The 115,343-nt window shown below is 53.1% G+C and carries 99 protein-coding genes and 3 pseudogenes (2 of these 102 only partly in view); 59 read left to right on the top strand and 43 right to left on the bottom strand.

Annotation, left to right across the window (positions count from 1 at the left end):
- The 15 genes from AB7E06_RS05380 to AB7E06_RS05450 form a co-directional block, all read left to right on the top strand.
- Window positions 1–267, top strand: the final stretch of a protein-coding gene (locus AB7E06_RS05380) for a ParB family protein (protein ID WP_427955563.1). It extends 1,419 nt beyond the left edge of the window; only the last 267 of its 1,686 coding nucleotides appear in the window; its start codon lies beyond the left edge, outside the window; the stop codon is at window positions 265–267.
- Window positions 264–869 carry an STY4526/YPO1902 family pathogenicity island replication protein gene (locus tag AB7E06_RS05385; RefSeq protein WP_109088510.1) on the top strand — a complete coding sequence of 202 codons (606 nt, stop codon included), beginning with the start codon at window positions 264–266 and terminating at the stop codon, window positions 867–869. Before AB7E06_RS05380 ends, AB7E06_RS05385 begins: the two co-directional genes overlap by 4 nt.
- Before the next feature lie 6 nt (window positions 870–875).
- Complete coding sequence (locus AB7E06_RS05390) at window positions 876–1,472, top strand: hypothetical protein (RefSeq protein ID WP_372406426.1); 597 nt, start codon at window positions 876–878, stop codon at window positions 1,470–1,472.
- Window positions 1,473–1,479: 7 nt separating this feature from the next.
- Window positions 1,480–3,114 (top strand): hypothetical protein, encoded by a 1,635-nt coding sequence (locus AB7E06_RS05395; RefSeq protein ID WP_372406424.1) that lies wholly within the window; start codon window positions 1,480–1,482, stop codon window positions 3,112–3,114.
- A 184-nt stretch (window positions 3,115–3,298) separates the two neighbouring features.
- Window positions 3,299–3,688, top strand: a complete 390-nt coding sequence (locus AB7E06_RS05400) for a hypothetical protein (protein WP_372406422.1) — start codon at window positions 3,299–3,301, stop codon at window positions 3,686–3,688.
- Between the two features lie 47 nt (window positions 3,689–3,735).
- The gene (locus tag AB7E06_RS05405; RefSeq protein ID WP_372406421.1) at window positions 3,736–4,854 is read left to right on the top strand and encodes a PFL_4669 family integrating conjugative element protein; all 1,119 of its coding nucleotides are present in this window, start codon (window positions 3,736–3,738) and stop codon (window positions 4,852–4,854) included.
- 31 nt (window positions 4,855–4,885) lie between these two features.
- Window positions 4,886–5,380 (top strand): hypothetical protein, encoded by a 495-nt coding sequence (locus tag AB7E06_RS05410; RefSeq protein WP_372406419.1) that lies wholly within the window; start codon window positions 4,886–4,888, stop codon window positions 5,378–5,380.
- 66 nt (window positions 5,381–5,446) lie between these two features.
- Window positions 5,447–5,884 carry a single-stranded DNA-binding protein gene (locus AB7E06_RS05415; protein WP_372406416.1) on the top strand — a complete coding sequence of 146 codons (438 nt, stop codon included), beginning with the start codon at window positions 5,447–5,449 and terminating at the stop codon, window positions 5,882–5,884.
- 107 nt (window positions 5,885–5,991) lie between these two features.
- Window positions 5,992–6,168: a hypothetical protein gene (locus AB7E06_RS05420; RefSeq protein WP_372406414.1), complete on the top strand. Its 177-nt coding sequence runs from the start codon at window positions 5,992–5,994 to the stop codon at window positions 6,166–6,168.
- A 15-nt stretch (window positions 6,169–6,183) separates the two neighbouring features.
- Window positions 6,184–6,345 (top strand): hypothetical protein, encoded by a 162-nt coding sequence (locus AB7E06_RS05425; RefSeq protein ID WP_159063926.1) that lies wholly within the window; start codon window positions 6,184–6,186, stop codon window positions 6,343–6,345.
- A gap of 161 nt (window positions 6,346–6,506) precedes the next feature.
- A complete protein-coding gene (locus AB7E06_RS05430; RefSeq protein ID WP_427955572.1) occupies window positions 6,507–7,331 on the top strand; it encodes an SNF2-related protein in 825 nt (274 codons plus the stop codon).
- Window positions 7,332–7,617: 286 nt separating this feature from the next.
- Window positions 7,618–8,196: a helicase-related protein gene (locus AB7E06_RS05435; protein WP_372406410.1), complete on the top strand. Its 579-nt coding sequence runs from the start codon at window positions 7,618–7,620 to the stop codon at window positions 8,194–8,196.
- A 164-nt stretch (window positions 8,197–8,360) separates the two neighbouring features.
- Window positions 8,361–11,666, top strand: a complete 3,306-nt coding sequence (locus AB7E06_RS05440; RefSeq protein WP_372407009.1) for an STY4851/ECs_5259 family protein — start codon at window positions 8,361–8,363, stop codon at window positions 11,664–11,666.
- A 9-nt stretch (window positions 11,667–11,675) separates the two neighbouring features.
- Window positions 11,676–17,933 (top strand): DEAD/DEAH box helicase, encoded by a 6,258-nt coding sequence (locus AB7E06_RS05445; RefSeq protein WP_427955575.1) that lies wholly within the window; start codon window positions 11,676–11,678, stop codon window positions 17,931–17,933.
- A 281-nt stretch (window positions 17,934–18,214) separates the two neighbouring features.
- The gene (locus tag AB7E06_RS05450) at window positions 18,215–18,499 is read left to right on the top strand and encodes an AbiV family abortive infection protein (RefSeq protein WP_372406405.1); all 285 of its coding nucleotides are present in this window, start codon (window positions 18,215–18,217) and stop codon (window positions 18,497–18,499) included.
- A 341-nt stretch (window positions 18,500–18,840) separates the two neighbouring features.
- On the opposite strand, the gene AB7E06_RS05455 is transcribed toward AB7E06_RS05450, so the two are convergent.
- The 3 genes from AB7E06_RS05455 to AB7E06_RS05465 form a co-directional block, all read right to left on the bottom strand.
- Entirely contained in the window at window positions 18,841–21,342 is a 2,502-nt protein-coding gene (locus tag AB7E06_RS05455; RefSeq protein ID WP_427955578.1) for a S8 family peptidase, read from the bottom strand.
- A gap of 15 nt (window positions 21,343–21,357) precedes the next feature.
- Entirely contained in the window at window positions 21,358–22,359 is a 1,002-nt protein-coding gene (locus AB7E06_RS05460) for an AAA family ATPase (protein WP_372406402.1), read from the bottom strand.
- Window positions 22,360–22,565: 206 nt separating this feature from the next.
- A complete protein-coding gene (locus AB7E06_RS05465; protein ID WP_372406400.1) occupies window positions 22,566–22,973 on the bottom strand; it encodes a hypothetical protein in 408 nt (135 codons plus the stop codon).
- A 382-nt stretch (window positions 22,974–23,355) separates the two neighbouring features.
- Between AB7E06_RS05465 and AB7E06_RS05470 the strand changes: the two genes are divergently transcribed.
- From AB7E06_RS05470 to AB7E06_RS05605, 28 genes are all read left to right on the top strand, one after another.
- Complete coding sequence (locus AB7E06_RS05470) at window positions 23,356–24,054, top strand: DUF3577 domain-containing protein (protein ID WP_372406398.1); 699 nt, start codon at window positions 23,356–23,358, stop codon at window positions 24,052–24,054.
- 411 nt (window positions 24,055–24,465) lie between these two features.
- Window positions 24,466–25,080, top strand: a complete 615-nt coding sequence (locus AB7E06_RS05475; protein WP_372406397.1) for a DUF3275 family protein — start codon at window positions 24,466–24,468, stop codon at window positions 25,078–25,080.
- Between the two features lie 531 nt (window positions 25,081–25,611).
- Window positions 25,612–25,887, top strand: coding sequence for a hypothetical protein (locus AB7E06_RS05480; RefSeq protein WP_137430371.1), 276 nt, complete (start codon window positions 25,612–25,614; stop codon window positions 25,885–25,887).
- 78 nt (window positions 25,888–25,965) lie between these two features.
- Window positions 25,966–26,274: a hypothetical protein gene (locus AB7E06_RS05485; RefSeq protein ID WP_137430372.1), complete on the top strand. Its 309-nt coding sequence runs from the start codon at window positions 25,966–25,968 to the stop codon at window positions 26,272–26,274.
- Window positions 26,275–26,908: 634 nt separating this feature from the next.
- Entirely contained in the window at window positions 26,909–27,214 is a 306-nt protein-coding gene (locus AB7E06_RS05490; RefSeq protein WP_109088520.1) for a hypothetical protein, read from the top strand.
- 1 nt (window position 27,215) lies between these two features.
- Window positions 27,216–28,331, top strand: a complete 1,116-nt coding sequence (locus AB7E06_RS05495) for a DUF6094 domain-containing protein (protein ID WP_427955585.1) — start codon at window positions 27,216–27,218, stop codon at window positions 28,329–28,331.
- A 281-nt stretch (window positions 28,332–28,612) separates the two neighbouring features.
- On the top strand, window positions 28,613–29,170 hold the full coding sequence (radC, locus tag AB7E06_RS05500) for a RadC family protein (RefSeq protein ID WP_427955588.1): 558 nt from the start codon (window positions 28,613–28,615) through the stop codon (window positions 29,168–29,170).
- Window positions 29,171–29,281: 111 nt separating this feature from the next.
- The gene (locus AB7E06_RS05505; RefSeq protein WP_427955591.1) at window positions 29,282–29,623 is read left to right on the top strand and encodes a hypothetical protein; all 342 of its coding nucleotides are present in this window, start codon (window positions 29,282–29,284) and stop codon (window positions 29,621–29,623) included.
- An 897-nt stretch (window positions 29,624–30,520) separates the two neighbouring features.
- The gene (locus tag AB7E06_RS05510; protein ID WP_372406384.1) at window positions 30,521–31,102 is read left to right on the top strand and encodes a hypothetical protein; all 582 of its coding nucleotides are present in this window, start codon (window positions 30,521–30,523) and stop codon (window positions 31,100–31,102) included.
- Between the two features lie 37 nt (window positions 31,103–31,139).
- Complete coding sequence (locus tag AB7E06_RS05515; RefSeq protein WP_372406381.1) at window positions 31,140–31,322, top strand: hypothetical protein; 183 nt, start codon at window positions 31,140–31,142, stop codon at window positions 31,320–31,322.
- A gap of 36 nt (window positions 31,323–31,358) precedes the next feature.
- Window positions 31,359–31,763 (top strand): hypothetical protein, encoded by a 405-nt coding sequence (locus AB7E06_RS05520; protein ID WP_372406379.1) that lies wholly within the window; start codon window positions 31,359–31,361, stop codon window positions 31,761–31,763.
- 36 nt (window positions 31,764–31,799) lie between these two features.
- Window positions 31,800–32,546, top strand: coding sequence for a type III secretion system inner membrane ring lipoprotein SctJ (sctJ, locus tag AB7E06_RS05525; protein ID WP_427955595.1), 747 nt, complete (start codon window positions 31,800–31,802; stop codon window positions 32,544–32,546).
- A 2-nt stretch (window positions 32,547–32,548) separates the two neighbouring features.
- On the top strand, window positions 32,549–33,196 hold the full coding sequence (locus AB7E06_RS05530; protein WP_427955598.1) for a hypothetical protein: 648 nt from the start codon (window positions 32,549–32,551) through the stop codon (window positions 33,194–33,196).
- Window positions 33,193–33,798: a type III secretion system stator protein SctL gene (gene sctL, locus AB7E06_RS05535; protein WP_372406375.1), complete on the top strand. Its 606-nt coding sequence runs from the start codon at window positions 33,193–33,195 to the stop codon at window positions 33,796–33,798. Before AB7E06_RS05530 ends, sctL begins: the two co-directional genes overlap by 4 nt.
- Window positions 33,795–35,138, top strand: coding sequence for a FliI/YscN family ATPase (locus AB7E06_RS05540; protein ID WP_372406373.1), 1,344 nt, complete (start codon window positions 33,795–33,797; stop codon window positions 35,136–35,138). The genes sctL and AB7E06_RS05540 overlap by 4 nt, the downstream gene beginning before the upstream one ends.
- Complete coding sequence (locus AB7E06_RS05545) at window positions 35,135–35,620, top strand: hypothetical protein (RefSeq protein ID WP_372406372.1); 486 nt, start codon at window positions 35,135–35,137, stop codon at window positions 35,618–35,620. Before AB7E06_RS05540 ends, AB7E06_RS05545 begins: the two co-directional genes overlap by 4 nt.
- Window positions 35,607–36,638, top strand: a complete 1,032-nt coding sequence (gene sctQ / locus AB7E06_RS05550) for a type III secretion system cytoplasmic ring protein SctQ (protein ID WP_427955603.1) — start codon at window positions 35,607–35,609, stop codon at window positions 36,636–36,638. Before AB7E06_RS05545 ends, sctQ begins: the two co-directional genes overlap by 14 nt.
- Window positions 36,625–37,287, top strand: a complete 663-nt coding sequence (sctR, locus tag AB7E06_RS05555; protein WP_372406367.1) for a type III secretion system export apparatus subunit SctR — start codon at window positions 36,625–36,627, stop codon at window positions 37,285–37,287. The genes sctQ and sctR overlap by 14 nt, the downstream gene beginning before the upstream one ends.
- A gap of 6 nt (window positions 37,288–37,293) precedes the next feature.
- A complete protein-coding gene (locus AB7E06_RS05560; RefSeq protein ID WP_372406365.1) occupies window positions 37,294–37,563 on the top strand; it encodes an EscS/YscS/HrcS family type III secretion system export apparatus protein in 270 nt (89 codons plus the stop codon).
- Window positions 37,551–38,384, top strand: coding sequence for a type III secretion system export apparatus subunit SctT (gene sctT, locus AB7E06_RS05565; protein ID WP_372406363.1), 834 nt, complete (start codon window positions 37,551–37,553; stop codon window positions 38,382–38,384). Before AB7E06_RS05560 ends, sctT begins: the two co-directional genes overlap by 13 nt.
- A gap of 33 nt (window positions 38,385–38,417) precedes the next feature.
- Window positions 38,418–39,476, top strand: a complete 1,059-nt coding sequence (locus AB7E06_RS05570; RefSeq protein WP_372406361.1) for an EscU/YscU/HrcU family type III secretion system export apparatus switch protein — start codon at window positions 38,418–38,420, stop codon at window positions 39,474–39,476.
- A gap of 191 nt (window positions 39,477–39,667) precedes the next feature.
- Window positions 39,668–39,829 carry a hypothetical protein gene (locus AB7E06_RS05575; RefSeq protein ID WP_372406360.1) on the top strand — a complete coding sequence of 54 codons (162 nt, stop codon included), beginning with the start codon at window positions 39,668–39,670 and terminating at the stop codon, window positions 39,827–39,829.
- Between the two features lie 120 nt (window positions 39,830–39,949).
- Window positions 39,950–40,840, top strand: a complete 891-nt coding sequence (locus AB7E06_RS05580) for a SctD/MshK family protein (protein WP_372406359.1) — start codon at window positions 39,950–39,952, stop codon at window positions 40,838–40,840.
- A 15-nt stretch (window positions 40,841–40,855) separates the two neighbouring features.
- Window positions 40,856–41,266 carry a hypothetical protein gene (locus AB7E06_RS05585; RefSeq protein WP_427955610.1) on the top strand — a complete coding sequence of 137 codons (411 nt, stop codon included), beginning with the start codon at window positions 40,856–40,858 and terminating at the stop codon, window positions 41,264–41,266.
- Entirely contained in the window at window positions 41,250–41,585 is a 336-nt protein-coding gene (locus tag AB7E06_RS05590) for a hypothetical protein (protein ID WP_372406357.1), read from the top strand. Before AB7E06_RS05585 ends, AB7E06_RS05590 begins: the two co-directional genes overlap by 17 nt.
- Window positions 41,582–43,720, top strand: coding sequence for a type III secretion system export apparatus subunit SctV (gene sctV, locus AB7E06_RS05595; RefSeq protein ID WP_372406354.1), 2,139 nt, complete (start codon window positions 41,582–41,584; stop codon window positions 43,718–43,720). Before AB7E06_RS05590 ends, sctV begins: the two co-directional genes overlap by 4 nt.
- A gap of 40 nt (window positions 43,721–43,760) precedes the next feature.
- Window positions 43,761–45,101, top strand: a complete 1,341-nt coding sequence (locus AB7E06_RS05600) for a type II and III secretion system protein family protein (RefSeq protein ID WP_427955614.1) — start codon at window positions 43,761–43,763, stop codon at window positions 45,099–45,101.
- An 11-nt stretch (window positions 45,102–45,112) separates the two neighbouring features.
- Complete coding sequence (locus AB7E06_RS05605; RefSeq protein ID WP_427955617.1) at window positions 45,113–45,505, top strand: CpaD family pilus assembly lipoprotein; 393 nt, start codon at window positions 45,113–45,115, stop codon at window positions 45,503–45,505.
- On the opposite strand, the gene AB7E06_RS05610 is transcribed toward AB7E06_RS05605, so the two are convergent.
- Window positions 45,502–46,302, bottom strand: a complete 801-nt coding sequence (locus AB7E06_RS05610; protein WP_372406347.1) for a tetratricopeptide repeat protein — start codon at window positions 46,300–46,302, stop codon at window positions 45,502–45,504. The two genes, AB7E06_RS05605 and AB7E06_RS05610, sit on opposite strands and share 4 nt — an antisense overlap.
- Window positions 46,303–46,600: 298 nt before the next feature.
- On the opposite strand from AB7E06_RS05610, the gene AB7E06_RS05615 reads away from it, so the two are divergent.
- The 5 genes from AB7E06_RS05615 (at window position 46,601) to AB7E06_RS05635 (ending at window position 57,391) form a co-directional block, all read left to right on the top strand.
- On the top strand, window positions 46,601–47,404 hold the full coding sequence (locus AB7E06_RS05615; RefSeq protein WP_372406346.1) for a transglycosylase SLT domain-containing protein: 804 nt from the start codon (window positions 46,601–46,603) through the stop codon (window positions 47,402–47,404).
- Window positions 47,405–47,527: 123 nt separating this feature from the next.
- On the top strand, window positions 47,528–47,989 hold the full coding sequence (locus AB7E06_RS05620; protein ID WP_372406343.1) for a hypothetical protein: 462 nt from the start codon (window positions 47,528–47,530) through the stop codon (window positions 47,987–47,989).
- A gap of 104 nt (window positions 47,990–48,093) precedes the next feature.
- A complete protein-coding gene (locus tag AB7E06_RS05625) occupies window positions 48,094–49,110 on the top strand; it encodes a hypothetical protein (RefSeq protein WP_427955622.1) in 1,017 nt (338 codons plus the stop codon).
- Window positions 49,111–49,206: 96 nt separating this feature from the next.
- The gene (locus AB7E06_RS05630; protein ID WP_372406339.1) at window positions 49,207–52,332 is read left to right on the top strand and encodes a type III effector HrpK domain-containing protein; all 3,126 of its coding nucleotides are present in this window, start codon (window positions 49,207–49,209) and stop codon (window positions 52,330–52,332) included.
- 136 nt (window positions 52,333–52,468) lie between these two features.
- Window positions 52,469–57,391: a type III effector HrpK domain-containing protein gene (locus AB7E06_RS05635; protein WP_372406337.1), complete on the top strand. Its 4,923-nt coding sequence runs from the start codon at window positions 52,469–52,471 to the stop codon at window positions 57,389–57,391.
- Between the two features lie 380 nt (window positions 57,392–57,771).
- Here AB7E06_RS05635 and AB7E06_RS05640 read toward each other — a convergent pair whose 3' ends face one another.
- From AB7E06_RS05640 to AB7E06_RS05685, 10 genes and pseudogenes are all read right to left on the bottom strand, one after another.
- The gene (locus AB7E06_RS05640) at window positions 57,772–58,254 is read right to left on the bottom strand and encodes a DUF6079 family protein (protein ID WP_372406335.1); all 483 of its coding nucleotides are present in this window, start codon (window positions 58,252–58,254) and stop codon (window positions 57,772–57,774) included.
- A 43-nt stretch (window positions 58,255–58,297) separates the two neighbouring features.
- A pseudogene (locus AB7E06_RS05645) lies at window positions 58,298–59,287 on the bottom strand (DUF6079 family protein).
- Window positions 59,203–60,287: pseudogene (locus AB7E06_RS05650) on the bottom strand (IS3 family transposase). The pseudogenes AB7E06_RS05645 and AB7E06_RS05650 overlap by 85 nt, the downstream one beginning before the upstream one ends.
- 272 nt (window positions 60,288–60,559) lie before the next feature.
- On the bottom strand, window positions 60,560–60,889 hold the full coding sequence (locus AB7E06_RS05655; RefSeq protein ID WP_427955675.1) for a hypothetical protein: 330 nt from the start codon (window positions 60,887–60,889) through the stop codon (window positions 60,560–60,562).
- 139 nt (window positions 60,890–61,028) lie between these two features.
- Window positions 61,029–61,217, bottom strand: a pseudogene (locus AB7E06_RS05660) (recombinase family protein); the annotation flags it as partial.
- A gap of 1,194 nt (window positions 61,218–62,411) precedes the next feature.
- Window positions 62,412–62,732: an H-NS family nucleoid-associated regulatory protein gene (locus tag AB7E06_RS05665; RefSeq protein ID WP_222668003.1), complete on the bottom strand. Its 321-nt coding sequence runs from the start codon at window positions 62,730–62,732 to the stop codon at window positions 62,412–62,414.
- A gap of 104 nt (window positions 62,733–62,836) precedes the next feature.
- Entirely contained in the window at window positions 62,837–63,727 is an 891-nt protein-coding gene (locus tag AB7E06_RS05670) for a hypothetical protein (protein ID WP_222668004.1), read from the bottom strand.
- Window positions 63,728–63,738: 11 nt separating this feature from the next.
- A complete protein-coding gene (locus AB7E06_RS05675; RefSeq protein WP_427955627.1) occupies window positions 63,739–65,109 on the bottom strand; it encodes a DsbC family protein in 1,371 nt (456 codons plus the stop codon).
- A 21-nt stretch (window positions 65,110–65,130) separates the two neighbouring features.
- Window positions 65,131–65,619 (bottom strand): PH domain-containing protein, encoded by a 489-nt coding sequence (locus tag AB7E06_RS05680; protein WP_222668007.1) that lies wholly within the window; start codon window positions 65,617–65,619, stop codon window positions 65,131–65,133.
- Window positions 65,620–65,711: 92 nt separating this feature from the next.
- Window positions 65,712–66,518, bottom strand: coding sequence for a SprT-like domain-containing protein (locus tag AB7E06_RS05685; protein WP_222668008.1), 807 nt, complete (start codon window positions 66,516–66,518; stop codon window positions 65,712–65,714).
- Window positions 66,519–67,206: 688 nt separating this feature from the next.
- Here AB7E06_RS05685 and AB7E06_RS05690 point away from each other — a divergent pair.
- The 5 genes from AB7E06_RS05690 (at window position 67,207) to AB7E06_RS05710 (ending at window position 74,858) form a co-directional block, all read left to right on the top strand.
- Window positions 67,207–72,162, top strand: coding sequence for an AAA domain-containing protein (locus AB7E06_RS05690; RefSeq protein WP_372406332.1), 4,956 nt, complete (start codon window positions 67,207–67,209; stop codon window positions 72,160–72,162).
- A gap of 10 nt (window positions 72,163–72,172) precedes the next feature.
- Window positions 72,173–73,600, top strand: coding sequence for a hypothetical protein (locus AB7E06_RS05695; protein ID WP_372406329.1), 1,428 nt, complete (start codon window positions 72,173–72,175; stop codon window positions 73,598–73,600).
- Window positions 73,601–73,780: 180 nt separating this feature from the next.
- On the top strand, window positions 73,781–74,152 hold the full coding sequence (locus AB7E06_RS05700) for a hypothetical protein (RefSeq protein WP_321216507.1): 372 nt from the start codon (window positions 73,781–73,783) through the stop codon (window positions 74,150–74,152).
- A 164-nt stretch (window positions 74,153–74,316) separates the two neighbouring features.
- Window positions 74,317–74,535, top strand: coding sequence for an antitoxin MazE family protein (locus AB7E06_RS05705; RefSeq protein WP_427955632.1), 219 nt, complete (start codon window positions 74,317–74,319; stop codon window positions 74,533–74,535).
- Complete coding sequence (locus AB7E06_RS05710) at window positions 74,532–74,858, top strand: type II toxin-antitoxin system PemK/MazF family toxin (protein ID WP_321216509.1); 327 nt, start codon at window positions 74,532–74,534, stop codon at window positions 74,856–74,858. Before AB7E06_RS05705 ends, AB7E06_RS05710 begins: the two co-directional genes overlap by 4 nt.
- A 357-nt stretch (window positions 74,859–75,215) precedes the next feature.
- Here the strand turns inward: AB7E06_RS05710 and AB7E06_RS05715 are convergent, their stop codons facing one another.
- From AB7E06_RS05715 to AB7E06_RS05725, 3 genes are all read right to left on the bottom strand, one after another.
- Window positions 75,216–76,223: a hypothetical protein gene (locus AB7E06_RS05715; RefSeq protein WP_321216510.1), complete on the bottom strand. Its 1,008-nt coding sequence runs from the start codon at window positions 76,221–76,223 to the stop codon at window positions 75,216–75,218.
- A gap of 458 nt (window positions 76,224–76,681) precedes the next feature.
- Window positions 76,682–77,437, bottom strand: a complete 756-nt coding sequence (locus AB7E06_RS05720) for a hypothetical protein (protein ID WP_427955636.1) — start codon at window positions 77,435–77,437, stop codon at window positions 76,682–76,684.
- A 260-nt stretch (window positions 77,438–77,697) separates the two neighbouring features.
- Window positions 77,698–78,609 (bottom strand): putative phage abortive infection protein, encoded by a 912-nt coding sequence (locus AB7E06_RS05725; RefSeq protein WP_321216512.1) that lies wholly within the window; start codon window positions 78,607–78,609, stop codon window positions 77,698–77,700.
- A 402-nt stretch (window positions 78,610–79,011) separates the two neighbouring features.
- Between AB7E06_RS05725 and AB7E06_RS05730 the strand changes: the two genes are divergently transcribed.
- Window positions 79,012–80,670, top strand: a complete 1,659-nt coding sequence (locus tag AB7E06_RS05730) for an ATP-dependent nuclease (protein WP_321216513.1) — start codon at window positions 79,012–79,014, stop codon at window positions 80,668–80,670.
- On the top strand, window positions 80,663–81,871 hold the full coding sequence (locus AB7E06_RS05735) for a UvrD-helicase domain-containing protein (RefSeq protein ID WP_321216514.1): 1,209 nt from the start codon (window positions 80,663–80,665) through the stop codon (window positions 81,869–81,871). The genes AB7E06_RS05730 and AB7E06_RS05735 overlap by 8 nt, the downstream gene beginning before the upstream one ends.
- A gap of 196 nt (window positions 81,872–82,067) precedes the next feature.
- Here AB7E06_RS05735 and AB7E06_RS05740 read toward each other — a convergent pair whose 3' ends face one another.
- The 21 genes from AB7E06_RS05740 to AB7E06_RS05840 all read right to left on the bottom strand — a co-directional run bounded on the left by AB7E06_RS05740 (window position 82,068) and on the right by AB7E06_RS05840 (window position 102,750).
- The gene (locus tag AB7E06_RS05740) at window positions 82,068–83,696 is read right to left on the bottom strand and encodes a conjugal transfer protein TraG N-terminal domain-containing protein (RefSeq protein WP_372406321.1); all 1,629 of its coding nucleotides are present in this window, start codon (window positions 83,694–83,696) and stop codon (window positions 82,068–82,070) included.
- Window positions 83,697–83,710: 14 nt separating this feature from the next.
- On the bottom strand, window positions 83,711–84,112 hold the full coding sequence (locus AB7E06_RS05745) for a hypothetical protein (protein ID WP_254001850.1): 402 nt from the start codon (window positions 84,110–84,112) through the stop codon (window positions 83,711–83,713).
- The gene (locus AB7E06_RS05750) at window positions 84,109–85,500 is read right to left on the bottom strand and encodes an integrating conjugative element protein (protein WP_372406318.1); all 1,392 of its coding nucleotides are present in this window, start codon (window positions 85,498–85,500) and stop codon (window positions 84,109–84,111) included. Before AB7E06_RS05750 ends, AB7E06_RS05745 begins: the two co-directional genes overlap by 4 nt.
- Window positions 85,501–85,519: 19 nt before the next feature.
- Window positions 85,520–86,866 (bottom strand): TraU family protein, encoded by a 1,347-nt coding sequence (locus AB7E06_RS05755; protein WP_026482545.1) that lies wholly within the window; start codon window positions 86,864–86,866, stop codon window positions 85,520–85,522.
- A 9-nt stretch (window positions 86,867–86,875) separates the two neighbouring features.
- The gene (locus AB7E06_RS05760; RefSeq protein WP_372406315.1) at window positions 86,876–87,355 is read right to left on the bottom strand and encodes a TIGR03757 family integrating conjugative element protein; all 480 of its coding nucleotides are present in this window, start codon (window positions 87,353–87,355) and stop codon (window positions 86,876–86,878) included.
- Entirely contained in the window at window positions 87,352–90,273 is a 2,922-nt protein-coding gene (locus tag AB7E06_RS05765) for a conjugative transfer ATPase (RefSeq protein WP_372406312.1), read from the bottom strand. Before AB7E06_RS05765 ends, AB7E06_RS05760 begins: the two co-directional genes overlap by 4 nt.
- Window positions 90,263–90,772, bottom strand: a complete 510-nt coding sequence (locus AB7E06_RS05770) for a TIGR03751 family conjugal transfer lipoprotein (RefSeq protein ID WP_045931315.1) — start codon at window positions 90,770–90,772, stop codon at window positions 90,263–90,265. Before AB7E06_RS05770 ends, AB7E06_RS05765 begins: the two co-directional genes overlap by 11 nt.
- Window positions 90,759–92,333 carry a TIGR03752 family integrating conjugative element protein gene (locus tag AB7E06_RS05775; RefSeq protein WP_427955644.1) on the bottom strand — a complete coding sequence of 525 codons (1,575 nt, stop codon included), beginning with the start codon at window positions 92,331–92,333 and terminating at the stop codon, window positions 90,759–90,761. The genes AB7E06_RS05770 and AB7E06_RS05775 overlap by 14 nt, the downstream gene beginning before the upstream one ends.
- A gap of 15 nt (window positions 92,334–92,348) precedes the next feature.
- Window positions 92,349–93,509 carry a TIGR03749 family integrating conjugative element protein gene (locus AB7E06_RS05780; RefSeq protein ID WP_372406310.1) on the bottom strand — a complete coding sequence of 387 codons (1,161 nt, stop codon included), beginning with the start codon at window positions 93,507–93,509 and terminating at the stop codon, window positions 92,349–92,351.
- Window positions 93,510–93,520: 11 nt separating this feature from the next.
- The gene (locus AB7E06_RS05785) at window positions 93,521–94,321 is read right to left on the bottom strand and encodes a PFL_4703 family integrating conjugative element protein (RefSeq protein ID WP_080584946.1); all 801 of its coding nucleotides are present in this window, start codon (window positions 94,319–94,321) and stop codon (window positions 93,521–93,523) included.
- Window positions 94,318–94,857: a TIGR03750 family conjugal transfer protein gene (locus AB7E06_RS05790; RefSeq protein ID WP_009454033.1), complete on the bottom strand. Its 540-nt coding sequence runs from the start codon at window positions 94,855–94,857 to the stop codon at window positions 94,318–94,320. The genes AB7E06_RS05785 and AB7E06_RS05790 overlap by 4 nt, the downstream gene beginning before the upstream one ends.
- A 15-nt stretch (window positions 94,858–94,872) precedes the next feature.
- A complete protein-coding gene (locus tag AB7E06_RS05795) occupies window positions 94,873–95,283 on the bottom strand; it encodes a DUF2976 domain-containing protein (RefSeq protein ID WP_009454031.1) in 411 nt (136 codons plus the stop codon).
- A 45-nt stretch (window positions 95,284–95,328) separates the two neighbouring features.
- Entirely contained in the window at window positions 95,329–95,580 is a 252-nt protein-coding gene (locus AB7E06_RS05800) for a DUF3262 family protein (RefSeq protein WP_021446579.1), read from the bottom strand.
- 22 nt (window positions 95,581–95,602) lie between these two features.
- Window positions 95,603–95,866: an RAQPRD family integrative conjugative element protein gene (locus AB7E06_RS05805; RefSeq protein WP_372406306.1), complete on the bottom strand. Its 264-nt coding sequence runs from the start codon at window positions 95,864–95,866 to the stop codon at window positions 95,603–95,605.
- Between the two features lie 103 nt (window positions 95,867–95,969).
- Window positions 95,970–96,752, bottom strand: coding sequence for a TIGR03747 family integrating conjugative element membrane protein (locus AB7E06_RS05810; protein ID WP_003799956.1), 783 nt, complete (start codon window positions 96,750–96,752; stop codon window positions 95,970–95,972).
- Window positions 96,749–99,013, bottom strand: a complete 2,265-nt coding sequence (traD, locus tag AB7E06_RS05815) for a type IV conjugative transfer system coupling protein TraD (protein ID WP_254499240.1) — start codon at window positions 99,011–99,013, stop codon at window positions 96,749–96,751. Before traD ends, AB7E06_RS05810 begins: the two co-directional genes overlap by 4 nt.
- Complete coding sequence (locus AB7E06_RS05820; protein WP_115633672.1) at window positions 99,003–99,554, bottom strand: PFL_4695 family integrating conjugative element protein; 552 nt, start codon at window positions 99,552–99,554, stop codon at window positions 99,003–99,005. The genes traD and AB7E06_RS05820 overlap by 11 nt, the downstream gene beginning before the upstream one ends.
- A complete protein-coding gene (locus AB7E06_RS05825) occupies window positions 99,544–100,335 on the bottom strand; it encodes a transglycosylase SLT domain-containing protein (protein ID WP_021446581.1) in 792 nt (263 codons plus the stop codon). Before AB7E06_RS05825 ends, AB7E06_RS05820 begins: the two co-directional genes overlap by 11 nt.
- Window positions 100,336–100,346: 11 nt before the next feature.
- The gene (locus AB7E06_RS05830) at window positions 100,347–100,907 is read right to left on the bottom strand and encodes a hypothetical protein (RefSeq protein WP_372406303.1); all 561 of its coding nucleotides are present in this window, start codon (window positions 100,905–100,907) and stop codon (window positions 100,347–100,349) included.
- An 11-nt stretch (window positions 100,908–100,918) separates the two neighbouring features.
- Complete coding sequence (locus AB7E06_RS05835; protein WP_372406300.1) at window positions 100,919–102,199, bottom strand: hypothetical protein; 1,281 nt, start codon at window positions 102,197–102,199, stop codon at window positions 100,919–100,921.
- Window positions 102,196–102,750 (bottom strand): hypothetical protein, encoded by a 555-nt coding sequence (locus tag AB7E06_RS05840; RefSeq protein WP_372406298.1) that lies wholly within the window; start codon window positions 102,748–102,750, stop codon window positions 102,196–102,198. The genes AB7E06_RS05835 and AB7E06_RS05840 overlap by 4 nt, the downstream gene beginning before the upstream one ends.
- Before the next feature lie 530 nt (window positions 102,751–103,280).
- Between AB7E06_RS05840 and AB7E06_RS05845 the strand changes: the two genes are divergently transcribed.
- Window positions 103,281–103,820 (top strand): hypothetical protein, encoded by a 540-nt coding sequence (locus tag AB7E06_RS05845; RefSeq protein WP_131071802.1) that lies wholly within the window; start codon window positions 103,281–103,283, stop codon window positions 103,818–103,820.
- A 159-nt stretch (window positions 103,821–103,979) separates the two neighbouring features.
- The gene (gene mobH, locus AB7E06_RS05850) at window positions 103,980–106,307 is read left to right on the top strand and encodes a MobH family relaxase (protein ID WP_372406296.1); all 2,328 of its coding nucleotides are present in this window, start codon (window positions 103,980–103,982) and stop codon (window positions 106,305–106,307) included.
- A gap of 104 nt (window positions 106,308–106,411) precedes the next feature.
- On the opposite strand, the gene AB7E06_RS05855 is transcribed toward mobH, so the two are convergent.
- Window positions 106,412–108,205, bottom strand: coding sequence for a reverse transcriptase domain-containing protein (locus AB7E06_RS05855; protein WP_372406294.1), 1,794 nt, complete (start codon window positions 108,203–108,205; stop codon window positions 106,412–106,414).
- A 1,065-nt stretch (window positions 108,206–109,270) separates the two neighbouring features.
- Between AB7E06_RS05855 and pap the strand changes: the two genes are divergently transcribed.
- Window positions 109,271–110,800: a polyphosphate:AMP phosphotransferase gene (pap, locus tag AB7E06_RS05860; protein WP_094196717.1), complete on the top strand. Its 1,530-nt coding sequence runs from the start codon at window positions 109,271–109,273 to the stop codon at window positions 110,798–110,800.
- 117 nt (window positions 110,801–110,917) lie between these two features.
- On the opposite strand, the gene AB7E06_RS05865 is transcribed toward pap, so the two are convergent.
- The 3 genes from AB7E06_RS05865 to AB7E06_RS05875 form a co-directional block, all read right to left on the bottom strand.
- Window positions 110,918–111,376 (bottom strand): hypothetical protein, encoded by a 459-nt coding sequence (locus tag AB7E06_RS05865; protein WP_094196716.1) that lies wholly within the window; start codon window positions 111,374–111,376, stop codon window positions 110,918–110,920.
- Between the two features lie 18 nt (window positions 111,377–111,394).
- The gene (gene purT / locus AB7E06_RS05870) at window positions 111,395–112,597 is read right to left on the bottom strand and encodes a formate-dependent phosphoribosylglycinamide formyltransferase (protein WP_230018146.1); all 1,203 of its coding nucleotides are present in this window, start codon (window positions 112,595–112,597) and stop codon (window positions 111,395–111,397) included.
- Window positions 112,598–112,766: 169 nt separating this feature from the next.
- Window positions 112,767–114,359 carry a multicopper oxidase family protein gene (locus AB7E06_RS05875; protein ID WP_427955658.1) on the bottom strand — a complete coding sequence of 531 codons (1,593 nt, stop codon included), beginning with the start codon at window positions 114,357–114,359 and terminating at the stop codon, window positions 112,767–112,769.
- A 271-nt stretch (window positions 114,360–114,630) separates the two neighbouring features.
- Here AB7E06_RS05875 and AB7E06_RS05880 point away from each other — a divergent pair, with 271 nt between their 5' ends.
- Window positions 114,631–114,762 carry a hypothetical protein gene (locus AB7E06_RS05880; RefSeq protein WP_321352638.1) on the top strand — a complete coding sequence of 44 codons (132 nt, stop codon included), beginning with the start codon at window positions 114,631–114,633 and terminating at the stop codon, window positions 114,760–114,762.
- 333 nt (window positions 114,763–115,095) lie between these two features.
- Here the strand turns inward: AB7E06_RS05880 and AB7E06_RS05885 are convergent, their stop codons facing one another.
- A protein-coding gene (locus AB7E06_RS05885; RefSeq protein WP_264672844.1) for a DNA-binding protein crosses the window boundary here: on the bottom strand, window positions 115,096–115,343 show its final stretch. It continues 820 nt past the right edge of the window; the window shows 248 of its 1,068 coding nt (coding positions 821–1,068); the start codon falls outside the window, past its right edge; its stop codon occupies window positions 115,096–115,098.

The raw sequence follows: 115,343 nt of genomic DNA on the forward strand, positions 1-115,343 counted from the left end.
GAAGCCGATGGCTTCACCATTGCGTGGAAACAGCTTTGGGAGCAGGGCGAGGAGCAGTTTCAGGCAGGAGCACAGGAGTTGCTGGGCGAGGCATTTGACCATGTCTCGCTTCAAACCATGGGCCTGGTGGTGCGGCATGAGCAATTGGGGCCGTTGGTCACACGTCTGCTCTCAGAAATGGAACGGGTTCGGACCCGCTACCCAGAGCGTCAACTGGACGGATTTGTGCCCTTGTTCATGCCGGATGTGACGGAGGAGATTTCATGAACAAAATTCCCATTCAATGTCCTGTTCTACGGCGCATGTTGCTGGCCCACATTATTGAGCAAATCGATGGTGGTCACATGGACTCTCTACTGCGTGCGGGCTACTCACCCGAGTTTCTCGATGATTTGCGTTACCGAACCACTCGGGACATCACGAATCTGGCCAACTCTCCGCAGGAAATGTGGTTCTCATTGTCTGAACAGGTCATCAGCAAAGGGCTACATCTGCTCGATATGCGGCGTGAGCACGCCAAGTTACGCGAATACTTTGTGATCCACGGCGCTTCGCGTCGGATGGTGTGTGCGTATTTCAAGCTGTCCCACGAGGAGTATCGGGACTTGCGCGCGCAGCTCAGACCGGGAGGGGAGCCTGGCGGCCGTACGGCCCTGCCTCCAGTCGCTGTGCGTGATGCCATCCATCGAGCCTGGTTCGATATTCAGCAATCGATGTCTGAGCAACCCTGCCGAGACCGAATCTACGCCTTACACCAACAGTTTCCTGATCTGCGAATCAGTGTCCTCCAGCAAACCATTGTCGAGTTTGCTGAGGATGATGAGCTTGGTTTGGAAATAAAGCCGACGACGCCACCACTGCAAGGATAAAGCCACATGGACGAAATTATGACTATGCCAATCACTTCTACAACTGCGCCGCATCCGTCGACTCTGCCTCCGTCAGAGCGTGATTGTGATGGCCATACGCAGGGCGGGTGGGCCTTACCGTCCTCTCATGCCGATGGCTCTCAGAACAGTAAAGAAGCACCAAGTGAAGACTTTCTAGCGCAGGCGGCGCTATTGAATCTGATGGGACAAACGCCAATCAGCTTCCATCGCCTATATGTCGATATTACAGGCAATGTCATCACGGGATTATGGCTTTCGTCTGTGCTGGAGCGTGTTGCTCAAGCCAAACCCGAGGAATTCCAGGATGATGATTATGTTTTTCGCCTATCAGCGACTCAATGTCATCAAGTCACCGGGATCACTGCCTCTCAGCAGCGGACATGCCGACGCGACTTAATTGCACTGGGCATGTTAAGTGAGCAGTCGGGGCCAGGACGTGTGCCGGAATACCGCTTGCATCTGAATGTTGTTGCGGATGCCATTCTCCAAGCGTCCGCTTCATTGGCTAACTCGCTCGAAGAGGTTCATCAACAACAAGGCTCATCGTCGTCACAACCCGTTCTTTCCAAGCGATACGGATGAGATGGCTATGGGTGCCGCATTAAACACCGATACAACGACGGCGTCTCTAATTGATGAGGCTATGCAGTTGCTCACCAGTCAAGGGTTTGTGCAGTACTACCCAAACCTGGCTGAAACGCTGGGCAATTTCAAAGCCGCTTTGTTTTTGGGGCACGCGCTCTATTGGGCTCGGCATACTGCCGTTCACTATAAAAATCGTGACGGCTGGTTCTTTCTGACGGCAAAACAGTGTACGCAAGCAACGGGACTGAGTAGCCGGGAGCAAGAGAGCGCCCGTCTCTTACTTGTTCAACATTCGCTGATCCAAGAAAAGCTGGCTGGTAGACCGGCCAAGCTCCATTACCGTATCAACCTGGATCGTCTCGCTTCTTGCCTGGGGATATCGGTTGTTGATCAGAAAGCAAACTGGGCGCAGCTCGCACCATTGCTGAAGCGCTACGTGAGCTTCTACCGGCCCTTGGCGGATATTGCGGGCAATGTGGCCTCTGGCTTGTACTTATCGTATCTGCTGATTCAGCAACGGCATGTTCTTACTTACAGCCGAAGCATTGAAGGTGAATTTACGCTGTCTCAACAGGCGATTCGTAACGCTCTATGCTTGACCAGCAAAACACAACGCAATGCCCGTGATCGCCTGAAACAAATGGGCCTACTCCAGGAAGCCGGCAATCGCATACGCATTAACTTGTTGGCCTTATGCCCTTTGTTGCACGGTCAGGAGCAGTACCCCCTCAAGTCTGAGTCTACCGATCAGCCACTCATTGCTGATGCACCGAAACTGACATCGGTATCCAAACCTGGCCCTGTGAATGTGCAGAAGCCTGCGCCATCGCGATCAAGCAAATTATTTGGAGCTGGCACACAGTCACAAAGGCCGCTGTTTGATTTGGATAGTGCTGGCGCAGTACGGGCGAACACAACCGTCCAGCACGCGCTGCGTGACCCTGCCAGTATGAATCCTGGACGTCTTTTTAATCAGACCTCACTGAGTCCTGGGGCAGCTTGTGGGCAACTCACAAAAACAAGCGACCTCATAACTCGCCCAGTTGCCCAAAACGCGAAACTTGATGCCCAAACCGCAAAACTAACTTGCCCAAAACGCGAAACTAAGCTGCCCAAACCGCGAAACAACAATACAACAATATCTCTTCAAACAACTACAAGACCCGCCATCACCACGGCGTCTGCAGGGGATAAGTCCAAGGCACTGGCCGAGATAGTGGGTTGTCGTCGTGATGATTTGAATTTTCAAAACGACGAGGTTGATGTCACTTTACCCAGCGTGCTTGGCAAGCAATGGCATGAGGCCGTGCGCAAAGTGCTATCCATTGCCAAGCCAGAGCATCGTCAGAGTTTGCTTGATGAGTTGGAAGGCCAGTTGCGTAATCCAGGCAAGCACATCGCAAATCCTCCTGGCTACTTGCATTCACTGCGTGTCGGCTTGGAATCCGGTCGTGTGCAATTGGCATATGCGCAAAGCATTGCGAACCAGCGTGAACAAAATCGACATGCTCAAGATGCCGTCCAAGAGCACATCAAGGCACTCAATACAAACCTGACGACAACTCTGCCTCCAATGACGAAAGAGGAGGCCTTTGCTCAGTTGCGCCAGCAGGTGCAGACCATGAGGAAGTTGCCATGACCGCCGGACTCATCCGTACCCCATTCGGTAGGACATTTTGTCTTAATCACCAACAGTTGGGAGGTAAGACATTCTGTCTCAATCCCCACCGGGTGGGAGGTGAGACGTTTTGTCTCAATGCCCAACGGTTGGGCGGTGGGACATTTTGTCTCATTGTCTTAAACAGATTCAGGAGATCGTTTCTATGACTAACGAACAATTGTTTGTCCATCTTTTGCATCGCATCTGCAAATACAGCGATGCCTTAGTTTTACATACTGTCTTGCAAGACCATGGAGATAAACGCCAAGTCAAAACTTCAGCAGTGAAGATGGCTTTGGACTCATTGAGGGGGCAAGTGTCACCCAAGCAGGTGCAGCGATCATTAAAAAGATTGGAGTCCATGGGGCTTATTAACGTGATGCCTCAGCCCAATTACCGCACCTTGGTCACAGTCAACAGTGACGCCTTGTTGGAATTTCTCAATCAAGACCCTTTGAGCGGCATGTTGCCTGGGTTCCGTGCCAATACGTTCCCGTTTCTGGATGCTGTCAACGCAACACCGCTGGCAGATTTCAAGGGGTCGACGATTTGATGATGTCCGTCACCTTCCATTCATTTTCCTCTTCTCAGTGACTACCTATGCCTACTTCGACTGATAAGCAGCCACGACTCAAGTCCAGCGACAAGCCCGCTGCCATTCCCGCACCCAAGTCCCTTATTGGGTTCTCTACGGAGGAGAGTTCACCCTTCGCCGATGGATATTCGATCACCGGCGAGGAAGCCTTGCTGGCCGCGTATATGGCAGGGCCGATGCGTGAGGATGATCCACTTTATGAGCGGTATATCGAACTGGAAGATCGTAAAGATCAATTGGCTCGTATGCAGGCCAAGTTCCACACGCGCAAGGGTTCTGATCCCGACGTCAAACCAGCCGAGTTCTTTGCCATGGATGATTTAGGCTCTCTGGTTGATTCAGAAGACGATCTGATGACCTTGCATACCAAAGAGGCGTTCAGGCTGTTTATGGGGCGTGTTCGTGAGCCTGGCTCGGATGTAGCGCCTATTGTGGGTGGTCGCCGTGTTGCCAGTTCTTTGCGCAGCTTATGGCTATTGACGGGCAATGACAATCCCTATGCCGATTGGTCTTTGCTGCGTCATGAACAATCCATGGAAGAAGTGAATGAGCGGCTGCAAGATGAAATCAAGGCTGCCGAGACTTTGCTGTCCAGCCAGCAGCAACGTGGGTTGAGTTATTCCGTGTTGAAGTCTGCTCAACCGCAGTCTTTGCAGCTAGGGTTCCGATCCCCCTACGGATACAGCATCAGTCGCTTGATTGTTGATTACGACTACTTCATCCGTTTGCAAAAGACGCTGGGTCGCAAGACGCTCTTAAGCGATCAGCAAATGCGCCGTTCGATCACAGAAATGACTCGCTTTATCCGTCGCGTATTCAATGAGGTCGCCAGGTTCTCACGTTGGCTCATGCAGCCAGACATCAATGCGCTGTCTCGACTGGACTTCATTACGGAACATGCTTCAGAAGAGGGCAAGCAGCGTGTGGAATTCGTGCGCGAAGTATTCGGCATGGTCCCTGCCGACGTGTTTACCGCCAAGCTGCAACCACGCCATTCTCGACGACGATACACATTAACTGAGAAGGAAAGGAGCCTGTTGCAGTCAGTAGGTGTGCAACTGGCCGAAGCTGAAGCACAGCGCGAAGCCAATCAGTTTCAAGATGCCGATTCGGATTTGGTGTGAAGAAAGGGATTTGTGAGGAAAGGGCGAAAGGATGACGAAGCGAACTCGAAGTCTACGTGTCAATGTGGTTGAGTGGGCAAGGAAGACCTTGGAGAACGAAACGTGTCAGGGCGTGATTGACACAAAGCCCTTTACGGGTAGGGGCACCGCCCAGTCGCTGCGCCACCATCTCATGCAAGTTGACCAGGTTGAAGCAGATATGGTCGCTCTCTGTGCTGCCACAAAGAAAGTGGCTGGCTATTCCATGTATTTGGCCGAGCACCGTCGTAAAGCTGACGGCTATATGGCGCTGCGTTGGCGAGAGATTGGCACAAGAAAGCATCTGTCATGGGAAGAGGCGCACTCAAGATATGCGGTCCTACCGACCGTGCTGCGGCAGTGGTACGAACACGCCAATGCCCAGGCACAAGAGTTCAATTCGCAACACCTCAAATTGCGTGGGCTCGTACGTGAACTGAAGTTACTGAGTCAGCAACGCAAAGTCCACACTTTTGCCAGGCCAATTCCGAGCCGAAGTGGGACGTGATCCAGTTAATGCAGGGCAGTTTGGCCATACGGTCAAGTCGTTTGTTTTTCACCGAAAGGAGTTGATATGCAGAACTTGTTTATTGGTAAGGGCAACCTGGGCGACTCACCCACCTTGAAACGTATTCCTCGTAAGAACAATTCGGGGGAAGAGTTTAGTGTGTGCAGTATGCGTGTGTACTTTGGGCGTTATGGGGTGGACCAGGCCACCGGTGAAGTTGGGCAGATTGGGGGCTTTTGGCGCGAGGTCGAGATCTATGGCAGCAAGGCCGAGGCGTGCGCGCAGTTTTTGCGCAAGGGAGCTCGCGTGCTGGTCATCGGTGAGGAGCGGGATTTCTTTGCCAAAGATGAGACCACGAATGCCGAGGTACAAGTCATCAAGATTGTCGCTGAGGATGTAGCCCTGCAGCTCACTCGCATTGAGTCGATCACCTACAAACAAGCAAACCGGCCTGCATCAGCTCGTGATCAAGATGTGCTGTCGGATGAGGATGTGCTTGCTTGATCAGTTAAATAAACAGGGAGTGCCTGTTTGTGCAGGTGGCAGGCACCATGGTATCAGCCGGGTGCTTGCTCGAGAATAGCCCCGATGATTTAAAAGGAAAGGCAATTATGAATGCAGCAGTTGTGGCAATTGAATACGCCATCGATATGAATACAGATGACGGTCTATATTTTCTTATGGCCTGGAACCAGGGAGATTTTGATGTGTGCCGTCGTGATTGGCCGGATGCGCCAGACGACTGTTACATCGGAGCCGACCCTCTTCATCCTGGAACTAAATTGTAATTCGGAGGATTGAAAATGTCTGTGTATTGGATGTTTGTGGTTTTAGCTATATTCGGCGTACTAGGCATGACCTGCACCGTAAGCAATGAAGGCAGTGATTTATTTATTGCCTCTTTTGGAGTCGGTGGCTTTATTCTTGCCTCCAGCTTGCTTGCAGTAGAGTTTTCGGCGTTTTAGGTGCTGCACCATTGAGCATTATCCCAATCTCGTTAAAGACTCCTGATTTACTGATTCAAGCCGTTTTTGACGGTCGTAGGCTTGGGTTACAGCTATTCAATATCTCAGGAATGGCGGCCCGGTTGTCTAAAGCTGGGGCATGGTGGTGTCCTGGACGGCGGATGTGGGTATTGGAGCAGGGCAGCGCAGACCATGCCTTAGCCTGGTTGCAGGCGCTCTATCTGCGTGAGCATGTTGATTTTGATGGGGCTGCTGCGCTATTAAAAGCGGCTATACGGGCCCCCGAACCTGATTACTTTACTCAACTGCTCGACGTTCAAATTTTTGCGCTGGCCAGAGGCGAGCTCAACCATGGCCAACATGCCATCAGTTTTTCTTACGATGCGCTGTGCGTGCGTGCCATGCGCGCGCTACAGGGGAGATTTCATAAGCCCGCTGCGGCGTGGCAAGTACGCGGTGACGTAGTTCACATCCAGCATGTGCTCCGTGACCTAGCAGGCGTGGCGGCTGAGTTTTCGTTCGTGCATGAGCAGCCCGTCGTACTCGAAGAGCTGGTATCACCAAGCGCGGACGAATCGCCCATCCAGGTGCCTGCTGCGACTCTTGAGCAAGGGGAAAGCGGCCCCGCCCAAGATGTGGATGGAGCGGGTTTTTTGTCTGCCGACCTGGAGCAAAGCAACGCGGTCGACATTGATGAAGCTGTGCTGGCTGCGATCGCTGTGGGCGCAGGTTTACGGGACTATCAAGTCGATGGTGTCCGTCACCTAGCAGGTCAGACAGAAGCGTGCTTGGGCGACGATATGGGCCTGGGTAAGACCCGCCAGACTGTTGTAGGTGCTCGTCTAGCTGCAGGGCAGGGTAGAGTGCTTATTGTCTGCCCCGCCTCTTTGCGTATCAACTGGGAACGCGAGATCCACGCAGTGTATCCCGATGCTGTAGTCGGCTTTGCATGGGATGATCGAATCTCGACGATATACGGCTGTTAATGGGGCATTTCAAATTATGAACGTCTGGGTGGCTTTGTTCGTGAAGTCGGGTTGGCGTTTGGGATCACTCGCTGGGTCGTATGGAGCTCAAGGAGTTCAGGAATACCTTTACGAGTTCGCGAGAACGCCGTGCTGCTTTAGCCCGCGCTTTGGCTGGTTGGATGTTGCGCAGACGCAAGGATGTACTTGACCTGTGCGCTACAACACATTCTGTGCGCTATATCTCGCCCAGCGAAGATCTTACGGCATACAAGGCGATTTATAACGACGTGAGCCTGTGATGGTCATGCCTAAAATCGCCAAGCTGCGTCAGTGCCTGGAGACGCTCAAGGCGCCGTTTTTGATCGAAACTATGGAAGGTCTGCAGGCTCAAGAGAAGATCATCATCTTTTGCGAGTACAGGAGCATAGTCAATGCTATGCATGACGCCTGTGCGGCAGCGGGCATCAAGGCAGTGCGTCTGTTCGGCGCTGACTTGGGCACTGAGCGGCAAAAGGCTCTCGACACGGTCCAAGATGATCCCGAGGTCAGGGGATTTATCGGTAGCACCGTGGCGACAGGCGTTGGGATCACTCCCATTGCCGCCACTTATGTGACCTTTCCTTCTATGCCCTGGACCCCGGTGCTCATGGGTGAAGCTGAGGATAGGACATACCGGCTGGGCCAACAGCGCGACGTAGTGATTATCGTGCCGCTAATACCCGGCACAATTGATGAGGTTGTATGGAAAATTCTGGAGGGTAAGCGGGAGACAGAAATTGATGTCACGGAGGCCGTAACAACACTGCAAACAAATGATGCCGTAGTGCTAACGAATACCTCCCTAAAGAGGCGGGTGTCCGGTGAGCCGTGCTGGAATTGGTAGAAATTAACTGTTTTGGTGGGTTTGAACGGCTATACCGTGTAATGGCTTAGACTTGATCTGATAGACGATTGCTGATTAAGTCATATAGTTTTAGTACAGTCGATTTTCGGCCAAGTGGCCAGCGAGTTCTTTAGGATTTACTGAATATCAGAAGGGCTTTCTTGATGCTTATAAAAAAATCGCCAAATTTAACCAACCCGCTGAAAGCCTGGCTCAGCGAACTACTGTTTAGTCGTGAGCTTTTCAGAGGCCCAAATGGCAACCCTCTCTATACCTATCAGATATCCGAGGAAGAATATAAATCGCTTCTCGAACTACTAAAACAAGAATTCAAAAAAAGAAGCAACTCCTTGCACGCCATGTATATGGGGGCCTGCTTTTGTCTTTTCGTCAGTGAGCAATATCGCAGGAACTACAACGGCTCCTGGTCCTGGTCTGGGGCTGAAGAGGAATTGGAGATTTTGTTAACTCCGCAGCAGCGTGCAACGTTGACCAACGAGGGGCTTGCTTATTGGAAGAGGCCGATACGTGTCCGGGGCAATGGTCGAGACTTACTAGGTTCGTTATTCACAGAGGGGGGCCTGCCTTGGCCTCTAGTGAAAAGTGAGTCGCATGGATTCGGGAGGGCAATACGACGAGGCATTAAGCATTACTACCGGACAGAGAGTAACCGGAAAACTACGGCTGACTTGATCGCCGATTTCGAAGAGGGTTTACCCGCAGCTTTTCGCAACTTAGAGACACGTCGGATACTGGCAGGCACCGTTGACCAACTTATGTATCTGGTTGAACAATACCCCCTTAAGGATCAGCAGGATCCTGCCAGCTATCTCGATGAGAATGCTCAAGACTGGACGAATGCATTTCCAATCCCACTCGATGAAACCAATGCTCGTACGCTACTAAATGACTGGCTCCGGGATGCAGGTCAGAAACGTCAGGAACGTAAAGAGGCACTCGAGAAAGCTAGGGGATTTACTTGTGAGCACTTTCTGCATGGCACGCTACCTCATTGGTCAATACGAACCGACCTATTTCTACCCTCTGCAGCAACCTTTGCGATAGATCCGACGAGTCTAGGTAGCACGCGCCTCGAATTGCTCTATTACGAAGGGCAGCGGCTGCTTGCCCGCGGTACTGCCGTTTATGGCCAGTTTACATCGGAGGGCTTCAGGGTTCGCTTTGCCAACCCCCAGGTAACTGTGGAACGGTACGCACCAGACGAGCCGCTTAGCTTGCGCCTCATGGAGAATGGACGCACGGTACATTGTTTATTTTTCGATGGTAGTGCGCTCGATTTCAGAGAGGCCCCCCTGGTATTTGAGAACCGCTCTGAGCGGTGGCAACTTGTTGCCAGCTCCAGCTGTTCCGTGGCATCTGGGTTGGCTCGGCTTCGTATTCCCCAAGACTTTTCCATCGCCAGTGATAGCGTAACCCCAGTGATCTTAGCCCAGGATGCGGAGAATGGTCACTGGCTGGAGACGCGATCGGATCTGTCTCTCAATAACGGTGCTGCACACTACCTGATCGAACTGAATAAGGACGCTGAAAACGAGTGTAAGCCCACGCTGAATGGCGTTTATGCACTCTATGAAAGCTCTCCCTCGATCGTCTTTCTCGGTTGGCCAGACCTTGAGCTGCCCGAGGGCTATCCCTATCCTCGCCATGAGTTACGCGAGTTTATCAACGGTCAGTTGCTCGACCGCCAACGTTATAGCAGTTATGGTCTTGTCCGTTATAGCCTGCGCAACCGCTCAGGAAGCACGCTGCTGCAGCGCAGATTCGGTGTTTTGCCTAAGGGATTCAGCCTTTCCATGTCGCCAAGCTTTGAACAGGAGCCTGCACGCATCCTGTCTAAAGGAACGGGATTGCTTGATCTACAGGTGGTTAGCGATAGCCTTAGAGTGGAGCGATCCGAACATACACTGCAGCTACACTACGGAGGCGAGCGCCCGCCAACGACCTTCATACTGGAGGCTAGTCAGGGCCTGCCTCCGGTCCAGTTGCGTCTACCTTACCCCTACCAGGGGGCTCATCTTCTGGACCATAATGGAAATCCATCGCGGGCTTGCGAGCTGACCCTAGCTGACCTGATCGGGTACCGTATCGCTTTAATCTCTGGCCTTGCCCAAGGGCAGACCTTTCATATAGAACTGGAGCTCATGAGTTTGGAACAGCCTCACCCGAAACGCTCCTTTCGTATCTGGGTGGGCTCAACGCCTGTCACACTAAATTTGTTCAGCTACTTAGGCGACATGCAAAACATGCTCGGTGCAGTTGACGAGCAAGATGCATATATCAAATTTTCCATAAGTACTGAACAGCCACTACTAGGGCTAGAAATACGCCGCTATGGCGGGCAACTCCAATGGGAGAGGCGATTTACGTTCTATATTGGGAGTACCTCCAATGCGACGATGCTGGATGGCGTTCAGGCCGAGGCAATGTTACTCTCCGACCCAAAGCGTACGCCGCTTCAGCTGATCGAAAAAAATAGCGAGGGGGTAGGGACTGGTTACTTCGAAATTCCACAAAAAATGCAATCTCAGGGACCATGGTTGATCTATCCGAGCACGCACTCGAGCGTCCATTTTCGTCCTAGCCTCTATGTGGCGCAGAATAACAGCCTCGATTCTCAATTAGAAGTGTGCTCGCTACATCGCGCAGCTGAACTTTTCCATCCTCAACATAATCCGCATGTTATCGAGAAGCAGATCGCTGCTATGGCAACAGACTTCGATCACAGTGGTTGGCAGTATCTGGCTGACTTGAAACAGCATTATCATCACTTGCCATTATCGTCCTTCGAAACTTGGAAAGCCCTGTCGCGAAATCATATCGCACTGAGCTTCGCGGTATTGCGTCTAGAAATGGACGAATCGTTCTGCGCACGTATCAGCGACGAGCTTGCTGTCATATGGGAAACCGTCCCGCTTTCGTTATGGGTGCAGGCTTATCGGCTGTTCGATAACAACATGCGCCTGACTGGTCTTCCTGACGCATTAGTAAACAGTCTTGTCTCCAATAGAGCTAGCGTGCTGCGCTGTATGGTTTCTGGATTCGACTACCTAGGGGACTATTTGAGCACGGGCCATCGCGACTCGTTGAGGAGTATTCCACCTGAAAGAGTTTTACCAATCTGGTATCAGGATCTGCGACACCTGCACGAGTCCAGTTGGAGTTGGCCTACCATAATTGGTAAGGAGCTTTCCAGTTGGGTTGACCAGCAGGGGCTGGAGCCTTTGGTGAAAGCACTTTCGCTGGATGAGTTCACTGATGCCGTGACTTATCTGCCGATTTTTATGGCCTACGTTACGGCAGGAAAAGCTAGTCTCACCGACCTTCCTGTTACACCGACTTATCTGAAATTTGCTATTCGACAGATTTCTGATTTTGATCGTCATGGCTGGTTTATGCCAGCGCACGCACTGATGGTGTCTTATCTGCTCGCCTCTGAGGATGAGGTATAAGGAATGACAATGCAATTTTTCAGAAATCTGATCGAGCAAAGCCTTGAGCGTACCCGTGAGGCGACGCTCGGTGTACTAGGTATCAATCACTTAGGCCTGCATCGTCACCTGAGTGAGAGTATGGTGAACACATTGGGAGCCGATGGTTGCTTCCTAGCGCCGCCGGTATTCGAGCATACCTTTGGCTGGCAGGAAGCAGGTTTGTGCCTGCAGGATCTGCAGCGGGAGGGCCTGCTGTCGAGCAGCTTGCTAGATACGCTGGCATCTGCACCAGCCTACCGATTCTCGAAAACGATACACCCCTATATTCACCAACTACATGCCTGGCGCACTCTACTTGACGAAACACCACGCTCGGCCGTGATCACTACCGGTACTGGCTCAGGTAAGACCGAATGCTTTATGGTACCAATCCTTGAAGATCTGATCCGTGAGCAAGAGCGAAGCGAGGCAGCACTAGTGGGTGTGCGTGCTTTGTTCTTATATCCGCTCAATGCCCTGATTAACTCCCAGCAAGAGCGTCTAGACGCTTGGACTAGAAAATACGGCAGCAATATCCGCTTCTGCCTATATAACGGTAAGACTGAGGAGAGGGCCGACAAGATCCGTAAGGAGCAGCAACAGAAGCCCAACCAGATCCTGTCTCGAGAGCTTTTGCGCAAGGAGCCAGCCCCGATTCTGATGACTAACGCTACCATGTTGGAGTATATGCTGGTGCGTCAGGTCGATAATCCGATTTTGGAAATTTCTAAGCAGAAACAATCGTTACGCTGGATCGTCCTCGATGAGGCACATACCTATGTGGGCTCACAAGCAGCTGAAATGTCTCTGTTGTTACGCAGAGTAGTTCAGGCATTCGGCAGACAATCTGAACAGATTCGCTTCATTGCTACATCAGCGACTATCGCCGGTGCCGATGCTGAAGAACGACTTAAACGCTATTTGGCTGACTTAGCGGGCGTTCCGCTTGAGCAGGTGGAAGTAATTGGTGGTTCGCGTGTTTGGCCCGACCTTGAGTTTGAATCGCCAGGTAACAATGTTGCCTTGCAGGCTATCAGGGATATTGAGCCGGAAAAGGTAGTGTCTGCAGCGCGCTTCAAGGCTCTGTGCGACAGCACTACAGCTAGGCGCCTACGCCATGCCGTTGTCAGCTCTGGCAAACCCTTAGACATAAACGACCTGATTAGCGCTGTATCCAGCGAGTTGCAGGGGGGCACACGCCTTGAGCGGCAGGAGCAGATGCTTGACTGGATTGACACGATGACCGGTACTCATCCGGCCGAGCAGCAGCCGCCGTTCCTCAAATTGAGAGTCCATCTTTTCCAACGTATGCTGCATGGCCTCTGGGCCTGCGTCGATCCACAGTGCAGTGCCAAATCTGCCCATCTACGGGACTGGCCTTTTGGTAACGTCTATGTGGCTCAGCGTGCGCGATGCGAATGTCATGCCCCAGTGTATGAGCTGGGTTTCTGCAACGATTGCAAGACACCACATTTACTGGCAGAGGATCGCGATGGTGAACTGCATCAACCTAGTCCTTACGCTGGCGATGAGTTCTCCCTTAATCACGACACCAATGGCGAGGACGCGCCCGTCGAAATGTTGATGGCGAAAGCCATAAACACGCGTGTCGTTATTGCAGGATTGCTGGCAGCCCATGATCCCTATTTTTCGATCAACCTTGATTTAGATAGTCACAAGCTAGGAACGGTTAATGCTACTCGCAACCTTAGTATTGTACTTACCAGTGAAAAAGACGGCTGCTGCTGCAGCCACTGCGAAAACTCGTCCTTTGGTACTAGCGATTTTCTGAGAAAAGCCTATCTTGGTGCGCCGTTCTATATAGCCAACGCTGTTCCGACCGTTCTTGAGTTCTGTCCCGATCCTGATAATGAAGACTGCGAAGGCCGTTCACCAGAAGAACTACCGGGACGTGGTCGCAAACTGATTACCTTTACCGATAGCCGTCAAGGAACTGCTCGTATGGCAGTACGGATGCAGCAAGAAGCGGAACGCTCGCGACTACGGGGGTTGGTATTTGAAACATTGAGGAATGAACAGGCCAAGGCCAATGCTGCAGTTAAGGACACATTCAACTGTAGTCCTGACGATATGCTGTACCAGGCAGATCAGCTGGAAAAATTAGGCATGGCTTCAATGGCAGTTGACCTTCGTAAAAAAGCTCAGCTTTTGTTGAGCGGCGCAGCACCTGCAAATCAATCCAAAATAATTCGTTGGTCTCAGATGATCGAGACGATTGCAGCCTCCAGAGATATAGACAAGTTCATCCTGCGCTACAACCGTTATGCCAATCCGGCATTGTTCGATGGTAACGAAGGCTGTCTGACAATGGCTCGCCTGCTGCTTGCACGTGAATTCTCCCGGCGACCCAAAAATCAGAACAGTTCGGAAACACTAGGGTTGATCAAGGTCGGCTACATGGGGTTGGAGGATATAACGACAACACCACCGCTGTGGGCTGACACCTTCGCCATTTGTACGCAGGGTTCTGCAAGTGATGCAAGAAGTCCTCTGACGCTGGATGACTGGCGCGACTTCCTCAAGGTCGCACTAGACTTCTATGTCCGGGAAAACACCTTCATTCCAATGGAAAACAAGATGCGCCGTTGGATGGGTAGCCGTTTCAGTCCCAAGGCACTTTACTCTCCTAAGAGTGATGTGCAAGAAAGCACCACCATCAGAAAATGGCCACAGATCAAGCAGGGGGCACCACATCGACTGATCAAACTACTTGAACTAGCGACCTCTCTAAACCGCGCTCTTAATGCGGATGCAGACAAGATCAACAGTTGGCTCGAGGCGGCGTGGTTTGCTCTGGTAAATGCCCGTATTCTGGAGTCTGTCGATACCGGTTACAGTTTACGCCTAGAAACCCTCACTTTCTCGCTTCCTAGCGAAGGCTGGGTCTGCCCGTTGACCCGCCGTATATTCGATACCACGTTCCGGGGGCTGACACCCTACCTTCCTCAAAAACGATTAAATCAGGACTACCGCTGCCGTAAGATTCAGCTTCCGACTCTGAGTACACTTATCCCGGACGGTTCTCCAGTTCCCAAGCAGGTGCAGATTCGTCAGCTGGTAGCAAGAGATCCCATCATTTCTCAACTCCGCCAGGAAAACCTGTGGACGGATATCAGCGACCGTACAGTCGAGGGGGGCTTCTACTACCGAACTGCAGAGCACTCAGCGCAACAGTCTGCAAAGAGGCTTGATGATTATGTTGAAGAGTTTAAGCGTGGTGATATCAACGTACTGAACTGCTCCACAACGATGGAGATGGGCGTGGATATCGGTGGTATCTCTGCTGTGGTAATGAACAACCTACCACCACATCCGGCCAACTATTTGCAGCGCGCAGGTCGTGCTGGTAGACGCAACGAAGCACGGGCTATCGCTTATACCCTGTGCAAAGCTGATCCACATAACCAGCGTGCCTTCGCCAATCCTAAATGGCCGTTCGTGACAGCCATTCCAGCACCTAACATTACACTCAGCTCTGAGCGAATTGTGCAGCGGCACGTAAACTCGCTGTTGCTGGCGCTTTTCTTGCGTATGCATAGCAGCAATGATGGTGACCGTACTAAATTAACCTTGCATTGGTTTTTTGCTCCAAGCGACTCGTCTAGTCAGCAGTTTCTGGCCTGGCTCAGGGCGAGCCCGAATGAATTTGATCGGGCTGTGAAACAGTTGGTGTGTGGTACATGCTTGGAGGGGCGTTCGCTCATCTCAATCACAAGTGAAACCCGGCTAGCATTATGTTCTCTTGAGGATCGCTGGCTGGGTGACTATCGTACTATTAACCATAAACTGCAGGCTGCCAGTGATGGGCCATACAAGAAGGCTTTGGCTCTGGAGAAGCAGCGCCATGAAAACGAGTATCTACTCCGGTATCTAGCATCGTCCGCATTTCTTCCGGGATATGGCTTCCCGACCGACGTCGTCAGTCTCAAGACATACAGCGTCGAGGACTTCCTGCATCAGCAACGAAAAAGCGAAGCGAGCAGGGAAGACAGCATCTTTGACAATAAGGAAATGCCGTCACGCAGCCTGGATATTGCCATTCGCGAATATGCTCCTGGCGCTCAGGTAGTGATCGATGGCAGAGTCTACCGTTCTGCTGGTGTCAGCCTACAGTGGCATGCCAACGGACAGGTTAATGAAGCACAGAAATTTGATATCGCTTGGCGTTGTCCTGAGTGCGGTAACACCGGAGTGATGGAAAACGCCTATACAAATAATGAAGGATTGTGTTGCTCACATTGCTCATCCGTTATTCCACACAGCGAGCGCCGAATGGTACTGCGTCCGGGTGGATTCGTGACGGACTTTTATGAAGAAACCTCCAATGATGTTACCTCGCAGAAGTTCATCCGCATTGAGCGACCGCGCATCCAGCTGTACAGCGAAAGTATCTCGCTACCCGACCCACGCTGTGGTTTCGTGCGCTTCGGTCATGACGGCAGTGTCTTCCATCACTCTTCTGGTGAGCATGGTAATGGTTACGCTGTCTGCATGAATTGTGGACGTTCGGCGTCTATGCTTGCCTCGGATGAAGTGCCTAAAGATCTGCAGCCTGATAAAGCTCACCGCCCAGTTGGCGGACAAACCGGTAGCCGCAAAGAGAGCGACTGTTCAGGTGAGGCCATCAAGGCCAATCTGCATTTGGGCTACCAGATTCGTACCGATGTACTGGAAGTTTTTCTTAAGAATCCACTTACTGGCGAATGGCTATCTGATACACCCAAAGGGCGTTTGATCGCTACAACCCTTGGCGTTGCTATACGTGATGTGATCGCCGGAAACCTGGGCATAGCCAGCAGCGAAATGGGCTTTAGTCATCGCCTCGATCGTGATCGGGATTCTGGGCAAGGCCGCTCCGTCATTCAGCTTTTCGATGAGGTTAGCGGCGGGGCTGGCTTTGTGCTGTCGGGTCTGGGTGACATCCTTCAGCTGCTAACTAAGGCAAAAGAGCGTCTGAGCTGCCCAGCAAACTGCGATAATGTCTGCTCGCACTGCCTGGCGAGTCAAGACAGCCGTGTCGAGCGTGAAGAACTGGACCGCAGGCTGGCACTGCAGTGGCTCTGCGAGTCTCAACTGATCGAGCACCTAGGACTGCACGATATCTTTGCAAGCCTTCGCGGAGCTCGACACTGTTCTGTTGGCCCTATGCGGGAGCTAAGCTCCTTCATCAACTCATTGGATCGGCGCGATCAGACTGCCTCTGTCTTGGTGTGCCTGCATGGCGATCATCAGGATTGGGATCTGGACCATCCCCTTGTGAGGGAGAAAATCCTAAGTTGGGCTATTACCGAACGACTGAAAATAAGAGTCGGTATTGCTGCCCCTGCGTCGTTGAGAGTGGAGCAAAAGGAAGCCTTGGCACTGCTTACACGCTTAGGGGTTGAGTTGATTGAACTGCAAGCTGAAACATTGCAAGCTCCCTATTTGGTTGCCCAAGTGTCATCTCAGGCTGGTGTGTGGAGTCTGTATAGCAGTATGAGCAGCGTCGGTGCACCTGGGCCCGATTGGCTTCAAGGTCATGCAGATGCAGTCTGGGTTACTAGTAAACTAATGCCTGCCGTGAAAGGAGGTTCTATTGCCAGCGACACTTGGAGTCAGCATCATCAGGGCGCGCGTATAGTCGAAGTCACCTCGGAGCTCAACGGCCCGGTGGATACCCTTAAAACACGGCTCGCAGCGCTTATCAATACCCAGATGCCGGAGTTGGCTTCCCTGATCTCTAATGATCAAGCTGTATCCATCACTTACTCCGATCGCTATCTGAAGTCGCCCTGGTCACTGATGCTCTTGACAAGCTTCCTCGAGCTTTTTAGAAGTGAAAAACTACAGTCAATCTCTCTCAATACGTTAGCACCGAACGGTAGCCAACCGAGCTTTTTCCTCAGTCATGACTGGATGCGAGCAGAGGACCAAGAGGCGATTCTCGAGCTCTGGCTAAAAAGCCAGTTCGAATTGGCACCGGATATCAAGGTCATGAGCAGCCCTCGTGATCTGCTGCACTCTAGAGTCATCACAGTGAACTGGAGTTCTGGCAAGGTTAGCAAGGTCCTGCTGGATCAAGGTATGGGATACTGGCGTTGTAGGATGCCCAGCAGAGAGCAGATGCATTTCGACTTTAACCAATCACCTAACGAGCAAGTTTTGCAGATGCTTGATACATTTTCATCTGCACATATGCAGCAAAGTGGCGATTGGCCCACTTATATAAGCTGCTCAATGAGCTGAGTCATCTAGATGGAAACAATCCCCCGCTTCGGCAGCACTAATTTTTTGTGTAGACGAAGCGGGCTAAATTGAGCGATGGAGGTGTGGTGACCAAAATTGCTGCTTTATGGTCTGAGGAAAAAAAACAGCTCTATATGGATAGGCTAAGACGTTAATTTGTATTGTGGTACAAACAAACACGCTTAAGAGGCCTATCTGTTCCTAAGAATGAACGCCAAACATGATTTAGCATTCAAGTGGACTGGCTTCCAGCCAGTTACTGACTTTGTGCCGTAGCTGCCATGAAAAAGTCAGTGGCTCTTGAGCTAACGCAAATCGACCAAGGAATAGAGACGCTATTAAGCAATGCGGAAGATCTAGTATCGGAAGCTAAAACACTATTCTTTGCAAATGCCTTTGCGAGAGCTTTATTCCTCGCTCATTCAGCCAAAGAGGAGTTCCTCAAAAGCCGGGATGCTTCAGGCGGCAGTTCTGAGGCTGCTAGCGGAGGAGCAGCCTGTGGACTGGACAAAGCTAATGTGCAGGCTCCGCGATCACGAGGCAAAGTTATATCAGGAGCATTTTGAAACCTCGCTGTTTAGCTAAGGCTCGAACGCTGGGTTTTACAACCTGATGCTCCCCCAAGTTGCAGATCAAGCTGTTAATTATCGAAATAACCAGAAGAATGATTTGTCATTGGATGAGCTTTATGCATGTGTTTCAGAAGTCACGAAGTCCTTCCTTTCGTAGCTCTACTACGAAGGGAAGTAAAAGTAGCTAAAGAGCCTTTGCAAATACCCAAATCCCGCTTGTAAGTGGTCGGCAAGAAATCGATTTACATGAAGGAAGATTTAAAACCAACGGAGTTTTCAGAGGTATTGGCTCAGATTTCAACCTACATTAGCAGCATCGAAACTCCTAAGCACAATTATTCGATGATAACCGGTACGCCAATCTGGTTAGCAATCGGTGTGTATAAATCCACGTCAATATCTGGGGCTGTGATAGAAATGATCAAAGAGTACCTGACTCGCTGGTCGTATCGTTGGAGTACAGGTCTTGTTTTCCACCATCCAAGCGATGGGAAAATCGCAATGGCACCACGGCTTGCCAATTCCGCTGCGCTGCCTTTCCAAATATCCGAGTGCAACGATCCTTTGTGTCGGTTTTTTTTTCCGATCACCCAGTTCGGGTCATTGTCGTTTCTATTGGCATACTCTTCATCGTCTCTAGCTGACACATTAATTCTGGCGCGGAAAGCATCTTCGCTTTCCAGCGGGCGTTTTACATCAAAGCGAAGCCCATGAGATTCATACCTATAGCGCGAGGTAACACCGCGAGCAGAGGGGTTGGGCTCAATGAAATAGGACAGGGTCACACGCATTTCTACCTGCGTTTCTCCAAGCGCTTCAAGCTCAGCCAAAGGCCACGGCAGGCGGTGTAGATTCATATCCCGTAATTGAGGTTCTTTGCTCTTTTCACGTTTGAATGGAAATAGAAACTCCTCACAAATCATGGTTAAAGAGTTGTCGACACTCCACATGGCTCTATCGAGACTTGGCTCACCGAACCCACAATGCCGTACCAGTTTAGTCGTTTGTGCCTTGGTTGGCTCCCCTCTGGCAGGCAGAAACATATGCTTCATAGCGTTGGTCCACTGCGCTGAATGCACTATTAAGCCACGTATACTTTCGGGCCATAAATCTGGGTACTTGGCCATCAACTGAGCTGCCATTCTTGCGCAAAGTGCTGAGGCGGCGCTGGTCGCATTGCTCGTGGTGAATAGTCGTTCAGTGGGATCCGAATGCGTTGTGAGTAGGCTTAAACTGGGCATCCAAGCGGCACCTAAGCCGTCTTTTGCGGCATTACCGCCTTCAAAAACCACGTCTGGCTTTAATGGCCAGTACGCTTGCCATGTCTGAGATGTGGTACTGAAGGGGCTTAAGCCACCGATTTCGGCAATCGGGGTATAGTTGCCAGCATCCGTCTCTGTGACTCTAGCAAGGTGAGTCATGGCACCGACAGTTAATGCATTCCACGCCTGAGCCGGGTCGTGAATACCATCTGAGGTATTACTATGTGGGTATTCCACCCATGCATTCGGGTCTTTAATATTACCGGCAGATATCACAAATAATCTTGGTGTTTCTCCTTGCGCGTCTGCATCACAGGCAAGTCGGTCAATGGTTGCTGACCAAGCGGAAGGGCGCCCACGGTCACGATTGTCCCTGGCGGTAATCGCCATACTGAAAACCCGCTTACGGTATGGTGCATTAACGGTTGGTCGATCTACCGCTTCGGATGTTAGGTAGCCGTGTAATTGTGCATCACCCCCGTTGGCGCCATCTTCTGGAACGAGCTTGACGGACTCCAGACGGTGCGAAATAGATACAGGAGTAGAAGTGGCGAGTACATCAGTTAAATTTCCAAATAAGGCAAGGCCAGCCATTTCTGTTCCATGCCCTTCAGAATCATTTGTGCCCCAAGCTGGTTCAACACTGTGTTTGTCGGCATTGGCAACCGCTTGTTGCAGCAACGGGTGCCCATTGTTCACTCCGGAATCAAATAAGCACACATATGGCACCTCTTCGCCATCAGCGGGTAGTGTTAAGCGATCGTGGAGTTCATCAACCCAATTAGGCTGTTCTTCCGGAGGCAAAGCATCAAAAAAATCAGCCGTTTCTTTAGCCCGCCGTAACTCGGCGATGTTGTTCAGAGTCAGCATTGAGCGCTTCATCTGATTTACTGATCCGTAAATTAGCAATATAGAGCGTTCTGGGAAGTAAAGCTCGCCTGGGGCAATACGAAAGCCCAGGCTAGTTGCTATTTCCTTGAATTGACTCACAACCCCATGTCGATCATCTCGCGTCGGCAACCAGACCTCCCACCATAGGTATTCCTCGTCTGTTGTAGGTATGGAACCAGGAGAGTCGGTCCAAAGGGCTTGTAAAGTGGCCGCCCGAATTTCTGAAATAGCATTCAGCAATCTACTATGAGCAGGGCCATTTTTTGTATCCTTACCGCTATCCAAATAGGCGGCAATGAGACTTTCAAAGAGCTCTAGCTTGCCATCTGGCACAAATACAGTGGCGAAGGTTTTCTCTCCATGTTGGCGTACGTTGCGAAGCTCGATGCCAGAGCGTTCACGCGCCAGGGATTCGAAAGCCAATTCAACATCTGGGAAACTTTCAAATTCGACTTGCAGGCCGATACCCTCATCGATCCCTGCTTGTCGTTGCTGCTCCACCGCTTCGACCAACATAGGTTTCAATTGCTGGAGCTTACCCAGTAGGGCGCTACCATGTGCATCTCTGTTTCTGTCGGGCACTTGCTTAGCTCCGCCACCTTTCACAGGCGAAGTAAAGCTTTCCGCTTGGGCACTGTTTTGGAAAATAAAGTGTGGGTGGTTATTCGACTCCCTTTCCGCCATGTATAGTCCTTGACATTAACTTTTCTTATTTAATCGGTTGGAAAGTTTGCGACGCTCTTCTAGAGCGAGAGAAATATCTTTTTCTGATACTTTTTCGGAGCGATCAATCAGCGCAGTTTTCAGCACTTCATCCGCTGCTCGCGTAAGTTCCGCATAGCTCAAGCCAAGTGCTTTAGTAGCCAAACGTTTCCAAGATGTATTTTTCACTGCCATGCGCGATAAGCGGGACTTCAGCACATTAGCAATATGTGTTTCATCCGGCAACTCGTAATGTAGCAGATCATCAAAGCGACGGAACAGGGCGTTATCTAGAATATCCGGATGATTGGTAGCGCCGATGATTAAACTGTGGGATTCATCCTGCTCAATCATTTGCAAAAAACTGTTGAGAATACGACGCACCTCGCCTACGTCGTTAGATAAACCGCGCTGGGAGCCAATAGCATCGAATTCGTCGAAGAAGTAAACGCCTCGGGTTTGATGGGTGGATTCAAAAATCTGACGAAGTTTGGCAGCAGTCTCACCCATAAACTTTGTAATCAACCCATCTAAGCGTACTTGGAACAGCGGCAAACCCAACTCACCGGCCAGTACCGATGCTGTCATAGTCTTGCCTGTACCAGGTGGGCCGACCAACAGTAGTTTTCGCCTTGGAGACAAGCCGTGTGACAGAATCTCTGCTGCGTGGCGTTGCTCTCGAATAATCCGGTCTAACTGCTGAGAAAGCTCAGTATTTAACACCATATCGCCGAGGCGAAATTTGGGGTAACTGACTGATAGTAGGTTCGCCAGCTCACCCCTTGGCTTGCTGATGGGTACCGCTTTGCTGAAGGAAACAGGAGTGATTGAACGCTTGGCCTTGGCCTGATCCACCAGTGAGCGCAGCTCCTCTGCCAGCTTGCCGTGGCCACGTTTAGCCTCGTGGGCTGCTACCTGCATGGCGACGGAGTAAAAACGGTTCTCGTCGCCTTCCAGGTGTGACTGGAGCAGCGCCTTCAATTGGTCTGCATTGGCCATAATAGGGGGGCTCCTTGGTAAGGGGGTATTGTACCTTGACAGCCAAGTAAGCACGACCCCAAAACCCAAAGAGTCGTCCTAAGTTTGTGGCCTAGCTTTGAGCCAAAACCCTTCTTGGTTTTGGGCTTGGCAGTGGTTTTTTTGAGAGCTATTTTTCTCTTACTCAAATCGATAGGATTTGTAAAGTGACAGTAGTCTAGTAGAAACTAACGAAAAAACCAGACTTTGACACAAAGAAAAGTACTGCCCAATAAAATTAACCATGCCCCCACTGTTGCAAATCGTGAGGCTATGCGAAGGGTATGGATAATTTCACCTATAATCACAAAATTATTCTTTCGCAGTTTTTGTAGTGCAGAAAATTCATTGGGAGACATGCGGACGCCCAAAGCCGTCCACAATGCACCAAACATGCTTAAAGCGGTACCATTACGTTCAAGAAAGAGTTCCCAACTAAACTTTCCAAAAAGACCGCTAAGAAAAGTAAGTTCCAACAAGACGATAGCGATCGTGGCGACGGCAATAACAACCCAAGAAAATAGGTCTGTCTTTTTGTCACGCAAAATTGAAAGCGCCGCGTGAGTATTCTTAGAGGGTTTGCTAGCTCTGCTCATAATGATATTTAAATTGGATGGTACCGAAAAAGCGAACTATAAATGGCTCCTGACATACAACTATGGTACCGCTATTGCCTAGAAGAGGGTCCATCCTAAGGCCTAATCAGCCAATGGCGGTCAATCAAAGCTAAGTTACAGCGAAAATTCGTGCTATTGACTTTATCATTGCTCATTGATAACTTTGCTACGTGAATCGCCATAAGGCACCCCACAGCGGCGTCTCAACTCTTGAAAGACGCACGTACTGATCCTCTAAGACAGTACCAGAGTACATCTTCTTCTTTGCTACCCGGACAGGGAACCCGCTTTCCCTGTCCAGGCCATTCGGCTCTTGGGTGGGTGCGTGTTCCTCCAGTCCATTTTTCTGGAGTTCACCATCATGACGACCGCTTCCGCTCAAACTTCCAATCACTTCAATCTTCACGTTAACGGTCTCGGTTATCTGAACCGTGTGCGCTGGGTTGAAGCCAAAGGTTCTGGCCGCAAGGCACAACCCTTTCTTGCTTGCTCGATTTCCGCCGTGCGTGGGAATGCGGATGAACCTGACTACACCTACTTTGACCTTCGGGTCTCTGGGAGCGAAGCCATTGAAATGGTGGAAAAGCTCATGGGTGATGTTGAGGCGAAACGTAAGGTTTTCGTATCGTTTCGTGTGGGAGATATCTACACACACGTTTACATGCGCAACCTTCGAGATGAGAAGGGGCGTACAACTGGCGAGCAAGAGCCTGCCGCACTTATCAAGGGACGTCTGTTGTTGATCAACAGTGTCACTGTTGATGGCGTTAATATTTTCCGACGTGAATTGCAAGAAGGGTCCAGCATGGATAACATTCCTTTTCAGGAGAGTGCTCCTTTGCAGAACTCCTCGACCGATGATGAATCTGCTCAGGATGTGCCTGAGCAAGACCAGTCTGAAAATAAAGCACCACAGGAAAACGCTCAAGGTCCAGCAACTCCAAAGTTCCACAGTACTCCGGTGCCCGTGAACCAAGGCGCTGCGGCATATCAAGCAGGTTATGGAGCTAGTAGTGCGCTTCAGTACGCTGCAAGCTATGCCCATCAGAGCGTCGCTTAACTTTTAATGCCTCATCAAAACCCTCGTTACTGTTCCCACTGGGGGCTGTGCGAGGGTCTTCTTCTCCTTGATGCTGCAAAAATTAGCGACTAAACTAATTCGGTTTTGCGAGTGTTTTCAGGTGTCACTTGAATAACCTGGTCGCCTTCGGGCACGACACGTCAACCCCTGAAACGTGAACGCTCTGTATAGAGTTGGGGTACATCTCACACGAGTACGTCCGTTGAATTGCACGTTCAAACAGGAACCTCACGTGCTCTAAAGTACTATCCGATCGCAAGTTGGATGGCCACCATTCAAGCCCCCCTGTACCCGTCCGGCGTAAGCTGAACGGGTACTTTCATTTCACACCCCACCGGGAGATCTCTTCCGGCTGGATGTGGTCTCCCTGTCTTTCTGAAGGAGATCACGATGATCCGTATAGATGGAGCGCAGCTGCGCGTAAAGCGGATTCGACAAAGTCGAAATGGTGCATTCTGCGTTGCAGACCTTTCAACTGCTTTTGGTGAGTTCAAGGTCAAAGACCCGCTCCTGGATCAGTTTGAAGAAGGTGAGTACCAGGCAACTGTGTGGATTACTGAAATCTATCTGTCGCAATACATCGCGTTTGGCAAAGGTGTGACAGAAATTCGTGCGCGTTTGCACGACTTACAAGTTGAGAGCCAGGCCGAATTATCGACTGCTCATGAGCAAGCTGAGCCTGACCCCATTGACGAGCAAAGACCTGTACGGGTTGCACCACCTAAAAAGCCACTTCCCCCTCCATCTAGCGCAAAAGACTTTAGCCACTTTAACAAGGGTGGGAAGCCCCAGTCAGGGTCTTCGGGTTCTGGACCACAAGAGTCTACGCAGGGAGAGCACGATGGGTTGCTTGACTCAGAAATGCTCCGAGCCATTGCCAACCGAGATCCCATCAAACTTGATGCGACTGTAGAACGTGCGCTGCTACGACGGCAAGCAGCTGAACTTGGCCAACGTCATGGCTATCGTTTCGATGCGAAACAACAAATCTGGTTTGCCCAGTAAACCCTCATTTCTAAACCGCCCAAAGGTGGCGGTTTGACTCATGTTCTTGATGCTATCGAGACCATGAGTCAGACCGCACTGTACATTGGTGCATCGTTGAATCTGGGAGGCGGCGTCCTAATGCGCCCGCAGCTTTTGCGCTAAGCCGGAGCTGGTGATAGCAAAACCAGCCACGTACCTTGCGCGCCGTTTCATTTGTCACCAGGACCTCCATTTCGGTGACACACACCTTGGATCTGCTAAGGGAGGTGAGGGGGTATGAATTTTAATTTGTTATGTAAGCCCGGAACCTAGATGGGTTCCCTTGCGAGCCAGGATAACCAGGCCCGGCCTGCAAGGGAAATCATCTAAGCAAACCAACGATGGTTTCACTCAGGTGCGTTCAACCCTGTAAACGCGCCAAGGAGGCTTTGGCTACCTGGGTATTTGCTTTTAACCGATGCACGCGGGGTTCTCCTGCGCTTCTTATTCACCCCATGGGGACACCGTGTCCCCTGGGGCTTGGTCGTCCCCATTTTTCGGAAGACGATCATGGCTCAACTGCATTTTTTCCCTATCACGACGGCTCAGCGCAAGAGTTTGCATTCCCTCTTTAATGACTGGCTGTCCCAGGCCAATGAAGAGGGATTTGAGCAGTTTCTGGCTGTTCGACATGAGTTGGCACCCGCACAGGTGTGCTCGTTCGTACGTCTGGTCCAAGGCTGCTCTGTTCGACAAGATTTGGCCCAACGCTTGCCAGGTGATCTCAAGCAGCGTCTGCAAGCACTTCATTGGCTGCGATTCGGCGCTTCAGCGGTAGCCGCTTGATTCTTTAACTGACCCTTGGGGGCTTTGACCCTCGCGGGTTGATAGCCCTCTTGATTTTTTAAGGGGTACTATATGTCAATGAGTTCATCTGACTTGTTCCTGCTGCGGCAGGGCCTGGTTGATGCCGGTATGAAGCAAGAGGTTGCCGAAAAGGTGGCCATCGCAATGGAGGGTGCTATGGCACTCACACTTGATCAAGTGCTGGAGAAGTGGACAGCCAAGGTTGAACACGACATTGCCGCGCTTCGCACTGAACTGAAGCACGATATTGAAGTGACCAGAAAAGACATCGAGGTGACCAAGCGGGATATGACCATCCGTCTTGGCTTGATGCTGGCTGGTTTTGCCGGTCTGATCTTAAGCGGCATGAAGATGTTCATGCCCTAGCGTTTAGCACGCGACCATTTCAGCACACCTCGGTGTGCCCGATGAGGAGTCCGCTCCTCCAAATTAGCGAATGTATACCAGGTCTTTCATAGGCTTGGTGACATTCGCTTTTCTTTTGTTTTTCCATTTTCACCCCTGCGGGCACAGACCCGCATGGGTATGGCCTGCGCATTTTTTAGTGAGGCCGACTATGACTGAACAGACTCAACCAGTGTGCAGAGATTCCTTCGATCTCTCGCCTCTTGCCGATGTGCTGCCGCGCTTTGAGCTCGGTGTGGTTGTGGCTACGCCAGGTGTTACCAAGCTGGATCAAGAAGGCACGATCAACGCTTGTGAGTACCTGGCTCGTCACGCTGTTGGTGATTGGGGGGATCTGTGCCACGAAGATTGGCGATTTAACCAGCGGTCCCTAGCGTGTGGAGGGCGACTGATGTCGTCGTATCGCGTCAATGACCAACTCAAAATCTGGATCGTTACAGAATGGGATCGATCCAGTACCACACTGACGTTGCCATCGGAGTACTGATCCTCTAACCCATGCAAACCCATCAGGATGGGTTTGCATTTTCCTCTTTCACTTTCCCGACGGGATGATCCGTCTGGGTCTCTCGTCGTGTATTTTTCGGAGACCCACATGATCGTTGTCCGTTATTTCACCTTACCGCTGTACACAATTGACAGAAACCGTACCGATGATCGACTGATCTGGACCGGACCAGAACCTGTTCCAGCCATTGGCGAAACTGTGATGGTCAGGTTCAACAATATTGGTGAATGCAGAATCGTTTGCTTTGCCTCACAAGGTCCGTACCTTGGGCTGCTTGTTTACCCCCTTCAACCACCCAGTTGGTGGATTTCTCAGAATGGCGAACCTTCGCCTGAAACAGCAGGCCTGGTGTTTGGCCGTGAGATCTCGCTCATTGATGGTCAGGAGGTGTGACATGGCGCTTTTGTTCACCCGCTTGGCTCGCAACTTCGTAAAAGCCGGATACTACCCGACCGATGATGAGACTTTGCAGCGGATTCAACACTTCCTCATGCCTGCATCGAGACCTATGCGGTTGCTTGACCCATGTTGCGGGGAAGGTGCGGCGCTGGCTGACATTCGCCTTGGCCTACAGGAGCGGGCTGGTGAGGTTTCAGTAAGCATTGAGGCTCTGGGTGTTGAGTTTGATAAAGAACGTGCCTGGCACGCGAAAACCCTCTTGGATAGGGTTATTCACGCGGACCTTCATGATGTCGTGGTTAAGGCTCGCAGTATTGGCCTACTGTTTCTGAATCCTCCATACGGGTTTGGAATCAGTGATGCGGCGAACATGGCCAACGCCGACTCTGACAAAGCCGAGCGTCTTGAGCGTACGTTCTTGAAGAAAACGGCATCATTCCTGGTTGAGGGTGGGGTGCTTATCTACATCATTCCGTATTACGCCTTAGATGCTGAGATTCGGACATTTTTGGCCCGTAATTTCGACAATTTGCGGTTTTTTATGGCCCCCGAGCAGCAATTCAAACAATGTGTCATCTTCGGGACCAAAATCCGAAGCATACATCCACGTAAAAGCGTTCTTGACTGGCTTGCGCAGGCTCAGGCCGGAGAGTTCGTAGATCAAGTATTGCCAGAGGTCTGGGATGATGAGCCCTACCAGGTGCCAGCAGCTGATGCGGAGCTTGATTTTCATGCGGTGCGAATCGATGCAGCTCAATTGAAAGACGAGCTCAATACATGGAAGGCGAGTCTATTGTGGCAAGGCTTTGATGTTCATTTCTCTCAGGTGCGGGCCAGTCACAGAAGACCGCTTCGTACGATGACTCAATGGCACCTGGCGCTTGCGCTGGCGGCCGGCCAGGTGACTGGCTGCATTGAATCGAAAGACGGCCGGATTTTTCTGATTAAGGGGGATACCTTTAAGAAGAAAGAACGTATCCAGAACCTGGAAGTGGATGAGAAAGGGAATGTTTCAGAGACCATCACGATGCTGGATAAATTTGTGCCTACGATCAATGCAATTGAATTTACTGCCGATCATCGGCTTGGTCAGATAGTAAAGATCAACTGATGCTTTATCCCTCAGTGCCAATGGTTGGCGCTATTCACCCTTCATTAGAAGGGTTCCTCAAGGGGCCTGGTCCAGGCCATTTGGGGAAACCTTCTCATCAAACCTAAAGGGGGTTTCTTTAGGTGCGTTCAGCCCTGTAAACGCATCAAGGTGGTCTTTTACTGCCTGGGTAGTTTTTCTTATCTGCTGCAGTCATGCATAGCATGTCAGTAGCCTCGTCTTATCCCTTGGGGACATCCGTCCTCAAGGGGCCGGATGTCTCCAGCTTTTTGGAGATACTCATGTCTTCTTTCAATACGTCGATTTTACCCATCGCGCCGTCTGTATACGCTCAGGTAGCGCCTGAACCCGCGCAATTGCATGTTGCTGATGCGCATGGGCACTACGTGTTGGCGACTCCAGGGCAGATATTGGAGGCCGCACGTGAGGCGATTGTGTCTTTAGTGCCTTCAGGGACTCCCATGTCAACCCCGAGCATTGCGGAACGCTATGCCGTCGCTCGCCTGGCTGGCTTAGAACATGAGGTTTTCGCTGTCTTCTTTTTAGACAACCAACTTCGCTTGATCCAGTATCGAGAAATGTTCCACGGCACCCTGAGTCAAACGGCTGTCTATCCTCGTGAGGTCGTTAAAGAGGTGCTCAAAAACAATGCTGGCGCGGTCATTTTGGCTCACAACCATCCAAGCGGAAAGTTAGAGCCTAGCCAAGTAGACCGCCAACTTACTGAGCGGCTTAAAAAAGCATTGGAGCTGATCGATGTAAGGGTTCTGGACCATTTGATCGTCGGGCCTTCAGCCGACAACACTAGCTATTCGTTCGCTGAGCACGGCGACCTGTAACTTGAGTCATTTCTTGTTTGTTTAGCCCGCATTTGGGCGTTTTTATAACCTGTACCCATGGGGTCGCTGCGGCCCTTATGGGGCGTTGCGACTCATTTTCTGGAGTTTGTCATGAGTCGTCATTACTTTGAAACCACGTACAAAGATCATCCCGTCACTGTGCTCTTGGGCTGGGATAGGCCTTTGGGTCATTATTTTCTGGTCATCGAAAAGCAGGTGGATTTTGTGGATCCGGATGTGACCGGGTTCGATGATCAGTATCTGTATAGCAATCTTTATGAGTCCAACCCATTTGGTTTGAGCCTGGAACACTTTAAAGCGGTGTTGCACCGGCTCAAGATTGCTGTGCCAGCAAGTATGTTCACTGAGGTCGAACGTGATTCCTGGAGCAACGTGGGAAATCGGGACATCCTTCATCAAGCTGACGGCTCGTTGGCTGTACGTTCAGTTTGACCATCTCTTTAAACCACGCGGCCAGGCTTCTTCCCTCATCTTTACGAGCAAGAAGCCTGTCGCATTATTATGGAGCTCGGTGATGTACCAAGTGGAGGAGTTCCCCGAAGTCTGGGCTGATGCCTGCATCCGAGAGTCGGATGGTCGCTTCTTATTAATTTCACTGTATGGGCGTGATGGGTCGCTGATGCAATTGGGCGCGACCGCCCTAATTCAAGGAGCTTTAGCAATGAATAAACACGATATTTCTTCCGGTATTTTCACTCAGTTTCTAGATACCTCCGCCCTGCCTATGGCGCGGGTTCGCGAGTTTCCTTTGACGATGGAACTGGCCACTCAATAGCTGGACGATATGGAAACCTTCATCAAGGCAGAGCAGGAGTTTGTACTGGTTTACGAGAGCCTGCCATATCCGACCGAGCCGGCGGACTCAGAGGGACGCAAAAAAGTGGTGTTGTGGTTAAAGGCTCATCTTGAGGGGGGGTGAGCGCTATTGCCGGGGCATCATCTAGAGCGCGAGTCTTTGCTTCCAATGATCGCACAGTTGGAAAAAGAGTATTGCGTCCTAGGTGATGTGGCCTGCATCTAGGATGAGTTGCGAGCCCATTTACAGAAATGGAGCAGTATCGATTCAGTCAACTAAGTGGCGTTTTTTTAGACTAAGGCTATACAGGGCAGGTTGTTGCTTGATCCGTCTTGGCACTGCTTTTTACCTTCTTCTTGCACTGCAAAGGCATGGTAGTGAGAACTGCAAAATATTGCGATACGTAAGTGATTGAAAAAAATGCCGCAAGGTGTCGCAGTGCAATGTGCCTGTCACCATCGCCCTCAATAATGGCTCGCATCAGATGCAGGAGCCGTGTGGTGCAAAGAGTGCGCTCAATCCGTTTTTTCCGTATGAACACGACGCTGTGTTGTGGCCTGGTCTTGCTTGGCCTGTCGTGTCAGGCGCTGGCGCAGCCGGGATTGTTGGCGCAGCCCTACCCGTATCTGATCATTGAACAGGATTTACGCCAGGTATTGCGCGAGCTGGGGCGAAACCTGGGGGTAGGAGTCGATGTGTCACGTGGTGTCAGCGGTGTGGTGCGTGGCGTGCGGCGCGGCGATAGCGCAGAGGGTTTTTTGCGCCGCCTGGCCCAGGCGCACGATCTGGTCTGGTATCTGGATCGTGACACGCTGTATGTCAGTACCCGTGACGAGAACGCGACCGAGGTGATTTCCGCCGTGGGCTTGAATGGGCAGCAACGTCTCCATCTGATGGAGCAGTGGTCCAGGCAGAGTGTCGGTGTCGCGATTGATGTGGATAACCGTCCCTCGTCCTTGGTGGTGACGGGGCCGCTGTCGTTCCGCCAGCGTATTGCCTCCTTGGTCGGTGGCGCCCCGGTTGGCGGTACTCGCGTGGCGGCTTCTGGCGACGCAGCAGGCATTACGGTGTATCGCGGGCGCAATGGTTCGCGGCAGCGTGTGACACCCCCCTAAACGATTGTTTTATTAGCCATGTAGACAGGAGTGAGTGATGTCCGTAACACCCGTTGATTCTTCCACCGTACCCGCGCAGACCCCCGAAGCATCGTTTGATGATGCTGTGACGAGCGCTCAGCAAGACGAAATGATGCTCAAGGGAGTGGTGACCTTGGCTCAGACCGTGCTGATGCCGCGCATGAACGAAATTCTGAGTGAAGCTCAGTCCGACGAGTAAACGCTTGAAATCGACACGACGCGGAGAGAACGAATAATGGATTTGCCCAGCACTGTTGGCGTTGGTCTGGATGTTTCGGTACATCAGGGCGGCGCATTTCCTGCCTCGCAAGACTTGTTCGAGGTCATGGCCATGCAGGTGCGTGACCGTCATCTCTCCAGCGTGGGTCAGGTCGGTCAGGTGGTTGCCCAGTACCTGGATGGGTATCTGGAACGCACCCGCCTGGCCTCCTCCCGCGTGAATGATGTGGTGGGCCATCAGGCCGCTACCCGATTCGATAGCCCGCCTGCCGCCGTGCCGGGTCAGGAGTCGGACCAGCGTGTCATGACGGCGCTGGATGCCTTGAATCGCATGTTCGATTATTCCATTGAGACCCAGGTGGTTGTTCGCAGCGCCACTCAGGTGTCTGGTGCCGTCAATACCTTGATGAGAGGACAGTGATTCGTGTTGAGGCATAGGGGAACAAGGATGGTGCGCATGATGGCCGTGGCCATGTGCGTGCTGGTGTTGCAAGCGTGCAAGACGGATTTGTATACGGGACTGGATGAGCGACAAGCGAATCAGATGATCTCCGTGTTGATGAGACAGGGCATTGAGGCCAGCCGGGAGCCGGTCAAAGGTGGCGGCTTGACCGTCATGGTGGATAAAGGCGATTTTGCTCGTGCGGTTCAGGTGCTGGAGGCGGCGGGTTTGCCGCAGGCGCAGTTTGCCTCCTTGGGCGATGTGTTCCAGAGCAATGGTTTGGTGGCCTCCCCGACGCAAGAGCGGGCGCAACTGATTTATGCCATGAGCCAGGAGCTGTCCAATACGGTGGCACAGGTGGATGGTATCCGTACCGCTCGGGTCCATGTGGATCTGCCTGAGTCGGATATGCGCCGCAAACCGGCTCGCCCGGCGTCGGCGGCTGTGTTTGTGCGCTACGAGTCTGACGTTGATATCGAACCGTTGATTCCCAAGATTAAGGCCTTGGTGGTGGGCAGCATTGCCGGTTTGGAGTACGAGCGCGTGTCGGTGATTCCCGTGGCGGCACCTGTGGAAGAAGGGGCTGCCGTGGCGGAAATGGGCAGTTGGCTCGGGGTGCCGGTACCCGCACACAGTGTGGGCCGCTTGACCCAGTTGTCATTGGTGATTGGTTTGTTGATGGCAGGGCTGGCCGGGGCGGGGACATGGTGGTTCATGACACGCTCAGCCAGAGCAACACGCATTTATCCCCACGTATCCTGATTATGGCAAAGATTTTGAGTCACGGTGACTGGAGTGCGTTCCAGCAGAATCCCTTATCCGGCCTGCGGCCAGAGTATCTGGCGCAGTGCCTGGAGCCTTTGCAGATTCAGGACGAGGCCTTGTTCAGGCGGACGGTGGCGGCGGACTCCCATCGGGCGGCTTTCATGGAACTGGTGCAACAGACCTTGGGTTTGAAACCGTTGTCCAGCTTGACGCCCAGCCCGCTACAGATCAGCTTGTTGAGCCTGGATGCACGTGCCTGGCAGCGTGTTCTGGAGGCCTGCGGCTTGATGTATTGGGCGCCTGTCCTGGCGCAGGAGTTGCGGGCTTCGGTATTGAGAGCCTTGGAGACGCGCTTTGGCCCGACATGGTGGACTTGGGTGCAAACCGGATGTGCCGTGCTAGGGGATAAGGTGCCTGAACAACAGCGAGTTTGGCCGGAGACCGCGCATGCCTGGGAAATCGAAATTGTCGATGCCGGCCATGCTGTGTTGAACACCTGGATCGCCAGGCAGGACGAGGGCGTAGCCGCGTGGTTGCGTTGCAAGCAAGCCATGCCCCGTCAGGCGCAAGAGGGCGGGCAGGTAGAGGCCGCCTTGGCGACCATGTTGCTGGACGCCGTGGCGCAAACCCCGAGGGCAGAAGCATGAGCGCCGATACACGGGCAGCAACAGGCGATGACGCCCTGATCATACGAGCAGAAAGTCTGGCGGCATGGCAAGAGGGTGAACGTTTTCTGGAGCAGGCGCGGCAGCAAGCCCAGGCCATCCAGAAGGAAGCGCATGAGCAGGCAGACCATTTGCGGGAGCAGGCGCGGCAGGAAGGTTACGAGACCGGGCGACGTGCCGCGATGGAAGAAGCTGCGGAGTTGACCTTGCGCCTGGCTCAGGAGCGTGAGCGCTATGTGGATGAGTTGGAACCTCGTTTGGTGCAACTGATTGACACTGCGTTCAGAAAAATACTGGATGGCATGGCGGACGCAGAACTGGTCGAACGTGCGACGCATCGTGCCGTCGGGGACTTGCGTGAGTCGGGTCGTTTCACCTTGCGTCTTGCGCCGGGGGCCTTGGAGGCCTTGAGTGAGGATGCCATGGCTCGCCTGGCACGGGTCGTGGTGTGGCAGGAGGACGATAAATTACGGCAGTCTCAATGCTTTCTGGAGACACCGGCGGGCATCATTGAACTGACGCCTCATGCGCAATGGGATCGGATTCTCAAGGTGTTGCAGCAACACGGAGTCGAGCAGGCATGACGGCGGACAGGGCATTGCACGATGCCGATCCTCTGCCGCATATCCATGCCCTTGTGCAAGGGGTTGATACGCGCCTGCGGCAAGGCAAGGTGCAAGAAATCCGTGGCTTGACCATTCGGGCCTGGTTGCCGGGCGCGACCCTGGGCGAGTTTTGCAGTATCGAGCCGCGCATGGCGGGGTATGCCCCTGTGCCCGCCGAAGTGGTGGGGTTTGCTGATGATCTGGCGTGGTTGGCTCCTATGGCCAAAGCCAACGGGATCAGCGCAGGGTGCCCCGTGTATCGCACATCGCGCGGATTTTCGATTGAAGTCGGCCCGGCGTTGCTGGGGACGGCCATTGATGCATTCGGACGCAATCTGGATTCCCGGGTGCGCCGTCATTCCGAGGGCATGAGCTGGCGAGCCGTGCATGGCTCGGCGCCCGCCGCGATTGAACGTCAACGTATCAGCGAGCCGTTTCCACTGGGCATTCGAGCCATTGATGGTTTGTTGACGGTCGGACGTGGGCAGCGGGTGGCGATTCTGGGTGAGGCGGGGGCGGGCAAGTCCTCGCTATTGGCGTCCATGTTGGCAGGGGCGCAGGCGGATGTGGTGGTGCTGGCCCTGATCGGTGAGCGGGGCCGGGAAGTGCGTGAGTGGCTGGAAGATGCCATGGACGAGGCCACCCGTGAACGAACGGTGACGGTGGTGGCCACCTCGGATAAATCGGCTCTGGAACGGGTCAAGGCCGCCGAAACCGCGACTTGCGTGGCCGAATACTTTCGAGATGCGGGCAAGCATGTGCTGTTGATGGTGGACAGCGTGACGCGTTACGCCCGGGCGCGTCGTGAAATTGGTCTGGCGGTGGGTGAGCCTCCCACCCGTCGGGGGTTTCCGCCTTCCTTGTTTGCGGCCTTGCCTGAATTGCTGGAACGTGCCGGGCCAGGCGTGCAGGGCAGCATCACCGGCATTTATACCGTGCTGGTCGAGAGCGAAGGGGAGGCTGATCCCATTGCAGAGGAAATCACCTCGATTGTGGATGGGCATATCGTGTTGGATGCCCAATTGGCACGCAGGAACCGTTTCCCCGCGATTGATATTTTGCGCAGCCGCAGCCGTTTGATGCACAAGGTGGTGCAGAACCGACATGGCAAGGCGGCGGCGCAGGTGCGTGACCTGATGGCCCGTTATTCGCAGGTGGAACTGCTGATTCGACTGGGTGAGTACGTGACGGGCACGGATGCTCAAACCGATGTGGCCATCGAGCGGCATGACGCCATCGAGCGTTTTCTGCGCCAGGATATGAAAACCATTTCCACCTTGTCTGAAACACGTAGCCGCCTGATGGAGTTGATCTCATGAGTGCTGCCCTGAAGGACATCCTTCTTTTGAAAGAAATACGGTTGCGGCGCGAAGAGCGGCTGCAACAAGAAAGACGCGTGCAGGCCGCTCAGTGTGAGCGTGCCGAGCAAGCCTATCAGGCGCAAAGCCAACGGGCTCAGGAGACGATGGCCTTGATCCAGCAACGAAAGTACGAGCGCTGGAGTGAGCTGTCCAGCAGCGGTTTTGACAGTCGCATGGTCATGCAGGCTTACGATCAGGATAACGACGATGCTTACCATGTCTTGCGCATGGAGCATGACTTGAATGAATTGAAAGAAAAGGTGGCGGATAGCCAGGACGCACTGGCGCAGACCGTGGCCCTGTATACGCGCTGCGTGCGCAAGTTGGAAACGTGCAAGGAACTGGTGAGCTGGCATGGTCGCCAACTGAGCAAGCGTGATGCCTTGCGCGATGAAATGTTGGCCGATGAACAGCAAGGGGCACGTCATGGCCGAGGTTGAGGATAGGCAGGTAACGCCCTTGTGGCCGACGCTGCCGGTCTGTGAGCCGTCTCAGGTCTTGGATGAGTCCCAAGGGGCCGCCTGGCTGCCGCTGGTGTTTACGGTGCTTGATGAGCCGGTGTCCTTTTATTTGCGCAGGGTGCAGATGCCCGTGCCGCAGGATGCGTGCTGTCTCTCACTGGTATCGGGCTCGGCTCAGGGCAGTCTGGCGGTGGACGCACGATGGCTGGATGAGCGTTGTCGTAGCGCCGGACTGGTGCGTCCCGATTCCTTGGCCTGGAATCAGGTTCCGGCGGCCTTGTCGTGTGGTCTGTTGTCCTGGCTGTTGATGCCTTTGTTGCAGAGTTTGAAGGTGGCTTGCGGGCAGGTATTCAGGCTGGGGCCACCAGAGAAAACAGGTCCGAATTCAGGACGAGTGGCCTTGATGCCGGAGGGTGAGGCAGGGGGTGAGCGAGAGGTGATGTGGCTGGACTTGCCCGAGACGCTTCTCAAGCGCCTGCCGCGCGAACAGCGGGACCCGGCGATCTGGCAAGGTGTTCCCGTCATGGTGAGCATGCAGGTGGGGAACCAGATGCTGAGCCTGGCGCAATTGGCTTCTTTGCGCACCGGCGACATCGTGCTCTTGAACAGGCCGTCAGCGGGCAGGGTGCTGGTCGTGGATGCCCGCTTGCGAGCGGACGTTCGCGAGCAGGGGGATGACTATGTCCTGGATAGTGACTGGTATATCGATGAACGAAATGAGGTATCCATGGAAGAAATCACGAACGATACGGAATCGCTTCCCTCTGTCGTATTGGATCAGTTGACGGTGCCCCTGGTATGCGAAGTGGGGCGTCTGGCCTTGAGCATGGCGCAGTTGCAGGCCTTGAAGCTCGGAGCCGTGCTGCCCATGCATCGACGGGAGGACCAGGCGGTGGATCTGCTGGTCAATGGGCAGAAAGTAGGCCAGGGTGAGCTGGTGCGTCTGGATGGGGCACTGGGTGTGCGAGTCGTGAGGCTGGCCGATGCCCATCGGTGATTATCAGCCTAATCTGGGCGTCATCATCCTGCTGGTGGCCACGGTTGGATTGTTGCCCTTGTTGATCGTGACAATGACCGGCTTCTTGAAAATCTCTGTGGTGTTGTTCCTGATTCGGAATGCTTTGGGCGTGCAGCAGACGCCGCCGAATCTGGTTCTGTATGGGATTGCCTTGATTCTGGCCTGTTATGTCACCGCACCGTTGATCGGCGAGATCAGTCATCAGTTCCAGGGGGCGCCCATGCAGCTCAATTCCATGGAGGACCTGAGCGATATAGCCCAGCGCGTGCGCGGCCCCTTGCAGGCCCACCTGTCTCGCTATGCGGCGCCGGAAGAGCGGGAGTTCTTCCTGAATGCCACGGAAGGCTTGTGGTCCGAGCAGGCGCGTCAGGACCTGCGCGATGATGATCTGGTGGTGCTGGTGCCTGCTTTTGTGGGTTCCGAGCTGGCCCGAGCATTTGAAATCGGGTTTTTGTTGTACATCCCTTTTCTGATCATCGACTTGATCGTCTCCAATGTGCTGATGGCGATGGGCATGATGATGGTGTCACCGGCCTTGATTTCCGTCCCCTTGAAGATTTTCCTGTTCGTGGTGGTAGACGGTTGGTCTCGTTTGATGCATGGCTTGATCACCAGTTATGGAGTCTGAGCAACGATGGACAAGACGCTGATTGTCTCCTTGATGAATAAGGCTTTGATGACGGTCCTGATCATTTCGGCTCCGGCCTTGCTGATTGCCATTGTCATTGGCTTGGGAGTGGGCTTGTTGCAGGCTTTGACACAAATTCAGGATCAAACCTTGCCGCAAGCCGTCAAGCTGGTGGCTGTGCTGTGCTCCTTGATCTTTGGGCTGCCGCTGCTGGCAGGGCATGTGTCGGAACTGACCGATCAGTTGCTGAACGGCTTTCCGGTATGGACCCGGTAGCGACGACGGCAGCCGCAGACCTGTGGTGGCAGGGAGCCTTGCAGTGGCTGGGTGCGGCCTATCCGGCGATCACGGCGACTTCCCTGGCCATGGCGCGGTGTCTGGGTCTGGTGATGATTTCCCCTGTCTTCAATCGCCTCGGTATCACGGGTTTGTTGCGTACCGTCATCGCCATGGTGTTTGCCGTGCCGGTGGTGCCCATGTTGCTGCCGGACGTCATGTACGACTACGCCCATGTCAGTTATCGCCTGGTCGGGGCGCTGATGGTGGAGATGCTGGTGGGCATGGTCTTGGGGGCGCTGTATGGCGTACCTGTCTGGGCAGCCGAGGCAGCGGGTGAGTTGATCGACTTGCAGCGTGGTTCGACGATGGCGCAACTGGTCGACCCCTTGTCCGCGACCGAGTCCGGGGTGACGGCGACCTTGCTCAGCGTCGTCATGGTGGCCATGTTTTTCCTGGCGGGTGGTTTGTCATTCATGCTGCGGGGTTTGTACGACAGCTACCGCATTTGGCCGCTGGGTGGCTTCTTCCCTGTCATGGATGGCATGGGCCTGGCCGTCCTTCAGTTGATGGACGAGGTGTTGCGGCTGGCGGTCATGATGATTGCCCCGCTCATGATCGCCATTTTGGTGTGTGACCTGGTTCTGGCCTACCTGGCCCGCATGGCGCCCAGCTTGCATGTGTTTGACTTGTCCATGCCGGTGAAGAATTTTTTGTTTGCCATTTTGCTCCTTCTGTACATGGCCGTGCTGTTGCCTGATATGGCCGATCTGGTGGCCTCGGCGCGGAGCCTGTCGGATTGGGTGGATGCCTTGCGTTAGCAAGATGGCGTGTGTTGATACCGGAGCATCGCCATGAGCAATGATTCCAGCGAAGAAAAAACAGAACCGGGCTCAGACAAGAAATTACGGGATGCCCGCGAAAAAGGGCAGGTCGCCAGAAGCCAGGACATGATTACGGCCTTGGTGGTGCTGGCCTGCACGGTGTACCTGAGCATGGCGGCGCCGGGCATGGCGGTCAGGGCCATAGAGTTGTTCGACAAGGTGGCTGAATCCCTGGCAAGCCCCAATCAACCCTTTGAGGACCGTTGGCGCGGCATCGTGGCCGAGGCGCTGGATGTCCTGTTGTCGGCCACCTTTCCCCTGTTCTTGCTGATCGTCTTTGTGGTGTTCATCGGCAATATCCTGATTATCAAGGGGATTGTGTTCTCGGTTGAGCCGATCAAACCGGATATCAAGCGGATTGATCCGGTGGGGGGATTCAAGCGTCTGTTCAGCTTGCGCAACCTGGTGGAGTTTGTAAAAGCCCTGCTCAAGGTGACGGTGCTGGGTGTGGCTTTTTTCCTGGTGTACCGGCGCAGCCTGCCCTTTTTGCTGGGCGCGCCTTCCTGTGGTGTGGACTGCCTGCTGGCCTCGTTCAATTATCTGTTTGTACCTATCGCCTTTACCGCCATCCTGGCGTTTTTCATGACGGCCACATTGGATCTATTGCTGCAAAAGTGGCTGTTTGCCCGCGATATGCGCATGTCTCACAGCGAGGTGAAGCGCGAGCGCAAGGATATGGATGGCTCGCCGGAAATTCGCAAGGAAAGGCATAGGCAGCGCATGGCGATGCAAGCCGGTTCCACGGCGCGGGGTGAGCACATGGCCTCTGTCATGCTGGGCAGTGAAAAGAGCTGGATTGTGGGCCTGCGTTACAAGCGGGGCGAGACCAAGGTGCCGGTACTGGTGTATGTCGTTCCCCCAGACCAGGCCCACTCGTTCTGGGCGCAGCGCCATGGCAAGGACATGCCCCATGTCTACGATCCTGTGCTGGCGGGCGATTTGGCGCGTCAATGCAGTATGGGGGAGCCTGTGCCGGAGCGTTATTTTGGCCGGGTGGCAGAGATACTGGTGAAAGTGGGTTTGATCTAAACGAGCCCACTTGGATGCAAAGTTCAAATCATTCAAAGTGTATACAAAGTAAACAATTGGGTAACGAGATGAAAATGTCATTTGAGCGTCACCTTGGCTTAGCAAAATAGCCATGCTCACAGCGGATGGGGACCTGAAGAGGATCCTGTTTTACGAGCATCCAACTGTATGTTTTTTTTCTGGAGTTTTTTATGAGCAACGTTTCTCCTGCTAATGCTGGTGGTGGCGCCGAAGCTGGTTTGGCTAAGATGGAAGCTGCATTTGACCGTGCAATCGAAATGTCGGCCAAAGTGACCGAAATCACGACGGAAAAGAAAGCCGAACTGGACGCAAGCAAACAGCGTCCTAACTAATCGGTTGATCGATGGCAGGGTCGGTGTTGTATCCGGCCCTGTTTTGTTTTTTGCGGGTGCTGATGGTTCCTGTCTGGATTCATCGGCCTACGATGATCATTCTTCGATTGTTATCACACTATGGATGAACGCCGCGCGGGACTGGCGCTACATATTGCAAGCGGCCTGCATCAAGGCGGCCGGGTGCGCATCCAGGAAAACAGTAAATATCGTATTGGCGCCGCGGTTGACGGCGACATTGTGGTTCGCGATCCCGGCATGGCCGCTTGCCATGTCACCTTGGAAGTCAGTGAGGGTCGCGTCAGGCTGGAAGCGCTGGCCGATGCCGTGCTGATTGACGGCTTGCGTAAACTGCCCCCTGGTCATATCGCTGAAAGCCGCCTGCCGTGCCGGTTTTCCATGGGCGAGGTGCAGGTGTATCTGGGCGATGAGCATGCCGCAGTGCCGGGCGCACCGAGTACTCGTCGTGCCCTGTGGCTGCAACATGTCTCGACTTATCCGGCCATATGGGTTTGCCTGCTGTTGGCGATACTGGCGATCGGCTTGCTGATACCGCAAGCCAGCGGCCAGAAGGGGCTCTCGATGACGGGGCGCCACGAGGCTGCCCAGGCCGTGGTCAGTGTGCCTCCGGCCCAGGAGGTCAGGCAGGCTTTGGAGGCGCAACTGCATGCCCTGGGTTTGCAGGGCACGGCCGTCAGCGTGGATGGCCGGTTGATCGAGGTTCGGGGTGCCTTGCCGGCTCATTTGAAAACACAATGGCTTGATGCCCAGGCCTGGTTTGACCGCCGCTATGGTTCGCACTATGTGCTGAAGTCTGCCTTGCAGGATATGGAGCCGCCTCAGGTTTCCATCATGGCGGTGTGGTTGGGCGAGCGTCCCTATTTGATTGATGCCGATGGCGAGCGTCATTACCAGGGGGCCATCCTGAAAGAGGGCTGGTTGCTGCAAAGCATTGATGAAGGGCGTATTGTGCTCGCCCGCAATGGGCAGGAGCATGTCTTTGCGCTTTGATAAGGGACTTACATAATGCGGATCAGCCGATCGGATGTCGATCTGTGGCGCGCCAAGGAAGTACAGGGTTTGCGACGGCTGGCCGAAGCCTCGCCGTTCGCGTCGCAGGAAAAACGCCCTGACCCGGCCCCCAAGCGGGCCGCAGGTAATCGCAGCAGGCTGGTGGACCGTACGGAGCTGGCCAGCGCCGTTCTGCCCGTGGACGATCAATTGTCAGATACGGCTGGCAATATCGCGATTCTCAAGCATTTGTTGGATACCGTCTTGCCGACCCTGGCCTTGCCCGATGATGTGCACCATGCCGCCGCCTCCTTGTTGTTTGAGGACATGGATCATCATTTGCGTGTCCTGGATGCCGCTCTGGCCGAGAAAGAAGCGGATGGCAAAGACGAACAGGAGGCCGAGCCGGATGGAAGATTGGAATAGCTTGAGCACGCAATGGCTTTGTCGGCGGGCCAGATTGCTGTCGGACAATGGTCATGTCAGTCGGGGGCTGGTGTATCAATTGGTGGCGCATCATATGCAACCGGATGATCTGCATGTCATGCATGGACTGGCGGAGTTGTTTGCCTTGGCCGGTGATGGCAAGCGTGCCCTGGCCGCAACCAACAAGATGGAACAGCAAGGAGTACCGGCAGCGGATCTGGCTCTGTTGCGCATCAATGCCTATTTGGCCTTGGGGCAATTGGATGCGGCGTCGGCCCTGTTGACGCGCTATAGCGATGAGTCGGAGGATGGCCAGTGAAAGCCTTGCTCAATCGAATTGTCCAGATAGCGTCCCGGCGCAGCGATGTCATTGTGGCGTCGTTCATCCTGCTGGCGGTGGTCATGATGATCATCCCCATCCCAACCTTTCTGGTGGATGTGATGGTCAGTTCCAGCATTGCCTTGACGGTGCTGGTGTTGATCGTGGCCTTCTACAGCTCGCGGGCGGCTGATTTCTCGGTGTTGCCACCCATTATCTTGTTGAGCACCTTGTTCCGGCTGTCCTTGTCGATCACGACGACACGCTTGATCCTGCGCGATGCCGATGCGGGTGAAATCGTGGCGGCATTTGGGGATTATGTGATTGCCGGGGATGTGGTGGTCGGTTTGGTGATCTTTTTGATCATTACCGTCGCGCAGTTCATTGTGATCACCAAGGGAACGGAGCGGGTGGCCGAAGTCGGTGCGCGCTTTACGCTGGATGCCATGCCGGGCAAGCAAATGAGCATTGATGCGGATTTGCGCAATGGCGACATCACCAAAGAGGAAGCTCGTCAGCGGCGTCAAAGCCTGGAACGTGAAAGCCAGCTTTTTGGTGCCATGGACGGTGCCATGAAGTTTGTCAAAGGGGATGCCATCGCCAGCTTGATCATTCTGTGTGTCAATCTGATCGGCGGCATTATCATCGGTACCGTTCGACATGGCTTGCCCTTTTCCGAGGCCGTGCAGACTTACTCCTTGCTGTCCGTGGGCGATGGTTTGATTGCGCAATTGCCTGCCTTGATGACGGCCATTGCAGCGGGGATTGTCGTGACTCGGGTCAATTCGGGTCAGGACCTTGATTTGGGGGCGGAGATCATCGGCCAGTTGGGTGCGCAATCACGGGTACTGGCCTTGTGTGCGGGTGTTCTGGTGTTTCTGTCCCTGGTGCCTGGTTTTCCCATGCATACCTTTCTTGGGCTGGCGCTGATTCTAGGCGGTGGCGCGTACTTGGCGCGTCGCAAAGAGCGCCGTGCTGCCGCGGAATCTGCCGAGGGCCAGGATGAAGTGATGGGGCAGGACGAAACCGCCCTGGCATCCGATGCGCCCGCTGCCATGTTGTCGGATTGGGACGATATGCCAACAGGACGTCTGACATTGCGTGTCGGCCCGGAGCTGGCGGCAACACTGGCGCTGCATCCCATCCAGTTGGCGCTTGAGGACGCCCGTATTCGGGCCGAGATTGCCCTGGGCGTGCCCTTTCAAACGATTGGTTTCAAACCCCTGGATCAGTTGGCGGCACCCTCGTTCAGCATTTTTCTGGATGGTGTGCCGGTGGCAGGGGGGGCCTTGCATGCGGGCTGTGTGTTCCTGATCGGTAATCTTCAACTGTTGGAGGTGTTGGGCGTGGAGCCTGAAAGTACCTTCAGTTTTGAAGGGCAGCCGGCCGCCTGGGTGCCTCGTCAACATGCGCCGGAAATTGAAAAGCTGGGTGGCGTGTGCCTGACACCCGAAGAGGCGCTGGCCGACTATTTGCTGGCGACGCAGATTCAACATGCGCCGGAGTTTCTGGGTATTCAGGAAACACGGCAACTGCTGGGTGAATTGGAGCAGACTTTCCCGGAACTGGTTCGCCAGGCCTTGCATGCCGTGCCTTTGCAGCGTATGGCCGAAGTCTTGCGGCGGCTGTTGGAAGAACGGGTCTGCATCAGCAATCTGCGGGCGATTCTGGAAGTCCTGGTGCAGATGGGCGAGGGGCACTCCCTGCCGGCACAAGTGGAGAACATCCGCACCGCCTTGTCGCGTCACATCTGCCATCAGTATGCGGATGAGCATCGCACCATTGCCGTTTATGTGCTGTCGCGTGAACTGGAGCAGGAAATCCGCCGTGAGCTGTCCTCCAAAGAGGGCCGGGGCGGGGTTCTGTCCGCCACGCTCAGCAGCCGTTTGGTCGAGGGTTTGCAGGCGGCTCCGGGTGTGGCGGGACGCACCTCGCGATCTGTCTTGATGATTGCGGCAGATATGCGGCGCTATATGCATCATCATCTTTCGCGGCACGGTGTGCGCATGGCGGTCATGGCCTATACCGAACTGGCTCAAGGCTATGTGTCCCATCCTTTGGCCATGTTGGGGCTGGATGGCAAGTTGGTGGCGCTGGGGACGAAACCCTTGGTCGAAACCGCAGCGGCAGCGTAATGGTTTGCCTGATTCAATGATTATGTATAGGAAAGAGTTCATGACGTGCCAGAGTCCCCAAGCGTGCTCAGTCTCCGCGGGAAGCAAACAGAATAAGGTTGAGTGGATGTGGCGTGTGGGTTTGAACATGCGGCTGGCGGTGATGGTGATTCTTGCCCTGTTGGCCCTGATGAAACCGGCCCTGGCGGCCGCAGCGGTATGGACGGTGGGCAAGGGTGATGGTCTGGTCGTGCGCTTTGACCGCCCTGTCACGTCGATCATGGTGGCCGACGAGGCCGTGGCCGATGTGGAAGTGCTCAGCCCGACCTCGGCCTACTTGTTTGGCCGAAATACGGGGTCTACACGGGTGACGGCACTGGATGCGCAAGAGAAGGTGGTCGTCAACGCGCGGGTGCGGGTTGGGGTGGGACTGGAAGGGAAAGTACAGGAAACGGCGCGTGGTCGCCGGGTCGTGGCCAAGGGGACGGCCAGCAGTCTGGAAGAAGGGGTTGAGCAACATGCGCTTCTTTCTGGTCATGCGGCGGAGGGCGTCCAGGGGGTGAACCTGACCACTCAGGAGAGCCTGCAACAAATCAATTTGCGTGTGCGATTTGCCGAGGTCTCGCGCCAGGAATTACTACGTTACGGCGTGAATTGGCAGGCACTGATCAATTCAGGTTCATTTGCCTTTGGCCTGATTACCGGCGGGCCGGTCTCCAGTGGCGCGGGGGCAGGCAATACCTTGAGCGGCTCCTTCAGTTCCAATAGCGCCAATGTCGATATGATTTTGGATGCGTTGCAAAGTAATGGTGCATTGGAAATTCTGGCCGAACCCAATATCACCACCGTGACGGGGCGTTCGGCCAGTTTTCTGGCCGGTGGGGAAATTCCCGTTCCTGTGCCCGTGACCAACGAGATGGTCGGGATTGAATACAAACCGTACGGTGTGTCTTTGGTATTCACTCCAACCTTATTGCCCAATGACCGGATTTCTCTTCAGGTGCGACCTGAAGTCAGCACGCTGGCCGGATCTGGCATCGTCGAAATCGCCGGTACCAGTATTCCTGCCTTCCGGGTGCGCCGCGCCGATACCCAGGTAGAGGTGGGCAGTGGACAAACCTTTGCCATTGCGGGCTTGTTCCAACGGGATAGCTCCACGGATGCCGACCAGTTGCCTTTGCTGGGGGATATTCCCATCCTGGGAAATCTGTTTCGTTCCAAGCGTTTTCAACGCAACGAAACAGAGTTGGTCATTCTGATTACGCCTTATCTGGTGCGACCTGTGTCGGGCCAGTCTGCGGCCACGCCCCTGGATCACGCCAGTGAGAATCCAGCGAACTTGATGCTGGGTGATAGGGCAAATCGGCGTAATGCCGCAGATTTTGGTTTCTTCGTATTTTGATGGGGTCGGCCATGACACAGCGTGTGTATCGATTGACAGGCGTAGTGGCCTTGTTCGTGCTGGGTGGTTGCTCGACGATGGCGACATCGGACTATTCGTCTCGTTTTGTGGGAATGAGCAACCTGAAAGGAGAGACGGCGTATATGCCACGAGCGTGTCTGGCGGCTCCCTTGGCAACGTCTGACGAGCCGTCCGCTGTGCATTTGCCACCAGGTTGTGCCAATGCCTTGAATTTGTTGGGTATGGTGGCGGATCCGCAGGATTTGATACAGGGGCGTGAAATGGGACCCGCTTATGTGGCCCCTGCCGCCGCAGCGGTGGAACGCTACCTGGGTGTGGTGGCCGATGACACGGTAGAGGCGCGGCACGAGCGCCTGGTTGAGGACTCCACCGTGTCCAATTAAGGGGTGTAGCTTGCGTCGGGCATGGGGGTCATGCCCATGGCGCTCATCTTGCTTTCAACCGAGGGCAGCTTGCGAATGCGGGCAGAACGCTCGATCAACGACGCGCGTTCGGATTCCGGTAATTCGCGAGCGACGGCCAGAGCTTGTTGATCCTTGCCAGCCAGCATCAGGATGAGGACAGCGCGACGTGTGTGTGGCGCTTGAGCCAGTGGCGAGGTGGTGACGCTTTCGATTTTTTGCAACGCGGCATCGGACTGCCCGGCCAGGGCATGGGCCAGTGCCTCGTTAGCTTGCAGTTCCAGATTGTCGGGTGCCAGTTGCTGGGCGCGTTGGAAGGCCGGGATGGCCAGATCCATATCCTGTTGCAGCATCAAGCTGATACCCAGCAGATTGTAGGCCGGGGCGGTGTGCAAGGCGCTGGTTGCCTTGGCGATGAGCTCGTTGGCACGCTGGGGCTTGGATTGCATCAGGGCGGCTTGCCCCAGTCCCAGTAAGGCCTGGGGATCATCCGCTTGTAAACGGTAGGCCTGTTGAAAGGCCAGGGTCGCGGAGCGAGGGTCGTCGTTGCGTAAATGCGCTTGTCCCAGTGATAGCCAGACTTCATGTTTGTCCGGCATCGCCTGGGTGGCGCGTTCATACAGCGCAATGGCGGATGTGATATCGCCCTTGCGGCCCAGTTCTGCCGCCAGATTGGTCAGCCGGGTATCGGACGGGCGGTGTGTGCCGGGGCCTGCACAGCCAGCCAGCCAGGAAGCGGCCGAGACCAGGGTCAGCAGGAGGGCGATTCGATTTTTCATGCCAAGCATTCCAGACGTGTATCAGCCGAACATTGGATGACATTCCCGTGACGTATGTATGACAGAACGGGGAATGTTGGATGGGCGCTCACTTTTGTCGTCAGGAGAGGCAAGTCGTCTGTCATGTCGGGGGTAATTGAAAAAACTTGTAAGTTTCTTGTCCTTTTGTGTGTTTGAACAATGCTGAAATATAGGGGCATCAGTATGACTGGGCAGGCGAAGGCGCCCTGTTAAATGGATGGACGTTCCCTTCCGTAATAGTGGCATCAGCAAGTAAGCAGCGTTTCAGGAGAGAGTTATGCAGACAGGGATGGATGGGGCAGGCGGGTGGCAGGCTTTTCATGCGGATCGGACTGAACGCCTCCAGGGGACGACGGACGAGGCCTTGCGCAAGCACTTCGAGAGTGAACTGGAAGTGGCGCGTGTGACGATGCAAGCCATGGGCATTGACGTGCCTCAAGCAGGAGCGGCTGGACAAACCGCAGCGCCGCAACCGGACGCCCAGGCCGTGCCGGGCGATGCCGTGCCTGGCTCGGCGCAAGCGCCTGCTGAACCTGCTGCGGCTGACAAGCCAGCGGCTGGCAAAGGCGCAGGTGGCAGCCAAGGGCTGGCAGAGAATTTGAATCCGCAGTTGGAGCCCTACCGTCAAGACATCATGGCGGCGGCAGAAGCCACAGGCATACCCGCCAATTTGCTGGCGGCGGTGATTTGGGATGAGTCCAAAGGGATTGCCACGGCAGGCTCGACCAATGGCGAGAACGGAATGACCGACTCCGGCCTGATGCAGTTGAATCCACAAACCTTTGCGGACATCAAGGCCAGAAATGCCAGCCTGGTGACAGGCGACAGTTCGGACCCCGGCTCCAACATCATGGCGGGTGCCTTGTACCTGAAAGACATGCACGACCAGTTCGGTGACTGGGATTTTGCCTTGCGGGCGTACAACTCGGGCCCGCTGTCCGTGGATCTGGCTGATGCCTCGATATCGACCACCGGATTCGGCACAAAGAATTATGTGGAAAAAGTGAATTTCTATCGTGAAACCCTGGATCAGGGCAATGTCATGCCCGATGGATTCCCGGGTGGCAATCAGATGTATTGATCACGTCGACCACATAACGAATGTCAGACTCCCTGGCCTTGATCCTCAATGGCATCACGGGCGTATTTTCAAGGGCCATATCACTGTGGCCTGATTTTTCCTAAATGTTGTGGAGAATTCCAAATGTCAGTAGCTATGCCTAATGCAGGACCCGTGCAAGCGACCCAGGCCCAGTCCTCGTCGCAGTTTGACCAGTATCTGGATTCCGCCAAGTCTGGAAAGATTCTGGCTGACTACATGAACAGCAAGGGCAAGAAAGCGATCAACCTGAATGAACTCAAGGACCTGGCCTCCAACAAAGGGGGCAATGTGCCCAAGGACGTCGTGGCCGCCGCTGCTTACATGGTGCGTCATGAAGCCGTCTTTACCGCCATTGAAACGCATGACGTAGCACGTGTGGACGGTTTGTCGGGTGTGTGGAACTTTGAATGGGCCGCCCAGGGTGGAATGACGGGCAGCGCTGAAGAAGGCCTGGCTCGTATGAGCGACGTGTTTGATCGCGCTATCTCGATGTCTGCCGAGGTCACCAAAGTGACCACCGAGAAGAAAGCGTCTCTGGACGCCAGCAAGCAGCGTCCGCAGTAAGACGTTTGGAAGGTGGCAGCCGCCAGGTGGCCACGCTGCCTGGGGCTTGCCTGATGTGCACACCGTTCACGGTGTTGTGAAGCCACTGATCAGGAGAGTTCTTTATGCAAGTGCAAGCACCGTCACACGGTTTAGAGGCATTTTATGCTGATCGAATGGAGCGGCGTGATGCCAGCGGTGACGCGGCATTGCGTGAGCATTTTGAACAGGAGCTGAATCAGGCCAGAGTCATGATACAGGCTCAGGGGATCGCGGTGCCGCCCGAGGGCGGGACCTCGCCGTCGGCTGTGCCGACCCCTGCTGCCGAGCAGACTGCGCAGCCTGTCGGTCCACAGTCTACCAGTCCACAGCCCACAGGGTCGTCGCCTACAGGTTCACAGCCAGCCGATGCAGCGCCCGCCGGTAAGCCGACTGGCGAGACCCCCTCTGCCGCCATGCCGCCTGCTGCTGCGCCCGAAGGCAAGCCAGGGGTCGACAAGCCGGAGCGTGATTTGTTCGATGAGCGCCTGGCGCAGGAAGCGGCCGCCAAGCCAGAGGCGTCTGTCTCGGATGGGGCAGGGCCCAATGTCATCTACATTACCAACGACCAGAATCACGAGATTACCGTCGGCAAATTCCGTAATCTGGAGTCCACGACCGAGCCCTCGGCCCAGATCACCCTGAAGCCGGGTGAGACCGGAGCGCTCTATTACGAGAATGGCGAGGCCGGCATCATGACGCAAGCCGATGCGGATGGCCAATTCCGTCCCGATGCCAGCCGGCTGGAGTATCAGTCCGAAGCGGATGGCAGCAAGCGCTTTCCGGATATCAGCTATATCGACGGGCGCAATGCTTCCATTTTGTTGACGGACGGCAAGGATTTCAACAAGGGCGACAGCGTGAGCATTGCCGAGGATGCCCCCGCTGAAATCGTCACCACCGACAGTGCCGGCAATCGCACCATTGTGGGCTGGTATGACGGTTCGACCGATCAGATGCAGGCGGGGGGCAAGTATATGGAAGACATCCTGGGTACCAACGGTGCCTACTTGCACCCCGATGATGACCGGCGTGCGCCGGGGTCCAATCCGATGACGGCCACCGAGAGCAACGTCTTGTTTGCGCGTTTTGGTGCGCCATAAGGCGTGTCGGGAAATTTTATTGTTTTGCAGGGCGTGGACGACGCGCAGGCCGTGATCGTCTGCAATGCATGATTCATGACTTGAAGGATTCAAATTATGTCGAAAGTCTCCAGTGCGGTGACCGGATCCGGCGCTTTGGAAGCCATTGTCTTACCGAACGAGAAGAACTGGAAAGAGGCCGTTGATCTGGTCCGCAACGGTGCGGATACCAAGAACGGCAACAAGGCCGAGACAGACCCCGGCAAGAAGGCTGAAAAGCCCAATGGCGATGCCAATATTGCCGAGTCCGAGCGCAAGGAAAAGCCGGAAGGCGATAAGAAAGAAAAGCCCTTGAGTGAGTCCGAGCGGATTGACCGGGCCAAGGATTATGCCGAGCAGCTTGAGAAGAACTTTGATGAGTTGAAAGGTGATGGCAAGTACATCACCTTGAAGGATTTGCAGAATTACAAGAATGACAATCCGGATATGAAGAAGGAGCTGAAAGAGGCGATTTCCTTCTGGTCGCAGCCGGAGGCATTCGATTTGCTGGAAACGGCCAAGAATCCGGACAAGCTCAAGCCCGATGGCGACCTGAGCAAGAATGACCTGAAGGGTTTCCTAGAGAACAAGGATCCCAAGGCCTTGCCGGAGAAGTTGTTCAAGAATTTGGACGAAAAACTGGATGTCGAGCCTGAGGGCGACAAATACAAAGCGTATTTGAAGGAACATCCCGATGCCGATAAAGAGGCCAAGCAGATCGCCAAATATGTGGACATCATCGACCAGAACTACGATGACATCAAAGATGCCAAGGACGACGGCAAGTACGTCAGCCGGGCGGATTTGTTGGAATATGCAGAGCAGAACAAAGGTATTGGCAAGGAATTCAAGGAAGCGCTGGAATTCTGGTCGGATCTGCCCGCATTTCGCATTCTGGAAACGTCCAAGGATGCGAAATCCCTGGTTCCTGATGGGGACTTGAGCAAGAACGATTTGAAAGGCTGGTTTGAGCACGAGGCGCCCACGACCAAGGCGGAAGCCGAGGATTTGCGCGAGCGAATTGCCGAAGGCGAGAAGCTGCAACCTGACAGCAAACGCTATCGGGAGTTTGTCGAAAAAAATCCCGATGCGGATGAAACCTCCTTGAAGTTGTTCAAGTATGCCGACATTCTTGACCAGAACTACGAATCGATCGTCAGTGGTGAACTGGAAGGGATGGAAAAGTCAGGGAAAACCGGCGGCAAGTTGCCGTATCTGACCGTCGAGAAGCTGGAAGCCTTCAAGAAAGAGCATCCAAAAATCAGCGATGAGTTCAAGGAAGCCATTGATTTTTGGACACAGCCCGGCGCTTTCGACATTTTGGAACGGGCCAAGAATCCCACCCGGCTGGCGGCAGATGGGGATTTGAGCCGTAATGACTTGAAGGGCTGGATGGAGAAACAGGCTCCTAAAAGTGCTGATGAGGCTATTACCTTCCTGTCGAGCGTAGCGGATGCCAATGTGGCGGCCGAAACGGATACGTCTAAGTTCACCAAAGATATCTTTGAGAATCCGGACAAGTATTCCGCCAAGGACAAGGCGGCCGTCTTGCAAGAACTGTACAGTGCGCAGAAGTTGATTTCGGCCGGGGCGGAAGCGGGGATGTACCGGGATGATCAGTCCCAGATCGCCATCTCCAACAAAGCGAAGGTCCATTTTAACCCTGAAAAAGTCTATGACGATGTCAACAAGCATATTGCGATTCTGGAGGGCGACAAGGACACGCTCAAATACATGAGTGAGAATGGCAATAATGCGTTGAAGAAAATATTGGATGACAACGAAGGCCTGAAAGACACCGTCCAGAAAAGCTATGACGAGGATGTCAAGACGGGCAAGACTTTGGACAAGCTGTGGGACAGCAAGGAAAACGCAGACAAGGACCAGCAGGAAATTCTGGCCGGGTTCTATTCTCAGGCGCGGAGCTATCAAGTTGCCCTGGGCATTGATAATGCAGGTGAAATTCAAAAGGCGGTTAAGGACTCCAAGCACAGCGGCGATCTGGAGCAGTTTTACGAGAAGAAGCTGGCTTCCGGTGATCGTTTGAAGGAGTTGCTCAAAGATAATTCCTTTGAAGCGGCCAGCAGTGCCTACAGCATGGAAGTCTCCCTGTATACCAGTGCCCTGGACCCGTCTTTCACTGAGAAATTTGATGACAAGCTCAATGATTCGTTTTCGGAAGTGGCTCGCGACAACATCCTCAAGGACGCCGGCTTTGATGATCTGAAACAGGCGTTTGGCAAGGGCAATAGCGGGGAGCTCGATGAAAAGAAAGTCGAGAAAGTGATCGAGGAAGTCAAGAAAGAGAACCCAGAGCTCTTTATCAATGATGACGGTACTGTGGCTACCACGGACCAGATTCTGGCGGGCTTCCGAGGGAGCTGGGATGTGGTTCGCCAAGGGACCAAGGCCTTGACGGAGTTGTCCATTATGGACAAGAAGAACTCTTCTCTGGGCAAGGCCACCAGCTCTGGCGTTCTGCATGGGGTCAGCGGCTTGTTCCTGGCTGGGGTAACGATTGCCAAGGGGATACAAGCGGGCGATAAGCCCTCCGAGCGCGCCATTGTTGATATCACAACTGGGTCAGTGCAGACCGCAACGACCTTGATTGAGGGTGGGATCAAGGGATACCAGACCCATCTGAATGATGCTAAGGCGCGTTGGGAAGCCAAGGGCAAGGCGCGTGTAGGTCCGCCGTTGATTGAGACGGTCGAACCGGAGAGCAAGAGCTTTAAGGACAAGTTCAAGAACAACATGAAGGGGTTCGAGAATGCCGCCAAGGGCCTGGGTGGAGCGGCTGGCGCTGCGGCTGGCGCCTATCAGATTTTTGATGGGGTGAAAGCGCTGCGTGCGGGTGATGAACTCAAGGGCGGGATGAACCTGACAGCCGGGATTCTGGGCGGCATGGCCGGTGCGGCCGGTATGGTTGAAGGCGGCTTGGGCTTGTTGGGTGCCACGATTCCACGTGCCATCCCTGTGATGGCGGGAACCTTGGGCATGGCGGCGGCGGGCATGGCGGCGGTGGCTATGTTCATTCCTGGTCTGGTCGATGAGATCAAGCAGGAAGGCAAGGTGGATGACTACGGCAATCTGCTGCGGGATTATCTGACCAAGTATGAGATTGACGGGGTGGAGAACGGCGATATCGGGGATATTCCTGATGAAGAATGGCCTGATGGTGGCGACACCTGGTGGTCGACTTGATGCAGCGTGGATCTGAGCGGGTTTGATGCAGGGACAAGCCTGGCTCTAGCCGGATAGACGAGGGGTGGGATGCAGACGTACATCCCACTCCCATTCATTAAGACCAGCCTTGGGCCGGATTTGAAAAGGAAGGAAGATGAAAGTCGAGACGAGCAAGGCAAATATTGCAGATCTGCCAGCAGGCGATATCGAGCAGTGGGGCAATCAGGTTTCTTTAGCGACCCGTAAAGAAACGAAGGATCAGGACAAGCCCAAAGTAAGCGAGGAGCAAAAGCAGGCTGAAGCGTTAGGCATTGAATGGACGCGTCCGAAAGGGGATAACCGTTCGGCCAAATACATTATTGAGAACTCCAAGCTGCTCAGTGGCCTAGGGAATCAGGAAGGCATCAAGGATAAGCTCAAGGAGCGCGTGGGCGACTTTGATACGGATTCGGACGCGGCTTATCGAGCTGAACAGGTTCTGGAGCACATCGAAAAATTTGACTCCAAGGGAGAACGAATCGCGGGCAAGCACGTGGGCAATGGTCGTATTGATGGCATCACGCCCAACGGGGACGTCCGTCATAACACAGAGGCAGGTCGGCTGAAGGACTTTGGCAAGTACGGTTTCGAACATTTGAAAGGGGATCTGGGTAATATCTCCGAGCAGTCCAAGACTCAGAAAGCAAAAGAACAAGCGAAAGAGCTGGGCATCGAGTGGGAGCGTCCCAAGGGGGATGATCGCTCCGCTAAGGAGATTCTGGAAGACACGCCACTATTGAAGAACCTGAAAAACCAAAGTGGGGTGAAGGACATGCTCAAGGAGCGTGTGGGGGACTTTGAGAAAGATGCGGATGCCGCCTACCGGGCCAAGCAGGTGTTGGAACATGTGGAACGGTTCGATAGCGACGGCAAAGAGCAAGTTGGTAAGAAGGTGGGTAATGACACCATTGATGATTTCACCGGCAGTGGCGAGGCCCGACCCAATTCCGAGGCCGGCCGCCTACAGGATTTTGGGAAGTACGGCTTTGAAAGCCTGAAGGGAAAATTGTCCAGTCCCGGCAAGGCCGGCACTGATGAAAAGGCGAAGGAAAAGGCAGAAGCGCTGGGAATTCAGTGGGAGCGTCAGGAAGGTGATAAGCGCTCGGCCAAGGACATCATTCAAGATTCCAAGGTGCTGAGCGAACTGGACAACGAAAGTGGGACGCGTGACATGCTGAAAGATCGCGTGGGCGATTTTGAGCGCGATGCCGATGCCGCCTACCGTGCCGTGCAGGTCTTGGAACATATCGAGCGTTTTGATGGTGATGGCAAGCAGATTGTGGGCGGTAAGGTCGGTGACGGGGATATTGATGGCTTTAGCAGCAGCAAAGAAGCCCGCAATAATACCGAGGCCGGGCGTTTGCAGAACTTTGGCAAGGATGGCTTTGATAGCCTGAAGGGCGAAATCGTTAACCGTCACGCCATCGGCAAGGATGAGTCGGCTCGTCAGGAGGCCGAAGAGTTAGGTATCAAGTGGGAGCGCGAGGACGGGGATAAGCGCTCGGCCCAGGAAATTCTGGATGGCTCGCCGTTGCTGCGTGACTTGAAAAACGAAAGCGGCAGCAGTTATATGTTGAAGGATCGGGTCGGGGACTTCGAGGCGGATGCGGATGCAGCCTATCGCGCAGAGCAGGTGCTGGCCCATATTGAAATGTTTGATGGCAGCGGCAAGCAGGTGTCCGACAGACATACCGGTAATGACAAGATCGATGGGTTCACGGGTGATAAAGAAGCCCGAAATAATACGGAAGCGGGCCGCTTGCAGGATCTTGGCAAGCATGGCTTCAAGAGTCTGAACGGGGAGTTACCCGATTCTGGCAAGGCGGGCGAGAACAAGGATGCCCGTAAAAAAGCGGAAGCGCTGGGTATTGAATGGGAGCGCCCCAAGGGGGACGATCGCTCGGCGCGTGACATTATTCATGAGTCGCCTTTGCTTCGAGACCTGGGTAATCAACAGGGGGTAAAAGATCGCCTGAGGGACCAGGTGGGCGATTTTGATAAAGATGCCGATGCCGCCTATCGTGCGGCACAAGTGCTGGAGCATATCGAAACCTTCAACAGCAAGGGCAAATCGCAGGCCAAGAGCGATAAGTTCGGCAATGAGCAGATTGACGGCTTCAAGGCAGAGGGGACGATTGAGGATCGTGATAACGAAGCCAATCGACTACGCGATTTTGGCCTGGAGGGCTTTGACAGCCTGAAGGGGGAGTTCAAGGATAGGCCGCAGATTGTTAAGGACCAGCGCCATGAAGATTCGGGTCCAGTGAAGGATGAGGACAAAGCGCGTGAACAGGCAAAAGAGGCTGGGATCAAATGGGAGCGCCCCAAAGGGGATGACCGCTCGGCTGGGGACATTATCAAGCAGACGCCGGTATTGAGCGGGCTGGGCGACCAAAGTGATGTCAAAAAAATGCTCAAGGAGCGAGTGGGGGATTTCGAGAAGGACGCCAATGCGGCTTACCGGGCGGCGCAAGTTTTGCAGCATATTGAACGGTTTGATGGCGAGGGCAAACAACGGGTGGGCAAGGAAGTCGGTGATGGCATTGTGAATGGTTTCACCAAGAGCGGGGAGGCCCATCACAATACCGAAGCGGGTCGCTTGCAGGATTTTGGTAAGTACGGTTTCGAGAATCTGAAGGGTAAGCTGCCTGACCGCGACAGCGTTAAGGACGATAAACAGGCTCGGGAACGGGCAGAGGCGCTGGGTATTGAATGGGAGCGCCCCGACGGTGATGATCGTACGGCGCGTGACATTATTGCCGAGTCGTCCTTGTTGCGTGATCTGGGTAACGAAAGTGGTACACGCGATATGTTCAAGGATCGCGTGGGAGATTACGAGACGGATGCCGATGCGGCCTATCGAGCCAAACAGGTTTTGGAGCGCATTGAGCAGTTCGATGGCAAAGGCAAGCGGGTGACCGGCGATTCAGTCGGCAACAACGATATTGATGGCTTTAGCGATAGCAAGGAGGCACGTCCTAATACCGAGGCGGGTCGCCTGCAGGATTTTGGCAAGAACGGGTTTGAAAGCCTGGTAGGCGAACCGACCAAGCTCAAAGGCTATGCAGACAAAAATAAGGATGCGGATGAGGCCTCGAACAAGATTGTCGAATATGCGTCACTGCTGCACGAGAATTTTGGTGAGATCAAGAAGGCGACTGGCGCTAAGGATTTTCTGCGTGTCGATGATCTGAAAGAGTTCAAAGAGAAAACGCCGGACTTGAGCGATGAGTTCAAGGAAGCTCTGGATTTCTGGACCAACCCGGGCAGTTTTGCCAAGTTGGAAACTAGTGTGGATAAGGCTCGCTATAGTGCCGATGGTCTGTTGACCAAGGAAGATATTACCCATTGGATTGATAATTCAGCGCCCAAGGACGCCAAGTCGGCTCTGGCCTTCGTGTTGGATGCTGCTGATGGCAGCAGTGTTTATGGCGTTGACACCCAGAAGTTTGATAACGAGATCTTCAAGAATCCGGAGAAGTATTCGCCCAAGGAACGAGCCGCCGTCCTGCGTGACCTTCAGGAGGCGCATGATCTGGTGACCATGGGCGAAAGCTCGGGTATGTTCGAGCAGAGCCACGTTCGGAAGAAAATTGAGGATCGTGCCGGTGTGGTGGGTACGCCCGATGAGGTCCGTGCAGAGATTGAATCGCGCATGGAGGCTTTGAGCAAGGACCCCGAGGTGGCGGAATTCATGAATGACGCCAGCGCCAATGTGCTCAAGAACTTGGTCGGTGATAACAAGGGCTTGAAAAAGGCCTTGAGCCAAGCCTATGACGATGAGGTCAAGTCTGGCAACTTCTTGAAGGACGTTTGGCCGGACGGCTCGGGCAAGGACAAGGCGGGGTCTCAGACTGAAGCCTTGGCTCAGTTTTCCCAGCTTGGCAAGGGATACCAGGCCGCACTGGGTATTGATAAACCCGAGGAATTGCGCAGCGCGATTGAAAAATCGGGCCATGCCAAGGATTTGCAAAAGACCTATACGGATTCGCTGGTATCAGGCAAGCGTATGGAAGAACTGCTCAAGGACAATAGTGCTGAAGCAGCCATGAGTGCCTTTAGCATGGAGACGGCACTTTACAACTCCATGCTGGATCCGGAGTTCACCAAGAAGTACGACGACAAGCTGAATGAGAACTTCACCGGCTTTGCCAAGGACAATCTGTTTAAGGATGCCACGTTCGAGGATCTGAAAAAGGCGTATGGCGTCAACGGCGGCGACGAGCTGGACGAACAGAAGGTTCGCGAGATGATTGGCGACATTCTGAAAGAGGAGCCAGCGCTGCTGACGTCCAGTGATGGCACACCCGCCAAAGCGGATCAGATTTTGACGGTGTTCCGTGGCAATTGGGACATGTTGCGACAAGGTACAAAGACATTGGACAAGCTGGACTTGTTTGATGTGGGCAACAGCGGCGCCAAACACGCGACGGATAAGGGAATCTTGCACGGTGTCAGCGGCTTATTTCTGGCTGGTATCACGATTGGCAAGGGCGTCAATGGCACTCTGAATGATCGCAACAAGGTGGATCTGGCCATTGGTTCGGTGCAGACGGCTTCCATCCTGGCCGAAGGGGGGCTCAAGAACTACCGCTCGCATCTGAAGGACATCGGTGTTGATGCGAAACAGAGCGATGTGTTTATCCAGAAAAATGCAGCCAGATTTGAAGAGGCCGCCAAAGGGCTGGGTGGGGTTGCCGGTGTGGCTCTGGGGGCGTACAGCATTTTTGATGGCGTACAGATGATACGCAACGGTGATAAGGTCGGCGGCATTATGAATCTGGTGTCTGGCTCTATAGGAACCATGGCGGGTATGGCCTCGGCCGTGGAAGGCGGTATGGGTGTGGCTGGCATGGTGGTGCCGCGCTTCATTCCCGTTCTGGCAGGTGGCTTGGGACTGGCCGCAGCGGCAGTGGGCGCCGTGGGTCTGTTTGTGACCGTGGCCATTCAGCAAAGTCAGCAATCTTCGCGCGAAAACGATTACGCTGATTTATTGGGTGAGCACCTGGAAAAATACAAGATTGACGGCAAACCTTAAGGCCGGAGCTGAACAAACCCGGATCAGTGAGAGTCACGCTTGACCCGAGTTGACAGGTGTGTCTTACCGCGTGCTCATGACGATCATATTCTACTGGCCTTGCAGGTTTAGCCGGCAGGGACTGTGCATAGGCAACCGGCCGTGCCAGTTTTCACCGAAGGCCCAAGGAGGCTCTGGTAATAGCTGAGCTGCTGCCGGGGCATGAGGTCGATACCGGCCAGCTTGAGCAGAGTGAGACGGTCAATGTAAGCGACGGTGAAGTCCTTCTTCAGTCTCTGTAACTAGGCACCGATGCTTTGGGATTGACTGACCAGTGCGGTCAGGTTCGGTTGTTTAAGGGCAGCCAACACATCCGTACGTGTGGCCTTCATGCGATCCACTCAGTCATGCTCAGCGGTCAGCACTGCCTCAGCGGTTAAGAGCCAAGACGCCGTCTGACCATGGACCAGGATGAGCTCGCGTAGTGCGTCCAACTCCTCCAGCGGCTTCATGGGGGGGCGTGGGCCAGAACTTCGGGAGCACTGTAGGGGGAGTTTCAGCATGCTAGGAACGGAATAAACTTGAAGCGGTTCAAAGAACTTCTGGGCCTCATTCAGGCTGCTTGCCTGGCTGGCCAGATCGGTGCCCGCGAGCAGATCCAGCCCCCAGAAGGAAAGGCCTTCGCGCAGGGTCTGATGAGTCATGATAATACGCTTAACAATCTTGCACTCCGTCTGTTGCTGGTTCTGCGCCGGTTCGTCACTGCCTTGTGTGACGAGTTGTGTCATATCCGGCGTCATGTCGAGAAGTTTGAACAGCGCCTTGAGCGTGGGCAGGCTCCATTCTTTAAGATGCTCCAGGTGGTTTGTAGCTGACCAGTTCATCTATGCCGACTGGGGCAAGCTGCTGCAGTGCCATGGCGTTGAACTACTTGCCCGGGATAGCGAGCGAGACGTCGCCGGAATAGACCTGTGCCGCCACTAAAACTGTGACCCACTCCGGCTCCAGGTGTGAGCCGTCTGGATTCATGTACTCAAGTCCGTGATCGTCTTGGATAATCTCGCTGTGATTTGCCACTTGGCCGTGACCCTTAGCCTTAAAGACATCGAGGATGAGCTTGGTGTACTTCGATTTGTAAGGTTTGATCTTTTCGCCGTCGAGCAACTCCAGATCATCGAGTACAGTGGTGGCCTGTTTGGTGCGGCTCTGCCCGGCAATGGCTCGCAAGGTGTCCTGCGCAGCCTGAGCACGATTTTTGCCGGTGATTAGGATTGAGAAGATAGGAAAGTCCGGGGCCTGGTTCTCGAAGCTCGGGGCGAGACAAACCCCGGCGATAGTGTTGACCAGGTCCCGGAGTTTAATAGTTTTGTGGGCTGGCAGGCCGGACAGGTCGAGGATGGATTTATCTTGGGCCCATTAGTCCATAGATTTGGCGCGACCCTGGTCGGTGACCTTAAAGCGATCGGACATTTGCTTCTGTAGCCACTGGACCAGCTTCTTCAGGAAGAGATTGGCTTTCGATTCATAGGTGACCTTGGCATGGCTTGATGAAGAAGCCGCAAGCTCCCGAGCAGCCGCGTAACTCTTCAGTACGGTCTGAAACTCCCCATCTGTGCCTTTCAGGCGAAAGAAGACTTCATCATTAACCTTGTAATCCTTGAAATGGGGTGGATCGTTGGGTTGAATGAAATATAAGTAAAAGTCCCGCTGCGGGACGGCAGTGGAGCGCTCATCCGGAGCGCCAAAGGAAAGGTAGTCGGTACGGGCGGGGGGCCTTGTGTTCCCGTCGATCGGTAATCCCCCTTTTTTAGCGATTGCCAGAAGTAGGAACGCTACGAGGCCATGGCCAGCCGCTGTTGTGGGGTAATTCCGATCAAGGCCATATTCGGGCGCTCGTAATTGTAGTACCACATCCACTGCGTGGCCACGCAATGTACGTGATCCAGATCGTCCCAGTGATGCTAAGACAGCCATTCATACCGAACGGTCTTGTTGAACCGTTCAACGTAGGCGTTCTGCTGCGGCTTGCCTGGCTGGATGTATTCGAGCTTTATGCCCAATGCCTTGGCCCACTTGACAATCGCCGTGCTCAGGTACTCGGGCACGTTATTGTATCGAATGGCTAAGGGCTTTCCCCGCCAGCCGATGATCTGCTTGAGCGTGCGGATCACGCGCTCGTACGGCAACGAGAAGCCCACCTCGATACCTAAAGCCTCTCTGTTGAAGTCGTCGATTACGTTCAACACATGAATGCTGCGCCCATAGGCAAGCTGGTCGTGCATGAAATCCATCGACCAGACTTGGTTCATGTGGGTCGGTATCGTCAACGGCTCAGGCGCCTGCCGGACCAGCCGTTTGCGCGACTTGATCCGCAGGTTCGGCCGACCAGGCGATAGATTCGGTAAACGCGCTTATGGTTCCATCCAAAGCCTCGCACGTTGCGCAGATACAAGAAGCACAAGCCAAAGCTCTAGTTCCGATGATTGTCCGTCAGCCGCAGCAGCCAGTTGGCGATCTCCTCGTTCTTGGTGTTGGTCTTAGTGATGTACCGATAGCAGGTCTGGCTGATGCCGAACGCCTCGGAAGCCATCCGCACAGATGCACCTCGGTCTTGCACGGCACGTCGGGCCATCTCGCCGCCGCGAGATGGCCTAACCACTTTTTTCGAGTGCCTCCGTCACGATCTCGGCCTTGAGCTTCTCTTCCATGTGCATCTTGCGCAGCCGCGCATTCTCGGCTTCGAGCTCCTTAATGAGTGACATCAACGACACATCCATGCCCCGTACTTCGAGCGACACGTGTAGAATGTTGCCGAGCTGGTGCTCAGTTCTTCACATAGCTCCGACACCGCCGAGCCAGCCTTCACACGCTTGATCGCTTCAATGATTTGGCTATCTGTGAATCTCGATTTCTTCATGCTGTAGAACTCCTAAACGAGAAAATTCTACGTCAGGCTGCCCCGCTTTTGCGGGGGGATCATCTAAGCAGCTTATTTAGGTCAAGCCTTTTTTTGGTATGGTCTTCCGCAGGGCGGGGGAATCCACATTGTACAGTCGCAGGAATTACCCAGACCTGAACTGGAAGCTGCGTTACAGGAAGTGGAGTGTTCGTAATTTTTGCTGTATAAATAAACAGTTATTTTGTGGGCAAAGACTGAAAAGTCACTTCTGCTTGTATCTCAGTAAATATTTAGAGCATGGGAAGCTGCGACCAGGCAGACCGTTTCAATAGTTGATGAAGAGCCCAAACTCTCTTGGCCTGGCTTGCGCTGCATCCGGCCAATCTGGCCGTAGAAGCAATGTTGTGGTCCGTAGACCGCAGCGCAATAATCCGATCGTGCATTTGGGTGTCAGCTTTGCGGCCAGCATCCTTGGCCAGCTCTACACCTTGCCGCTGCCGCTCGTGCCGATCCTCGTAGTCGTCGCGTGCGATCTGTAACGCCAGCTTCAAAAGCATGTCCTGGACGAATTCCAGGACAACCTTGGCCACGCCTTTCGCCTCGGTGGCCAGCTCCGTCAAATCCACAACACCAGGCACTGCCAGCCTGGCACCCTTGGCCCTGATCGAGGCTACCAGGCTCGGCTTCTACTAGCGGCAAGCGGCTGATTCGGTCGATCCTTTCCGCAACCACGACTTCACCTGGTTGCAGGTCGGCAATCAGGCGCAGTAGCTCGGCGCGATCGGCCCGCGCGCCGCTGGCTTTCTCGCGGTAAATGCCGGCTGCTTTCGTGCTCTCAACGATGGCATCCTGCCGGTTTAGGTCTTGGTCCTCCGTGCTCACGCGCATGTAGATGCGTGCCACCTTGAGGGCAGCACCCGGTGCCTGGTGGTGTTCACTTGGACTCATTATTTATATTTCGTCTAGTAAACAGAGCAACAATCGCAAAGCCAAAAGCTAGCACTGCGGTTGCTGCATGCCATAGAAATTGTTGGAAGTCCGTGCGAGACATAAAAAGATGGATGGCCAATACTGCGTTGGCAACGCCACCGCCAAAACAGAGCAATGCCATAAACACCGTAATACTTCTCTGCCTATTCACGCCGTCATCTTTTTGACTGGTTATTTTGGGTATACCTATTTTGTCCACCCTTGGGAAGGGTAGCCAAAAATACTGCTTCCCGATCCTATTGAGCCAGGCGTTTTTTGGCTACTTAAATGAACCACTTTTATGACCAACTCCCTTAAGAGCCAAAAAACTGACTTCTCAAATTTAAACTTCTGTGCTTCCTACCCAGTGGTGCCCGAGGTAAGCATCTGTTCCCCATCTGGTTAGAGGGATGAGGCGCTCTGCCTCTGCGTTCAATGTTTCTGTAGTCCAGCCTTGTTGGGGAGCAGGGAGGCTGCCCAAGACCTCGCCTTCGAGAGAAGTCACGAGTAAACGAGAATAACGGATAGAAGTCAGGATATTGGTCTCACCAGGTCTGACGTCTGTAATGAAAGTGATCATTGATTTTGAAAAACAGAAATCGCTTTTTGGTCAATGATTAATCTGTATCAGCGTTATTTCCTCAACGGTATCCACTTAGCCTCCTTTTCATTGATATCGCGCTAGTCACTGCATAGAGAGTCATCAAAGCACCGATTAACACAAAAATATAGTATGGGTAGGGGCCTAGCGCTCCTCCAATGGTCACAAAAGCTGAGTCAGGTGGATCTGGTTTCCACTCATAAATGGCGATTAATCCAAGAATGAACGAGGCCAAGCCTCCTACAAATGTTAAGCCGTAGAATCGAAATAAAAGAACTACTGTGGATGTACCCATTTTAGTTGGCTCCTTCGCAGGTTTGTGTATTTATCAAGGAATGACCCCGTGGAATTTCTAGTCAGCCTATTTCCAAATTATCCTTAGCCACCTTTATTGGGTTGGCTCGATTAGTGACAGTCACGGATATACCGTACTTTCGGCTTCGGGCATGGTGGAAGTTCAGTACAGCCGTTTCCATAGGGGACAGCGTTGAAGCGACGCGTCCATCCAGGGCTTGGATTTCTGCTATTTGTGGGTTTGCGTTGAGCATGTTTCCAGCCTCCGTAGTTTGAGTTCAATTATTGCTAACAGCAAAGTCTTCACGGGAACGGCCTTCCGATTCAATTTGCTTGATCCATGTCGGCGTGCGTCCTCTACCAGTCCACGTATGACCATCTGGGTGCTGATACCTGATTTTCGATACCGCTTTCGTCTTTGAGGGGCGTTTGTGAAACGCCTGGGCGATATCTTCAGGTGTCAGGTCGTGCTCCTTCATTGATCGAAGAATATCGCTGATTACTTTAGTTCTTGTTTTTTGTTTCAATTTATCGGCATCACGTTTCAAACGAGAAATTTCTTTTTTGATTTCAGTGATGGAATTAAATTCTTTTCTCATGCGTTCCTCTTTATTATCTCTCAACCGGCGAAACTGAGAGGTGGCTTTTCTAACGTGGATGTTTACCAGGCACCAGAGGCCTGGCAAAACTTTGTTTGCTTGAGTTAGAACAACGACATCACAACAATGAATGACATTCCGATCATGATGGTTTTCTGTACGCCACTTACAAGCTCAACCTTTTCGATTGAACCAGTTGAGTAGTTACGAAAAAGCGCCGTAATAAACGACATCAAGATAAGGATAACAAACGCAGTGGATGTCGCAAAAATGATGAGTCGTAAGTTACCCATGCTGACGCCGGATCCAGAAGCAAATCCTTGCTCCAGGCTTTCGGTTAAAGGCAGGCAGCCTTCACCTTCACGGATACAAGGATCGACGGGTAGTCGGTAGGTGCCACCTTGATCAGGGTTTGGTCGAATGATGTCATCTACTGGATCGCCGTTATTGCCCGTAGGCGGGCCATTTCGTATTCGGTTAGCCATTTTGCAGATGGTCGTCCCATTGATATCCGCAAAGCCGTTACAACTGCCTGAGTTGATCATTTTCTGGCAATTCCCGATTCCGAGCTGGACGCATGCCAGTACCATATCACCATCGACTTCTCGGCCATCGAACGTTCCCAGTCCCGCAAGAGTCTTGGGAGCCCGTGCTTGCATGGCATCAGTGGTCAGTTTTGTCCAAGCATCGACTTGGCGTTGCAAGTCCCAAGTTGCAAAATCATCAGGGGTTGTTTTTGCATATTCACGGATATTGGTTTTGTTCATCTGCAGGATGCCTGTACAACAAGACCCGTTATAGATGTCAAGCTGCCCATTCGATTCAAACATGGCCAACCGGCCTACGGCATCCGCATTTGCCTTGAGCCATGGGCTGGCGTTGGGTGAGTTGCGGACAGCATCCGCCACTTGTGCTGCCGTAACAAGTGCTGCTGCGAATGCTACCGCTGAGGCTGTATATAAAAGCCACCCTGAGATCGATCGCTTGCGTATCACTGTTTTGCCTTTTATTGGATTCGTAGGGTTCTATCGCACGATTTCACGTGCTTGCCATGTTGGATAATGCGAAAATAAGCAGTCATCGTGTTTCGGTCGAAAGCAATTTGAGATTGATTGATTTCTCCCGGTTTATCAGCTGGCTCAGGATAGAGATGGCAGTATTCAGGAAAATCCTTCGATACGGACTTGCTGCTATTCATTTGAGTCACGCGCATCGGGCAGACGGAATACATATCTTCAATTCCACGACCGTTGGCGGGAGGAATGCAGCCATTAGAAAAACCGGAGCTAAAGATTGAAAAAACGAATTGGCTGCCGTTTACTGAATATGGTTTTATTAAGATGAAAGACGCCATTTTCGATCCGGGCGTTAAGCCAGATCCAGTTGATTCAATTTCCTTTTCCCAAATATTTCTAGCAAGACTCATTTCCGCACGAGAAGCGTGAGGAAGCTCCATAGATCCTGTATTAAAACCGACCACCGTCATCGGCTCCCACTTAAGCCCAGGCGGAAGATTGCTTTGGCTGTTAGTGCCTTGTGCCTGTGCGAGGTTAGAAATTACTAGCGAGAATGAAAATGCGATGCTGGCTAATTTATTAAACTTCATCTTTATCTTCCCTTGGTTTTTTGATAACTCTGAAGCATCTAATTCTGCAATAAATTGCTCTGGAGGTGTTGCGCCAACTAACCGCTTTCCGTCGCCCAATATAACTGTAGGTGTGTTAGCGATATTGTTTGCTTCTCCAAACTTTAAAATCTCCACCAGACCAGAAATGTCGCAGTCCTCACGGCCATCAATATTTCGACCATTCATGACCATGTTCCAAGCGGTGTTTCGGTCTGTTGAACACCAAGCTTTACGGGCAATGGGGGCCGATTGCGGGTCAATAACGGGAAAGACAAATCGATAGACCGTTACGTTTTCCAGTTGATCGACGAATTTTGTGAACACGCGGCAGATGGGGCAGAGCGGATCCTCAAAGACGGCCATCTTGCGTTGTCCGTTGCCATGGACCTGCACAATGGCTTGACTCAGCGGTAGTGATTCCCATGGGATCGTGTTGAGCTTTTCAAGGGCTGGTGCGGTCACATCACGGCGGTCTTTCATGTCCATGAGGGCGCCGCCGACAAATGCGTACCGCCCGGTCGAGTCGCTGTAGAAAATCTCGTTGCCACTGGTGACCTGGTAGATGCCGGCAATAGGCGTGGTTGAGATGAAATCGATGGGGACAGAACCTTGAGTGTGTTCCTCAATAGCTGCTTGCACGTCAGACGGTACGCCTTGAGCCCAGGACGCTGTGGCCAGTCCCAGGCTAAGGCTTGCACTGGCTGCCAGGCGAATCAGCAAAGAAGAAGGGGAATAGGTTGAGGTAAGCATTGTTCGGAAGAATCCTGGTTGTCAGTAATCAAAGGCGCGAACGCCTCGGGCGACACGGCATTGTTCGACCGCGTCACGAATAAGTTGGGAGACGTGCTGAGGGCTAGCGATCGCGCTGATGTGCACGGTCGGCGTCGAGGCGTCAGTGGTTTGCAAAACGACACGGCCACGGCCGAACAGGGCTTGAAAGAGGGTGCCGGAAACGGCGATGTCTTTTACCCGGTATAACTCCAGGGTTTCGACACGTTTGACGAGGATCCCGCTGTACTCCAGTAGGCGTTGGTTCGTCAGTTCATAGCGATGATTGGCAACCTTAAGGTATCGGTAGATCGCCCAAAGGACAGGAATGACTGTCCAGCAGAACAGGATAGCGACAATGAACCAGCCCGCATTGATGAGCTGGCCTTCTGTGCCTACCCAGATAAGTTCTGTCTCTCGCGTGGATGCAGGAGGCGCAATGTGGCTGGCAGCTGCCTGTGATAGTGGAGTAGGAGTGTCGAATGGGTCCATGTGGCCACTGTAGGGCCGCATGAAGTGTGTGTCTGTTCAAACCCTTGGGCACATAACCAAGGGTTTCGACTTGACAAGCCTTTAAATCAATTCTAGGCCGATTCGCTGTTGGTGCTTAGTCGAGCTGCGTCCGGCGATGTGAAAGGGCTTTCACAGGATCCGCAGATAATCTTCAACTTTGGTTTACCCCAGACGCTTGTGCCGCATGGGCAGACGTACTTCCATCGGTTTGAATTGCCGGTGGGTTTTACCGGCAGGCTCTCGTCGCCCTGGGCGCCGTTGCTCGTGGAGGTGGAACTGGATGCCAAAGCTTGAGTGAGTGCAGGAAGTGCGATGTATGGAGGAGCTCCACCTCCTACTGAGATGTCCAAGCGCTCAGCGGCACTACGAGGTGCGTCGGCATGTGAGAAGCGATCGTACCAGGTCAGACAGAATGACTGGGTGAGCAGATCGGCGCACGCTTTCACAAATTTGCCATCCTCAATCGCATAATCAGCCATGAGTTGGCCAGTGCGAGCGCCACCAGGTTGGCCAGTCGAAGAAGGCATCAGTCCAATCGCTTCCATTTTCGAGGCCCACTCTTCATTGTGATACCTGCCACGGCCAGGCTTGCCGAAATGGTATTGCCAGAGATGGCACATTTCATGTACCAAAGTCTGCATGGTTTCGATCAAGGGCACGACGGCAAAGTAGGCCGGGTTCATCGCTATTTCGTCTGTATAGGTGCCTTGAGCATCTACAAATCGCTGGCTTGAGAAATAGCCCATTGAGCGTTTCTCGCGTTGCAAGGTAATCAGACAGTTAGGTAATTTTCCGTCGAACAGGGCGGTATTAAAGTGATCGTAAGCCTGTTGCAGCTCGGCGTATGTTTGATGGGTCGGTACTGTTCTGATGCTCATAGCAGCTTTAATAGAAAGATTTGTATTGCACATTACAATAATTTTATAGATTTACAACTATTGTCAGGCTGTGAATGCGGCTCCCTGATCAAGCAAAGAGCCCTCCGGTTTCAATAATGAAATCAGAGGGTAAATATCATACTGAATAGAGGGTCTTTACCTAGGCGAGAGTAGAGATCATCGGGAGGCTTTAGGGGTCTAGCTTGACTGACACGTGGGTGTAACCAGCGTCCAGTATCGATGCCTACCATCCATGATTCTTGTATGTCCCTCACTGAATGTCAGTATTGAAGAGGCACGAGCGAACTGGGTGCTAAAACTAGCAACGAGCACGTTTGGTAAAGCTTGGGTGGGCAGACATCCGATGACAATGTGACATTTGAATTAGTAAAACAAGGTGCGAGCTTGGCATTGAAGTCGACGATGCATTTGAAATGGTAGAGCAGACAGAAACGTGAGGTTTTCTTACAATCGGACAGCACATCTATCTGGATTGTCGCTGTCCGGCCATCACGCGTCATTCGTACAAGTTGTAACTGCTACGTTTAGGCGGCCGCCGACTTTGTAAGTACCGAAGGGCCCTTTCTTGAGAGTGGCAGGGATGTCGGGTGGGAAGGCATTGTAAAACGGTGCCGTTGGAAATGGGCGTTGCATTTGTACCCTCAACGTGGAAGAACGAGGAAGCATCTTGGATATTGAAATTTGGGACGGCGGTCTTCAAGAGCACGAGCTTGAAGCAATCAAGAAGATTCGGTTGGCCTTCACGGAGGGCCAGACTGACAACAAGTCGCAGAATAAGGGTGGCTCGCTACGTGATCAGCTTCAAAGCAAGCTTGGCCGTAACGGAATGTTCCCGTGGAAGGGTTATGCTGGATTTCGATTCGTTGATTCTAAAGGTAAGGAAGGTGAATTCGATCTGGTGATCGTGACTCACTGTAACGTTCTCGTTATTGAATTGAAGGACTGGAACTTCGAACCTGTCACTATGGACGGGGACACTTGGTTCAAGGGTGAGAAGAACATGGGCCGCTCGCCCGTGAGTATCACAAGGTCCAAGAAATACACACTTGAGAACAAGCTGAAGAAATTGACCCATCGCTTCACCAACAAGGGCTACGCACCGCACGTTTACTTCTTTGTCGTTATGACGGGGAATGCTGATTTTAGTCAGCTTCCAGAAGTTGAGTTGCAGCACACCATTTCTCTGGAGGACTTTCTTAAATATTCTAACCAAGGGAGGTTTAATGGACACTTTCGTCCGCATCCTCATTCTCAGGTGCTCAATAAAGATTTTTCGATCTTCAATGAGCTGTTCCTTGGTGGCAACACTGCGCCGAAGTCTTTGAGGATCGGTGGCTATACAGCGGTTGAAGAAATCTTCGAGCACCCCAAGCTGGTCTATAAAGAGTACCTGGCAAGCTCAGAAATATCCAAGGGAACAGAGGCGTTGCTGAGGGTATGGAACTTCAAAAATATTCAAGGTAACAAAGGCATCACGCCTGAGGGGCGAGCACAGATAGTATCCCGAGAGCGAGAAGTGCTGCAGTTCATTAATCACCAGAGTAGAGATTTATATAACCATTGCCTTCGCTCACTCACGAGTTTTGAGAAAGATGAGGTTACATCGCAATATAGTGAGGTGTATGAGCTTCCTCCAGGACACGTAAGGTTTAACGAGTTTATCGGGAAGTACGGACAATTACTCACTCCTGGGGATAGGCTGAACCTCGTCAAGCTGCTTGTAGCAAAGTTTGGCGATCTACATGACCTCAAGATTGCGCACCGAGACATAGCTGATCATAGTCTGTGGCTGTCCCCTTCGAAAGAGATTGCGCTCTCGAACTTCATCACGGCATATCATCAGCCTGCTGGAACTGTGGGCGACTATCGCAGCAATTTATCTGTTGGCGCGGCTGAAGTGAAAGAGATGTTGGGAAGCAGTGTCCTCAATCCTTTCGAACAGGACGTTCATGCACTTGGGGTTGTGTCTTGGCACCTTCTCACTGCAAAAAGGATGTCACCAAAGAGCTTGGAAGGACTTGAGGCCGACATACTATCCAGCAGTGAATGGTATGCGGGTCTCCTGCTCGATGCAGTAGGCGGCAAATTCAAAGATGGGGCCAGTTTCTTTGATGGGCTTAAGCAAGCTGAGCCGCAGGTCGAGTCGCTTCCGACCTTTGATGACAGCGAATTGCACCCGTATCGCCGTCCGATAAATCATTCTCGACAATACCGAGAGGATGGCGACTTCATTAGAGAGACCGGAGATAGGGAAGTCTATCTGTCTGGCGGCAGGCTTGTGAAGGCGTGGCTCAATGTCGGCTCCGAGGGCGGTGACCTGGTCAGTAATTTTCACGTTTTATCATTCTTGAAGAAGTTGGATAAGCTGGTCGATGTCAATCCTACTTGTTTGCCCAAAATCTATGAATACGGCCTGGCAACCAAGTCTGGAAGTATGTTCCTTGTCATGGAGCAAGTGGACGGTGAGACTTGGAACGAAGCTCATTTAGAGCAATCTGAGAAGCAAGAAATCATTGAGAAGCTGGTTGGAGCGGTTGAGCATATTCACGAGCTTGGAATCTCGCACGGGGATCTCCATCCTGAAAATGTCATGATCGGTCGCCAGGACAGGAACGTTTATCTGATTGATATTCCAGATTTTTCCCGGAATCTAGAAGAAGTAAAAAACCATCGCTATAGCCCAGAGAATATAGACTCTTGCTCAGCTTTCGAGAGAGATATCTTTGCTGTTTTAAAGATGTCCAGTGAGCAGATCAACCTGGAATGGGGAGGCGAGTCACAGGAGTTTCCTTCGCTTGCTGAGGCGATCCGCACAGAACTCGATGACACGGAATTTGGGTTTAGGGATCTGGGTCGCTTCAAAAAGGCCCTTAAACAAACTACAGCGGCGCAGGAGAAGAAGTGTGTCGAGATCGAACTGAGTAACCTCGACGAAGCTCTGACAATCTTGCCGGATAATGGAAGGCTCTTTGTCAAGCTTAAAGCGTCGAGAAAAGACGCAAGCGAAGTATCGGTTACCTTCTCGGGTATTGGAGGAACTTTCACAGCGTTTTACAACAAGGATCAGCGCTGTTTTGTATCGGGTAAGTTTCCCAGAGCACGGACTAATGTGAATCCACGAGATGAGCAGGAGAGCCAATTTGAGATTGGAACTTCGCTTAGTATCAAACCGGGTAAGCCGTCTCAGCTCATCGAGCTGTCTGAATATCTTCGCTACGATGAGGCGTTTAATCGCGCTATAGATGTGCTCGAACAAGTAGAGACAGCCCCGGACCAGTCCGAGTTGAGCCTACAACTTAAAGAGGCATTTGAAGTCGTTGACCATTCTGGTGTCGAAGGTGGTGCTGGCGTGGCACTTGAAATTTCGACGCGAGCTTTGTGGCGAGCCATACTCGAAACAGAAAGTCAGTCGAGCCCTAACATCGAATTGAACGGCTGTGCGATATCGCCAACGGACGCGGGGACGGCGCTAATCCTCCCTTATGAGGCCGACATCGACCCGTTAGGCGCCTTTTCCAATGCTGATGAAGTAGAAGCGTTGCTGATTGATCCAGATGGCACTGAGCGAAACATCGGTGAAGTCTCCCTCAAGAGGTCAGCGCTGAACGAGGTTCGGCTCACGAGAGCCCGGATGGCTGCTTATCGTTTGAAAGATGGAGACACCGTATTTTTCAGGACGAAGCAGGATCGTGCGTCCTTCCGAAAGAGAAAAGTTGCCCTGGAAAGACTGCTAGATAGAGAAGGGGTCCTGCCAGAACTGCTTGATCTATTCGATCCAGCGTGCAACCGGGTAGCAACGAACTACAGCATTGAAGTTACTGATGAGGATTTTGCGCGATATGACCGGGAAGATCAGCACGGGCACAAGATTAGTCTGAATCAACAGCAACGAGAGGCATTTTCCAAGCTGCTGAACTTTGGACCGCTATCCCTTCTTCAGGGACCACCAGGAACTGGTAAGACTGAGTTCATTGCAGCCTTTGTCCATTTTCTGGTCGAGAAGCTCAAAACCAAGAGAATCCTGTTGGTCAGTCAATCGCACGAAGCTGTCAATACCGCAGCAGAACGGATACGGAAGCATTGCGCGAGACTTGGAACTTCACTTGAGGTTGTCCGGTTCAGCAACCGTGAGGGTGCCGTGTCTCATGGACTGAAGGACGTCTACTCTCATGCCATTACGGCCGAGAAACGCGAATTGTTTAACGCAGAGTATCGCTATAGAGCGGCTGAGCTTTCCGGTGCCCTTGGTCTTGAGGCTGAGTTTGTCTCCAGGTTGGTCGACGCTGAACTTAAACTTTTCAAGCAGATCGATCACTTTGAATCGCTTCTCGCGAGTTTCGAAGATATCGACAACGGAGAGGACGCGCGCGCATTGAAAGCAATCGCTTCAGACTTGGACGGAACTCTCCGGTCGAAGCTTGCGGATAGTTACGGGATCGACCTTCCTCGCGAAGCGAGAATATCTGAAGCCAAGAACATTCTGCTGTCTAAGCTGTGTGCGGAGTATGGTGTCAGGCCGAACGAGTCGAAGAGGGTACGCGCATTGGCGAGAATTTCGAGGGACATGCAGGATGCTCTTTCTGCTGATCGCGTCAATCTAGACGAGTTCTACGCTCGATCTAGACAACTGGTAACTGGGACTTGTGTAGGTATTGGCCAAGGGCACATAGGCATCCATGAGAACATTTACGATTTTGTGATCATTGATGAGGCGGCACGTTCGATTTCGAGTGAGCTTGCGATAGCGATGCAGTCGGCAAAGCGGGTGCTGTTGGTTGGGGACCACCTTCAGTTGCCCCCGCTGTATTCTGATGCTCATAAATCGGCGCTGGCACGTCGCTTAGGTATCAACGACGAGCGCACAGAGCTTAACGCAGTTTTGAAGAGCGATTTTGCTCGTGCCTTCACCTCCGAGTATGGCGAACAGGCCAGCGCTACCTTGCTTACTCAATACCGCATGGTTCCACCAATCGGGGATCTTGTCTCGAATACGTTCTATAAAGGTAAGTTGAGTAATGGTCCTCGTTCCATTCTGAGAATTTATGACGATGCGCCAAATGCCCTAACGTCGCCGGTCACTTGGCTCGATACATCATCACTTGGGGAGCGTGCCAATCACCAGAATGACCGTGGAGTCAGCATTTACAACCGCTGCGAAGCTGAGCAGGTCATGCAGGTTCTCAAACAAATTGCGTCCAGTGGCCAGTTCCTGGTGAATCTGACGCATCTTAAAGAAAAGGACGATGCACTTATCGGTGTGATCTGCATGTATGCAGAGCAAAAGCGATTGTTGCGACAGAAATTCAATCAAGAGGTTTGGGCGGAAGGCTTCAAGGATTTGGTGAAGATCGACACGGTCGATAGCTATCAGGGGAAAGAAAACCGAATCATTATTCTAAGCCTCACGCGGTCGGACAGAACTCGATATCCTGGATTTTTGAGAGCACCCAATAGAATCAATGTCGCCATGTCTAGGGCAATGGATAGATTACTGATCGTCGGAAACACTGACATGTGGAAGAAGCACAACAGCGATAAACCGCTCGGTCAAGTTGTTTCTTATATGACTGATATGGGTGAGAAAGCGGGCTATCGCTTTGTGACCGCGCAAGACAATCGCTGAGGGGGCTGCAATGGAAAATACAACCTATCACGAGATTGATTTTTTGTTGCCGGCGCAACGATTCAATATCAATTTCTCATACATCACAGAGAAAGGACTGCCGTTTGTTCGCGAATTCGTTCTTCGCTTAGTTCATCTAGCGCCGTTGACGAAATCACAGGTTGTCGCTTTCTTTGGCTTCAGTAAGAAGGAAGCCGACGAAGTCATATCGGATTTGGTTGAGCGTGACGAGTTGACGCTGTCGGAGGACGGTCGGCTAGCCCTTACAGAAAAATCCAGCGGATACTTCACTGAAATTGGTGAGGTTCCACGCCTATCGCAGTTGAAGGATAGTGGTGTATGCCTATCATTTGACTTGGCGACTTTTACCTGCTTGGGGAGAGATATTGCTACTGATAAGTGGAGGGCAGGTGTCCAACTCAAGATCGATCCAGAGAATTTCTCTAAAAGCGAGGAGTTGGTAGGAAGGCAGTTTCAGCGTCAATTCAACGAGTTTCTTCGTAAGGGCCTGCTTTCGAAATCTATTGTTCAGGATGAGAAGGAAGCACCGAATATTTACACCGTTAATTCGGTAAGCAAGATCAAACAGCTCCCTTTCAGAATACCTGTCCAGTTCCAGATGGATGAGGAAGGGGCGAGTGTTGAGCGTGACGACTTCGATATGCTGTCGAGTTCAGACTATGTACATGAGTGCGTAGCCGTCGAGCTTAATCGGTTCTCTCGTTCAGCAAACTTCATCGATATTGCGAAATCCATGATGGATATCGGAGACAGCGATACTCTGCGACTGTTTGACGTGAAGAGAAACTCGATCAATCTCAAGTTTCTCGAGGAACTTAACCAGATCGAAGAGAATAATCAAGATATAAGAACGACCTTTTTGGGGCCAATATATTCGCAGAAAAATTGGGAGTTACTTCAGAGGTATTTGGCCCCTGTTCTGGCAGCAAGAATTGAGAGTAAGTCCGACGTAGGAAAAGAACAGTTCGTCTGGATAGCACCGGGTGACCAGTATTGGAGCAAGAGTAACCGCTTGTTGGATTCGCTTAGTGATTTTTTCAATAAATCCAGCACGAAGGAAAAGAAGCTTTACTCTCCGATGGTCTATCTTCCTGTTGCGAAAAGTGACGACGACCGCTCGGTTAGGCAGTGGAGACAAGAGTTTGAATCGTATGTAGGCAATGCTAACGGCCTGTTGGAAGGTTTCCTGAACGGTAATGTCGAGGTTCTTCACTTCGTAGGTGAGCTAGCTGTCATCGTTTATCATATGTCGCTTCCCGATACCTACCCTGTGACGTTACCTGTTGGCTTCGTAACTAAGGATAAAGAAGTTGTATCAAGGGTTGGAAAGCTCGTGCGGACGTATATTGATGGTAGTGCTGGCTTCGATCGTCCCAACGATTGCGGCGCAATTATCGAGATGCAGCGAAGCAAGTAGCATATAGTGCATAGCCCCTCAAAGATTCTCAGCTATCAGAAGCTAAAAAGAAGCCTTCTTCGAGGGTTTCTTCGTGGCTGAAGAAGTCCCTTTTTTTGAGGTTGGAGATAGTTAAACTAGTCACCGCATGAAATTTCGTGCTTCTGAAACTGCAGTTTTCTAAAGCCTATATGGGTTGAAATGAGTACATCCAACATTGAGGCCCTGGCCAGCATATGGGCACGGATTGCTGAGGAAACGGAATTCCCGACCGACTACGAAGGGACTGCCACGCCTGCTGTACACCAAGCCAGCGTAGCAATACAGGAACGGATTCGGGAGCATATCGTCGCGAACAACGACATGCGGCTGTTCGGCCTGCTGCACCTGCTGGGGCAGGCGTCACTGCGCATGGAACAGGAGCTATGGCCGGAGGAAGACGAGCGGCTGACTCGCGAGGTTGAAGAAGCTCTGGGTGAAGTCAGTGATCCCAATGCCAGGTTGTACACCCATGAGGAAGTGATGCAGGTGATGCAAGAGCGGAACCACCAGGCACGAAGCAAGCTCCGTTGATGGGGGGATGTAACTGACGGCTGTTTCGACTTGAGCGCAGGATGCTGGGCTATCAATCACGAACTCAAGGGGCTTTGCCTTGCCGTTGCCCAACAATTGCCGAACTGGATGTTGCATGTAACGGGTGATGGCCGTACTATAAGTGCATAGTTATGGAGGTCAAGATGGCAAATGTAAATGTAAGAGTTCAGAAGCACCGGGATTCGCTCCGGCAAGCAGGATTGCGCCCAGTCCAGCTTTGGGTGCCTGATACGCGTCGGCCTGACTTTGCGGCGGAGTGCCGTCGTCAGGCGATGCGGGTAGCAAAGGCAGATAAAGCTGACGTGGATACAGAACATTTTATGGATGAGGCTCTGACTGACCTGGATGGTTGGACAGAATGAGGCGTGGGGATCTAGTTACTGTTGCAATGCAAGGGGATTTTGGAAAGCCTCGTCCTGCGTTAGTGATCCAGGCGGATTTGTTCGCTGCCCATTCCTCGGTCACAGTACTTCCAGTGACCAGCACAATTGTGAATGCGCCCTTATTGCGCATTAGCATTCAGCCAGACCCAGAAAATGGTCTACAAAAACCATCACAAATCATGATCGATAAAGCATTGACCGTTAAACGAGATAAGATTGGCCAAGCCTTTGGATCTATTAGTGCTGATACACTGGTGGAAATTGAACGGTGCCTTGCTGTTTTCTTGGGAATCGCTAAGTAATACGGAGTGTGAGGAGGGCGGAGGTATATGAAATATGCTCTGAAGCTAGCTCGACATGGAAGTATTTTTTTTGCAAGGGTGATGTGGATCGGGCTAACGCTCGTGTTTGATTTTGTTCTATTGCTAATAAATTCAAGCAATCAAAAAAATTTGACCAGTATGGCAGCTCCAGAGGTCCCCGATCCTTTGGATCGTGGGCATCCCAACTGGAAGCTTTACTGGGGGGATCATGAGTGACTAAGTTTTTCCTCAACGACTGTTTTCGGCCAGATGCGGCCTGTGGCGTCAGATGGAAGCGGACGCTCAGCGTGAGGTAACCGGACTATGGTAGGTTTGCGTTGACCGGAATGTTAGATTTCATCCGCCTTCCACTCTCGCATCGACATCTGCGACAGTCATTGTCGTGAGCTTCCTAGTCACAGGGTCGATGTGAAACACGCAATTCCACGAACGCGGGAGCTGATCATTCACCATCTTGACATCCGCAGGACCGCTGCCTAGATCAAGGATGGCATCAAAGAGTTCTCCGCCAAACAGCGAAATGTAGGCAACCATATTGCTGTCATGTGGGAAGACCGCAAGTGTGTGTCGTCCCCCTTGGATGTCGAACAACCTCGCGATGTCGGAAGGAATTTTTCCGACGGTGGTCCCCTTCATAGGCAACGTGCTAAGTCGAGCACTTTCGCAAACGAGGCATGACCTCAGAACGTCGGCCTCTGCACTGAATGCCCAGCTCTTGCCGAGAGCGAATGCGCCAAGTCCAAGCGCCATCTTAATGAGTCCTCGCGACCAAGGCACAAAGAATGCATCACACCCGAAATCCATCCGGAAGTGAAGCGTCTCTCCGCTTTTTTTCGTCGCTGCTGCGATCGCGTCTTCAAAGGTGGAAATTGGTTGAAGCTGATCGCTTAGAACAGTCAATCCCTTTCGGGAAGCCTTGGCGATCAGTCCCGTAACCGCCCCCTGTAGTCGGTCCTCGCTGCCAGCGAACGCGACCTTTCCTGTGTCGATGCCCCCGCTGGCGCTGATGCCAAAGTCGGCATATACGTTCTCACCGTAGGGAAAGACGATTTTGCAGTCCTTCTCGAGTTCTGGGCAGTTACCCTTGAAGACGATGTCCGGCACCGTTCCCGAGTAGCTCTTCAGTCCGAGTTGATGGCGCTTGAATCCTGTAATCGGCAGGGCAATGAACGGCGCGTCGATGTCCCGTCCCAATTCATTGTTCGCCTTTTTGGAACAGTATCGAATGCCGAAGGAGTCGCAGCCCCCTAGCGAGTACGGCACGATGTGCTCAAGTGATGCTGTCCGATCGTTTGCAGGGACATCGTCATTGAGTTCCACATACGTGTAGAGACATCGTTCCATTAGCACTCCAGATGAATCTTACGTGAAGTATCCAGCAAAACCTGTGACGTAAACTAGACCGTGCAGAATACTCTGAATACTGATGTACTTGTTGAAGATACTTGCAGTCTAGGCTTGCAAGGGACGGCCTGCCCGAACGTCCAAGTATAAAAATCCCGCAAAACCCGGTCTATAGCTTTCGCGTAGGCAGACACCGGGATTTCCAACAGAAGTGTGCAGCAACTCAATTGCAGCTTCCATGTGGCGCTTTTCAACGGCGGCTTAGGGTCGGGTTTCAGCCCCCTCCGAGCTTTGGTTACAATCGGCCAGAAGCGGCCCTTCAGCCAGTCGCGATAGATAACCCCACACTGTCATCAGAAGGTGGAGTGTGGGAGATGAGTGGAGCTACCGCAAAGCCAATGCGGTTCAGAGAGATAGTTCGCAAGCCCCACGTAGGTTTTTTTCATTTACTTAGGCGATCACGTCAAAGTACTCACGTATGCCTTGTACTCCTCCGCTTCCAAGCTTTTTTCCTCGGGTGTCATGAGGCGAAACCGAAATCGTCCGACGTTATGCCGCTCATACAGCGCAAGCAGGTATTCAGGCAATGCCAATACACCAAGATCGTGCGCGTTGCCAAGCACTGCCAAGTTCATGAAGAAGAAATTCGGCTGAGCTTTCACTATTTCCAGCAATTCAGGCAATGGTTTGTCCATAGCTCTCCGAGAGCAAAACTCACCCTTCACATACTGAATATCGAGCGCCAGATTTTGAGCATTCTGTTTCAGAAAGCAGTTATTTACCTCGCACACGGCTTGCCTTTCTTCGCTCTCTGGGAGAGGCTTAACTCCCTCAGGGACACCGTGAGGCAGAATTTTAACAGTACCTTGTTTCGAGCAAGCAACCGCAAACTGCTCAAACGGGGCTATTAAGACTTTATTTCTGGCTCCAGCCGCTTTGACAAGCTTCTTCATTCTTTCGTCGTGGCGACCATCATAGTCATGGCTGCGGACGAATATTACTTGCCTGATGGTTCCATACTTTTTTATTAGTTTTTCAATTTGAGAAAGCTTTAATTGCTTGGAGTCATGAATAAGGATCGTCGCCTTCATGCACAGAAAAATCTCAATAAGGCAGCTTTCTATTTTGTCAGTGAATATCCCTTTTGCATCGTCTTTTGTTTCAATGATGCCCACGCCATCCTGACCAATTTCTACGTATCCCTTGAACGACATTTTATTCACGCTCCTTTTTAATGGCTTTATTATATCCGACCACGAGCGCACCACCCGCACTTTCGCTCCGAGGGGAAAGTATTAAGTTTGGTCTAGATTGACTGCCGGTTGCTCTGCTATGTCGGCCACTCGACTTTCTGCGTTCGACCGTCCGCTTCGGGTCGACAGCAACAATTCATGATAGGCTGTTTCCGGCCAGACGCCGTCATCGGTGAGTCTAAGAAGCGATCGCTCTGAGCGACCGTTGAAGGAGATCCGTATTAGCGATTTTTTTGGCGCCGAGGAAGCCGCCGAAGAAAAACCAATGACCAATTTCGAACTTGAAAACGGTGCATTTTGACTGTTTCGTGTGCAGTGCTCTCCCACTCAAAATTTACGTAGGGAAAGCGTTCTTTAATTTTGAAAAGCTGATCAAAAGTAAGGAAGAATGCGGGAATGTTTTTAATTGGCTTGTATTTTTCTACTAATCCAGTTCTTTCCCATTCAGCCCCTAAATGCGACATGATATTTAATGCCAATACGGCTTGCTCATAATTCGACAGTTTTGATCGCAGAACTTTACCCAAAGAAAGTTTGTCTTTATTTGAAAGTTTTGAATTCTCTATAAATGCATAGGCGGAAAAAAGATTTCTGAAGTAGTGCGATAACCGTAACTGATGCCCACTAAATTGGCGTCGTTCTGATTTATTTCTCTGTCTTTCAGTATGTATGTCACCAAATAGTTTTTGTATTTTTTCAGCGCCGTAATTTTGTAAAACTGCCTCGGATGAAAGATGCGCACCAAAAAACATACACGTATAGGCAATGTCTACTCTTGCCGAGATTGGCCAGGCAAGGTCACTAGCTTCGATTCCTCTTGTCAGTTTATAAATCACATAAAACTCACTCAAAATCGAAGAAAAAGTATCCCTTCCTGTTTTGTTTCCTATCCGAAGGGACTGAACAATCTCCTCGTGAGTTCTCATCATTTCCGCGAAAACCTGGTATGTTTTTGCTCGGTAGTCCATGCGCCGCGACCACCAAAAGGTCAGAAATACCCCCAAAACTGTCACAGCTGTAAAAAGTGTTCCCCACACACCACCAATGTAGTCTCCGAGTAGGCCGTAATACTGCATGGGATCGTGTCCCGGTGATGGCACACCTTGACGAGGGATAAAACTACTAATATCCATTTGTTTTACACCTAACGAAATTAATGCAGAATAAAGGAGGCCGTGTCTAGCGCTTGCACTCCAAATTGGTAAGGTAGATTTTTTGAAATGGCTTACGGTCTACCTATATTCGCAGCTTTTAATCAAAAATTGACTTGCATGAAATGTAACATTATCGACCTGGCTGCGTCTCGACAGGCTGTTTTTGGTCGTTTTCCAAAAGACTGCTCAGGGTCGATTTTAGCCTCCTCCGAGCTTTGGTTACAATCGGGCAACAGCAGCCATTGTATGTGACTACGATTCAAAACTTCTCTAGATGGTCTTCTTTCATTGATAGCTATATGGACAGCACGCTCCACCCGAGGTACGGTTCAATCACTATGGCAAACCTCCATTATTAAGTGATGACTAGAAGGAGTTAGAGTGCACGTTAAATCGATCAAGCTGATCAACTTCAAAAAATTTCGTGACGAGCTTATAGACTTCAACGATGACGTGAATATTTTCGTCGGCGACAACAATGCTGGTAAAAGCACAATCCTGGAAGCATTAGAAATTGTGCTCAATTACAACCATCGTGGACGCCCCTTTAACGGTGAGTTTTCTTCTGATCTTTTCAATCAGGATGCCGTTGCTCAGTTTCTTACCTCAGACTTGAGCTGCAAGCATTTGCCCAACCTGATTATTGAAGCTTACATTGAAGGTGTGCCTGAGTATCGAGGCTCGAACAACAGCCTCAAGGCTGACGCCCAGGGCGTTTTGGTACGCGCCTGTTTCGACCCGTCGCTGGAGGCTGTTTACGAGAGCCACCTGCTGACCAAGCCGAACATCACCAGCATTCCGATCGAATTCTATAAAGTGGAATGGCTTGATTTCGGCTGGAACCCGATAAAGTCGATCGCCAAGAAGTTCAAAGCCTTGTATATCGACCCCACACGTATCCATCCCACTATGGGGAAGAACAAGTATATTTCGAGCATCCTCAACACCGCGTTGGCTAAGGAAGAACTTGTCAAGCTAACCCTCAATTATCGTGAAAACCTGCAAGTGTTTAACAACTCCGGGGAGGTCAGGACTGTCAATGCCAGCCTTGATGCGGACCACCTTATCACTGATAGCAAGCTCACTATTGCAGCAAGTACTTTACCTGCGGGCTCCCTCCAGACCGGCCTGCAGCTTGAAGTCGATGATGTGCCATTTCACTTCATTGGCAAGGGTGAACAGAGCAATGTGCAGATCAAACTGGCCATTCAGAATAAATCCCACGACATCGATTTGGTGATGATGGAAGAGCCCGAAAACCATCTGTCTCACACCAATCTGAACAAGCTGGTGCATTACATTGAAACCCAGCGGGGAGACAAGCAGTTGTTCTTGACCACCCACAGCTCATATGTGTTGAATAAGTTGAGTATCGACAAGATTTGTCTCGTGCAGTCAGGCTACAAAAGGCTGCATATGCTAGACCCCAAAGTGGTGAAGACTCTCAAGCGTCTCCCTGGCTACGACACCTTGAGGGTGGCATTGTCGGGCAAGGTTATCCTGGTCGAGGGGCCGTCGGACGAACTGGTGCTTAAGAAAATCTACCAACGAAAACATAACCGACTGCCTGAGGAGGACGGGATAGATATCATCGTGGTACGCGGTGTGGGGTTCAAGACGTTCATCGAAGTAGGTAAAGAGATTGGCACCAAGATCCATGTGCTCAGGGATAATGACGGCGACTATGAAGGCAACGTTGTGCAAGGACGTCTGGAATACGCTGCCTTCCCTAATATCCAACTGTACTCGTCGATGAACAACGCCGAGTTTTCGCTTGAGCCAGCGATGATTTATGCCAATGCAGTTGACATCAAAACCCTTGACGCTTTCGCGAAGGCGGTCTTGTCGACGGCAACCTTCAATATCTACGACGCAGAGGTCTCTCTGGAGGATCGAAGGGAGTATTTGATCAGTTGGTTTAAAAGCGTAAAGGGTAATGGTAAAGGCGCTCGAAAGGTCGACTCGGCGGTTAAACTGTTCGATGGCACACTGGACTTCAAGTATCCAGCCTTCCTGGACGAGGTGCTCGACTTTGGCTAACGAACTCTGGGTAGCGGGTGCAGGATCAGGGAAAACGCACAAAATCATTACTAAAGCAATTGAGGCCATCAAGGCTGGTGGGCGTGTCCTTGTAGTCACCTATACGACCAATAATCAGGCAGAGTTACGTGCCCGTTTTGTTGAGATGTACGGTGCTAGCAGTGAGCACTTCGTCGTCAAAGGTCTGTTCTCTTTTTATCTGGAAGATATGGTACGTCCCTATCAGAGCGTGGTATTTCCAGATCGGATCAAGACTATCTCGTTCACTGAGAATAACCCTCATTTGATACCAGGTACAACTTACTATATTGAAGGCAGAGCTGAAAAATCAGAAGACGGCACCATAAATCCGCTGCATTATCTGACGCCCTGCAAGACCAAGGCATACTCCGGATTGTTGGCAAAGCTCGCGACCCGTATTGCGAAGCTATCCAAAGATGCCCCTGCCAAGCGGCTGAAAGAGATTTATGAAAGGGTTTTTTTTGATGAAGTACAGGATTTGGTTGGTTGGGACTATGACGTGATCAAATCACTCAACAAGATCATGGTCGACTCGATCTGTTGTGTCGGCGACTTTCGACAGACAATCTACACCACGACGTTCGGCCATAAGGCTCCGCAGACGCCTCAACAGAAGGTCGAGTACTTCGTCGGCAAAATGAAATTCGAAAAACATTCGATGCCGAAGAATCGCAGGTGCATCCAAGAAATCTGCGACCTCTCCGACATGATCCACGCTGGGCTGTATGACAAGACGGTATCGGGCGTCGAGAAAGTGCCAGACGCAATATCGCATCACCATGGCACCTTCATAGTGAAGCAATCTCAGATGAACGATTACTTGGCAGCATTTCAGCCCCAAGTATTGCGCTGGTCGTCGACCACCGGCGCTGGATACTTACCGGGTAACCTTAACTGTTACACGTTTGGTTCCTGCAAAGGCTTAGGCTTCGATCGAGTACTTGTAATCCCGTCAGAAAAACATCTTAAGTTCGTTGCCGGGAATGCTAAGGTGTTCGACAATGATAAAACGGAGGAGTCGCGAAACAAGCTATACGTCGCTATCACCCGCGCGCGCTATAGCTTGGCCTTCGTCGTCGAGGACAGGAAGGTGAAAGGGCTCCCTTACCCCGTATGGGATGGCGCTGGCGCGCCCACTGCAGCGATTGAAAAGAGAGGCCCAGAGGCTGGCAAATCATAGATGTCGAGATAGATCAAATGCCCTATGTCTCATAGGCATATCGTATGGTTGCAGTTTAGTGTACTTTCTATGTCACCCATAATTTAGCCAGGCCAAGTCGGGCCCGATAAAAATAAAGTGGAGTTTAAGGAATCGTAACGGCTTCCTAGAACCATAAATACGTTATGTCTGCTTGGCCTTATTAAGCAATTAGATTTTACTTCTTTCCACCAAAGATCTTCCCTAATAGCGGGACGCGTCCCGAGCTGGCAGCAGTGTTACCCCCATCACTCATCACTCTTTCTATACCACCTGCTACTCTCAAACCAGCCCACGCCATCACCGAAGACCAAATGATCGGTAATCCGACATACAGCGACAGCAATATCGTATTTAGAACCATTCGTTTGTAGCCCGCTGGAATCGCTCCTTTGCCGATCATCATGGCTTCTTGAACAAATATATTGCCCAGAGCGCCAGGGTACATGGCGTTGATGAGGTGACCGTCGATCCAGGTGGCGATGTACCACATCGATGCCCACATCTTGATGGTAAGAATGGCCATAGCACCTAAGAACAACACCCGAAGATTGAAGCCGCTGACTAAGGTGGCCAAGGGAAGAAAAGCGTAAATACCCATGAGGACCAATGCTTGAATCATGGGTAAAGAGGTCACTAATGGCATCCATGCCATGCTGGCCATGAAAGCTGCGCCTCCTACACCGAGCGTGCTCCCAGCGCCTGTTATGGTTCGACCTGCGACTGTAGCAGCGTCATAAGGGTTCCCCATCATTTGGTCAAAATCAACAAAGACGGGATTGGCTGCGGTTGATGCTAGCCGAGCCACTTCATCCTTTTGCTTATCGAACGACGTAAATGTGAGGACGTTCGCCGCTCTAGATGCGAACGCTCGAACACCTGGGCTGCCATCGATCAGCTTTTCTCGCAGTTGATCCTCCCACCATTGTTTGCAGGTTGGGCGTCCAAACTCTGGGTTTACTGCGCCGGTGACTTGTGGATCCACGTCGCTCGATGGGTCGTAGTACTCCGTATCGCGGGAGTAATCGATCGCAAAACCAGTTACTGGTGCACGACTGCGCATGGAGGCGTAATACCCAGGTTCAGTTCTGAAAAACTGGCTGCCCATCCAATCCACATCGGTAGGCCCATAGTCGGCATTGGATTCGGCCAAGATCGAGGCACCTGATGCACTGATTCTGCTGCGATCGCTGCGCAAATACTGACTGCGTGCCGGGATAAAGCATTCGCTGTAGAAGCGTTGCACATCACCGAGCAAGGCGGGGTCTTCGATTGTGGCATTCTTGGCCATATCCTCCAGAACCCGCATATCAGATCCGGAATTATTCATGCCATTGCGAAAGGCATTGTTGATCCCAGAGCTGATGGACATGATGGAGTACCACCATAGGGGCACGTTACTCAGCCCGCTGGCTTGGCTCATGCTTCCATCAATAGCATCGCGTAGTGCCGTATCGTAGGTGCTGCCACTGGCTCCAGGCGTTGCCTCTACAGGGTTAGGGTTATCAATCGAAGGAGGAGGCACGTACGACAAGCGCGCATACGTTAGGCTTGTGATGGGCGATGTGAAAAAGCAGACCGACATCACAAACAACATGACGATGAGCTGCGTTTGTACGCTTTTGATGACACCCATAACGCCGATGTCTTGCATTCCCCGCTGGCCAGCTTCGCGCCAGGCATTGAGGATTACCACAAGAAAGGGGATGACGACCAAGCCGGTGCCGGTCACGATCTCGCCAAAAATATTGGCAAAAGCCCACCCGTAGAAAGTGGTGAAGAGCTCAAGATAACTGTCTAGTTGCATGGCGTATTCCCCAGCTAAGCCGCAATGAGCGCTGTCATCCAGCGCCAGATGCGGTCAAGGCCAATCGGAATCAAAACTAAGTACAGCGTGGCAAATGCCGCCACCTTGCGGCGGCTGGCCAGCACGGCGTCATATTCGAATCCTTGAACAATATGTCTGGCTTGGAGCCAGCGCACGACGGCTGGCCAGCGCCAAATAATGAGTAGTGCTGCCAGACATTGCGCGATTGCTCCAATATCTCGTACTGACGATGTCCCCTCAAGAAGGCTCAGAAGTTTATGTTCCTGTCCGATAAACGACTGCGCTAGTGCGCCGAGCAGCCCAATGAGCAACAGAAATCCGGCCAAACCGATGGCGAGCCATATCAGTGCTCGCCACAGCCAGCTGCGTTTTTTGGTGAGAGAGACTTGTGTCATAGTCCAGGCACCCGTCCACCCACTGCTGGGGCAGGATCAACAGGGTTGCCACCCGGTACGTTCAGTGATTGTGTGTCAATGGCGGACTGGGTGTTGATGATCGACAATGCCGTCTGGGACGTTAGATCCTTGCGGATCCGAGCCTCATACATCAAGTCGTCAATGTAGCCACTTAAGCGATCGACCGAGGCCTGGGTGTTTTGGATGGCATCTCCTGCGGCCGTCACCTCCGGTAAGGTCAGACCTGTCATCAACACGCTACGCGCCACCAATGCTTTATTGATCACCCGGTGCATCGCCATTTCCTGAGCAATGCGGTTCACAGCGATGCTGCGGGTGTCAGGCGGCATCGCCCGTAATGAGTCAAGCAACTGGGGAGATACGGCAAAGCCAGGAGCTGAGATTTCTGCGAGATCGGCATAAGTGGCCGAGTTCGATGGGTTGGCCATTGCCTCTAGCTTAGGCTGGACGAAATCGACTTCGGCTTCATATTTGGGCCCCAGTCCGCTGGAGGTGACGACCGTGGTTGGGGCGGGGCAGTGATGCTGGCCGCAGGTATAGACCTTATGATCCCCCAGGACTTCGGTTGTCCATTGGGCAAGTTCTGCCGGCGATTTAAACGCACGAACCAGGCGAGAGTTTTTCTCGGCAGGTGAGTTACTGTAGTCCGTGGTCTCTGATGCTGTGATTGGTTTGTTGAGGGTAGCGTTATAGCCTGCCACAGAGAGATCTCGCACCGGCTCAATAGGTCGGCCTCCTACACCCCCGGCATTTTGGCCAAAGACCCATGGCACTCCAGCTTTGTTCGCCTCTTCATTTTTCTCAATGTCGATTTTCGCCTGGTAAATATCGCCTTGCGCAGAGGCCTTGATCTTCCAGCCTTCGCCTTTGGCCATCTTGATCCAATCTTCATAGGGGTTCTGGCCCGCTTTGACCATGGCCTCCATCTCTTCGCAGGATTTAAGGCTGGCCCCAAGCAGGAGATCCACTTTTTGCGAATAGTTTTGGAAAATCTGATACAGGCCTGGCTGTGCCCGTTGCAAGACGTACAAGGGGAGGGCAGCGATACCAGATTGAATCGCCCCAGTCACCGTCTGGCCCAGATTGTTGAGGTTGTTCATGATGTTGGCCCAAGATAGGCCTATATCAAACTTGCCACATGAATAGTTCAGTCGAGCATTTCCTCCAAAGCCTAAGTTGTGAGCGACCTGGCCGCGATAATTTGCAGAGCCGCCGGGCGAGCCGCCTCCCATTCGGTAATACAGCGAAGAGCCGCGTACGGGTTGCGCGTAGGCGTCGGGCATCACGCACATGGAGGTCAACGCAAGAGCCAGCATCATGGCGGCTGGTTTCAAGCGCAGTGTGAACGGGCGTTGTGGTTGTTGCATAGATATTCTCGTCCTTCGCTTAAGGGATGCTGTATAAAAACTCACCACGGATGCGGCAGCAGTCATAGTGGTTCCACATATTCCACATATAGCCATCGGCACCATCGGTTTTGTAATCGCCAAAGCTGGCCAGGCTCATTGAGTCATCTGCACCAAAGGTCATGCAGGACCGCTGAGCGCTCGGATAGATCATCTGCCAGGTAGTGGGCTTGGAGGTGGGGAAGTACTTGTAGCCACTACCGGGTTGCAGACGCTTGTAAATGTGGGGCTGTGCCGATTGCGAGATGATGCTTCCGACACGCGTGGCCAGCACGGCGGAGGCCTTTACTGGGTGTGACTGCACAAGCTCGCCGTTACGTGGGTATATAGGCCCCCAGGTAGTGGAAAGGGGCGAGGTGCTTACTTCCCCTGTACCAGGCACCCATGATTGGGGGTAGAGCATCTCTAGCGGCCAAAAGCCTCGCCAGCTCATCGCGTCCATGTCTGACTGAAAATGCAGATTGAACACCGACGCTGAGCCGGGGCAGAACATCTCAGATAGCCCACCGGAGGCACCCAGGCGCTGAGCGATCTGCACCATGTCTCTGATTGGCCCAAGATCTGCACCCACCATATCGACGCCGGACAAGCCAATGGCTTGGGTGCTAACGCTTCCACCAAAGACATTGCCCAAATTTCCAATTGATGAGCTCAGCTCGCCAAGTTTTGCCGGAAATGCAGAGACGGAGGAAATGATGTCTGCTGGTGCATTGGCCATGGCACGGGCTGCTTCGATGAATTCGTTGCCCAGCTGTTGGGGGACTTGCCGCCAAGACTGCGCGATACGAGGCAGTTCTGTGCGAGTGAAAGCCAACAATTCGCTATAGCCCGGAAACTGGAATGAACTGCCAAAGCTGGGGATGTAGCCGCTGGCGATGCTGGCAATCAAGCCTGCGGGGTTACCAATGGCGTCCGCACTTTTATAGGTAGTCACCTCTGTGCCCTCGCGCTGTGTTCCTGCTGATGCGTCGATCGGGGCGCCGACTACGGCTGATCCCACTGAGGATATAGCTGTCGCCAATGGCTTACCCACCTCAGCCCAAGGGTGAGCCAGAGGATCGTTGTAGGTGCTGATCACGACATCGGGCACGTAATGTGCAACCCGAACCGACGTCCGGATGAAGCAGCCAATGAGCGGGATGCAAACCAGCCAGACGCAAATGCCTTTGACCTGATAGGATGTGCAACTGGGTAATGCTGCGACCGTATTGGTGACGACGCCCGCCGTGGTTGTGGCAGCTGTTGCTGGAACAGGCCGCAGTGCGGTTGCCAGCACCAGCAAACTAATCGCCAGCATGTGCCGAAAGCGCAAAGTAGTGATTGACATGAGTGCTCCTTAATTTTGGCTATCACGCCAGGCCATCAGTGCCTGATCAACGTCGACATAGCCAAAGACCACATATCGTTGGTTGATGACGACCGCCGGCAAGCGGTCAATCTGATAGTGTTGTGCGCGTGCCAAGCCATTGACGGCGCTCGCAACCATGGGCTGGATCATCTGCCGTAAGCGGGTCTCATTGGCCGCCACCCACTGTCGGGCTTCATTTTCGTCTTGTGGCATTCCGACGTTCATTTGAGCTTCGAGATTACTCAGCGCATCCAAACGGTAGACAGTCTGGATGTAGGGGGGCCAATCGGTTGATATGACTGGCATGGCGGTGTTGACAAATACCTCTACAGATAAGACTCCTGCATACAAATCTTGGCCAGGCTGTTGCGCGGACGATGGTGTGGCCACGGTACATAGCGCAGAAAGCAACGCCATGCGAGTTGTGAGCTGAGAAGCAGCGGTGAAAAATGAGCGGGCTTTAATCATGAGCGACTCCGGGCCAGTTCTTGTGCCACCATTTGAGCCGCACCCATTTCGTTGATTCCATGTTTATCCATCAGGCGACGGCGGTGTGCTTTCTCATGACCCTCGGTCATGGCCAGCGCAATGGGAAGAGCAGGAGGGACGTTGCGAAAGAGCATCTGGCCGGTCGCGGAAATCAGAACCCCTTCCGTGTATTTCGGCGGCTCTTTTTGGGCGGATTCCATCATGGCTCGCTGCTCGTTGGAGAGCGACCGAAATCGCACCACTTCTTCAATCTCTGCTTTGTCCATGGTCAGTAGCATCCAGTACTCACACATCGAGAGCACGCGCTCCATGGAGTCGGGGAAGTCTTTCAGGTTTTGTGTGGCAAGCCAGAACCAGGTATTGAATTTGCGCCACATTTTGGTGCCCTTGGCTATCTTGGGGCCAAGCAGCTCATTGGTTGTGATCAAGTGGCCCTCGTCCGTAAGGAACACCATCGGGCGACCAGAGTGTTGGTTCAGCTCGGCACGGGACTGTACTGAGTCGATGAGGCTTGTGTATGCAACTGCCAAGGCGTCTTCATAGCCGTCTTGAGTGAGCGTACCCATCTCAACTAGAGTGACATCTGCATCCGGCCAGTCCTGGCCCTCGCGATTGAATAATTTGCCTCGCAGTGCCTGAGTGAATGTCATCATGGACTGGCCCATTTCTTCGGCGCGGGCCCGCCGCGCCGGTGACATAGTCTGGTCTTTATTCATGTGCATGAGCTGCAGGGCCACATCTTGCGTCAACGGGTGCTTGGCTCCCCGTTCCTTGCAACTGATCGCGGCCATAATGATGGCGCGTGATACCAGGTAGCGGTCGGCTCGACTCATTTGTGCGACTTCGTCCGCTTCACCTCCTGTGATCATCAGGATCGCGGCAATCAGCATCTCGCCCAGCAAGTCCCTTTTATCCAGTTCGTCGTCCTGCTCTTCGTCCTCCTCCCTGGCCTGGAATGTTTCATGAAAGGACACGCCGTCAGTCGATGGCTCATCATCTTGGCCAAGCAGGGCATTGAGCAGCTCGTCATCGGGCAGGCCTGCGTTGCTTCGTGCCTGCTGCTCGGCCGCCACAAAGCTCTCCATCACTTCACTATCATCTAGTAGTTGGTACGCATGAACGAACGGTGGCAAGGACACTTTTGCACTACTGTTCAGTTCAACTTTGTAGGTCGATAGCCCTCGGTCTTTAAAAAAATCCACCAAAAGACCAAAGGAGTTCCCGGCATCGACAATCACCAGCCGTGGCCGATGAATGGCCATCGTCATCATGGCGATGTAGTTCAAGGTGGCCGATTTACCGGCTCCGGTCGGTCCCAGCACCAGCATATGCGCGTTCTTTTTACGATCGCGTTTGTTGAGCGGATCCACAAACAAGGGCTCCCCGCCGCGATTCCAGAACCACATGCCAGGGTGGGGTGTGCCACGGGCACGGCCATACAGCGGTAAGAGACGCGCAATATGGGAGGCGAAGGTGAGACGGGATCGACGAAGTACCTGGTTATCGAAGGCGGGGTCATAGTTAAACGGCAGAGCACGCATGAATGTGTCCAGCGGGACCAGGTCATGCTGATTGCTGATGAACTTCAGGCCTGATGGGATCAACAGCGCATTAATCGTGTTGATGTTGCTATCGAGATCATCTGTGCTGGTGGCAGTCGCGTATAGGGTCACCATCATTGGAAACAGGTGGTTGCCCCGAACTATTTCATTCAAAACGTTGGTGCATTCCCGGTAGGTTTCAATGGCCTGCGCCGTCTTAGCGCGTGAGGCATCCCGGATCCGCTCAATTTGTGACTCGACGATGTGTTGCGGCGCAATCGTGATGGAGACCGAGAGCATCGAGCCAGGAGGCAGACGGTCAAACCGTGCAAATCGCTCTTTACCGTTGGCCAGCTCCGCCGTGAAATGACCAATCTCAGGCTGCTTGCGCATATTTTGCAGGGTCAACGCCTTGACGGGTACGCCATCAAACTCAAACAATCCCTGTTCCAGGTTCGAACGGGGCTCATTGATGCTCAATAGCTCTGACAAGTCCCATCCAAAAATGGGCGTATCCTCGTCATCGGTCAACGGGGTGTCGCCGGGATAGGGTAATTCACGCATCATTTGCGTGCCTGGCGCCCAAGGCAGATCACGGTTAAAAAACGGCAGTAGCCACTCATACAGGTCTTTGCCGGTACAGCGGCGAACGGCCACACCGGCCTCGGAAAACGTGGCCATGATTGTGTTGGCCACAGACTCGATTTGCTGCACCGGCGTTTGTGGATCATCGGCTGCGCCGCCAAATCGACGATACAGGCAACAACGAACACGGCGGATTTGCCCGCGCCAGACTTGACCGGTGACAAGCGTATCGGTGAACAGGCCATTGGGTTGCGAGACATTCGACAGGTGAGAGCGCACCTCATCCAATACCGCCTGGGTAAACGGCGAGTTCAGGATCTCCTGGCCCAGGCCATCGTCCTTGTGTTGCTCCAGGATATAGTCGGTAAAGGTGTCATTAAGATGATCCAGGTTACGGTCATCATTGACAAAAAACTGTGCGATCCACGGTGCGCCGTTGACCGATGGCATGGCTTGCAAGGCCTCCTGAATCTTCTGGGCGTGTTCATTCAGAATTTCGATAGGCATGGCCTCGGTCGCAATCGGAGAGAGCTCAAACAGTGCACCGAGCGTATTGCCATCACGCAACACGAAAATGCGCTCATCAGGGGCATAGCTGATATAGGGCAGCATGTCGGTAAACGACGGTGGCCGTAGGGCCATGCGTCGACGATCTGCAACGGTCTGGCCAGGAGACGATGCCTTTGCGGTGACTTGAGGAGCGCGCTTACTGCCTGGTTGCGCTGCACGTTGACGCGTGAATCCGAGCAAGCTGGCCACATTAGCGATCATCTGCGCCTCCCTTTTTCTTGGCGCTGGATTTAGCCTCAAAGTAGTCACCTCGCCACTGCAGCAGATCTTGGGTGACTTCACCAGGTAGCGCATACTGTGTCTGGTCATACATCGGGAAGACGGTCACGTAGCCAGGAACCGGATACTGGCCCTTGGCCAAGTGAGGAAACACCACCATTACCAGGTCAGGGTTGGGCAGCCGAGCGAATCGCTGGTTCATGGAATCAACAGCTGACCAATATCGCTGGGTTAACTCATCACCTGGATTAATCGGTCTAGCCTGAGTGCGCTCACGCATCCGCTCCTGGGGGGTAATGCGCGACTGACGAGTCGCTTCGTTTCGATAATCAGTACCCCGGTAGACGTCCAGCACCGTTGGCGAATCCTTAGTGACCTCATTAAGTGGGGATTCGCGATCCATCATGACGGTGCAACCGCTGAACATGGCGGTGGTGATTAGAGTCAGCGCCAGGCGTTGGGCAGTTTTATTCCAGACCATAATGTGCTCCACGAGAAAGCTGCTGCGTCCCTTGCTGGCGGTACACCAGCTTGCGGGCGTTGGGCATCTTGTCAATTTGCAGTTCTTTATCCAGGTGAATAACTATTTGCTTGCCAGCCGGGGTTACAACGGCGTCGAAGCTATTCTTCAAACGGGAGGTCATCCATGCGATGATCTCATTGGTTGCGCCAGAGGCCGCTTGCCCCATGGCGTAGCCACTGCGTGAGCCGGTGATTTGAGAGGTGGTATTGCCCGTGCCCAGATTGTTGGAGACGGTGCGCTGGGCATCGGAGTAAGCTTGTGCGGCGACATCCAGCCCCTTGAGCATGGCCAGGTCGGCCAGATAGGCCGGGGCATTGGTGACGAATTTGCCGGGAATGCAGGGATTGCCGTGTACGTCAGAGATGTAGCCCAGGTCCTGGGTGCTACCGCCGCCATTGACGTTGGCATTCCCCCCGCCTTTGGAGCGCTCAGAGATGGTGCGAACCGTGCCGTCATTAAAGACAAAGGTGACCGAGCGCACTTTTCCTTCTGAGCACGACAGCGCCATATCGCCGATTGCCACACCGGTGACGATCATCCCCTCAATGTCTGCTGGTAATTCAAAGCCATTGGCTGCCAGGTTGTCGCGGCCGACAATCGCTTTAAACTGCATCGGGTCAGTGACACGGCCATCAATGGGCACACGTCCGATGAGACTGGTCATCGATACTGCGCCGACCAGTGTCGAGTTCTCGGGAACAGTAAAGTACGGAATCGGTTCAGGCTTGGCGGCTTGTGGTGCTGACCGTGTTTGTGTGGCGGTGGTCCTGGACACAGGGCCCATGGAGCTATTGGCATAGGCCTGATTGCCACTGGTGCGGACATAGCGCGTAATGGCTGGTCCGTCATTGCCATTGCGGCCCTGCTCGGACTGCGTTACCGCGCTATACCCCATGGGAGGTAAAACACGGTATGGCCCTGAGGAGGTAACAGTCGGAGTGGGCGATTCTGTTCCCAGGGAAAATGATTGTTGTGGGACCAGGGGAGTCGTTCGCGTCTGAGCAGCTCGATTGGCTGCTTCGGTCTCAGAGCGGGCCGGTGACAGTTGAAAGGCGCGTGAAAACGTATCGACTGCTTCGGAGCCACGCTTCAAGGTGAGGTTGACTGCGTTTTTGGCGCCCGTCTCGTCGCCGGTTGGGTCGATCGAGTCCGTACGGGGTCCGTCAAGATTGAGCGTGTCGCGTTGCTCTTGTTCGATGCGACGCGAGACCGTGGCATTAGCACCGCCCACGCGCTTATTCTCGGCGATGAGTTGATTGTTCATCTCGATCACGCGTGCCACATCACGCCGCAACTGTTCATTGCTGGCGGTGACGGTGCGTAGGGTTTCGGCGGCGTTGTCGTTGTCCGCTCCTTGCGCGGTAGGCAGTGTGGCACTTTCAGGTGTAGGAATGGAGGTCAATACCGAGTTGGTAGATTCTCCTGAACCCGTAAATTGCCTGTATATCACCACGCTGACTATTAAGACGGCGACACCACCGAGGATGGGGATCAGTTTGTTGCTGGACGTGCTGCTCATGCTGTTGTTCCTTTATTACCGGCAGGCTTCAAATCGGCGCTGGCACACCAGATAAATGGCGGTGGTGTCCGTCTCGGAACCGGCTGGGCCAATTCGACCGTGCTGCGCGGTGGCTGCAATCCATTGGCCGCGCACTTGCTCAAGTGGAATCTCCAAGGGGTTATGTGACCGGTTCTTGATGAGAACGGCTGTCACATAGAGCTGGCCAGAACGCCACTGACCAACGGGGGTGGATACAACATGGACGCCACGTATTAGGTTGGCAATTGGCTCAGCAGTGACTTCGACCTGCTGCACACCTGAGAACGGGGTGGCAAGCCGCTTTGGGGCATAAAGCTGGCGTGCGGCGTAGCGGGTGAGCTGGACCATATCTGTCGGTGCTGATTCCGCCATTTGCTGGCTCAATGTGTGTTCATTGGCCATGCTGGTCGCTTGCGCTGCCGCTTGGGAAGCGGGACCATCACCTCCGATCTCCTCTGAACCAGGCGATGAGGAAGCAACGACAAAAACCTGAAGTTCGCTACGGGCACTGGCTGTTGTGCTGTCGGCAACCAGATCGAAGGGAATTTGCTGCCCAGAGTCAATGAGCTCAGCAATGATTCGCACGGGTGTGAACTGCTGGAGGGCCGTGATGTACATCGTGCGATCAATGACTTCGATTCTGGCAATCTTGGACATATCCGATGGCACATGCAGGGCGGCAGGCGCAGGCAAGGTAATCATGCGTTCGATGCCCACAGGCAGTGGCGCACGTACCGGAGCTCGATTAAATACGGCTCGCTCGACGCCATGCGGTTTGTTTTGTGGCGGTTTGCGGATGGTCGTGCCGCTTTCGTCCTGATTATCCTTGGCCTGTTGAATGGCCGCATCCACAGTGCTCACCACCATAGCTTGGTCACCCATCACATTGACGCCAGGGGTTTGATACTCAGCGTTAGAGGGTGAGGAGCCAAGATTGGGAATCTCTCCCAGATCGGGCGCGTTATTCACTGCTGCGTTTGTTGCAGAACCCACATTGACACTTGAGTTGACGCTGTCAGGGGCTGGAGCAATAAGATCTGCTGGTACGCTCTCCAAGTTTGGCCCCAAGTCTCGCACTTGTGCCTGTGCGTACTGGGCCAGCCCCAAAAGAGCGCAGGCCAGAGCTGTTTTGCGAATGCTAAGAATGGCTTTCATGGATGACAATCTCACTCGCTTTGAGGTTGGACGGGTCGCACCTGGATAGGTGTCGGAGCGGGGTCGGTCACGTTGGTTGCCGGGTCGGTGATCGTGCCGGGCAATGTGGCGGGCACGATTTCTGACTCAGTTGGCAGCTCGGGACTTTGGTTGTTCTTCTGTACTGCGGCGACTTCGTCAGGATTCAGGCGGGCAGGGCGGTTGTTGCCATAGCAGTCAATGGCCAGCTTCCAGGGGTTTTTCTCGGGGTCAACGTCATATCGCACGACACGCATCGGATACCGTATGTAGATGTCTTTGATTTGTTGACCGCGAAATGTCTCTTGCAATTGCATGTCGAGCAGTACTGTCCAGGTGTTGGTGCCTTGCGAAATGACTCGTCTGGGTGAAAACCCAAACCCTGGAATCTCGGTCATGATGCGTGTGCGTGAGCGCAACTCACCGGCTCTATCCCGTGTGTTCATGTCGTTCTCTAGCTGAGCGCGACAAGACGGGGTGATGTAGGCCTGGTAGTAGTAGATTTGCTTGCCGTAGTCCTTGTATCCGTCGGCTTGCCAACGGTTGACCTGCTGCCAGATGTAGTAGGCAAAGCCATACACATTGACGTCAGGGACCGGCGACTGGCCGTCGGTCACGGTGACGACATCCCCGCCTTGAATGTTGGGGTGCAAATTGACGTCGATTCGATGCGGTGTGCGGGCAGCAAAGTACATACCCACAGCCCCAAGAGCGGCGACAACTAAAACAAGTGCGCCCAGTCTTTTATTTGTCGCCTGAACAGTGGCCAGGGCGTTTAAATATTTTGAACTCATACGTTGTTGCTCGCTTTATCCGCTATCGGTGTCACACCTTGAGCAGCGCAAGAAGAGGGGATGGCCGTTTCGCCCGTAGAAACAACGTTCTGACGGGACGGTTTAGGGTTGAATGAAGTGGACAAGCTAAAGGGCAAGGTCCGGCCCAAGCTCCAATAACCGTTGTGGCGGATGAATTTGGCTTTCACCCACCCACGAGAGGCCATCCAGTGGTGCATAGCCTGGTTGTAATAGCCGTCAGGACGGTTGCGCTTAAGTCCCGCCAGGTATTTAGAGGCAAACCACAAAATGACTAATGGTCCAAATAGCATGATGGCCAAAAGTGTTTGCCAGAAGCCGGTTATGGCCAGCAGTACCAAGCCCAGCAGCAGACACACCACGACGGAGATCAGACCGATGATTTGTGCTTCATCGACCGTCATACCGTTCAGAATGGCTGGTTGAACATTCACGCGATCGGTTATCGGCGTAGCGATGCCCTGGGTAACTTGCTCATCTAGCTGTTCAAGGTGTGGGGCAGAGGGCTTGCGAGCCATATCGACTTTTCCCCTTTACCCGAGCGTGGCGATGGCATACGTGGCCAGTGCGACAAGCGCAATGGCAAGCACACCGCCAGTGATTACGTATTCTTTCAGGTCAGCAATATCAGCCTGGCCACGTGTGTATTGGGTCCACTTTGTGATTGCGCCCATCACGACTTTCAGGAAAAAGTAGCCAACAAAGATCATGGCCAGAATCGTGATGCCCTGTTTCCAGTAAGCACCCATCGCTCCAAGCCAATCGCCGTCAGCAACTTGAGCCCCGTCAATGCCAGATCCCGGTGTAGGCATCGTGGGCAAAGCTGCCATGGCAGGTGACGAAAGTAACGCTACAGCAGGGATCAAAGCGGCTTGCGCGAAGTAACGCTTGGCTTTTTGCCACCCCGCTCGGGGTGCCGCCAACAGAGCGTTCAGTGTGGTCATAGCTAAACTCCGTAAGGTTTGATGTGTTAAGAAGTCCTGTGAGCGTCAAACCAACACCCACAGGATTAAGGACAACAGCACAACTAATTTGACGCAGGCCCAGACCACCTCTTCTTGCTTGAGTTGGTTCTCCCGGTAGTTCTCTAGAGCGGCCATTACCAACCACGCAAAGAACAGAGCCACAGCTGCTACCGTTATGACCGTCAGCACGATCTTCATGGCGTTTGGGTCAACACCCGAGCCCGCTGCAAACGCCTCTCTCATGCTCGAACCCATCTGCGCATTGTTCATGCCCATAAGGAGATCTCCTGATGCTGCGTCATTGGCGGTAGTCGCCTCGCAGTGGCTCGATCGGACGCGGCTGCATAGGGGCATTAAGGTGTTGTTGAATTCCCCGACGCATCACGTCCAGGTCATTGATCAACCACTCATATCGAAAATTGACACGTTGAGAGGGAGGAGCATCACGAGAGGCCGCGGCCACCATCTGCTGCACGACGGCCAGCTCGTTTTCAATCCGCGCCAGACTTTCGCGCTCACTATCGGCATCTCCAGCCTGAACGGTGGCGCACGCGACGAGCATGAGCGCGGCTACCCAGGCGCGATGAGTCTTACGTTCTGAGGGGCCAGATTGCTGTGGTTTCATTTCTGTCGTTTCTCCAATGTCGTGATGTGAGCGAGAGGCGCTACATATACTTTTTGAGGGAAGCCACTGTGGTGCTGAGCGTTGCAGCGACCAACGCGGTGAAAATCAGAACCATGTAAGCGGGGTTGAAGCCGCCGAAAGGCCAGGTCAAATACAGACCGAAACCTCCAGTCAGTGCCCAGGCGGTGTATCGCTTAGCGTGGTGATAAACGAAGGAGGATTCTCGGCCGCCGCTCCACCGGCGCAAGTCACGCCGTACCAGGCCATCGACCGCACCCACTAGGCACGCAAGAACAAAGGCTGGCAGCGCATAAAGGGCAATCGAAAGTCGAAGCGCTACATCCATGGCGACGTACATGGAAAGCACGAGTACCGTGCTGATAAATTGGCTGGCATCAGCGCCAATCGTTTTCAGCCTGGAGGAGAGGCTGTTGCCGTTTGCCTTTATTTCTTGTGCACGACGAAGGGCCTGTTGACGCTGCATGGCGGGGTCATGGCTATTGGCATACCACTGCAAGATTCCGAACTTCTCGTAAGGCCATGAGATGTAGCCGAGCATCTTGTTTGAGAAGGCCACGGTATTGGGAATAATCAGGCTCTTCGGGGCAGCCTCGATATAGCTCAGGTCCTGCTCCACGATAGAGCGAGCATGGCCTGTGCCTTGGTCCTTCCAAATCGTATGAATGCCGGCCAGTTCTATGAACAATCCCAGCACACACGCTGAGACAGAGACCATAAGCAAACCCATGACCATCTCAAATGTCATCAAAATGGGGCCGCGAGTGGTGGGCTTAACAGGGCGGCTGGTCGAGTTGGTACTCATCCGTGCCCCCTTGTGATCAGGCCCATCGTGTCAGTGTTTATCGCGCTGTTGCTTTGAGTGTCGTCATCGGGGTCAGGATTCTGCACCGCTAGATCAGTGGCGATCATGCCCGTGCCATCGGCGATTGGCTGGCTATTGAGCCAGTTTTCAGTGAACCAGTCGGTTTCACTGGCCCATTGCTCGGAAGTCCGGTAGCGGGCCTTCATTTGCGCGGCGACGTTTTGCAAAGACTGCGGTACAAATTCGTCGTTTCTTGCATCAGCCAACGGGATTCGGATCTTGAAGCGTCGATTGCCTTCAAGTAGCGCAAAGGCTTGGCCTTGCGGTAGTTCCAGCACATCGGCTGGTTCAATCATAGGGACCTTGGTTTTGGTCCAGATATCATCGTTGCGACTGATGAAATCGACGCCGGTGCCTTGGGCGGCGGTGTCTGTGACGCCTGACATTGGCGTGAGATGGACCACCTCGACTTCGGGAACCTGGTCCGTCAGCAGCTTGGCCGTAGTGACACTACGCACGCGCAGCATGACCAGGTGGTTAAAGTTGTCCAGGATCTGGCCCGCTTTGGCCTTATCTCCGACTTTTGCCTCAATATCAAATGCTGACTGTGTGTACGCGGTGATCCGAAAGCCCGAGCCCCCCAGCTTGTTCACCATGGGCACAAATTCAGGGCCTGCAATCTCATTGACCTCGTCAAAGTGAGCACAAATGGTCGGCAACACGATTTTTCCGTCTGGGGCATGAGGGTCCAGTCCGGTCTTGTAGAGTTTGCCGCCCACGCTGACCAAGTCGGCCAGCATGGAATTACCGACCGCAGAGCTGACCACGGAATCAGAGAGGGCATCTAAGCCTACGTAGACCACGCCTCCCTGCCGGATGACGCTCATCCAGTCGAAGATGGGACGCTTATCGGTTTGGTCGTAATAGTCAGGTGAGATCAGTTTGCCTACTGCGCCGGTGGTCAACTTCTCCAGGAATGGCCCCAAGGACGCGATGATCTTTTCGTAGAAACTACGCTCATAGCTAAAGGCGGCTGCCAGTCCTGCGAGGACCGTATCGTTGATCTTGGCCTCTTTGATGAGCAAAAACATTGCTACAAATTCGGGCTGTCGATCGGCCAAGGCTCTTGGCACCGGCGGCGCGGTTTTGCGATCCTGCAGCGCGAGCTCAAGGCTGGCCAGTCTTACTTCCCAGTCGATCAGACGGCCTTGGCGGGCTTGTTGGCCAAACACCATGCGGGCATAGTCCATGAACAGACCATCAATGCCGGTCACATCTTTGAGCAAGGCTTCATAGGTCGGGACACGACCCAGCGCAACTTGGGCCTGAGCCACAATATTGGTAAAACGCCAGGAGAACTCTTTAAAAGCGGCGGAGTTTCCGCTGCTGGGCAAGGCGTTGGTGGCACGAGTGGCGACTTCGGTGATACGGGAGAAGTTGCCGATGCCGTTGTACCTGGCTGAGATCTCGGGGTAGCCAAGATGGAACATGTAGAACTGGTCCAGGCGGCCTGCACGAGCGCATTCGGCATACATACGCAGCATCAGATCGGCATCCCCCTTGGGATCGATCACGATAGTGACGTGCCCAGCATGAATGTCCTGGGTGGCAAATAACTCCAGCAACCTGGTCTTGCCCACGCGCGTGGTGCCCATGACCAGCATGTGTCCATTGCGAGAAGATTGGCGAATCTTGACGGGGGCTTCGTCCATGCTGCCCACGCCATGCACGATGGGTGAGCCACCTAAGTCTGGATGAGGCTGCAATGGGTTGAGCCAATGATCAATGCCCGCAATTCCTGCAATGGCTCGCACAATGGGTTTGACGGGGCCTTTGCCTTGCGCTTGTTCGATGGCTTTTGAACCTAGGCTGCGTAGAGCCAGCTCTTTGCCCGATGGACGCACAAAACGCTTGGCCTGCGGTTGCAAGGCCTCACGTTTACGTTGTGTGTGCGCTTGCGACCACTCGAACCCTTCGCCCAGGTAAAACTCGCCCGGTGCCACGGGAATTTTGGCGGGAGCAATTTTCGTGACTTTGTAGTATTTCAGGTGATGGTGATAACGCTTGATCCGCATCGCCTGCTTAAAGCGGACCCCGCCAAAGTAGCCCGATCCTGCTGCTGCAACGTAGCCCAAAGAAGGGGGCATCATCAGCGCCCAAGGCGCCAGGGCAGCCGTGGCCGTGACGGACCAGGCCGTTGCCGCACTCCAAATTTCGACAGGTGGACGCAGTAACGCTTCCAAGACGGCGTTATTTTTCATGCGCTTCACCTCGTTCAAAACCTTCTGAGAAGATGATCTGTCGCGCTTGACCGTCCAAGCCAATCAGCACGGGATAGACAGTCACATGCGCTGCGGCAAGACGGCTCTGTAACCAGTGGCCGGGATCAGGGACGATTGGCAATGCGTTGGCTTGTCGCTGGATGTCTTTAAAGCGTTTTTCACTGGCTGCGGATACCACAATGACAGTGGCCTGCAGAGAAAGCAGGCGTTCCAAATGGAGCTTGAGCCATTCTTCTGAGCCTTTGTCGTCACCCACAATAGCTAATGTTTGGGTCATCCATTTTGGGTTAAATACTGGAACAGCCGATGGCTTAAGCACGCCAGGTTGTAGCAAGTTCGACGTCAGCGGAAACTGGATGCCGGCACCAACACCAGGTTGGTCTGCACCTGAAATTAAGGCCGAATAATAGGAAACAGCCGGAACCGAATCGTCCAGGACGACCGGTGCAGTCTGAGCGTTGACCGAGCTGGAGATCAGTGTGGTCGCTGCAAAGAAGGCGACGGCGAGATTACGGTGCATATCGCCTCCAACCGGTTGAAGTGGCCAGTTCCGACGCATCTAAGCCCAGGTTGGCTAATTTGTTGAAAACGCCACGGCTATAGCGATTTCCGCGGCTGATTCGTTCTTGCGTATTTCTGGAGCCCGTGTGATAGAGAGCGACCGCCAAACGCCAGGAACTGTTGCGGTCAAAGTGTTCACGCAGAATTTGTGCACCTACATCGAGATTGGGGTAGGGATCCAGAGCACGTTCAAAGCTTTGGAGCTTGTCGTTGTGGTAGCCCCAGTTCACCTGCATCGCACCGCAATCCACATTGCGGATACCTCTGACATCCACATACTTGCGCAAGGCCTTGAGGGTGGCCTCATAGGAGCCATAGCGCTTAGCAGCACCTCTGACGCACAGAGTCCAAGGGTAGGGCAGCGTCTGCCGACCAAATTTCATTTGCGACTCTTGCAGTGCCACGCCGTAAAGCAGCCACGGATCTATGTTCCAGCGCTGTCCCGCCCAGTCATAAGCGCGGGGTGGCAACAAGGATGCCGTCACGATCGGCGCACCAGGACGGGTGCGTGTGCGAGGCATCTGACGAACATAGCCGTGGGGGATAGTCGTCTGCTCCTGGGGTGTGATCTTGGGCTCAATGCGCACAGCCGTATCTGACCAATATGGCCACCATTGCGGGTCCAGGCCTTCAGGCTGCGCCAGCTCCGATTGCGCAGGTGCAGCCATTGCCCACGAGCGCGTCATGACGCCACTGGCCGTCAGTGCCGTGAGGGCGCCAAGAAACTGTCGGCGGTGCATGGGGGTACCCATCACTTCGCAGAGCCCTGTGCTGGCACACTTTGAGTCAGAGGTGTGTAGCCCGGAGCGGGGGTCTCGATAATGGCCGTGCGCGGCACGTTCAATGTGTCAGCCGCACCTACCGTGGCGGGAACGGGTGGGATTTGACTGAAATTGACAACTGGCTCATTTGGGTAAAGGCGTGCCATCGCTTCGGTGAAAGCACGATTCCATGCCAATGAGCGCTCCACGTCGGCATGAAAGGCGCGGGCGAACATTTCGGCATACTTACGGCGCTCTGCTTCCGAGGTCGCGTGAATGCCCAGCGCTTCAATAGGCGAGAGGTTTTCCACCGAGAATGCTTTGCGAGGGCCTTCCAGCAAGGTTTTGGCGCGCAACATTTCTTCGTCGGTTAAGCCCCAAATATTGGCGCGCAGGCGATCTACGGCATCCAGCGCAATCGGATTACGCCCTTGTGACTGCGTAGCGTTGGCGACTTCTTCGGTACGCTGCTGAGCGGTGGCCTGGGTTTGCGAATGCGCCATCGCAGGGAAAAACAGGGGCAGGCTGATGGCTGCTGTTTTGATTTTCATAAGGCGCGGCATTACTGGCCCTCCACAGTTAATTTGGTGGTTTTTCCGTTTACGAGAAAAGAGGCGCTGCGCTCGGATGCGCTTGCGCTTTGCAGCGTGACGCCGTTGACGGTATCGCCTGGGCGCATCACTAAGGTTTGGTTGTCGCCTGGGCGTGTACTGGCGACGACAACAGAGGGTTTGCCATCCCACATATCGACTGAGACCAGACGAACGCTTGGTTTTGGAGCGGCCTTGGCTCGACGTGCGACCGGCTTTTTCACGGGGGCAGGCTCAACAACGGGCACCGCCACTGGTTCTGGCTCAGGCGAAGGTGTGGACAGAGCTATCAACTGCTCGTTCTGATGCAAGAGCTCATTGAGTAACTGCCTGATTTCGTTGACATCGCGTTGCAGGGACGAGATTTGCACCTCAAATGTTGGTGTTTCTTGAACGGCGTACGAGGCTTGCGATGTTTCAAGGTTCGATGGGAACGACTCTCCGAGATCAATGGAAAGTTCTTGGAATTCCGTTGACTCTGCCGTGTCTATCGGTTCTGTTCCCATGGGCATGTCAGAAGCTTTCTCTACATTGCCGAGATCACTGGTGGCGGGAGCAGGGGAGGGGGCACTCTTTTCCCCATCCTCAATAGGGGAGACCTGGCCTTCGATTTCAGCCAGTGAGGGCTCGGCTGCCGACAAGGCGGCTGTTTGCTCAACCACAGGTTTGTTAAACAGGTATTTCCAGCTCAAGAACAGGACAGCAAAAAGCACCAACGCCAGGATTAGCTTCCACGGATAGCCTCTCTTTTTCTTGAGCGTTGGAGCATCGGTAAGCGCTGCGGATGCCAATGGGGATGGCGTAACGCTGGCTGCTTGCGGTTGATTTTCTTGTTCAGCAAAGAAATCGGTGACTGCTTCATTGTTTTGCGTCTCGGTCACGGGATCCACTACAGACGAAAACACGGGCTCCACGTTCTGTTTTTCAACGTCTGCCGTTTGTTCTTTGCGTGAGAACAGAATGTGCCAGAGGGTTCGCACAAAGCCGTTTTTATCCTGCTTTACAGCCTCCAGTTCGCGTCGGTAGTCACGGTCGTCATGGTTCAGTTTTTCTTGGCGCTCAAGCTCTAATTGGTGCTCACGCTCAAGCTGCTCACGTTCCGCTCTTTCCTGGGGGTCGCGCTCAAGCCTTTCTGCCTCCATAGCATCTGCTAGGTTGATTCTTTCAATCCGTTCACGTTCTAGCTGCTCGGCGTGCTCCCGGCGACGCTGATCATCTTGTTGCTGTTGCCACTGTTGATCTTGCTGGTTCATGGCTGCACCCCGCTGATGCGCTCGGTCAGGGGCAACCACGGCTTTTTAGGGTCAACTGTGACGGGGTAGGTTTGGGCCTGGAGCCAATTTTGCGTCAGCTCGATGCCTGACAGAGTCGGCTGTGCCGCTAGACTGATCCACAGTCTGCGACGGATGGGGTCCTCGTCCCAGCGCCAGGTCTCACCTACGAGTGCATTTAGGACATCACGCACACGATACGTGCCCAGCGACCGCTGAGATTCGGGTAGGGGTAAGCGAAGAAACTGCGCGGCTTCTAGCGACAGCTTGGAGCGATCAAGCTGCCAGCCAGTCCGTTTGAGGGTGTACTCAATCGCACCATCAATGGTGGCTACGTCTTGACGTGGGTAAGTCAGTGCCACAAACACAGACAGGGGATCAGAAACGCTATGCCCTGGTGTGCTGGCTTGTGTGCTGTATTGTCCTATTCGCACCTGTGTGCCGTTGTCGTAGGTATCCCCGACCTGGGCTTGGGCCTGCAACGCCAAAACAGCCAGTGGCGCGGCAACAGCGAGTCTAGCTGTCCAGCTCATGAAGTACTCCATCCGATTGAGAATGGCGTTCAGTGTTGCAAAGGCACCCCAAGGTGTCGCTCGTTAACCCAAGGTCACGTAACACGGGGTTTCAGCTTGACGAAAACAGTTATGTGCGTTATCCGCGCGGCCTGCTATATGCGTTTTTGAGTAAGTGAAGAAAGGGTATTCAAGTTAAAATCTTTTGCATTGCACAATACAACTAGAACAAGAATGTGTTGACGGACTGCCGGGGCGTCAATCCGCTACTGGGAAAAGGTTGCTACGGGTCAAGGGCCTTATCCAAAGGGCCGCCGTCCACCTAAAAATCCGGTGGCCGTCGGGAAAGGCTTTACAGGTAGGGGAAAAGGGGGCTTACGGGTTACGCAGCGCTTCACCCAGGGGCTGGGTGAAGCGCTGCAAATGGCCTCGGCCAGCATAGCGGGCTGTGACTTATCAGAACTTAACGTTGCGCGCAAGCGAGAACCCTAGGTTACGTCGCACCCGGTATCGCGTTGAGTGATAGCAAACCGCTTTGTAGAGTGGCCGCTATGACTATCCTCGCCCACCTCGCTGAAAACGAGCATCCATACCCCGATCCTGGGTTCCCCCATTTTGGGCGTGATGCGCACGACCGTGCTCATGCGATTTACCGCATTGTCGAGCTCCTGACTGAGCTCGGATTGGCTGAATGGGTCCCCCATTTTTCAGCCTGGCTATCGCGTTATGACGGATTAGAAATTTATGCCGAGGATGAAGATGATCCTCATCTGTGTGTGAGAGAGATTTTGAAGAATCATTGTCAGAACCTGGCGCAAGAAAGCAGCCAGGCCGTAGATCTCGCAGGGCGCAAAGAGAGCATTGTTGAAGATATTTTGCAGCAGCCATTTGTCCATTATCGGGCCCACTGGGGCAAAAATATGCTGCCTGATCCTGATTCAATTCAATGGAATCCACTGCAGATGAGCTGGTTCCATTTCCTGCAGCTGGGCGATCCGCAACATCCCACTGAGTCACTGCATATTTTGCTCACATTGCGACATCCTCGTCCGACTCTGGAGACGTTGCGAGCCCATTTGCTTGAACGTTAGAGCATGACTCACCGCCGAACCCCGCCTTGGATCTCGAAGTTCTCCACTTTTATTCCGCGACGCGCCTCCAGTACAACTAAGCCCGCACCGGTTCCGCCACCTCCAAGCCCCCCACCAGTTCCAGTTGCCCAACGTGTAGCAGGGCGGGAGGAAGGGTGGTTGCGTGTTCTTGAGTCTGATGACTTGATCCGTCTGCTGAAAGCTCAAAAAGCGGTTCATCAAATGTTCCTGCAGTCTCGCGTAGCAGATCCTGTTTTTCGACGAGATTTCATCCCAGCTATCCGACGATATGCAGAATACGTCCAGCTTATGCCTGCCTCAGAAGCACACCATCACGCCCACGCTGGTGGTTTGTTGGCCCATACGCTGGAGATGGTATTGGCAGCCATGACCTGGCGAAACGCGCATTTTTTACCTACGAATGCTCCCGTTGAGCAGATTGACGCCGAGCGTGATCAGTGGACCTATGTGGTCTTCTACGCGGCACTGCTTCATGACATTGCCAAACCGATGACAGACCTACGGATCTTATGGCGAGGCGGGGCGATGGATGAACCGTTGCGATGGAAACCGCTGGCTGGCTCCTTGTTCGAAGTGGGGCAGGGGCGTCTGGATCTGGAGTATCGGGTCGAGTTTGAGCCAAAAGCCAGCCGGGACTACCAGGCCCATAATCGCCTGGCACTGACCCTGCTTCATCAGATTGCACCAAAATCTGCCTTAACTTTTTTGTCCCAAACGCCTCACGCCTTTGATGCGCTGACTCATTATTTGTCTGGCCACAAGGATGGATTATTGGCTGACATTATCAAACGCGCTGACCAGGCCTCCACCAGCAACGCATTGATGAAGGGCAGTAAGGCTCGTTTTGCGACAGCCAATGCAGTACCGCTGGTGGATTTACTCATGCAAGCGCTCAAAAGCATGTTGCAGTCTGGAACGGAATTGCCGCTCAATCGTACTGGAGCTGCCGGATGGGTGTATGACGGCTCTGTGTGGTTTGTGGCTAAGCGTTTGGCCGATGCCACGCGGGCCTGGATTAAAAAGCATGAGCCTGACGAGTCTGTACCTGGAGAGGCCAAGAACGATAGGCTGTTTGACACATGGCAGGAATATGGAATCTTGCAAGTCAGTCCTCATTCTGGCCAAGCTATTTGGCACGTTGAAATCAACGGGCAAACGCCGGCAACAGAAGAGGGCACAGAAGCCCATCAATATCGACACAGACTAAGTGTGCTGCGCTTTCCACTGTCAAAGCTCTATGATGATCCAAACTTATACCCACCGGCGATGTCCGGAGAGATCCGAGTCCGGGCCAAGCGTGGCGATGATGAGTTTGAAACAGAGGCTGATCCAGCTGCGGTTGATTGTGAGCACAGCGCTGACACAACAGTCATTCAAGCCAAAGCTGCTCCAGAACACATTGATGAAGGAATATTGCCGCAAAAGGTGGCCACAACGGCCAAAACTGCTTCAGCTCGTTCCCAAGCTGCAGCACCCAAGCGTAATCTCGTACCAGCAATGGAGTTTAGAAAGCCCAAAAATGCGTCAACTGGCGCAGCCAAGCGGCAAACACCGAAAAATGGCGCAACGCAAAGCGGCAACCAGCCCGAACCTGTGCCAACCTCAAGCAATACTCACCAAACTGCTTCAATTCAGGTATACGACGACGAGACGGTGATTTTGCCAGCCGAACTCGCCGTAGATGGCTTTGATGTTGACGATGATTTTCTGGATGAAGCTGATACAGCATCCAACATTATTCATCGCAGCCCACCGCAAGCGTCGCATAAGCCCACGCCTGTGAGCTCAGCGCCGACAGCAACGGTTAGCAGCGCACGCCCAGGCAAAAAATCACATCAACATGAAGCAACAGCCATAGCTGCAGCAAAGGCTAAAAGTGTTGAGGCAGCCTCTGTTGAGCACGCACCTGGAGCATTACCAGCCTTACCGACGCCTAAAGCGCCGGTTCTTGAGCCTGAGCCTGCTCCAAAGGCACAGGCAAAATCGCAACGCATGTTCAGCCAGGCAAACACCACGCCTGTCGTGTTGACACCGAGCCTGCCTGAATTACCGCACGAAGCTCCTGTGAAGGAACCCAGTGAAGCCGCGATGGCGTTTATCCAGTGGCTGCAGCAAGGCTTGGCCAGCCGTGAGATTAAATACAACGAATCTGGGGCACCGGTGCATTTTGTAGAGGAAGGCATGGCACTGATTTCACCCAAGATTTTCAAGCTCTACGCGGCTCAAACAGGGCCTGAAGAACAGGCCGACGCCATGGGGATGCAGATTCAGCGAGAGGTTATCAAAGCGGGATGGCATCGGATGCGTCAAGTAGAAGGTGGTGGCAAGGTCAACATCTTGCGTTACCAGATCATTGGCAAAGGCAATGTGCCGGTCGCCTCGTTGGCGGCGGTGGTGTTGACGGATCCGGATCGGTTTGTTTTACCCGTGCCGCCCGTCAATCCAGTATTGAAGTTGGTCATTTGAGCTAGGGTGGGTATTTAGTGGGCTTATGATAGGTAGATTGTTAGCAGATTTCCGGTATCGCGTTCTTATCACTATTACTAATCTGTTTAGTGCCTTCTACGCACTCACGGGTTAGAGGTAGTAGTCGCCGTCGTAGTTCGCAAGTATGCCTCGTAAGCATTAATCCATGCATCCAGTTCGGTCACGCATAGACACTCATTATTTCCATCTTCTTGCTTGGCCCCTTTTTGAGCAACGCCTGCTACTCGAAACAGTTGGTCAACATATGGCCCACCAGAATTACCACGACGGATCAATATGTTGATATCAATCCGTTGCAGGGCTGAGCGTGGGAATCGTGCAGATACTATAGCTGGGTCGATGCTAGCAGCTCTGCCGGGGCCCCAGTTAGGAAAACCAATTAGATGGCCCGCCGAGTGTTGGTGGACGGCAGAGTCCCTCCCTGCGAAGTAACGGTGCTCGGCGGGTGACTCCGCTTCAAAATCAAGAATTGCTAGGTCTCTCGGTGCATCACGATGCACGATTCGCACTTTCCATTCTTTCCACGTTACCGGGTCCCGCACGGTTAATGCAACATCTTGAAGGTGTTCGGACTGGATATCCACATCATGGCTAAATCCGTCGATCACTGCAGTCCCTACGAGAACATGATCGCAAGTAATAAGGCGATTTCTTCGCTTATAAGCGAATGCGGTACCTTGACTTAAAATCAGATCAGTCTCTTGGCTTCCAGGATGGTAATAGGTGCCACTCCACTCAACCACAAAGATGGCTCGCTCAACGTCTTGTAAGTTTCTTACGACTTGTTCGATGGGGAGCGTAGCAGCAGTAAATGGGGTGTCCTGTAAACGTTCTTTTACTAAGAGTCGGTTGTATTTTTCCGCGAGTCGAGTATAGATAGCGTCGTCGCTGCCGCGAACCATTCGTACGAAAAGCAGCTTTCCCCAAAGAACATTCTTTAGTTCAGGAGGGAGCTCTGTGCGGGTTTGGCGTTTCCATGCGCGTTTTGCATCGTCAAAGGATTCGCTGCTGATAATGCGTGACTCCCAGAACTGTTGGGCGGCAGCGTACCCGAATTTTTCCCACGCATGTAGCGCCCCTCTGATGCGATCGATGAAGTCGCGTTTCAGGTTTGGAAATTCATTGACGACGATACCAGTAACTTCCATACGTTTACGCCGAGTAGACATTCGCGTTTTTGTAGGGTTAATGCGGAAGTTGTGACGTCCAATGATTGCTGTAAGCTCATTTCCTAGCCCTACCTCTCCACTCTCGAACGTGCAGATATTCGAGGGTAACGTGGCCGAAGTAGCACGCGAAAAGCTAAAGGTAATGTCATCGGCATACCGGGTATATATGGCTCGATGTCGTTTTGCTAAAGCCATGAGATCGCGATCAAGTGATCGACATACCTGATTAGATAGAAAGGGGGAGGTTGGTGCCCCCTGAGGCAGCTCGTTGCCAACTACACACATCTGTGCCAGAACTGTAGCAACTTCATGGGAAAAATTAAAAGGTGCATTTTTCAGTACACCCCTCACACGATAAAATGAGATGGATGGGAAGAAATTCTCAAGGTCTATGTTCAAAATAAACGTCGGAGGACGTGCCAGGTGTGTTTGTGCATTCGTGACGATACTACGTTTTTTTATGAATGCATGAGCGCAAGGCTTAGGTTTTCCAGACAGTTCATAAAGATATGCGAGTAGCTTTAACTGTAAATTCTTTAATCTGCGCCGTGGTTCGCGTATGACACGCAATCCGCCACTGCGTTTCTTAATATGGAAAATCTTATAATTCGGATTGGGATATAGAAGGCCTTGGATATCCTCATATCGCTCATTAAATATGGCCATGGACATGAAGTGAACATCCGTACGTATAAATGCATCAAGCATCTCTATATCTTCAAATATCTGGCTTAAAAGGAGTATTAACTTCTTGGTGGGCCGCCTCGGGACCTTTCTCCTGTACCCGTTGCAATTGTCAAGTCGAACAGCTCAACGGCGATACTGGCGGGGTTACCATGCTGCAAACGTCTACGTTAACGCGGACGAAATTAAGTATTGCCCGAGGCGGCAGCTGATAGTACCTGCAATCAAGCAGGGCTGCAAGTAAGACAATAAATTTTTTGATTTATTAATAAGTTTAGACTCAGAGGTTTTTATCTTTAATAACTTGTGATCGGTTCGTATTGAGGGTTACTAAATTTTTAGAAAGCGGCAGATACTTTTTGTGCATTGGTATTAGATGGTTTGTTAATTACCCTCTAATCACTATAAAAAAATAGTCAATTATGCCGATCTTGATAAATAGCAGATCGATTCATAAAGCTTATCTGCTTTTTTGATTAAAAGCATCTGTAGCTGGAGCTGGAGCAGATGCTACTCAGTCAAGCAGAGGCAACGCTGGTCGTGTTGCTGGCTTGTTTGCCTGAACTGTGGCCAAAGGTCTCACTAAGAGTCTTGCTGTGCAGCGGTAAGGTTATGTAGCGGTAGGGTCTGACTTATCCATAGCGTTGCATGTGCCTAAATTGTTAAGTTGTACGGGTCCGAAACGCTGTTAAGAAAATCAGTCGAGACGTGTCGGCCATGCTGAAGTTAGGTCGTTGAGTGAAGGGGATGTTTGACACAGGATAAAGTGCTGTGCTACCGTCCGATCAGTCGTGCAATTCAACGTTTCGACGGGGTTTCGGTTTAGATTACTGTGAGGTGCCTAACTTCACATAATGCAAAAGACTGCTGAACAGGCTCGTTTTCCTCCCTAGAGGACGGCTGGGAAACATCGCATAATGTATATTATGTAAAGTCACTAAATAACAGGGCTTTGTATCTACCTCTAAAGAATCGCTACTACGCTCGTCCTGGCTACTGTTTTTCTGCAGATTATTTTCCTCCCCAAGGTAGTTAAGTCTCCCCTTGCATGGTTATAGTGACGAGCTATGTGAAACGGAGCGAAGCACGATGGGCCATGTACTACAGTTTGCCGAACGCGATCCCAGCTTGAGTGATGACGTAGCCAAGACGCAGATTGACGCGCTGCGCGAAGCGCTGCTGCTAAAGCAGTACGAGCGTCTGCAAAAAGCAGATCAAACCTTGCTGATCGTGGTAGCCGGGATGGATGGTGTGGGGAAAGGCTCTGCGATCAATACCTTGAACAGTTGGTTGGATCCTCGCTACGTGCACACCTTGGCTTTTGGTGCGCTCAATGAAGAGGAAGCCATGCGGCCTTTAATGTGGCGTTATTGGAATCGGCTGCCGGTTCGTGGTCAGACGGGTTTGGTGTTTGGTTCCTGGTATGCCCCTTTGATGACAGAGCTGGGCCGCAAAAAACCGGACCCGACCAAGATCGCCCTATACACCCATTTGATCAATCGTTTTGAAGCGCAACTGGCCTATCAAGGCGTGCAGGTGTTGAAACTATGGTTCCACCTCTCCGCTCAAGCTCAGTTGACCCGCTGTACGACCTTGATGGCTGACCCAAATACAGCTTGGCGTGTTAGCAAGGCAGACTTGAAGGTTCACAAGAAATTCAAGCAATTGCGCAATGCGGCCACACAAACCATTAATCTGACCCACAGAAATTACGCTCCCTGGGTGGTGATCCCCAGCGCAGATCAGAACTTGCGTGATGTGTCCTTGGCAAAAGTCGTGTTGCAGGCTTTGGATAAACCCATTGTCCCGCGACAAGTTAAAGAGCCGTATGCGTTCCCGTTTCGTTTGAATGTGCCGACTGCCAGCTTGCAGTCCCCTCCTCCCGTGGAGCCTGTGTTGGATTACGATGCCGAGCTTTTGCATTGGCAAGGCCGTTTGTCCTGCGCGGTACGTAGCAAAGCATTCCGCAAACATTCTTTGGTACTGGTCTTTGAAGGACGCGATGCGGCCGGTAAAGGCGGCACTATTCGCCGTTTGACTGAAGCCCTGGATGTGCGGATGTACGATATCTTCCCTATTTCCGCTCCTAACGCGGTGGAACGGGCACGTCCGTATCTATGGCGTTTCTGGCGCAAGTTGCCGCGTCTGGGAGAAATCTCCATTTTTGATCGCTCCTGGTATGGTCGTGTGCTGGTGGAACGAGTGGAGAAGCTGATCTCCCGCGCTGCCTGGCATCGTTCCTACGAGGAAATCAATGAGTTTGAGGCGCAATTGTTGGCCAACGGCACGGCGGTGATCAAGTTCTGGCTGGATATTGATAAGGATGAGCAGCTAAAGCGCTTCAAGGCCCGCGAGGAAACGCCCTTTAAGGCTTACAAGATTACGGAAGAGGATTGGCGTAATCGTGAGAAATGGACGGCGTATCAACGTGCGGCTCAGGAGATGTTTGCCCAGACTGATACTCACATGGCGCCTTGGCATATTGTGCCTAGCAAGGACAAAAAAGCGGCGCGTATTCAGGTGCTGCGTACCGTTGTGGAAACGCTGGAGTCTTTGGATGAGCACATGATCAGCCTCAATGAGCCGGCCTTGTCGGATCAAGTTAGTGAGCAAGTCTAAGGACGGCAGCCCGCTATTGATGTATTCGCTTGGCTATCCTGCCAAAATAACCAAACAAAAAACAAACAAAAAAGCACCTGCGGGTGCTTTTTATGTGCTGCAGGACTGATGCTAGCCCTATAAATCCTGTTTTGCAGCCAGGTTCAGGATCTTGTGCCAGCGTTTGGCCTCAGCAAAGTGGCTGGTTTGAATCTCCCACCGTTGGGTGGGATTACGCAATATAAGTGTCAGCCCCCTGCCCTGTGGCTCTACTGCTTCAATATCCGCAAAAATAAAGGCACGTGCCCCCTGCCCGGTTTGAATCTGACCACGCTTTTGCAAGGCATCCAGACGTATCGAGCCATCGGGTAAAGCCAGTTCTACAATGCGCTGGCCTTGTTGTTTTTTACCGTGGATGGCCAGATAACGGCGTCGCCATACCATAAAGGGAGCCACCAGAATGGCCGCCGCTATCAACAGGCTCAAGATAGCGGCGATGGCACCAGCACTGGCGCTGACCAGGTTAAAGAGCTGCATTCCACCATAGACCAGCGCCGCAATAATCCCTATGAACAGCAGGAAGATGATGATGGGCATGGTGGAAAACGCCTTGTTTTAGCGGGCTTGGACTTTGACGGTGGCAGCGGCTTGGCGAGCGTTGGCGCGGGCCGTTTCCAGGTCAGTGTCTGCTGCCAGGGCAACACCCATGCGGCGTTTTTCAAAGCTCTCGGGTTTGCCGAAAAGACGGATATCGGTTTGCGGGATGCGCAGGGCTTGGGCCACATTCAGGAAGTCCACGTCTTTCGCATCTACGCCACCGTAAATCACGGCGCTGGCGCCGGGCATGCGCAAGGCCGTATTGACTGGCAGGCCCAGAATCGCGCGTGCATGCAGCTCAAATTCGGACTGCCATTGAGTAGCCATGGTGACCATGCCCGTGTCGTGTGGGCGGGGGCTGACTTCGCTGAACCATACCTCATCGCCCTTCACAAACAGCTCTACGCCAAACAAGCCTTGGCCACCCAGGTTCTGGGTGACCGCCTGGGCGATATCGCGTGCGCTTTGCAGGGCTTTGGGGCTCATGGGCTGAGGCTGCCAGCTCTCTACGTAGTCGCCATCTACTTGCTTGTGGCCAATGGGGTCGCAGAACTGGGTTTCGATCTGGCCGTCTGCACCGACGGCACGGACGGTCAGCAAAGTGATTTCGTAGTCGAAATCAATAAAGCCTTCCACAATGACGCGGCATTGGCTAACGCGGCCACCGGCCATGGCGTAGTCCCAGGCTTTGGCGACGTCATCAGGCCCGCTGATCTTGCTTTGACCTTTGCCCGAGCTGCTCATCAAGGGTTTGACCACGCAGGGGTAGCCGATCTTATCGTCGATAGCGGCTTGCAGTTCTGCCAGCGATTCGCAAAATTGGTAGGGGCTGGTGGGAACGCCCAGTGTTTCAGCAGCCAGACGGCGAATGCCTTCGCGGTCCATGGTCAGCCGAGCAGCACGGGCGGTTGGTATGACGCGCACCTTGCCTTGGGCTTCCAGCTCTTCCAGCACGCCGGTAGCAATAGCTTCAATCTCGGGCACAACCAGGGTGGGCTTTTCTTGTTCGATCAGGGCGCGCAGTTGCTCGGCGTCACTCATGGTAATAGTGCGCGAATGATGGGCAACTTGCTGGCCAGGTGCGTTGTCGTAGCGGTCTACCGCGATGGTTTCTACCCCTAGGCGTTGCAGCGCAATCAGCACTTCTTTGCCCAGCTCTCCCGAGCCCAAGAGCATGATTTTGTCCGACGACGACGATAAGGGGGTGCCCAACAGGCTCATGGCGCGTGCTCCGCTGAAAATGAGAAATTCAAAAGCGGTATTGTAATGCAGGCGACGCCGGGTTTTTTTCAAGCAGGACGGCTTTGTCCGCCCCGCTGGCACACAGCCTTGCGGAGCGGACGTTTTCAAGACTTCAGCTTGAAAGCCGGACGAACCTTAATCCGCCTCCTTATTCCACCATTAGCTGCGCCATCATGCCCAGGTCCTCATGCTCCAGAATGTGGCAATGAAACATGCGCAGGCCTGGCAATTTCTGTCGGAATGCCAGTCGGACGGTCTCGTTGGGGCGCAGATTGACAGTATCTCGCCAGGCACGGAATGGCTCCGGGAAGGACCTGTTGCCGGTTTGACGTGCCAGCACCTGAAACTGCGTTCCGTGCAGATGGAAAGGATGATCCATATGGGAGTCGTTGATGACATCCCAGTATTGCCACTCCCCGGTCGGGCAACGCAGGTCGATACGGTTCATGTCGTAGACCTGATTGTTGATGCGGAACATGGAGCGCATGGCTGCCATGCCGGGCATCATGGTTTCCTGGTCCATGCCCCCCATGCCCTGATGGTTCATTCCGGGCGAGGCCGCCATGCCAGAGCCGTGCCCGGATGGCATGTCGTGGTTCATGGGCATGACTTCGCTGAACACCACTTTTGCGGTACTGGCGGCAGCAGGAATCGCCGGAATTGTCCGTAGCTGCTCGGGCAGGTCGATTTCCTGATGGCGGATTGTCAGCCCTGCCAGCGTCAAGGTCTCGGGCTTTTCCTTGATCATCATTTTTTGTCTATCGTAATACAGGGCTTGCAAGCTGCTTTCCAGGTCTTTTTCCGCTTGGATAAAGAACTCCACCCGTTCAGCCGGTGCCAGCAAAATAGACTCTGCGGCGGCCAAAGGCTGTTCCAGCAACCCGCCATCTGTACCAACTTGAATCAGCTGGGCGCCAGGGATGTGCAGCCTTAAATAACGGGCAGAGCAGGAGTTCCAGACGCGAATACGTTCTGCTGTGCTGGTCTGGATGCGCGGCTGGCGTTGAGCATTCAACAGCACGAACTGCCCTTCCCTGCCATTCATCCAATCCGGGCCGGTGTTGGCCGGTATATGGCCATTGATGTCCAACCGCAAATCGCTGATCGCCCAATGTTGTTCCGCATAGTCCTTCAATGGGTCTTTGGAAGAGCGAACAATAATTGTCCCGCCCAGTCCATGCGCGACTTGCTCACCACTTTTTCCATGCGGATGCGGGTGATACCAGTAGGTGCCGGCGCAACCTTGGGGCAAAGTAAAGCGGTAGTAGCGGCTTTGTCCTGGTAAGACCGCGTCCTGTGGGTTTCCGTCCTGATCCGAGGGCACGGGCAAGCCGTGCCAGTGAATCGTAGTGGCTTGATCCAGCTGGTTTTCAAACTCGATTTCGACTTGATCGCCTTCGTACAGCTCGATGAGTGGGCCGGGAGCCTGGCCGTTGTATAGCCAAAGCTCGGTGGTTTTGCCATCGGCGAGCCCACGTTGGTGGGCGGCCGCAGTAATTTTCGCCTGAAACAGCCCTTTTTTCTGACTACTGTTTTTCAGCACTGGTAGAGCTTGCAGTGCCTGACCTGCCGGCATCTTTTCGACGGGCATCAAGCCTTGCCGAGCCATCATGCCGTGACCGGGCATATCTGCGGGCATGGATCCGTGGTGCTCCATCATGCCCTGTGCCCAGCTTCGTATCGGCAGGCTGCTAAAGAGGCTGGCACCTAAGGTCAGTTTGAAAAAATCGCGTCGTTTCATGGGTTTATCCCTATTAATCATCAATACACATGCGCTGCCCACGCCTAGTGAGCACAGGCTTTTTAGGCTTGGGGCGGTAATTAGAACGAGATGATCAGGACGAGCGCGGAGGTGGCTGGGCGGGGCCAATGAACCGGGAGAGGTAGTCTTGATGCAAAGGAACGGGAGGGAAAGCGGGCTGCAAGACAATCGCTTCAGGCGGTGGAATCAGTGCCGCAAGACACGCGCAGCAGCCACTTTTTTGCGGGGTGCTGCAATGGTTGGGAGCGCTATGGTGAGATTGTCCCGGCGAGGCGTGGTGCCCTTGAACGGTGCTGTGAGCCGCGCTCTGAGTCGTGGCGTGCGCGGCAAAGCTGGTACCCAGGCCGATGCTGGCAAACAAAACAATAAGGCTGACTACTAAAAGCCAGCCTATGGTTTTGCGAGATGAAATGAGTGCGCGCAGCATGGGTAAAAGCTTAGCACGAGGCTGCTATTGGTCGTTTGCGCTAAAACAGACCGTTACACGCAGTGGTCCATTCATGATGGCATTCGAAGCAGGAGGACGAAGGGCTTCAAAGCACGAGGGAGGCGATGAATTGTCCTTGCCTTCGGTTCGGCTGCTCGTTCATTCAAGGCTGGGCTTTGCCTGATTTTTGATTGAAATCCCGCTAAATCGGCCGACACCTTTTTCGGTGATTGAAAGCGCGCCACGCCTATCCTAGTGCATGCTGGCATAGGCTGCTGAATGGGCTCTTCATTGTTCAGGATTGCTCTTGATCAAGCGCCGCTTTAAGCGTACGGGCCGCACTGGCTGGGCCTGAGCTTGCTCCAGTTGCTGGCTGAGCAGTTGGGCTTTCTTGCGCGCTTCTTCATTTTCTCGCTCCAGCAAGGCTGTACGTGTGCGTAGCATTTGTAGTTGTCCCTGCATCTCTTTGGCCAAGCTATGGCTGATATCCAGAGCTGCTTGCATGGCACGACGCTCGCCCTGCTCTTGCCCCAGTT

This window comes from Alcaligenes sp., assembly GCF_050255915.1.
In the GTDB taxonomy this organism is placed as follows: domain Bacteria; phylum Pseudomonadota; class Gammaproteobacteria; order Burkholderiales; family Burkholderiaceae_B; genus Alcaligenes; species Alcaligenes aquatilis.

Bases quoted from the DNA above. Each gene is read 5' to 3' on its own strand.
- AB7E06_RS05825 (WP_021446581.1), bottom strand. From the start codon at position 100,335: ATGCACCGCCGACAGTTTCTTGGCGCCCTCACGGCACTGACGGCCAGT.
- AB7E06_RS05765 (WP_372406312.1), bottom strand. From the start codon at position 90,273: ATGATCGCTAATGTGGCCAGCTTGCTCGGATTCACGCGTCAACGTGCA.
- AB7E06_RS05385 (WP_109088510.1), top strand. From the start codon at position 264: ATGAACAAAATTCCCATTCAATGTCCTGTTCTACGGCGCATGTTGCTG.
- AB7E06_RS05445 (WP_427955575.1), top strand. From the start codon at position 11,676: ATGCAATTTTTCAGAAATCTGATCGAGCAAAGCCTTGAGCGTACCCGT.
- AB7E06_RS05400 (WP_372406422.1), top strand. From the start codon at position 3,299: ATGACTAACGAACAATTGTTTGTCCATCTTTTGCATCGCATCTGCAAA.
- AB7E06_RS05470 (WP_372406398.1), top strand. From the start codon at position 23,356: ATGACGACCGCTTCCGCTCAAACTTCCAATCACTTCAATCTTCACGTT.
- AB7E06_RS05405 (WP_372406421.1), top strand. From the start codon at position 3,736: ATGCCTACTTCGACTGATAAGCAGCCACGACTCAAGTCCAGCGACAAG.
- AB7E06_RS05740 (WP_372406321.1), bottom strand. From the start codon at position 83,696: ATGCAACTAGACAGTTATCTTGAGCTCTTCACCACTTTCTACGGGTGG.
- AB7E06_RS05755 (WP_026482545.1), bottom strand. From the start codon at position 86,866: ATGTCAATCACTACTTTGCGCTTTCGGCACATGCTGGCGATTAGTTTG.
- AB7E06_RS05675 (WP_427955627.1), bottom strand. From the start codon at position 65,109: ATGCTTACCTCAACCTATTCCCCTTCTTCTTTGCTGATTCGCCTGGCA.
- AB7E06_RS05790 (WP_009454033.1), bottom strand. From the start codon at position 94,857: ATGGCTCGCAAGCCCTCTGCCCCACACCTTGAACAGCTAGATGAGCAA.
- traD (WP_254499240.1), bottom strand. From the start codon at position 99,013: ATGAAAAATAACGCCGTCTTGGAAGCGTTACTGCGTCCACCTGTCGAA.
- AB7E06_RS05750 (WP_372406318.1), bottom strand. From the start codon at position 85,500: ATGCAACAACCACAACGCCCGTTCACACTGCGCTTGAAACCAGCCGCC.
- AB7E06_RS05705 (WP_427955632.1), top strand. From the start codon at position 74,317: ATGGCAAATGTAAATGTAAGAGTTCAGAAGCACCGGGATTCGCTCCGG.
- sctL (WP_372406375.1), top strand. From the start codon at position 33,193: ATGAGCGCCGATACACGGGCAGCAACAGGCGATGACGCCCTGATCATA.
- AB7E06_RS05395 (WP_372406424.1), top strand. From the start codon at position 1,480: ATGGGTGCCGCATTAAACACCGATACAACGACGGCGTCTCTAATTGAT.
- AB7E06_RS05720 (WP_427955636.1), bottom strand. From the start codon at position 77,437: ATGTCGTTCAAGGGATACGTAGAAATTGGTCAGGATGGCGTGGGCATC.
- AB7E06_RS05845 (WP_131071802.1), top strand. From the start codon at position 103,281: ATGACTATCCTCGCCCACCTCGCTGAAAACGAGCATCCATACCCCGAT.
- AB7E06_RS05490 (WP_109088520.1), top strand. From the start codon at position 26,909: ATGATCGTTGTCCGTTATTTCACCTTACCGCTGTACACAATTGACAGA.
- AB7E06_RS05820 (WP_115633672.1), bottom strand. From the start codon at position 99,554: ATGCACCGTAATCTCGCCGTCGCCTTCTTTGCAGCGACCACACTGATC.
- AB7E06_RS05570 (WP_372406361.1), top strand. From the start codon at position 38,418: ATGAGCAATGATTCCAGCGAAGAAAAAACAGAACCGGGCTCAGACAAG.
- AB7E06_RS05620 (WP_372406343.1), top strand. From the start codon at position 47,528: ATGTCAGTAGCTATGCCTAATGCAGGACCCGTGCAAGCGACCCAGGCC.
- AB7E06_RS05780 (WP_372406310.1), bottom strand. From the start codon at position 93,509: ATGAAAGCCATTCTTAGCATTCGCAAAACAGCTCTGGCCTGCGCTCTT.
- pap (WP_094196717.1), top strand. From the start codon at position 109,271: ATGGGCCATGTACTACAGTTTGCCGAACGCGATCCCAGCTTGAGTGAT.
- AB7E06_RS05880 (WP_321352638.1), top strand. From the start codon at position 114,631: ATGGTGAGATTGTCCCGGCGAGGCGTGGTGCCCTTGAACGGTGCTGTG.
- AB7E06_RS05410 (WP_372406419.1), top strand. From the start codon at position 4,886: ATGACGAAGCGAACTCGAAGTCTACGTGTCAATGTGGTTGAGTGGGCA.
- AB7E06_RS05590 (WP_372406357.1), top strand. From the start codon at position 41,250: ATGGAAGATTGGAATAGCTTGAGCACGCAATGGCTTTGTCGGCGGGCC.
- AB7E06_RS05415 (WP_372406416.1), top strand. From the start codon at position 5,447: ATGCAGAACTTGTTTATTGGTAAGGGCAACCTGGGCGACTCACCCACC.
- AB7E06_RS05450 (WP_372406405.1), top strand. From the start codon at position 18,215: ATGAAAAAGTCAGTGGCTCTTGAGCTAACGCAAATCGACCAAGGAATA.
- sctJ (WP_427955595.1), top strand. From the start codon at position 31,800: ATGATGGCCGTGGCCATGTGCGTGCTGGTGTTGCAAGCGTGCAAGACG.
- AB7E06_RS05460 (WP_372406402.1), bottom strand. From the start codon at position 22,359: ATGGCCAATGCAGACCAATTGAAGGCGCTGCTCCAGTCACACCTGGAA.
- AB7E06_RS05505 (WP_427955591.1), top strand. From the start codon at position 29,282: ATGAGTCGTCATTACTTTGAAACCACGTACAAAGATCATCCCGTCACT.
- sctR (WP_372406367.1), top strand. From the start codon at position 36,625: ATGCCCATCGGTGATTATCAGCCTAATCTGGGCGTCATCATCCTGCTG.
- AB7E06_RS05530 (WP_427955598.1), top strand. From the start codon at position 32,549: ATGGCAAAGATTTTGAGTCACGGTGACTGGAGTGCGTTCCAGCAGAAT.
- AB7E06_RS05560 (WP_372406365.1), top strand. From the start codon at position 37,294: ATGGACAAGACGCTGATTGTCTCCTTGATGAATAAGGCTTTGATGACG.
- AB7E06_RS05610 (WP_372406347.1), bottom strand. From the start codon at position 46,302: ATGAAAAATCGAATCGCCCTCCTGCTGACCCTGGTCTCGGCCGCTTCC.
- AB7E06_RS05830 (WP_372406303.1), bottom strand. From the start codon at position 100,907: ATGAAAATCAAAACAGCAGCCATCAGCCTGCCCCTGTTTTTCCCTGCG.
- AB7E06_RS05520 (WP_372406379.1), top strand. From the start codon at position 31,359: ATGGATTTGCCCAGCACTGTTGGCGTTGGTCTGGATGTTTCGGTACAT.
- AB7E06_RS05745 (WP_254001850.1), bottom strand. From the start codon at position 84,112: ATGACACAAGTCTCTCTCACCAAAAAACGCAGCTGGCTGTGGCGAGCA.
- AB7E06_RS05760 (WP_372406315.1), bottom strand. From the start codon at position 87,355: ATGATTAAAGCCCGCTCATTTTTCACCGCTGCTTCTCAGCTCACAACT.
- AB7E06_RS05455 (WP_427955578.1), bottom strand. From the start codon at position 21,342: ATGGCGGAAAGGGAGTCGAATAACCACCCACACTTTATTTTCCAAAAC.
- AB7E06_RS05640 (WP_372406335.1), bottom strand. From the start codon at position 58,254: ATGAACTGGTCAGCTACAAACCACCTGGAGCATCTTAAAGAATGGAGC.
- AB7E06_RS05725 (WP_321216512.1), bottom strand. From the start codon at position 78,609: ATGGATATTAGTAGTTTTATCCCTCGTCAAGGTGTGCCATCACCGGGA.
- AB7E06_RS05855 (WP_372406294.1), bottom strand. From the start codon at position 108,205: ATGCTTGATGCATTTATACGTACGGATGTTCACTTCATGTCCATGGCC.
- AB7E06_RS05865 (WP_094196716.1), bottom strand. From the start codon at position 111,376: ATGCCCATCATCATCTTCCTGCTGTTCATAGGGATTATTGCGGCGCTG.
- AB7E06_RS05665 (WP_222668003.1), bottom strand. From the start codon at position 62,732: ATGAGAAAAGAATTTAATTCCATCACTGAAATCAAAAAAGAAATTTCT.
- AB7E06_RS05390 (WP_372406426.1), top strand. From the start codon at position 876: ATGGACGAAATTATGACTATGCCAATCACTTCTACAACTGCGCCGCAT.
- AB7E06_RS05810 (WP_003799956.1), bottom strand. From the start codon at position 96,752: ATGAGTACCAACTCGACCAGCCGCCCTGTTAAGCCCACCACTCGCGGC.
- AB7E06_RS05440 (WP_372407009.1), top strand. From the start codon at position 8,361: ATGCTTATAAAAAAATCGCCAAATTTAACCAACCCGCTGAAAGCCTGG.
- AB7E06_RS05615 (WP_372406346.1), top strand. From the start codon at position 46,601: ATGCAGACAGGGATGGATGGGGCAGGCGGGTGGCAGGCTTTTCATGCG.
- AB7E06_RS05605 (WP_427955617.1), top strand. From the start codon at position 45,113: ATGACACAGCGTGTGTATCGATTGACAGGCGTAGTGGCCTTGTTCGTG.
- AB7E06_RS05840 (WP_372406298.1), bottom strand. From the start codon at position 102,750: ATGAGCTGGACAGCTAGACTCGCTGTTGCCGCGCCACTGGCTGTTTTG.
- AB7E06_RS05680 (WP_222668007.1), bottom strand. From the start codon at position 65,619: ATGGACCCATTCGACACTCCTACTCCACTATCACAGGCAGCTGCCAGC.
- AB7E06_RS05710 (WP_321216509.1), top strand. From the start codon at position 74,532: ATGAGGCGTGGGGATCTAGTTACTGTTGCAATGCAAGGGGATTTTGGA.
- AB7E06_RS05715 (WP_321216510.1), bottom strand. From the start codon at position 76,223: ATGGAACGATGTCTCTACACGTATGTGGAACTCAATGACGATGTCCCT.
- AB7E06_RS05425 (WP_159063926.1), top strand. From the start codon at position 6,184: ATGTCTGTGTATTGGATGTTTGTGGTTTTAGCTATATTCGGCGTACTA.
- AB7E06_RS05600 (WP_427955614.1), top strand. From the start codon at position 43,761: ATGACGTGCCAGAGTCCCCAAGCGTGCTCAGTCTCCGCGGGAAGCAAA.
- AB7E06_RS05775 (WP_427955644.1), bottom strand. From the start codon at position 92,333: ATGAGCAGCACGTCCAGCAACAAACTGATCCCCATCCTCGGTGGTGTC.
- AB7E06_RS05430 (WP_427955572.1), top strand. From the start codon at position 6,507: ATGTGGGTATTGGAGCAGGGCAGCGCAGACCATGCCTTAGCCTGGTTG.
- purT (WP_230018146.1), bottom strand. From the start codon at position 112,597: ATGAGCCTGTTGGGCACCCCCTTATCGTCGTCGTCGGACAAAATCATG.
- AB7E06_RS05580 (WP_372406359.1), top strand. From the start codon at position 39,950: ATGGATGAACGCCGCGCGGGACTGGCGCTACATATTGCAAGCGGCCTG.
- AB7E06_RS05475 (WP_372406397.1), top strand. From the start codon at position 24,466: ATGATCCGTATAGATGGAGCGCAGCTGCGCGTAAAGCGGATTCGACAA.
- AB7E06_RS05835 (WP_372406300.1), bottom strand. From the start codon at position 102,199: ATGAACCAGCAAGATCAACAGTGGCAACAGCAACAAGATGATCAGCGT.
- AB7E06_RS05800 (WP_021446579.1), bottom strand. From the start codon at position 95,580: ATGGGCATGAACAATGCGCAGATGGGTTCGAGCATGAGAGAGGCGTTT.
- AB7E06_RS05785 (WP_080584946.1), bottom strand. From the start codon at position 94,321: ATGAGTTCAAAATATTTAAACGCCCTGGCCACTGTTCAGGCGACAAAT.
- AB7E06_RS05480 (WP_137430371.1), top strand. From the start codon at position 25,612: ATGGCTCAACTGCATTTTTTCCCTATCACGACGGCTCAGCGCAAGAGT.
- AB7E06_RS05795 (WP_009454031.1), bottom strand. From the start codon at position 95,283: ATGACCACACTGAACGCTCTGTTGGCGGCACCCCGAGCGGGGTGGCAA.
- AB7E06_RS05695 (WP_372406329.1), top strand. From the start codon at position 72,173: ATGGAAAATACAACCTATCACGAGATTGATTTTTTGTTGCCGGCGCAA.
- radC (WP_427955588.1), top strand. From the start codon at position 28,613: ATGTCTTCTTTCAATACGTCGATTTTACCCATCGCGCCGTCTGTATAC.
- AB7E06_RS05420 (WP_372406414.1), top strand. From the start codon at position 5,992: ATGAATGCAGCAGTTGTGGCAATTGAATACGCCATCGATATGAATACA.
- AB7E06_RS05515 (WP_372406381.1), top strand. From the start codon at position 31,140: ATGTCCGTAACACCCGTTGATTCTTCCACCGTACCCGCGCAGACCCCC.
- AB7E06_RS05545 (WP_372406372.1), top strand. From the start codon at position 35,135: ATGAGTGCTGCCCTGAAGGACATCCTTCTTTTGAAAGAAATACGGTTG.
- sctQ (WP_427955603.1), top strand. From the start codon at position 35,607: ATGGCCGAGGTTGAGGATAGGCAGGTAACGCCCTTGTGGCCGACGCTG.
- AB7E06_RS05435 (WP_372406410.1), top strand. From the start codon at position 7,618: ATGCCTAAAATCGCCAAGCTGCGTCAGTGCCTGGAGACGCTCAAGGCG.
- AB7E06_RS05540 (WP_372406373.1), top strand. From the start codon at position 33,795: ATGACGGCGGACAGGGCATTGCACGATGCCGATCCTCTGCCGCATATC.
- AB7E06_RS05770 (WP_045931315.1), bottom strand. From the start codon at position 90,772: ATGGTCTGGAATAAAACTGCCCAACGCCTGGCGCTGACTCTAATCACC.
- AB7E06_RS05585 (WP_427955610.1), top strand. From the start codon at position 40,856: ATGCGGATCAGCCGATCGGATGTCGATCTGTGGCGCGCCAAGGAAGTA.
- AB7E06_RS05805 (WP_372406306.1), bottom strand. From the start codon at position 95,866: ATGCTCGTCGCGTGCGCCACCGTTCAGGCTGGAGATGCCGATAGTGAG.
- AB7E06_RS05625 (WP_427955622.1), top strand. From the start codon at position 48,094: ATGCAAGTGCAAGCACCGTCACACGGTTTAGAGGCATTTTATGCTGAT.
- AB7E06_RS05510 (WP_372406384.1), top strand. From the start codon at position 30,521: ATGAACACGACGCTGTGTTGTGGCCTGGTCTTGCTTGGCCTGTCGTGT.
- AB7E06_RS05700 (WP_321216507.1), top strand. From the start codon at position 73,781: ATGAGTACATCCAACATTGAGGCCCTGGCCAGCATATGGGCACGGATT.
- AB7E06_RS05575 (WP_372406360.1), top strand. From the start codon at position 39,668: ATGAGCAACGTTTCTCCTGCTAATGCTGGTGGTGGCGCCGAAGCTGGT.
- AB7E06_RS05635 (WP_372406337.1), top strand. From the start codon at position 52,469: ATGAAAGTCGAGACGAGCAAGGCAAATATTGCAGATCTGCCAGCAGGC.
- AB7E06_RS05630 (WP_372406339.1), top strand. From the start codon at position 49,207: ATGTCGAAAGTCTCCAGTGCGGTGACCGGATCCGGCGCTTTGGAAGCC.
- AB7E06_RS05495 (WP_427955585.1), top strand. From the start codon at position 27,216: ATGGCGCTTTTGTTCACCCGCTTGGCTCGCAACTTCGTAAAAGCCGGA.
- AB7E06_RS05465 (WP_372406400.1), bottom strand. From the start codon at position 22,973: ATGAGCAGAGCTAGCAAACCCTCTAAGAATACTCACGCGGCGCTTTCA.
- AB7E06_RS05875 (WP_427955658.1), bottom strand. From the start codon at position 114,359: ATGAAACGACGCGATTTTTTCAAACTGACCTTAGGTGCCAGCCTCTTT.
- AB7E06_RS05485 (WP_137430372.1), top strand. From the start codon at position 25,966: ATGAGTTCATCTGACTTGTTCCTGCTGCGGCAGGGCCTGGTTGATGCC.
- sctT (WP_372406363.1), top strand. From the start codon at position 37,551: ATGGACCCGGTAGCGACGACGGCAGCCGCAGACCTGTGGTGGCAGGGA.
- AB7E06_RS05685 (WP_222668008.1), bottom strand. From the start codon at position 66,518: ATGAGCATCAGAACAGTACCGACCCATCAAACATACGCCGAGCTGCAA.